This window comes from Haemophilus influenzae (genome assembly GCF_019703545.1).
Taxonomy (GTDB): domain Bacteria; phylum Pseudomonadota; class Gammaproteobacteria; order Enterobacterales; family Pasteurellaceae; genus Haemophilus; species Haemophilus influenzae_E.
On the sequence record NZ_AP018771.1, the window covers coordinates 1,153,428 to 1,268,770 of the forward strand.

Here is a 115,343-nt window from a genome sequence, read left to right on the forward strand (position 1 = left end):
ATTGTGGTGGATATGAAGATCTTCAAGAAGATTATTATTTGTGGATCAAACTTGTTGCACAAGGTTTATATGTGGCGAATTTGCCAGATATTTTAGTCTATGCGCGAGTGGGAAATGGTATGGTGAGTCGCCGCCGTGGTGTCAATCAAGCCAAAGCAGAATGGCGTTTGTTCAAATTAAAATATCGTTTGGGAATTCAGGGTTTGTTATCTGGATTATTTACTTTTGCATTGCGTTTTGGTTCTCGTTTATTGCCAACCTCGTTATTAAAAAACCTTTATCAAACTTTTTTACGTAAATAGGAAATCTGATGAAATTAAATATTTTATTTAAAATTTTGTTTGATTTGAGGTTATTTTAGTTCAGAAAACAATAAATATAAGTATTGAATTTACGTATTATATATCTGAATTACCCCAGCGTTGCTAAAATAATTTGCTCTTGATCAATGTGAATCCAAACCTGTTGCCCGATTTGCCATTGATTTGGCTGGTGGACTGTGGCACAAAATTCAATGTCGCTTTCAGCAAATTGAAGGATGGCTTCCTCTTCATTTAGTGATTTGATATTTACGGGGAACTGATTCGGTTGATTTGCTAATGGTTGTTCACTAATTTTCACCCAAGGTGCTTTGAACATCAGCATCACTTCTTTTTCTGTAATCAGTTTCAAACGAGCCGAGCTTTTTGTGGTAATAGAAACTTGCAACGGCGTTGGTAATCCTTGCACATTCACATCCACAACGCAACGAGAGTCAATGATTCGTTGTTGTGCCACTCGCCCAAAAAATTGATTGCGTGCGCTACTTTGTAAAGAAAAACGTGCGGTTGCCGTGAGTAAACTATCTAACGGCACGGATTCATCTTGTAGGATATGAAAAGCGTGTTCTTGCGTACGTTCTAATAAATCATAAAGCTGTAGCAAACGCTCGGCATAAGTGGTAAGCACCGTGCCTCCGCCATTTTTTCCACCTGTATTTCGTTCCAGCAATGGGCGAGGGCTGATTTTATTCATGGCTTCTAAATGATCCCACGCACTTTTATAGCTCACTTTGGCATTTTTCGCAGCTTGATTAATTGAACCGCATTGTTGAATTTCTTTGAGTAAACGCACTCGTTTTGGATCGATAAAAAGTGCTTGTTGAAGTTTAATCGTGAGTAAAATTTCGGTGTTTTTCATTTTGCTGTCCCTAAGTAATCCTAAGTGGTAAGCCTAAGCGTTATATATTTTACTAAATAATTTTTCTTTTGCTATATGATTGTTATTTATTTCAATATATAATCAAGTAAATAACGTTTAATCGTAGGAGATGATTTATGAAAAAATTAACGAAAATTTCAACCGCACTTTTAATCGCAGGATTAGGCTTTTCTTTTGCGGCATCTGCTAAAGTGACTGTATTTGCAGCTGCTTCAATGACAGATGCTTTACAACAAGTTGCAAAAGATTACGCAAAACAAAATCCGAAAAATGAAGTAGTGTTTTCTTTCGCTTCTTCTTCAACTTTAGCAAAACAAGTTGAAGAAGGCGCACCAGCGGATATTTTTGTCTCTGCAAGCAATAAATGGATGAAATATCTTTCTGAAAAAGATTTAACCGTAAAAGAAACCGAAAAAGTTTTAGTGGGCAATGATTTAGTCTTAATCGCACCAGCAAAAAGTGCGGTAAATTCTGTGGATATTGCTAAAGGTGAATGGATCAATGCATTAAAAGATAGCTATTTATCTGTTGGCGATCCTGCACACGTACCTGCTGGTCAATACGCAGCAGAAGCATTAACCAAATTAAATTTATGGGATAAAGTGCAAGATCGTTTAGCACGTGCTAAAGATGTGCGTGGCGCATTAGCTTTAGTTGAACGTGCAGAAGCACCTTACGGTATTGTGTACAGCACTGATGCAAAAGTTAGCCAACAAGTTAAAACGGTTGCAGTGTTCCCAGCTGATAGCCATAAACCAGTTGTTTATCCTGTTTCTATTGTAAAAGGTCATGATAATGCGGATTCTCGCGATTTCTTGAAATATTTAGAATCAGATGCTGCGAAGAAAGTGCTTGTGGGATATGGTTTCTCTGCAAAATAAGATGGCATTTTAACATTTATTAAGGGCAGATATTTCTGCCCTTTGTTATTAGCGTTATTATATCTCTCGCGAAAATGTGGGAATTTTCCCATCAATCTGGTATTTAAACAGAGGCTATTCATTTTGCTTACCCAATTTTTTTCATTTTTCAATCTGACGCCAATGGAAATCTCAGCGATTAATTTAAGTTTGAGTGTCGCTGTTAGTTCCATGCTTTGGAGTTTGCCGTTAGCCATTTTTGTGGCGTGGCTCTTAGCACGCAAAAACTTCTATGGAAAATCTCTGATTACTGGCGTAATTCATTTGCCTTTAGTGTTGCCACCAGTGGTTATCGGTTATCTATTACTTGTCGCAATGGGGCGCAATGGTTTCATTGGTAAATATTTATATCAGTGGTTTGGCTTATCTTTTGGTTTTAGTTGGAAGGGGGCTGTGTTTTCCTCTGCCGTGGTTGCCTTTCCATTGGTTGTTCGCGCGATTCGACTTTCTTTAGAAAATATTGATATTAAATTGGAGCAAGCGGCGCAAACATTGGGTGCTTCCGCTTGGCGTGTATTTTTTACAATAACCTTGCCGCTTTCTTTACCTGGGGTTTTAGCTGGACTCGTGCTTGGTTTTGCTCGATCATTAGGAGAATTTGGCGCGACCATTACGTTTGTATCGAACATTGCAGGCGAAACTCAAACGATTCCCCTTGCGATGTATTCTTTTATTCAAACACCCGCAGCAGAAGAACAAACTGCTCGCTTATGTTTATTTGCTATCATTCTTTCATTGATTTCTTTGTTACTGTCTGAATGGTTGAGCAAGCGAATGCAGAAAAAATTAGGACAAGGAAATGTTGCAGATTAATGTGAAAAAACAGCTCGGGCAACTTGCCTTGCAAGCGAATATACAATTGCCAGATCAAGGTGTGACAGCTATTTTCGGTTTGTCTGGCTCAGGTAAAACGTCGCTGATTAATCTTGTCAGTGGCTTGATACAACCAGACGAAGGATTCATCCGTTTAAATGACCGCACTTTAGTGGATATGGAAAGCCAAGAATCATTGCCGACCCACTTGCGTAAAATTGGCTATGTGTTCCAAGATGCACGCTTATTTCCTCACTACACAGTGAAAGGTAATTTGCGCTATGGCATGAAAAATGTCTCGCAAGATGATTTTAATTATATTGTCGATCTTCTCGGTATTACTCATTTATTAAAGCGTTATCCGCTTACGCTTTCTGGCGGAGAGAAACAACGTGTGGCAATAGGGCGTGCGCTGCTGACTGATCCTGATATTTTACTGATGGACGAACCACTTTCTGCCCTTGATGTTCCCCGCAAACGTGAGCTAATGCAATATTTGGAACGTCTTTCTAAAGAAATTAATATCCCGATTTTATATGTTACACATAGCTTGGACGAACTGTTGCGTTTAGCTGATCGGGTCGTATTGATGGAAAACGGTATTGTGAAAGCCTATGACAGCGTAGAAAAAATTTGGAATAGCCCTATTTTTGCCCCTTGGAAAGGGGAAAACGAACAGAGCAGTGTACTTGCCTTGCCTGTTCATTTGCATAATCCACCTTATAAAATGACCGCACTTTCGCTAGGCGAACAAGTGCTTTGGATTCATCAAGTGCCTGCAAATGTAGGCGAGCGAGTGCGAGTTTGTATTTATAGTTCAGATGTTTCTATCACGCTACAAAAGCCAGAACAAACAAGCATCCGTAATATTTTACGTGGCAAAATTACACAAATTGAGATACAAGATTCTCGAGTGGATCTTGCCGTATTAGTGGAAGGGCATAAGATTTGGGCAAGTATCAGTAAATGGGCGCAAAATGAACTACGTTTTGCTGTTGGGCAAGATGTCTATGTTCAAATTAAAGCGGTGTCGGTGATGTAGTCGCCTTACCGCATTTTTAATTTTTAGAACAGGTTGCTGATAAAGATAACTAAGATGATCAAGGGTACAACAAATTTCACGTAGTTAAACCAAATTTTGATGAAAGTTGAATATTTTGTTGAAGAAAGTTCTTTTTTGGCTTCATCTTTTAACACGAAACCAACGAAAATAGCACCGCCAAGTGCGGTCAGCATAAAGAGAATATTTCCACTGGCGTAATCGTAGAAATCAAAAATGCTTTTGCCGAAAATGGTTACGTTTTTCCATAGATTATCGCCTAAAATTGCAGGGATATTGCCTAATAGAAAAATGCCACCAAGGGTTAAGACAATGGCTTTGCCACGGCGCATTCTGAGCTTTTCTTGCAATGCCGTAATGATTACTTCATAAATTGTGATGGAAGTAGTTAGTGCAGCAATTAATAATAAGCCGAAGAAGATAATCGCAAAGAATTTGCCTGCCCATAAGTGAGAAAATACGATAGGTAAACTTTGGAATACTAATGTTGGTCCTGCGTTTGGTTCAATCCCAAAGGTGAAAAGTGATGGGAAGATCATAAAGCCAGCAAGTACGGCAATAATTGTATTGGTGAAACCTGTAATAACTGCAGTATGGATTAAGTTTTCTTCTTTATTTAAGTAACTGGAAAGGGTAATTAATACACCAAAACCAAGGCTTAATGCGAAGAAGACTTGCCCTAAAACGAAGATAAATAATTGTGGGGTAATTTTGCTGAAATCAGGTTTTAAATAGAATGTAATGCCCTCCATTGCACCCGGTAATGTTACGTTGCGAATAACCATTCCAATTAAGAAGATAAATAGCAGTGGCATTAAATATTTTACCGAACGTTCAATTCCACCAATGATCCCTTTTGCCAAGATAATGTAATTCACGATAACAAATAAGAGGGTGTAGAATATAATTTCATAAGGGCTATTGCCGATATGAAGATCGTAGAAATTTTTGGCAATGTCTTTTGTGATGGGGGCTGAGATATCTAAGGTACCACTGATTAGGCTAATGATATAAGAAATAACCCAACCACCAAGCACCATATAATACGCCATAATGCCAAATGCGCCGAGTAAGCCCATATAACCTAATATTTTCCAATATTTAGAAATGCCTTTTCCTTTGTCGAGAATTTTATCGCCGAATGCATCAATGGAATTTACACGTAAGCGGCGACCTATCACGTTTTCAACTAAAATCATTGGGATGCCGATTACAATCATTGCGATACAGAAAAGTAGAACGTAAGCACCGCCACCATTTTCTCCCACAAGATAAGGGAAACGCCAAGTTGCACCGAAACCGACAGTTGCGCCTGCGACCGTCATTACATAAGTGAGACGGCTCGACCAAGTTTGTCGCTGTTTATTGTTTGTTGTCATTTTTTATCCTATTTTTAATAAAAAGTGCGGTAAATAATTAGGCTGTTTTACCGCAAAATTAAAATTCAACTTTTTCTTTATATTCACAAAGATCTTCAATAATGCAAGATCCACAACGAGGTTTACGCGCGATACAAGTGTAGCGTCCGTGTAAAATTAGCCAATGATGAACATCCACTTTAAATTCATTAGGTACGACTTTAAGCAGCTTTTCTTCCACTTTTACCACATCTTTACCCGCTGCAAAATTAGTGCGATTGCATACACGGAAAATATGGGTATCCACCGCAATAGTTGGATGACCAAATGCTGTGTTTAAAACCACGTTAGCTGTTTTTCGTCCGACACCTGCTAATGCTTCTAAGGCTTCACGATTTTCGGGGATTTCGCCGTTGTGCTTTTCGATTAAATCTCGGCAAGTTTTGATAATATTTTCTGCTTTGCTATTAAAAAGCCCGATAGTTTTAATATAGCTTTTTAAACCATCTAATCCTAAATCTAAAATCGCTTGAGGCGTGTTTGCCACGGGGAATAGTTTTTCTGTTGCTTTATTCACGCCTTTATCGGTTGCTTGCGCCGATAGAATGACCGCAATTAATAATTCAAAGGGCGAATTATACTGTAATTCTGTGGTCGGGTGGGGATTTTGCTCTCGTAATCTTGTGAGTATTTCGATTCTTTTTGTTTTGTTCATATTTTTGTAGAAATTAGCCTATTTAATTTATTGGAATTATCTGTTTAGAAGACTGTAAGCCCCCTTTTGTCACTTTGTGATACCTTCCCTCGCAAGCAGGGGAAGGCAAGATTTGGTTGCTTTATTTTTTTATATTATCAATTCGATTTTTTATGGCGAGGAGCAAGCCTAAGCCTATAAATGCGCCTGGTGGCAGAATGAAAAGTAAAAAGCTACTGTCTGTATGGTAAATATGGTGCGTTAAAAATTTTGCTTGTTCGCCGAATAGATTTTCTATGCCCTCAAAAATCGTGCCTTGTCCAATAATTTCACGTAATGCGCCGAGAATGGTTAGACTAAGTGCCATTCCTAATCCCATTGAAAACCCATCCCAGATGGAATGGAGTAAGCTGTTTTTTGAGGCGAATGCTTCTGCGCGACCGATAATAATACAGTTGGTCACAATTAATGGAATAAAAATCCCCAGTGATTGATAAAGCGTATAAGTGTAAGCATTCATTAAAAGTTGAACCGCTGTTACTGTGGTTGCAATGATCATCACGTAGATTGGAATACGGATTTCCTTAGGAATATATTGACGGAAAAGGGAAATGACCGTATTTGTGCAAGTGAGTACAAGCATTGTTGCTAAACCCAAACCAAGCGCGTTGGTGGCTGTGCTAGACACCGCTAAAAGTGGACAAAGCCCGAGAAGTTGGACAACTGCAGGGTTATTTTTCCAAATTCCTTGAGCAAAAATTTCTTTCCAGATGGATTTTTGTTGATTTTCAACCGCACTTTCTATTTTTTCTTCTTCAAGTGCGGTATTTTTTTCAGTTAAATCTGTCATATTATTTCACTTGTGTTGAAAGCTGTTGTAACAAGGCTTGATTATTTAGCATGATTAATGCTGATCGTTTAGTTTGATTAACTACTGCACGAGGTGTAATGGTTGCCCCAGAAAATTGATCAAATTTTCCGCCATCTTTTTTTACCGCCCATTCGCTTAAATTATGTTCATTAATCGATTGATTTGTGAAACCTAAAATCCAGTTAGAAATTCGGCGTTCAATTTTATCGCCTAAGCCTGGTGTTTCGTGATGTTCGATTACTCGTACGCCTAACACTTCGCCTTTCGGATCTAATCCCACAAGCAAGCGAATATCGCCAGAGTAACCATCTGGTGCGGTGGTTTCATAGGCATAGGCAGAAATATTTCCATCTTTTTTCGCAAAATAAATTTTTTGGATACCCACAAAATTTTTATCTTGAGGAATAACCGCACTTTCTAGCAAATTATTGTTGAAATAATCTTGTGGGATAACTTGTAGAAGTAATTCTCGCTGTTGTGCTGCGATTACCGCATCAATTTTATCTTTTGTTAGGAAGAAAATTCCTGCAGAAATTGCTGTGCAAAGTAGGGCAATAAAGCCTAACAATATGCCATAACGCGATGTGATTTTTACTGTACCCATTATTTTCTTCCTTTTGTTGGATAACCAGATACGCGCGGACGTGTGTAATGATCGATAAGTGGGACGCAAATATTACTTAATAAAATGGCGAATGCCACGCCGTCTGGATAATTTCCGTGATAACGAATGAGATAAACAAATAACCCCACTAATGCGCCAAAAATAATTTTTCCGCGTGGTGTAATGGAGGCTGTGACAGGATCTGTTGCAATAAAAAATGCACCAAACATCATTGCGCCACTAACGAGTTGGCTAATCGCACTTAAATGCGTGAAACCAGTAAAAGCGGTCGCGGTGGCTAAACAGAAAAAGGTGACAAGCATCGCCACTGGAATTTGCCAGTGAATGACACGTTTTAAAATAAGGAAAATTCCGCCCGCTAAGAAAGCCACGTTGATTTGCCACCAGCCTTGAGAGAAATCAGTTCCATTACCCATAAATATAGGCAGTTTAATTAATTCATAAAAATCACTTAATTGATTGTGACTTTTATAGAAAATTTTTGCACTATCCAAAGGCGTTGCTTGGGTGATGCCATCAATGTTATGTGTAAGTTGTGAAAGCGTAAATCCATCAGTGGTTAAACCTGAAAATATTAATGAAAATGCATCTAAAAAAGTCGGTGTTTCCTGTAATAAATTAATTGGTGGCATCCAAGTTGTCATTGGTAATGGGAATGAAATTAGAAGAATTACATAGCCAATCATCGCAGGATTGAATGGATTTTGCCCTAAACCCCCATAAACTTGTTTACCTAATAAAACTGCACAGAGTGTTCCAATAATGATGACCCAATAAGGTGCATAAGGTGGAATAGCCATTGCCAAAATTAACGCAGTCAGGGCTACGCTGAAATCTGAAAGATAATTGAGCGGTTTTTTACCGCGTAATTTTATTGCAATAAATTCCACAATGATTGCCGTGCTAATGGCTAATGCGGATTGAAGCACCACGCCAAATCCAAAATAATAAATTTGCGTGAAAAAAGCGGGCATCATTGCCAATATTACCCAAAGCATAATACGTGCTGTGAGTTTTCCCGAATGGGTATGTGGGGAGCTAACCATTTTAAACATTATTTTATTCCTGATTATTTTCTAATGTTGCTTGTGTTTTTGCCAGTTTCTTCGCTTTTGCCCGAGCAATGGCGGCGGCTACGGCTGCTTTTTTCGCATCAAGTGCGGTTGAATTTTCTTCTATTTTTTCTACCGCACTTTTTGTTTTTTCTACTTCATTTTCTGCGGTTTGAGAGTTTGAAATAGCTTCGCTGGTGCTATTTGCTTGCGCAAGTTTTTTTGCTTTTGCCCGAGCAATGGCGGCGGCTACGGCTGCTTTTTTAGGGTCAAGTGCGGTTGAATTTTGTTGTGTTTTTTCTACCGCACTTTTTGTTTTTTCTACTTCATTTTCTGCGGTTTGAGAGTTTGAAATAGCTTCGCTGGTGCTATTTGCTTGTGCAAGTTTTTTTGCTTTTGCCCGAGCAATGGCGGCGGCTACGGCTGCTTTTTTCGCATCAAGTGCGGTTGAATTTTCTTGTGTTTTTTCTACCGCACTTTTTGTTTTTTCTACTTCATTTTCTGCGGTTTGAGAGTTTGAAATAGCTTCGCTGGTGCTATTTGCTTGTGCAAGTTTTTTTGCTTTTGCCCGAGCAATGGCGGCGGCTACGGCTGCTTTTTTAGGGTCAAGTGCGGTTGAATTTTCTTGTGTTTTTTCTACCGCACTTTTTGTTTTTTCTACTTCATTTTCTGCGGTTTGAGCGTTTGAAATAGCTTCGCTGGTGCTATTTGCTTGAGCAAGTTTTTTTGCTTTTGCACGAGCAAGTGCGGCTGCAACTGCTGCTTTTTTCGCATCGGTTGGTTGAGTTTGTTGTTCTTGGTTTTCGACTTGAGATGCTGCTTGCTGACGAGCTAAACGGCGTGCCTTACGTTGCGCCATTAAATCTGTGTTATCAGGTAAAACTTCTCCTTTTTCTGAGGTTAGTGTTTTAATCTGCGTTGATTCTGTTTCATTGGCTTTTTTCGCTTTCAAGCGTTCGAGTGCCGCCTTGACTGGATCTTCCCCTTTAGTTTGTGCTAATTCTTCACGGCGAGCCTGTGCTGCACGTTGTGAACGTGCTTTACGCTCTTGTTCTTCACGTTCCATCCGTGCTTGTTTTGCTTCAAAGCGAATTTTGGCTTCATCTGATTTTTTCTGTTTTTCTTTTATTTGCCAGATTTTAGCTTTTTCTTGGCGGAAATATTGAATTAGAGGAATATGGCTTGGGCATACGTAGGCGCAAATTCCACATTCAATACAATCTTTGAGAGCGTATTCTTCCGATTTTTTGTGATCTTCACTGCGTGCAAACCAATAAAGTTGTTGTGGCATTAAATTTACTGGGCAGGCATCAGAACAGCTAGAACAACGAATACAAGCCTGTTCTGCTTCAGGTTCGGCATATTCAAGATAATCTGGCGCAAGTAAACAATTGACAAGTTTTGTCACAGGCGCATTTAGGTTTGGAAGCTCTAGCCCCATCATTGGCCCACCTGCAAATATAGGAAAATGCTTGTCAAATTGATAGCCCGTATCGCTCAATATTTGGGAAATGGGTGTGCCAAGACGCACCCAATAATTGCCTTTTTCAGCGATTTTATTTCCAGTAAGGGTGACAACACGCTCAATTAAAGGCTCGTCATTTATAACTGCTCTTTTTATTGCGAACATTGTTCCCACATTTTGCATTAATACGCCAATGCTGGATGAACGCTCACCGCTTGGCACTTCTATCCCTGTGAGCAAATAAATCAGTTGTTTGGTAGCACCTGAAGGATATTTTGTTGGAATAACCCGAATGCTAATATCATTTGTTCCCTGTAGTGCATTGCGGATTGCCGATATGGCTTCTGGTTTGTTATCTTCAATGGCAATGACAACTTTTTCAGGGTGCAATATATAACGTAAAATACGAATGCCTTTTATGATTTCATCAGCGCGTTCACGCATAAGACGATCATCACAAGTGATATAAGGCTCACATTCTGCACCATTGATAATTAAGAGTTTGACTTTTTGCTCTGCTGACTGAATTTTGGCAGCAGTTGGGAATACTGCACCGCCTAAACCTGCTATACCTGCTTGATAGATTTTGTGAATAAGTTGTTCTGACGATAGCGTTGAAAAATCATCAATAGGATTACGTTCGATCCATTGATCTAAACCATCCGCCTGTAAATGAATTGTGGGTTCATCAAGACCTGAAGGATGCGTGGCAACATAAGGTTTAATCGATTTAATTGTGCCAGAAGTGGGCGCGTGAACTGGCAACATACGCAAGCCATCGCCTTTTGTTAAGGCTTGTCCTTTTAAGACGTAATCGCCCTCTTTTATTAAAAGATTGCCTGTTGTTCCTAGGTGCTGTTTGAGTGGAATGTAAAAATCCGTGCCGAGAGGCAGATAGCGTAATGGCTGTGAATTAGATTGAGATTTCATTTCTGGTGGATGAATGCCACCTTTGAAATCCCATAATTTACCGGAATTGAAACGAGATAATACGTCCGCCATTTATTCCCCCACAACCAATTTTTTTTCAGAGCCATCGACATTCATTACTGGAATAACGAGTTTTGCATCAAATTTCCAATCCCAATTATCAATATTTTTTTTCACGGGAATCATTAAAATACAATCTGTCGGGCAGGGCGCAACACAAAGCTCGCAACCTGTACAAAGATCGGGAATGATCGTGTGCATTGCTTTATTTGTACCAATAATGGCATCAACGGGACAGGCTTGGATACATTTTGTGCAGCCAATACACATATTTTCATCAATAAAAGCAACTTTTTCGATAGGTTCTTCTATGCCCTCCATTGTTGGTACATCAACCCCTAAAATTTCGGCAATTTTTACGATAGTTGTTTGACCACCTGGAATACATTTTGTGATTTCATCGCCATTGCAAATGGCTTCAGCATAAGGCTTACAACCAGGATAACCACATTGCCCACATTGGCTTTGCGGTAAAATAGCATCAATTTTCTCTACGACAGGATCAGCTTCCACTTTGAGCTTGATTGATGCAAAGCCCAAAATCGCACCGAAAATTAAAGCGAGTAGCGTAATTACGATGAATAAAAAGGTCATTATTTCTTTCTTTTTCCTGAAAAATACTGAGTGAACCCAATAAATAAAATTAACAGAGTTATTATCATTAAAAGGTAAATCATTTTATTATTTTACAAGTCCTGTAAATCCCATAAAAGCGAGGGACATTAAGCCTGCGGTAATTAAAGCAATGGCTGAACCGCGAAAAGTGGCAGGTATATCAGCGGCGACTAAACGTTCACGAAGCGCGGCAAAAAGTACCAATACTAAGGAAAAACCGAGAGATGCACCAAAACCATAAACGACAGACTCTGTTAAATTATGAGCGAGATTTACATTTAATAATGCGACACCAAGTACTGCGCAGTTTGTAGTTATCAAAGGCAAGAAAATGCCGAGTAAACGATATAATGTTGGACTTGTTTTGTTTATTGCCATTTCGGTAAATTGCACCACTACAGCAATAACTAAAATAAACACTAATGTACGCAAAAAAGTAGCATTTAAGGGAATTAGAATATAGTGATTGACCAAATATGCACAAAGGGAAGCAACAGTTAAAACAAACATTGTTGCTAATCCCATTCCCACAGCCGTTTCAATTTTTTTGGATACACCCATAAAAGGGCAAAGACCTAAGAATTTTACCAATACAAAATTGTTAATTAATGCGGTGCCGATAATCAATAAAATATAGTGCGTCATTATTTTTTGCCTTTTGAATAGGGGCGTTATTATCCCTATTTATGGAAGCAAGAACAATAGAAAATTTTGCTAAGGGGAAATGGTAAGTTGCGATTTTGTTATTAAAATAAAAAACGCAGCTAATCATTTAAACGATTAGCTGCGTAATATTTGGATTAACAATACTCAACTTGATTTATGAATTAAATATAATAAAACCCCTAAAGATCGGCGAGTATCTTAATGACAAAGATTTGTCTTGTAAACATAGAAATAAAAACTTCTGCTTTTTTGTGGATAAATGTTTAGTACATAAAGTCTCTAGACTGTTTTGTACTATAACGATGAATGATATTAATTGCACTTTCTTCAGCTTGTCGTCCGAATTTTTTTATTAGGGATTTTTTTAAACGGTATTTAACATTAAGCACCTGTTTTTCTTTCATTTTTTCCAAAATTAAATCATCACTCGTTGAGATTTCATCTACAAGTTGTAATGCAATGGCTTGTTGTCCAAACCAATGTTCGCCTGTTGCGATTTTATCAATATCTAGGCAAGGGCGATTTTGTGAGACAAATTGTTTGAATAATTTATGTGTTTCTTCCAATTCTTGTTGAAATTTTTGTTTGCCTTTTTCAGTGTTCTCACCCAATACGGTCACTGTACGTTTAAATTCGCCCGCAGTCATTACATCTACATCGACATCGTGTTTTTTCAATAGTCGATGAACATTTGGAATTTGAGCGACAACGCCAATAGAACCAATAACAGCAAAAGGTGCGGATACAATTTTATCGGCAACGCAAGCCATCATATAACCGCCACTTGCAGCCACTTTATCGACGGCAACAGTTAATTTTATGCCTTTTTGTTTTAAGCGGGATAATTGAGAGGCTGCAAATCCATAATTATGCACAATGCCACCAGGGCTTTCTAAACGTAGTAATACTTCATCTTCAGATTTGGCGACATTTAAAATTGCTGAAATTTCTTCACGAAGTGCGGTTGTTTCTGAGGCTGAAATATCGCCGCAAAAATCTAATACATATACGCAAGCTTTCTTTTCATCTTCTAAAGTCTCTCCTTTTTTCAATTTTTCTTTGCGTTTTTTAGCATTTTGTTTTTCCGCTTTTTTTTCAGCTTTAGTGCGTTGTTTTTGTTCTTCTTCAGAAAGATTAAAATCACGTAATAAACGAACTTGTTCATTAAATTCTTCTGATAAATCTTTAATTTCTAATTCTCCCACTTTAGACTTGTTATGTTGGCGATAAGAAATAATCAAACCAACAATAGCAAGAATGAGTAATAAAATTGTTAAAATTTCCAGAATAAAAATTCCATAGCCTGTTAAAATATCGTTCAACATTGTTACTCCCGTTGATATTTAATGGATTAAATTTTCACGACACTGGTTTAGTGTGTAGATCGCCAACATAATAAAACATTGTGATTGTTTGCGCTATTTATAACAAAAAATTTTAAATTAATTCTTACTTTTTATTTTCATTTTGGCTAATTTGGCATAGCATAAGCGAGTATTTCATTTATACCAAAGGAGCAATTATGAAATTACGCGCTGTTGTATTAGGTCTTGCCACATTATGCACAAGTACGGCAACCTTTGCTGGAATGGTTTCTACGTCATCTAACCTTGAGTTTTTAGCGATTGATGGTCAAAAAGCCTCTAAATCTCTCGGAAAAGCTAAGACATTTACTGTAGATGATACCCAAAGCCATCAGGTTGTTGTGCGTTTAAATGAAATTGTTGGTTCAGGATCGAATCAATCTCTTTTTGAATCTAATCCTGTGATTGTGACATTTCAAGGTAATGCTGAAGATTTAGTTATTTCCGCACCAGCTATTCGTAATCTTGATAGTGGCGATAAATTCAATCAAATGCCAAATATTACTGTGAAAACAAAATCAGGTAATGCTATTTCAGCGAAAGTGGATGTGTTAAAACAAGAAGGTTTATTCCCAAGTGGTAATGTGCTAAATGATCTTGCTGAATATAATGCGTCTGGTGCAGCGGCATCAGTTTCTAAATTTACTGCAACAACTTCTGCTAATTCAATGGTTGCTGCACCAGCAGGTAATGCAAAAGCGAATAAAGGAAAAGTGGTTGTTCAGGGCGAAAACGTTGCAGAGCAACAGCTTCAATATTGGTTCCAACAAGCGGATAAAGAAACTCAAACACGTTTCTTAAACTGGGCAAAATCCCATAAATAATGACCGCACTTTATACAATAAAAAGTGAGCCTTGTTGCTCACTTTTCTATTTTGATAAGGATTTGAAATGAATATTCGGTTAAATGCTAAAGTAATTTCTACAATTCCTGTTTTTATTGCTGTAAATATTGCAGCAGTGGGAATATGGTTTTTTGATATTTCTTCGCAATCAATGCCTTTGATTCTAGGGATCATTGCAGGTGGTTTGGTGGATTTGGATAACCGTTTAACTGGACGATTGAAAAACGTATTTTTTACCCTTATTGCCTTTTCTATTTCTTCCTTTATTGTGCAGTTACATATTGGCAAGCCTATCCAATATATTGTGTTAATGACGGTACTGACATTTATTTTCACTATGATTGGTGCCGTGGGGCAGCGTTATAGCACCATTGCTTTCGGTTCATTAGTGGTTGCGCTTTACACCACATTAACTTATATCCCAGAGGTAAATGTATGGTTTATTAACCCTGTAATGATTTTATGCGGTACCTTGCTGTATAGCGTGGTGACTCTGATTGTTTACCTGTTTTTCCCAAATCGCCCCGTGCAAGAAAGTGTCGCTAAAGCGTTTTGTGCGTTGGGCGAATATTTAGATACCAAATCCTGTTTTTTTGATCCTGACGAAGCGGCTGAGATTGAAAAAAAACACCTCAATTTTGCGATGAAAAATGCGAATGTTGTCACGGCATTTAATATTGTTCGCACCGCGCTTTTTTATCGCATTAGAGGACAACATCGCCATCCTCGTACTCAGAGAATGTTACGTTACTATTTTGCCGCACAAGACATTCACGAACGCGCCAATTCTACGCATTTTGATTATCAACAAATAACGGAAAAACTAAAAAATACAGATTTAATTTTCCGTATTCAACGTTTGTTAGAGCTACAAGCACAATCCTGTAAAGAAATCACGGCGAGTTTACGTGAAAATAAACCTTATCATTTTAATGAACGTGTGGAACGTGCGCTTTTAGGCACCTTGCATTCCTTTGATCTATATCGAGCACAACATCTTAATGATCAAGATGAACTGATTGATATTCAAACCTTGTTAGATAATTTACAAAGTATTAACTGGCAACTTCGCCAGTTAGCACAAGACACGACGGTTACAGAACAATTAGCTCAAATTCATACGGAACAAATCACTGGGTTAAAAAATATCAGTGCGGTGATTTTTAGCCATTTTACTTTTGAGTCACCGTTGTTCCGTCATGCGGTACGCTTATCTATTGTGGTATTTTTATGTTGTGCAATTGTTGAGTTTTTCCAATTTAATCTGGGTTATTGGATTTTATTGACCACTGTATTTGTGTGCCAACCAAACTATTCTGCAACTAAAGTACGTTTGCGTCAGCGCATTATCGGCACGATATTAGGCGTAGTGGTAGGGTCTTTATTACCTTATTTAAATCCAACCTTAGAATTAAAACTGGGTCTTGTGGTGCTTACAAGCACGTTGTTCTTTTTCTTTCGTAGTAATAATTACAGTTTCTCGACCTTTTTCATCACACTGCAAGTATTGCTCAGTTTTGATGTCATGGGATTTGATACGGCAGCCGCCTTAATGCCTCGTTTACTTGATACATTACTTGGTGCCGCGATTTCATGGTTTGCCGTATCTTACTTATGGCCAGATTGGAAATATTTGCAACTTGATAAAGTGAGCCATCAAGCATTGCGTAGTGATGCGGTGTATTTATTGCATATTATTAGCCAGTTGCAATTTGGTAAAAGTGACGATCTTAAATATCGCATAGCACGTCGCAATGCGCATCAATATGCAGCCGCACTGAGTACAACACTTTCCAATATGAATAATGAACCAGTGAAATATAAGGCATATTTACAGAAAGGTTTTGATTTACTCAAACTTAATTATTCTCTATTAAGCTATATTTCAGCACTGGGAGCTTATCGCGACAGAATGAAAAATTTGCAACAGACCGCACAGTTTTTATCTGGTTTTTATCCTGTGGCAAAGAAAATTATTTATACCTTAGAACACATTGAAGAAATACCCGAAGCTATTTTTAACCAACAGCAAGAAAGTATCGAAACACATTTAAAAGAATTAGAAAAACAAGAGATGACTGCCGAAGAACGTGCCGTCTTTAGTTTACCGTATCAGCAATTAAATTTGATTACGCAACTCTTACCGCAGTTCTATGAGTATTTTAAGAAAGAGATAAACTGTCAGAGCGTGGGGGCGTTATAAAGATAAAAGTGCGGTTGATTTTTGAGAGATTTTAAAACGCTTTGAAAATTGACCGCACTTTATTTTTTATTAAGCAATAACATTGACGAATGAGTTATTACTGTCCCATATTTTTCACTGATTTTAGGAAACCTTGGGCGGTATCAAACACAGAGGATTTTCCCTGAGCTTGTAAAATCATATCAGACATTTCACGGAATGCGCCTTTGCCGCCATGGGTGGAAAGTACATGATCAACAGCATTTTTCACATAAATAGGGGCATCAGCCACAGCAAAAGAAGTTCCACACGCTGCAAAGGCGGGGAGATCTACGCTATCATCGCCAATATAAGCGGTTTGCTCGGCGGTGACGCCAGCTTGTTTCATGAGATCAAAACAAGCCGTTTCTTTTTCAAGTTTGCCAAGAAAGAATAATTTAATACCAAGATCGGCAATGCGACGACGTAAAATAGGGGAGTCGCGACCAGAAAGCACTGCCACTTGAATATCCGCATCCATCAGCATTTTTATGCCTAAACCATCTCGTACATGAAAGCTTTTGATGGCTTCACCATTGGCATCATAATGAAGTTGTCCATCAGTGAGTACGCCGTCTACATCAGTAATGACAAATTTAATATTTTCTAATTTTTGTTGCATCGGGATTCCTTAGCTTGAAAATTCCACTAAACCCACTACGTGATTTTCATCATTAACAACGACTAGCGAGTGAATTTTTTTCGCTTTCATAAAGTCTTCGGCTTTTGATAAAAATTCGTCTTGATGAATAGTTTTTGGTGAACTTGTCATAAAGTCTTTGGCTGTTTTATTCAGCGTTCCTGCACCATTGGCTGTAAGCGCGCGGCGAATATCGCCATCCGTGATAATACCTTTAAGTTGCTCATTTTCCATCACTAAGGCAACGCCCATTCGCCCTTCATTCATGACTGTGAGGCAGTCAGTAAAATTGGTGGTCGGTAAAATTGTTGGTAGGCGAGTTTGCATTTGATCTTTCACTTTACATAATAAACGACGACCAAGACTGCCACCTGGATGGAATTTAGCAAAATCTTCAGGTTGGAAATTTCGTGCCGTAATGAGCGATACGGCGAGCGCATCACCAAGTGCCAGCGTTACAAGTGCGGATGTTGTTGGCGCGAGATTATTTGGACACACTTCACGCTCAACAGTAATATCTAGAACATAATCTGCATGGTGTGCGAGCGTGGAATTTTTGTTACTCGTCACGGCAATAATTTTATTACCAAAATTTTTTAAACTTGGAATCAGTTTATTGACATCATCGGTTTCACCGCTATAGGAAATTAACATCACGATATCAATTGGTTTCAACATTCCTAAATCACCGTGGAAGGCTTCAGTCGGATGTAAAAAGAAACTTGGCGTGCCCGTAGAGGCAAAGGTAGCCACCATTTTTTTGCCGATTAAACCCGATTTTCCTATCCCTCCGATTACCAAACGCCCTTCGCAGGCTAAAATAAGATCGATGACTTGATTAAAATCGTCGCCTAAGCGTTGGCTGAGTTGCAAAAGTGCGTTACTTTCCACTGAAAGGGAATCCTGTGCAATTTTTAGATAGTTCATTCTTCTTCCTAAAAGAGCGGTTGAAATTGGCGTTATTTTAGCGAAATCCTAAAAAAATACGAATGAAAAATTAGGCATTATTGTTTATAAGATTGATGAGCAATATTCAAAAATTGGGGATTTTATTGACCGCACTAGTGATTGCCCCTATACTACGTGCCGAGTTGGTTAGACAATCGCTGGTTTATTGAAGCCCTTAACCGTATTTATACGACCTAGTGGGACAAGTAAACGAGAGGAAAGTCCGAGCTACACAGGGCAGAGTGCCGGATAACGTCCGGGCGGCGTGAGCCGACGACCAGTGCAACAGAGAGCAGACCGCCGTGTAAACGGTAAGGGTGAAAGGGTGCGGTAAGAGCGCACCGTGCCGTTGGTAACAACGTGCAGCAGGGTAAACTCCACTCGTAGCAAGACCAAATAGGAACTCAATGGGTGGCCCGTCCAGAGTTCGGGTAGGTTGCTTGAGCGGCAGAGTAATTTGTCGCCTAGAGGAATGATTGTCCACGACAGAACTCGGCTTATCGACCAACTCAAAACGCTTGTAAAAATGACCGCACTTTAGTTTGTTTTTCGGAATAGATTAAAGTGCGGTTATTTTTGACGAATATTAAATTATTTTTCGTTTAATACACGTGGAAATAAAATATTATTTTCCAAATGAATATGATGCATTAAATCATCAATAAATTCATTAATACCGCTATATAAGGCTTTCCAACTGAAACAAGCATCTGCTGGTGGCGTGCAGTTATTAGTAAGCGATTTGATCACTTCCACATCTTGTCCCGCTTCATCGTGTTCCATTTCCATTACACGAATTGGCATTGAGGCCATAGCATAATTCCCCATTTTGATCATTGGGAACAAAATTTGTTCTTCTTTCATTAAATGCTGGCTAAGTTCAGCATAAATTTTTTCTAACTGTGCGACTACGCCTATAGGACAGTCATCACGATCACCATGTACATTTTCTACTTTCTCCGCCAATGTAATTAATTCAGGGAGTTGTTCACGGTGGCGATTATGAAAACGAGTAATAATGTGATCGATCATCTCCGCATAAGATGCCGAAGTCCAATCTTTATCATTATTTTCTGCTTTACTTTGTTGTAAATCAGTTAAACGTTTTTCAATTTCAGCAAGGTTAAGATTCTTTTGTTGTGCTGCGACTTCTAATAATACAGAACCTCCGCAGCAAAAATCTAAATCATATTCACGAAAAATTTTAGTTGCACCTGGAATTGAAACAGCGAGTTCGCTAAGTTTTTGTTGGGCAAAAGACATAAATCACTCCTATATTGATTAAGTAAAAATAAATCCGATAAAAATAGTAGGATATTTTTCTGATTATGAAAAGTAGAGAAATTTATTTATTGATTAAATTATGATTTAAATCAATAAAAATACCTCATAATAATCAGCTAAAAATTTATGGTTATTAATATAAATAGGATTAATTATCACTAATGAGCTAGTCTTATATTCATTATGTATTTTTTTATATAATTGATTTTTAAGAATTTAGGAAAATACTGATTTTCATCAATATTATTGATTGTGTTTATGAAGTGAAATCTTTTAGAATGACGACAAATCAAATTTAACGCATAACTCCGAGCTTGTTTAGCCTAAGTTTCACAAGAAATACGGTGGCAAGCCAATAACGCGCTACGTTATTCAGGGATACGCTGGAAACGGTTTATCCTCTCCGTATTTAGAAAGGTGTAAAATGCAATCTATTCCTATTAAAAACGTAGGAGAGTCTCGCTTAGTCGATCCTTTCCAACGCCAATATTACTATCTACGACTGTCGATTACTGATCAGTGTAACTTTCGTTGTACCTATTGTTTACCTGATGGTTATCAACCCGAAGCTAACAAACCAAGTTTCTTAACTTTAAAAGAAATCACCCATCTTGCTCAAGCGTTTGCTGAAATGGGCACAGAGAAAATCCGTTTAACGGGTGGGGAACCGACTTTACGCAAAGATTTTATTTCTATTGCTGAAAGCATTACTAACATTGATGGCATTCGTCAATTAGCCGTCACGACAAACGGCTATCGCATGGCAAAAGATGTGGCTGATTGGAAGAAAGCAGGGATTACGTCTATTAACGTCAGTGTTGATAGCCTTGATCCCAAAATGTTCCATCAAATTACAGGTATCAATAAATTTGATGACGTGATGCGTGGTATCGATCGTGCATTTGAAGTGGGCTACAACAAAGTTAAAGTCAATTCAGTTTTAATGAAAAATCTGAATGATAAAGAATTTGAACAATTTCTCGTTTGGGTTAAAGATCGCCCAATTCAAATGCGCTTTATTGAGTTGATGCAAACGGGCGAAATGGATAGTTTCTTTGATAGATACCATATTTCTGGACAAATCTTAGCGGATAAATTGCTGAAAAATGGTTGGACATTACAGCAGAAATCTCACACTGATGGCCCTGCTAAAGTCTTTACGCATTCTGATTATACTGGCGAAATTGGCTTAATTATGCCTTATGAAAAGAATTTTTGTACAAGTTGCAATCGTTTAAGAGTGTCAGCAAAAGGTAAACTTCATCTTTGTTTATTTGGCGAAGAAGGCATTGAATTACGTGATTTATTGCAGTCGCACGAACAGCAAGGTATTTTACAGGCTCGTATTTTTGCCGCACTTCAAGGCAAACGTGAACATCATTATTTGCATATCGGCGATACTGGTGTAAGAAATCATTTAGCTTCTATTGGTGGCTAAAAAGCAAAGTGAGATGAATGGTAATATTCATCTGCTTCCTTTTGTCGCTTATTTAAAACATTCAATATTTTAACCGCACTTTTATTATATTATGACTACATTTACACATATCAATTCTCAAGGCGAAGCCAATATGGTGGATGTTTCTGCTAAAGCGGAAACTGTTCGTGAAGCTCGTGCTGAAGCCATTGTCACCATGTCAAAAGAAACTCTTTCCATGATCGTGGAAGGAAAACATCACAAAGGCGATGTATTTGCTACTGCTCGTATTGCGGGTATTCAAGCCGCAAAACGCACTTGGGAGCTTATCCCACTTTGCCATCCATTGTTACTTTCTAAAGTAGAAGTGAATTTAGAACCGTTACTTGAAACCAACCAAGTTCGCATTCAATCTCTTTGCAAATTAACTGGAAAAACTGGCGTAGAAATGGAAGCACTAACTGCGGCAAGCGTAGCAGCCTTAACCATTTACGATATGTGTAAAGCTGTGCAGAAAGACATTGTGATTGAGAAAGTTCGCTTGTTAGAAAAGAGCGGTGGAAAATCAGGCCATTTTATTGCGGAGGAAAAATAAGATGTTAAATGTTTTATTTTTTGCTCAAACTCGTGAATTAATTGGCGTTGATGCCATTCAATTAGAAGATGATTTTGTCACTGCGGAAGCGGTGCGTGAACACCTTGCTCAAAAGGGCGATAAATGGGCATTGGCACTGGAAAAAGGTAAACTTTTAGTGGCAATTAATCAAACCTTAATGCCTTTAGAAAGTGCGGTAAAAAATGGCGATGAAATTGCCTTTTTCCCACCAGTAACAGGGGGCTAAATGACGGATATTCAAATTGCGGTACAAGAACAGCCTTTTGATCAAAATGCCGTTTACCAATGGCTTTCTGAGCAACATTCAATTGGCGCAACGGTTATTTTTGTGGGTAAAGTACGCGATCTTAATTTAGGCGATGAGGTATCCAGTTTATACTTAGAACATTATCCCGCAATGACAGAAAAAGCCTTACGTGAAATTGTAGAACAGGCGAAAGCACGTTGGGATATTCAACGTGTATCGGTAATTCATCGTGTTGGGCTTTTACAAACTGGCGATGAAATTGTTTTAGTGGGGGTAAGTTCCGCACATCGTGGAGATGCTTATCACGCCAATGAATTCATTATGGATTTTTTAAAATCTAAAGCACCATTTTGGAAAAAAGAACAAACCAATCAAGGCGAGCGTTGGATTGAAGCAAGAGAGAGTGATAAAGAAGCATTAGAAAAATGGTAATAGCTTATCTGCACCCTAATTCATTAAGGTGCAGATTAAATATTTTCATTTATGTTATTTTGATAACGCACCACTTCCCCAAGTTTGCACTTCTTCAGGGCGGTTTATTTGAAGCAAGAAACGTTTGTTGGGCTGCGCTTGCGGTTGAATTTCTTTTTCTGCTGGTGTGGAGAAAGAAATCCCACCTTTTAGCAACTGCTGAACGCTACCCGTATTAAATACCGCACCTTTCCAGCCTAAGCTAAAGTCGTAGCCTGATGCGATCCAAAATTCTGTGTTTTGTCGAACAAGATGGCTATATTTCGGCATAATGGCAATATGCACTAACACACGATCACCAAGACTATTAAGTTCAAATTTCTTCACTGTGCCAACTTCTACACCTCGATAAAGAATTGGCGAACCTTCACTTAAATTCATCGCATCACGCGTTTCTAAAATAAACGGCGTGCCATTGCTAAATTTATTACGTTGTGGTGCCGTTTGTGCTAAATTAAATTGTGTTTTTGTGTTTCCATTACCAATTTCAATATCAATATAAGGCTGTAATAAACTATCAAGGTTATTTATTCCACCAGCCGAAATTTGTGGCGAGATTATCGTAAAATTAGCCCCTTCTTTTGCAATTATATTCATATAATTTGGATTTATTAGGGCTTTTGCAGTAATGCGTTTTGCTTTTGCATCAAGCTGAATACTGTCAATTTGCCCCACATCTAAACCAAGATAGCGCAGATTCATTCCTTTGCTAAGATTAGTTGCATCATCTGTGATTAACGTAATTACAAACCCAATGGATTTTGCATAACTTTCATTTGCATAAAGTGTTCGATTATTGCCTGAACCGCCATTATCAAAGCTAATCGCCCCTTTTAAGGAACGTGCAAGTGGCGTTGCTTGAATACTAATGCCTTTTGGACTTACATCTATTTTTGCCGCACTTTCTACCCAAAAACGGCTTTTATCTGTCAATAAATGTTGATAAGCAGGATAAATATAAATGTCTACATCAAAGTTATTTGTTTTAGGTTTAATACTTAAAATTTTTCCTACTTCAAATTGACGATATAGTACAAGAGAGCCTTTATCAATGCTTGGTAAGGTTTGGGTGTGTAAGGTTATCGTTGGCGTAAGAATATTTCCTGTGATGCCATGTTCAGCATTGCTAATATTTTGATAAAGCGGATAACTGGTTTTAGCTTTTCCCAAAGCTTGTTTTGCCAGCACTCGAACGCCGCCTTGTAACCATTTTTCTGGTGTCGCGGATTCAAAACGCAATCCATCTAATCCAACGCTTATATCAAAATTGGTTGCTGCCACAAATTGTGTATCTTCGTGAATTAAATTGCGGTATTCAGAGGCAATTGCTGCTTTAAATTGTACGCCATTTACATCTATTGTTTGTGAAACAATTTGCCCAATTATCATATTGTTATAAAACACATTTTGCCCTTCGCTTACACCATAATTTTCTGGCGCAGTAAGGGTTAAAACTAACGTGTTAGGCGCATTGAGTAATAATTCATTTTCTTTAATCACGTTAAATTGATGTTTAGTTTCGCCGTCTCCCGCAATCACATCAAAATATTCGCCACGAAAGAATTTTTTTGGTTCTGCTAAATTGCCAAGATCTATTTTTTTATTGCGTAGGACAATTTTGCTATTCGCTTTAAACAAAGAGGCTTGGTTTGGATCTATCAATAAACTGCCCTCTAAAATTTCATCGTCGTTTTCTACCGCACTTAGCTTGGCGAGAATCCCTATAGCATTATCTTGAGAATAAACTTCCGTTTGCCCTGCAATAAGAGCGGAAGAGGCAGGAATTGTTACCTTAATTTCAATCCCACGTTTAGCCGCTTTTAAATTGGTATAGAGCGTGAAATGACTATTTTCATCTGCTTTTGGGCTGTCAGCTGGAGAGTCAAAAGAAACGGCACCTTGCACAACTGCATTTAAACTTTCTACATTTAGGTTTAAGCCTGCTGGGCTAATGTTCGCGTTAATGCCACTAATATTCCAAAAGCGTGAATCTTTTTTCACAAACTTGGCATAGGCTTTATCAATGACCACATCTATTTCTACTTTATTGTTTTTATTAATACGGTAATCATAGATTTTTCCTACAGGTAATTTTTTAAAATACACAGACGCACCAATAGAAATCGAACCTAAATCATCAGAAATTAAGTGAATCAATAAATCTCCTGCGGAAACTTGTGCAATAGGGCCTTGTTCTTCTGCTATAAATTCATCTTCACGATCGCCATCACCTGGTTGAAGAGTAATGTAATTACCTGACACGAGAGAATCTAATCCTGAAATGCCAGCAAGAGAAACATTTGGTTGCACAAGCCAAAATTTTGTATTTTCACGCAAAATACTTGATGCTTCAGGATTGATATTGGCTACAACTTCCACTTTTTGCAGGTTATCAGTGAAATGAACTTCTTTTACTATGCCAATTTGTAATCCTTGATAACGAATTTGAGTTTTATCCGCAACGATACCTGAACCATTGGTAAAGGTAATCGTAATGCTAGTACCGCGTTCTTTCACAATTTGGAAGAATAAAATTGCCCCGATACATAATGCGATAAAAGGCAATAGCCAAAAAGGCGAAATGCGTTTTGTTTTACGTAAGTTCGCTGTTCTTTCTTGATATTTTTCTTCTATTGAGGAGGAATTATTTTTCTCTGTCATAAATTTTCCAAATTAATTTGCTATCAAATTGTGAGGTGGAAAGCATAGTGCAAAATACGGCTGCACCAAAATAAAATGCGCCTGGCCCTACGGTAAAATTAATGATTTCTCCGCGTGTGACAAGCGACATCATTAAGGCTAATACAAATAAATCAAGCATAGACCAGCGTCCAACAAAATGTACTAGATGTAATAAACGCATTTGCCATTTAATAGAATGTTGCCATTTAAAATGCACGCAAGCAAGTAAGTAAAGCATAATAAAAATTTTGCTGATAGGCACGAAAATACTGGCAAAAAACACAACAAAAGCAACAAAATAACTACCTGATTTAACAAATGAAATAACCCCAGAAATTAACGTATCTTCAGATAATGCACCTGTTAAATAAATGCCAGATATAGGTAATAAATTTGCAGGAAAAAGCATAATAATCCCTGCAATTAAGGTTGCCCAAGTTGCTTGTAATTTTAGCTTATCCGATGTATTAAGAGGCGATTGGCAGCGGGGACAATAAATTTTTTGTTGATTATCGTATTGGATAGATTTTTGCGTAAAGGTGTAATGGCAAGCAGGACATAATTCAACAGCTTGTTTTGTATAAACTGGAGTACATTCAGGATAAAATTCCTGCCACAAGGCGGAAAGATTAAGTTTGATAAAAAGCAGCGTGGTTAAAAGTGCGGTAAAAATAAAAGGAATTAAATAAATATTAATTTCTAATGTTGCATATTCGCGTACTTTAAATATGGTTACCCCAAGTGCCACTAAATAAACATCAAACATTACCCAAGCTTTAATGTAACCAAGAAATAGTAAAACACTACGTGGTTTTATCTGAAAAATCTTAGCCAGCCAAAGCATAATAACTAAAAGTGCAAAAGTAATCGGCATTACTACTGCACAAATAAAGATCATAAACGCGGTATATTCATAACCACCTACTGCCATTTTCCAAATGCCATCCCAAATAGAGGCATCAATTTTAATACCTAATAAATGTAAACTTAATAAGGGGTAGTTCAAGGAAAAGGGCATTAATATCAAAATAGATAATGCAATCATTGCACAACGATGTAATGACCACCTCGTACCACTTGCTAACAGATGATGACAACGTGGGCATTCGGCTTGTTCATTCGATTGAAGAATAACAGGCACGTTAATGCAAGCATCACATTCTGTGCATTTTAAAATTTGAAATGAAGGCGAAGTTAGCTTTGTTTTAGGCACGTTTGTGGTCTTTCTTTATGAATTAAAGCACGCCATTCTATCGTTGTTTTAACGTATTTGTGAAGTCTTGGCGTTATTTTTGTGTGAAATTTATTCAGCATAACGGGATCCGTTGTTAATTTTGTAAAAAGTGCGATAAACTAGGCAAATCTTTATTTTATTAATAGCCTCAAGGATATAAATATGACTGACACACAATTATCATCTCAAGTTACAGATGTGCAAACGGAAGTGCAAAAATTAACCAATGCAAAAGCTATCATTGCTTATTTAGCAGAAAAATTTCCTCTTTGCTTTGTTTTAGAGGGCGAAGCAAAACCATTAAAAATAGGTTTATTTCAAGATTTAGCTGAAGCATTACAAGATGATGAACGCGTAAGTAAAACCCAATTGCGTCAGGCTCTTCGTCAATATACATCAAATTGGCGTTATTTATATGGCTGTCGCGAAGGTGCAGTACGTGTTGATTTACAGGGTAATCCTGCAGGTGTATTAGATGCAGAACACGTTGCTCACGCTGCACAGCAACTTGCTGAAGCGAAAGCACGCTTTGCGGAAAAACGTAAAGCAGAAGCTGCGGCTAAAAAAGCACAACAAAAACAGCGTCCGCGTAAACCTGCGAATAAAAACTTTAAAAAAGAGAGTAAAGTATCACTAAGTGCGGTTGATTTTTCACAAATTTCTGTTGGTTCTGTTGTGAAAGTTAAAGCTGGAGATAATGCTAAAAAAGCAACAGTGGTAGAAGTATTAAAAGATTCAGCACGTGTTGAACTTGAAAACGGTTTGATTATGAACGTTGCTGCAGATCGTTTATTTGCTTAATAAATGAAAATTGACTCGGAAATGGTTATGAAATTTAAAATGTCAAAAAATGTGATTCGTTATGCGTGGTTATCGGTATGTTTGAGCAGTGCAATTCCTGCATTTGCTGTACAACCTAAGTTAAAGCCAAGTGACATTAGTATTCCAGCGATAAGTGAAGAAAACCAGCTGGCAACTAAGCGTGCAACGACGAGATTAACTCAATCCCATTATCGTAAGATTAAATTAGATGATGATTTTTCCGAGAAAATTTTTGATCGTTATATTAAAAATTTAGATTTTAGCCACAATACTTTTTTGCAGTCTGATATAGACGAACTTCGTCAAAAATATGGTAATAAGTTAGATGATCAGTTAAATCAAGGCGATCTTTCTGCTGCGTTTGAGATTTATGATGTAATGATCAAACGTCGTTATGAACGTTATACTTATGCGTTATCTTTATTAGATAAAGAGCCTGATTTAAATGGTCAAGATCAAATTGAAATTGATCGTGAAAAAGCGGCTGCTCCACAAACTGAAGCTGATGCGAATAAACTTTGGGATGCTCGCGTAAAAAATGACATTATTAATCTTAAATTAAAAGATAAAAAATGGTCAGAAATCAAAGCAAAACTTACAAAACGCTATAATTTAGCCATTCGTCGTTTAACGCAAACAAAAGCAGACGATATTGTTCAAATTTATTTGAATGCTTTTGCGCGTGAAATTGATCCTCACACCAGTTATCTTTCCCCAAGAACAGCGAAAAGTTTTAATGAAAGTGTGAATCTTTCCTTGGAAGGCATTGGGGCTACTTTACAATCAGAAGATGATGAAACTAGCATCAAATCTCTTGTACCTGGTGCGCCAGCGGAACGTAGTAAAAAGCTGCATCCTGGGGATAAAATCATTGGCGTTGGGCAAGCAACAGGCGATATTGAAGATGTTGTTGGTTGGCGTTTAGAAGATTTGGTAGAAAAAATTAAAGGGAAAAAAGGCACTAAAGTTCGCTTAGAAATTGAGCCTGCTAAAGGGGGAAAATCACGTATTATTACTTTGGTGCGTGATAAAGTCCGTATTGAAGATCAAGCGGCTAAACTAACTTTTGAAAAAGTGTCAGGGAAAAAAATTGCGGTAATAAAAATTCCAAGTTTTTATATTGGATTAACCGAAGATGTTAAAAAACTACTGGTTGAATTAGAAAATCAAAAAGCTGAGGCTCTAATTGTTGATTTACGTGAAAATGGCGGTGGTGCATTAACGGAAGCCGTGGCGTTAAGTGGTTTATTTATTGCTGATGGCCCTGTTGTGCAGGTTCGCGATGCTTATCAGCGTATTCGTGTTCACGAAGATGATGACGCTACGCAACAATATAAGGGGTTATTATTTGTGATGATTAATCGTTACAGTGCTTCTGCATCGGAAATTTTTGCTGCAGCAATGCAAGATTATCGTCGAGGTATTATCATCGGGCAAAATACTTTTGGTAAAGGTACGGTACAACAGAGTCGCTCGTTAAATTTTATCTATGATTTAGATCAGAGTCCGTTGGGTGTTTTACAATATACCATTCAAAAATTTTATCGCATTAATGGTGGTTCAACCCAATTAAAAGGTGTTGCCGCAGATATTAATTTTCCCGAAATTATAGATGCGAAAGAATATGGGGAAGATAAAGAAGATAATGCGCTTGCTTGGGATAAAATCCCATCAGCGAGTTATATGGAAGTAGGAAATATCGATTATATTGATAATGCAGTAAATATTCTAAATGAAAAACATCTTGCTCGTATTGCTAAAGATCCTGAATTTGTTGCATTGAATGAAGAATTGAAAGTGCGAAATGAACGCCGAGATCGAAAATTTCTATCATTGAATTATAAAATGCGTAAAGCAGAGAATGATAAAGATGATGCAAGACGTTTAAAAGATTTGAACGAACGTTTTAAACGTGAGGGTAAGAAAGCATTGAAAGATATTGATGATTTGCCGAAAGATTACGAAGCACCAGATTTCTTCTTAAAAGAAGCTGAAAAAATGGCAGCTGATTTCGTTATTTTTAATTCAGATCAGAAAATTAATCAAGCAAACGGTCTATCCGAAGCAAAAACGGAAAGTAAAAAATAAATACTAAATGGTTTTGACCGCACTTTGTTTGAGAAAAGCAACAAGTGCGGTGATTTTAATAAAGGTTTAGGAAATGGTAGTGTTTAAAAGCACCTTAAAGTTATCATTATTCGCCTTATCATTATCTATGATGATGTCGGGTTGTGCTTTAGTAGATTTGAGCAAAAATGACCAATCTAAATCATTGTACGGCATTAATCTTTCCCATTTGTCACTCGCAGAAAGAAAAGAGCTTGAAGAAGCCATTTATGCGGATCAGCAACGTTTAACGGAAGAAAAACAAACATTGCTTAATATGACGCTAACACACGAAATAGGCGATCATAAGTTACAATTTAAGCCTTTACTCGCGCGTTTATATGCTTCTCGTAAATATGCCCCGTTATGGACTGACAATGCGGCAGCTCGTCAATTGTTACGTGATTATGCGGCAATGGTGGCAAGCGGTATTTCAAAATCGTCGGCAACTTCACTAGAAACATTGGCATTGGTAGAACAACAAGGCGGATTGGTTTATGATGTGTTATTAAGTGATATTTTGTTAGATTACTTATATTACACACAAAATGTTCGTTCTCAAGCATCTAATTGGTTGTATTCATCTGCTCAGTATCAAGCACAACAGCCTGAAAATGATCATATTCAACGCTGGTTAAGTGCGGTGGAAAATAATCAACTTCTTGATTTCATACAAAGTTTAGCGGGAGAAAATCATTTATATCGCCAAACAGTTCAATCATTGCCGATGTTTATTCCGACTTCTAAAGAATCAAATATTGCTCAAAAACTGGCAATGAATGCACAGCGTTTGCGAGTAATTCCTGATTTTCATAATGGAATTTTTGTGAATATTCCAAGCTATAAATTACAGTATTATCGTGATGGCGATTTAATTTTAGAATCCCGGGTAATTGTTGGCACAAATTCGCGCAGGACACCTGTAATGTATAGCAAATTAAGTAATGTGGTTGTAAATCCACCTTGGAATGCGCCAATTCGCTTAATTAATGAAGATTTATTGCCAAAAATGAAAGCCGATCCAAATTATATTACGGAGCATAATTATTCAATTTTAGATAATCAAGGCAATGTTGTTGATCCTGCTTCTATTGATTGGGAATCTATTGGTAATAAATTTCCTTATCGAGTTCGACAAGCGGCTGGCGATAGTGCGTTAGGTAATTATAAATTTAATATGCCAAGTTCTGATGCAATTTATTTACACGATACGCCAAATCGTGGATTGTTTAATCGTAAAAATCGAGCGTTAAGTTCTGGCTGTGTACGTATTGAAAAATCAGATCAATTGGCAAGTATTTTATTAAAAGAAGCAGGTTGGACAGAAACTCGAAAAAATACAGTATTAGCAAGTAAAAAAACCACTTCTGCGCCGATACGCTCGGATAATCCTGTTTTTTTATATTATGTTACTGCGTGGATTAAAAACGGAAATATTGTAAATTTACCTGATATTTATGGTTATGATCGTCAGATTAATCTTGCTGAGATTAATTGGGATCTCGTAAAAAAATATCTTCAATAAAATAAGGGAGCTATAATGAATTCTGTGGATCAGAATAAACGAAAATGGTTATCGCTGGGCGGTATTGCGTTAGGAATATCTATTTTACCAAATTCTGTATTAGCAATGGTTTCAACACCTAAACCTCGTATTTTAACTTTCCGCAACATTAATACGGGCGAAAGATTAAGTGGCGAGTTTTCTTTAGCAAAAGGTTTTTCGCCTGCGATGTTAAAAAAATTGGATTATTTAATGCGTGATAAAAGGACAAATCAAGTGCATAAAATGGATCCAAATTTATTCCAGAAATTTTATAATATCCAAACTAATTTAGGCTTACGCAATGCTGAAATTGAAGTAATTTGTGGTTATCGTTCAGCCGCTACTAATGCAATGCGTCATCGCCAAAGTCGTGGCGTAGCGAAAAATAGTTATCACATTAAAGGAAAAGCCATTGATTTTCGTATTGCGGGTGTGCCTTTGATTAAAGTGAAATCTTCTGCGGAAAGTCTGCGAAATGGTGGCGTGGGTTATTATCCAACCAGCAATTTTATTCACGTAGATACAGGCCCTGTAAGAACTTGGAAAGGCGTGTAAAACAAATGTAAAATTAACCGCACTTTTGTGCGGTTTTTCATTGGAAAAGATATGTTATTTGACAGCCATCTTCATTTAGACCAACTCTCTGACGAGAATATTCAGCAAACACTTGGTCATTCAAAGATTATAGGTATGCTTGCGGTAAGTATGAATCTTGCAAGTGCTAAAAAACTGCTGAATTTAAAACAGACTTACCCAGAGAAACTTTATATTGCAGCTGGTTTTCATCCTGAACAGCAATTACCTAGTTTAGAAGAACAAAAAGAATTATTTCAATGGATTGACGAACATCATTCATCGATTTCTGTCATTGGCGAGGTGGGCTTGCCACATTATTCTAAACGAGAAAATCCGAATTTAGATTACGCGCCTTACATTGAATTACTTGAACGATTTATTCTGATAGCGAAAAAAAGGGATTTACCGTTAAATTTGCATATTGTACATAACGATGTAGAAATTGCCCTTGAATTATTGCAGAAACATAATATTCAACGTGCCCATTTTCATTGGTTTAAGACAGATGAAAAATCTTTTCAGAAATTTTTCTCTACGCCCTATTTTGCAAGCCTAACCCCTGATATTTTATGGAACCCTAAAACCCAATATGTCGCACAACATTTACCCTTAAATCGCTTGATGATTGAAACGGATAGCCCTTGGCAACACGAGGGATTTGAACGTGCGGGCATTTCTGAACAATTATTGGCAGTCTTGCAAAAACTAGCTGAATTAAAATCTTTGCCATTACATTCTGTTCAAAAGCAAATCCTTTTGAATACTCAACAGTTTTATCGATTATAAGGAGTAAAAATGAATATCGAAATTATCCCTGTTACTGCATTCCAACAAAATTGTTCTTTGATTTGGGATGATGACAAAAATGCCGCAATTATTGACCCAGGTGGCGAAGCCGAACGCCTAATTCAACGCATTGAAGAACTGCATTTAAATCTCAAAGTGATTTTGATTACTCACGGTCATTTAGATCACGTTGGTGCTGCAATGCAATTAAAACAACATTTTGGCGTTGAAATTTGGGGTTCTCAAGAAGAAGATAAATTTTTATTTGAAAGTTTACCCGAGCAAGCCCAACGTTTTGGCTTACCAAATATTGAAGCTTTTTTGCCTGATCGTTGGTTTAATCAAGAGGGCGAAATTTTAAAATTAGATGGCTTTAATTTCGAGATTTTACATTTACCAGGACACACACCAGGGCATATCGGTTTTATTGAACACGAGAAAAAAGTGGCATTTACAGGCGATGTATTATTTCAAGGTGGCATTGGTCGCACTGATTTTCCTCGTGGGGATTATGATGCATTGATTTCTTCAATCCGAACAAAATTACTCTCATTAAATGACGATCTTATTATTATCGCTGGACATGGATCTTACACAACCATTGGGCAAGAAAAGCAGACCAATCCATTTTTAAATCCTAAGTTTTAATACAAGTAAAAATAACCGCACTTTGTTTAAGAGATGAAGTGCGGTTTTTTATATACAAAGAGTTTGAACTAGATCACAAATTTGTAACAATTTCTTATAAGAGGCTTATTTCCTTTTTAATCCTATGTATAATACGTAAAAAAAATGGAGCGAAAATATTGCTTCAAATATCATAATAAAGAGGTAATTATGCAGCAAAACAAGGCATTTGATGATTGGTTAGCCAGCACAGCTTTAGGCGGTGCAAATCAATCTTATATAGAAGAACTTTATGAAAGTTATTTGAGTGATCCGCAGTCGGTGGAGGAAAGTTGGCGAACAACTTTTGATTCTTTACCAAAAACCACCGCACTTGAACAGCCTCATACACCAGTGCGAGATTATTTTCGTCGTTTAGCGCGAGAAAATCATAATGAAGCAGTGACAGTAATAGATCCTGAAGCTGGCGCAAAATTAGTGAAAGTTCTACAATTTATCAATGCCTATCGTTTTCGTGGCCATTTAGAGGCTAATCTTGATCCCCTCAATTATTATCGTTGGAAAGTGTCTTCTGTTCCTGAATTAGATTATCGCCATCATGGTTTTACTGAACAAGATCTCAACGAAACTTTTAATATTAATCAGTACGTTTACAAACGAGATACCATTAAACTTGGCGAATTAGCTCAAATGTTGAAAGAAACATATTGCGGTTCAATTGGTTTGGAGTTTATGCACGTACAGGATATGGAGCAGAAAATGTGGCTTCAGAGTAAGATGGAAAGTGTGTTAGAGAAACCGATTTTTACATCTGAAGAACGTGTTAATTTTCTGCGTGAACTGACGGCTGCAGACGGTTTAGAACGTTATCTTGGTGCGAAATTCCCTGGTGCGAAACGTTTTTCTTTAGAAGGAAGTGATGCCTTTATTCCATTGATGAAAGAAATTATTCGTCATTCTAGTCGCCAAGGCGTAAATGATGTGGTAATGGGAATGGCACACCGTGGGCGTTTGAATATGCTCGTGAATGTATTAGGTAAAAAGCCTGAAAATTTATTTGATGAATTTGCAGGTAAACATTCCAGTGAACGTACGGGGGATGTGAAATATCATCAAGGTTTTTCTTCTGATTTCGCCGTAGATGATAAGCGAGTTCACTTAACTTTGGCATTTAATCCCTCCCATTTGGAAATCGTAAGCCCTGTTGTGATTGGTTCTGTTCGATCTCGACAAACTCGTATGAATGACACAGAACATAGCAAAGTGCTTGCTATTACTGTTCACGGAGATTCAGCTGTGGCAGGACAGGGGGTTGTTCAAGAAACATTGAATATGTCAAATGCCCGTGGGTATAGTGTGGGCGGTACTATTCGCATCGTGATTAATAACCAAATTGGTTTTACCACATCTAACCCGAATGACACACGTTCCACAGAGTATTGCACCGATATTGCGAAAATGATTCAAGCACCGATTATTCACGTTAATGGTGATGATCCTGAAGCGGTGGCATTTGCTGCGCATATGGCGGTGGAATATCGTAATTTATTCAAACGAGATATTTTTGTTGATTTAATTTCTTATCGTCGCCACGGTCATAATGAGGCAGATGAACCATTAGCCACTCAACCAATGATGTATAGCATCATTAAAAAACATCCTACACCTCGTAAAGTTTATGCTGATCGTTTAGTTTCAGAAGCTGTAATAACTGAAGAACAAGTTATTGAAATGGCAAATAATTATCGTGATGCGCTAGATAATGGCGATCGCGTGGTATCTGAATGGCGTGAAATGGACGCGGCAAAAATGGATTGGTTGCAATATCTTAATTATGATTGGACTGCACCTTATGAAAGCAAATTTTCGCAGGAACGTTTTTTAACCCTTGCCAAACGTGTGTGTGAATATCCCGAAAGTTTACGTGCGCATCCTCGCGTAGAAAAAATCTATAATGATCGTAAAGCAATGTATCAAGGCGAAAAATTGCTCGACTGGGGTATGGCTGAAACCATGGCTTATGCAACCTTACTTGATGAAGGTGTTAATGTTCGTTTATCAGGCGAAGATGCGGGACGAGGTACTTTTTTCCATCGTCATGCCGTTGTGCATAATCAAAATGATGGTACGGGATATGTGCCATTAACACATTTGCACGCCAATCAAGGTCGATTTGAAGTATGGGATTCTGTACTTTCAGAAGAATCTGTACTTGCTTTTGAATATGGTTATGCAACGACAGATCCAAAAACTTTAACCATTTGGGAGGCTCAATTTGGCGATTTTGCTAATGGTGCGCAAATTGTTATTGACCAATTTATTAGCTCTGGCGAACAAAAATGGGGCAGAATGTGCGGTTTAGTTATGTTATTGCCTCATGGCTATGAGGGACAAGGTCCAGAACATTCTTCCGCACGTCTTGAACGTTATTTGCAACTTTGCGCAGAACAAAATATGCAAGTTTGCGTGCCATCAACACCTGCACAGGTGTACCATATGTTGCGCCGCCAGTCTTTACGTAAAATGCGCCGTCCATTGATTGCCATTTCCCCAAAATCTTTACTACGTCATCCATTGGCAGTGTCCAGTTTAGACGAGTTGATTAATGGAACTTTCCAAACGGTAATCGGAGAAATTGATGAGCTTGATCCTAAAGATGTAAAACGTGTGGTAATGTGTTCAGGTAAAGTTTATTACGATTTACTTGAACAACGTCGTGCAAATAATCAGAAAGATGTAGCGATTATTCGTATTGAGCAGCTTTATCCCTTCCCGCATGAGGATGTGAAGAAAGCGCTTGAGCCTTATGCGCATGTCACGGATTATGTATGGTGCCAAGAAGAACCACTTAACCAAGGGGCTTGGTATTGCAGCAAACATAATTTTGAATCAGCAATTCCAGAATCCGTTAAACTCAAATATGCAGGGCGCCCAGCTTCAGCTTCGCCAGCTGTGGGTTATATGTCGCTTCACACTAAACAGCAAAAACAGTTAGTGGAAGATGCGTTGAGTTTTTAAAGTGCGGTTAATTTAATAAAGGTTTTTATATCTTTGCTTTCCTCTGTAAATAGGGAGCCAAGATAATTAAGATATATAGTAAAAAAGAAGAAAAGGAAAAATAAAATGACAATCGAAATTCTTGTTCCAGACCTACCTGAATCAGTTGCAGATGCAACTGTTGCCACTTGGCATAAAAAACTGGGCGATACTGTGAAACGTGATGAGGTTATTGTGGAAATTGAAACGGATAAAGTCGTGCTAGAAGTTCCCGCACTTTCTGATGGTGTACTGGCTGAAGTTGTTCAAGCTGAGGGCGAAACAGTGGTGAGTAAACAGTTGCTAGGAAAAATTTCTACGGCTCAAGAAGGAGATGTCAGTTCAGCGACGTTAAAAGCAACGAATGAACCCACACCTTCTGATCGTCAAAATGCAGCGATTGAAAATAGTCATAATCATAATGCGGATCAGAGCCCTGCAATTCGTCGTTTATTAGCAGAACATGATTTACAAGCAGATCAAATTCAAGGTTCGGGTGTGGGTGGTCGTTTAACACGTGAAGATATTGAACGTGAAATTGCAAAACGACAAGCACAGCAAGTGAAGCAAGAAGCTGCCACTGAGCAAAATACAATTAGTACGGTGGCTTATAGCGCACGTTCTGAAAAACGTGTGCCAATGACCCGTTTGCGTAAACGTATTGCTGAACGTTTACTTGAAGCCAAAAATAGTACGGCGATGCTTACCACTTTCAATGAAGTGGATATGCAGCCGATAATGACTCTGCGTAAAACCTACGGCGAAAAATTTGAAAAACAACATTCAGTACGTTTAGGATTTATGTCTTTTTATATTAAAGCGGTTGTGGAAGCATTAAAACGTTATCCTGAAGTGAATGCTTCTATTGATGGGGATGATGTTGTTTACCATAACTATTTTGATATTAGTATTGCAGTTTCAACACCGCGTGGATTAGTCACACCAGTGCTTCGTGATTGCGATAAGCTCAGTATGGCAGAGATCGAAGAACAAATTAAAGCATTAGCTGAAAAAGGTCGTGATGGCAAATTAACAGTAGAAGATCTTACTGGCGGCAATTTTACTATTACAAATGGTGGCGTGTTCGGTTCTCTTATGTCCACTCCAATTATCAATCCACCACAAAGTGCGATTTTAGGAATGCACGCTATTAAAGAACGCCCGATTGCGCTTAATGGTCAAGTTGTGATTCGTCCTATGATGTACCTTGCTTTATCTTACGATCATCGTTTAATTGACGGCCGTGAATCTGTTGGTTTCTTGGTAACGATTAAAGAATTATTGGAAGATCCAACAAGATTGTTATTAGAAATATAAGAAATAAAAGGTTTTCTGTGTTAGAAAGCCTTTTAAAATGAACAAAAAATTAACCGCACTTTAAATATTTAAAAAGAATATTCCAAAGTGCGGTTAGTTTTTTATGTGTTTTTAATTAGAGAGAAAAATCGTCAAAATCATTCGTATCAACTTTTGAGTCAATTTGACCGACAAGATAAGAGCTTACTTCTACTTCTTGTGGTGCAACCTGTACGTTATCTGACACTAACCAAGCGTTAATCCAAGGAATTGGATTTGAACGTGTTTGGAATGGTAGTGGCAATCCAACAGCTTGCATACGGATATTAGTAATATATTCTACGTATTGAACTAAAATATCTCTGTTGAGGCCGATCATAGAACCGTCTTTAAATAGATAATCAGCCCACGCTTTTTCTTGTTCTGCCGCTGCAACAAATAAATCATAGGCTTCTTGTTTACATTCTTCCGCAATTTCTGCCATTTCAGGATCGTCTTGGCCTGCAGCCATAATATTTAAAATATGCTGTGTACCTGTTAAATGCAAGGCTTCATCACGTGCGATAAATTTAATAATTTTTGCATTCCCTTCCATTAAACGACGTTCTGCAAAAGCAAATGAACAAGCGAAAGAAACGTAGAAACGAATTGCTTCAAGTGCATTCACGCTCATTAGGCAAAGGTAAAGTTGTTTTTTCAAACTACGTAAAGTCACGACGCATTCTTTGCCATCTACGGTATAAGTGCCTTCGCCGTATAAGCCATAAAGTTGGCTATCACGGATTAAATCATCGTAGTAAGATGAAATATCTTGTGCGCGTTTGATAATTTCTTCGTTAGTTACGATGTCATCAAATACGATAGAAGGATCGTTCACAATATTACGAATAATATGTGTGTAAGAGCGAGAGTGGATGGTTTCAGAGAATGTCCAAGTTTCAATCCAAGTTTCTAATTCAGGAATCGACACTAAAGGCAATAATGCCACGTTCGGGCTACGACCTTGAATAGAATCCAATAAGGTTTGATATTTTAAGTTGCTGATGAAGATGTGTTTTTCGTGTTCAGGCAATGCTGCGTAGTCGATACGGTCTTGCGATACATCTACTTCTTCTGGACGCCAGAAAAAAGAAAGTTGTTTTTCAATCAGCTTCTCAAAAGTCTCGTATTTTTGTTGATCGTAACGCGCAACATTAACGTTTTGACCAAAGAACATCGGTTCTTTTAATTGATCGTTTTTATTTTGGGAAAAAGTAGTGTATGCCATTTTATTTATCCTTTAAATAGAACTTATCATTTATTTAGCTTTCCCTGTTTATCAGGGGAAACTATCAAAGACTGAGGAAAGTATCCTAATTCGTTATGTCGTGCTATTTTCCCCATAAGTTGGGGAAGACAATAGGGGCGTTTAAATTTTGCAAGCCCCACCAGCACAGCCGTCATCAAGATCTTCTTGAACATCTTCGGCACCGTCGCGGGTATTTTGATAGTAAAGGGTTTTTAAACCGTATTTGTAAGCGGTTAATAAATCTTTTAACAACACTTTCATTGGTACTTTGCCGTCTTCAAAACGTTTTGGATCGTAGTTTGTGTTTGCAGAGATCGCTTGATCCACGAATTTTTGCATAATACCGACTAAGTGTAAGTAGCCGTCATTACTTGGAATATCCCAAAGTAATTCATAGTTATCCATTAAATTTTCATATTCAGGTACAACTTGTTTTAAGATACCATCTTTTGATGCTTTAATACTTACGTGTCCACGCGGTGGCTCAATACCATTAGTCGCATTGGAAATCTGCGATGATGTTTCTGATGGCATTAAGGCAGTTAATGTTGAGTTACGTAAACCAAATTCTTGAATATCTTTACGTAAACTTTCCCAATCATAATGTAGAGGCTCTTGTGTTAAGGCATCTAAATCTTTCTTAGAGGTATCAATCGGTAAAATGCCTTTTGCATAAGTGGTTTCATTGAAGTATTCACACGCACCTTGCTCTTTTGCTAAGTTCATAGAGGCTTTCAACAAATAATATTGAATGGCTTCAAAAGTGCGGTGTGTTAAATCGTTGGCTGAACCATCAGAATAGCGAACACCATTTTTCGCAAGGTAATACGCATAGTTAATGACCCCAATACCGAGTGAACGGCGTGCAAGTGAGCTACGTTTTGCTGCCACAACAGGGTAATCTTGATAGTCTAATAAGGCATCAAGTGAACGCACTGCAAGATCCGCAAGTTCTTCTAATTCATCTAAGTTTTCAATTTTACCTAAGTTAAAAGCGGAAAGTGTACAAAGTGCAATTTCCCCATTTTCATCGTTAATGTGCTGAAGCGGTTTAGTTGGTAATGCAATTTCTAAGCATAAGTTAGATTGACGAACTGGTGCAACTTGTGGATCAAACGGAGAGTGGGTATTACAGTGATCCACGTTTTGAATGTAAATTCGACCCGTTGATGCCCGTTCTTGCATTAATAAAGAAAAGATTTCAACTGCTTTAACAGTACGCTTACGGATAGTTGGATCTTGTTCGTATTTTACGTAAAGTTCTTCAAATTTATCTTGATCCGCAAAGAATGCTTCATAAAGTCCAGGTACATCTGATGGACTAAATAAAGTAATCTCGCCACCTTTAATTAAACGTTGATACATTAATTTGTTTAACTGGACGCCATAATCCATATGACGAACACGGTTGTCTTCTACACCACGGTTATTTTTTAATACGAGCAAGTTTTCTGCTTCTAAGTGCCAAATTGGGTAATAAAGTGTTGCTGCACCGCCACGAACGCCACCTTGTGAGCAAGATTTAACTGCAGTTTGGAAATATTTATAGAATGGAATACAACCTGTATGGAATGCTTCTCCACCACGAATTTCGCTACCTAATGCACGAATAGCCCCTGCATTAATACCAATCCCTGCACGTTGTGAAACATATTTTACAATAGCTGATGCTGTTGCATTGATTGAATCTAAACTGTCATCACATTCAATTAATACGCAAGAGCTGAACTGACGAGTTGGTGTACGCACGCCCGCCATAATTGGTGTAGGTAAGGAAATTTTGAAAGTCGATGTGGCATCGTAGAAACGTTTTACATAATCCAAACGTGTTTCTTTTGGATATTTAGAGAATAGACTTGCGGAAACCAGCAAATATAAGAATTGTGCAGACTCGTAGATTTCTCCCGTCACACGGTTTTGTACTAAATATTTACCCTCCAATTGCTTCACTGCAGCATAAGAAAACGTCATATCACGCCAATGATCGATGAAGCCGTCCATTGTGTCCCATTCTTCACGAGTATAATCATCTAATAACGCTTGATCATATTTTTCCATACGTACTAGTTTTTTGACGTGATCGTATAAACGAGGGGGATCGAAATGACCATAGGCTTTTTTACGTAAATGGAAAATCGCTAAACGAGCAGCTAAATATTGATAATCTGGCGAATCTTTGCTGATTAAATCTGCGGCTGCTTTAATAATGGTTTCGTGGATGTCTGAAGTGCGAATGCCTTCATAAAATTGAATATGTGAACGAAGTTCTACTTGAGAAACAGAAACATTGTCTAGTCCTTCAGCAGCCCACGTAATCACACGATGGATTTTATCAAGATTGATTTGTTCTTGCGTACCGTCACGCTTTGTAACCATTAAACTTTTATTCATTGTATTAGCCTTCTTGTTGTTATTTAAAACAGGATTTAAAACACAAGATATAGTGTTTTTATGAAAACGATGCACAAGATAATGTGTTTGAGAAAAGATCGCAAGTAATAAATTTTTTGATTTGATTCTTGACAATAGATAACTTATTTAAAAATAAACGGTTTTTGTGAGAATAAAAATTAAAATTTTTTATTTAGAAAAATAAGAAAAAGTGCGGTAAAAATTTGTTGAATTTTTCACCGCACTTTGAAGGATTAGTCTAGGTATTTGAATACTTTAATTACTTTTTTCACACCGCTGATTTTGCTGGCAATGTCGGCTGCCGCATTGGCTTGAGATTGTGTGACGTTACCCAGTAAAAATACTTCTCCATTTTCGCTAATCACTTTGACATCTGTGGCTTTAACTCGACCATCAACGAACATCTTAGATTTGACTTGCGTTGTGAGCCAACTATCTTTACTGATTTGTGCAAAAGAGATTTTTGGGCTAACAGTTAGTTCATTATAAACTTCATTTACACCTTTAACACCCTTTGCAAGAGCTGTGGCAGTGTCTTTTACATCACTATTAGGAACTTGACCTATTAAAAGTACTCGGCCATTGTAAGACACTGCATTTACACGGCCTTCAGCCTTAATTTGGGCATCTTTTTCTACAGCATTTTCTACTTTAAATTCGAGGGTTTCATCATCAATTTGTGTCCCTGTAGTTCGGGGATCGGTAGCTACTTTAGCTGCTACAGCGCCACCTCCAATCACAGCTGCAACACAGCCTTGTAGAAAAATAGTCGCCCCAAGCAGGATAGCGAGTTTTTTTAACGGGGATAATGTCATAATTAACTCCTTTTTAGATTAAATTACTATTAGTTTGAAAGTGATTTATTTTCCTGTCAAGCACTTGGGAATAAAGTCTGATCAACCAATTCACAAAGTGCATTAATCACAAAAAGATGGTTCTCTAAGATTCGACTTTCTTTGGTGGCTGGGATTGATATTTCTAGATCCTTATCTGCTAAAATTCCTTGAATGGCATCGTTGTTAGAGCCAGTTAGCACAATAACATTAACTTCTTTGCTGACAGCATGAGAAATAATATTTAGTACGATTTTTTCTGTCCCCAAAGGTGCAAAAGCAATAAGTAAGTCGCCCGATTTTGCAATGGCATTAAATTGATGACAATACAATTCTTCAGGCGATTGTTCAAAAACAAGTGAAGAACCCACCGCACTTTCTAAGCTCAATAACACAGACGGGAAGCTCGGTCTAACTAAATCATATCGATTAAGTAAGTTTGAGACGAGAAACTGTGCATTAGCATAAGAACGCGACACGCCACAGGCGATAACCTTATTACCGCCTAATAAACATTGCATTACCATTTGTGTGGCATTGGTAATATTTTGAGAAAGCATGCTAGATGCTGCAATTTGAATTTGAATACTTTCGCTATAAATATCTTTTACTTTTTGTAACATTATAAAAAGCCATTAATCGAGAAAATTAGGAATCCATTGAATATCTTGAGGTGTTTTGCCAAAAGCGATTAAATCAAAGCGGCAATTAGCATCTTCTAAGCTCATATTTTGTTTTGCAAGCCATAAATTTGCGGCATCTAACCATTTTTGTTGTTTTCGCCAATCTACGCTTTCTATAGCAGAACCATAGGCGGAATGACTTCGTTGGCGAACTTCAACAAAGACGATAGTTTCTTTGTCATTCATTATTAGATCAAGTTCACCACATTTGAAATTTTGATTAGCCGCAATAAATGTTAAGCCTTTTGATTCTAAAAAAAGGCGAGCTTGATGCTCAAAGCTCGCCCCTTGCTGACGTTTTAAAGAAAACATTAGTTTGCAACTGGTACAATTGCACCATCTTGATATTGATACCAAGTCATATCGCGTTCAACATTACAGTTGGTATCAGCACTTAAAATCCCTGTTAAGCCACTCAAGCGATAGCCTGGCACTTGGCGTAATTCATTAAATTGATTAATGAGTAACCACGCATCCGCACCCATTGCATATAAACGCATCAATTGATATTCGCCCCCCGTGGATTTTGCTAACTTCTGATATTGTGGAGAATTGGTATCTTTAAAAAATGGAATATCACTAAACTGTACACCGTTCATCTGTGCGATGAAGTCGGTATTAGTGTTTGTCGCACTTGCGCTTGCTCGAGAACTGGCATAAATCGCTAAATTAGGTACGATATTTGTTAAATAACCTTTCATTTCTGCCAGTTCAGTTGGACTTGCTACGGCATAAAGTGCGGTTGTATTTGAGTTATTTTCTTGAACGAAATAGGTCACATCCGCAGGCAAATTGTAGTAACGGATATTCGCATCAGTACCTGCTAATTGCTGCCAACGCACATTAAAGGCATTGCCTACGCGTTGTCCTAAATCATTTTGCGGCATTGCGACAAGTGGATTACGCACGCCATCGTTCCACATTTTATTGGCGGCAGATTCAGCTTCATCTTCTGGAGAAAGTCCGTAATAACAAAGTTGAGGAATCGCACGAGAATTTGGTGTGGCATTTAATGCAAGCACATCCATACCTTGAATTTGAGCAGGATCTGCTAAAATCACATCAAGATTTTGTTTTAGTAATGGGCCGACTAAGGTTTTAATCCCCGCTTGTTTTGCTTGCGCAATGATATCTTGGACAGAATTCATTGAGGTATCAAACACTTGCACTGGAATAGTTGAGTTACCTTTCGCGTCGTTAAAACCCGATTGAATGGTTGTACCAAGAATTTGTCCATCTCCACTTAATGGCAAGAGTAAACCAATTTGTGAAATAGTGGTTTGTTGGAAATTAAGCAATGTAAGCAATTCTTTTGGGAACAATATTGCGGCTGCATGATTTGGATAAGCATTTTTCCAACTTTGTAAGGCTTGGCTTAATTGTACAGGCTGACGAATATAATCGTTGTAGGCTTTGATTAATGTTAGCCAACCGCCTAAAGCTGCATTACCTTCATCAGAGGCATTATTAATAACGCCAGTATTCGCTGAACGCAATAAAGCCCAAGTTTTATCAATATTATCTTGACGACGTTGTACATCTGTTAAATTCTTATCCATTTCTATCCGCGCTTTTACCGCTTCAATCATGTCTTTACGGTTTTCGGCAACAATAGCTAAGGTTTCGTAATAACGAGATTTTTGTGACGGGCTTAGTTTATTTAAATCCAATGCACGTAATTGATTTTGTGCGACTTCATTGGCATTTTTTGCGGCAGAAATTCTCGCTTCAATTAATGCACGATCTAATTTTTGCGCATCATTTAATTCGCCTAATTCCCTCAATAACGCTGCCGATTGTTCAACCTTATTTTCACGGATTAACACTCGAGCCGCGAGCAATTTATAGGTTTGTTGATCTTCAAGTTCTTGCGTTTGCCCTAATTTGTTTATATAAAATTCAGAACTTGCATTTGCATCTTTTTGTAAGGTTTGCGTGAAATTGCTACCAAGTAGATTTGAACAGCCAGCTAAAGCCATTGACAATAAAATTGGCATTAAACGTTTTTTAAAACGTTCGCCTTGTAATAGAATAGACATCTTTGCTCCATCATAAACAGACAATAGTTGTAGCAAATCTTACTTATCTCATAACTTAAAAGCAAACAAAAATGACTGATTTAACCGGAATTTTATACATTGTTGCCACACCGATTGGCAATTTACAGGATATTACCCAGCGTGCTTTAGAGACTTTTGCTCAAGTGGATTTAATTTCAGCAGAAGATACTCGCCATAGTGGACTTTTATTGAGCCATTACGGCATTAAGAAGCCATTTTTTGCTTTGCATGATCATAACGAACAAGAAAAAGCCCATATTTTGGTGGAAAAGCTCAAGCAAGGTAGCAATATTGCTTTGATTTCTGATGCGGGGACGCCATTAATCAGTGACCCTGGTTTTCATTTAGTACGCCAATGCCGTGAAGCTGGCATTCGAGTTGTGCCTTTGCCAGGAGCTTGTGCGGCAATTACCGCTCTTTGTGCATCGGGGATTGCTTCTGATAGATTTTGTTTTGAAGGCTTTTTACCTGCGAAAAGTAAAGCGCGCAAAGATAAATTAGAAAATATTGCAGAAGAAGACCGCACTTTGATTTTTTATGAATCCACTCACCGTATTTTAGATACACTAGAAGATATGCAAGCGGTGCTAGGGGAAGAACGCTATATTGTGTTAGCCCGTGAAATGACTAAAACTTGGGAAACGATTACGGGGAATACGATTAAAAATTTACGCGAATGGCTTTTAGAAGATCCCAATCGTACAAAAGGCGAGATGGTTTTGATTGTGGAAAGCAAACCAAAGTCTGACAATAACGATGAAATTTCGCCACAAGCGGTAAAGGCACTTGAGTTAATTGCAGAAGAATTGCCACTTAAAAAAGCAGCAGCTATAGTTGCTGAGTTGTATGGTTATAAGAAGAATGCTTTGTATCAATTTGGATTAGCGCATTTGGAAAAATAACCTCAAAATCAACCGCACTTTATTAATCCGATTTTAATCTGTGCTGTTGTATTAAACGGATACAAGCACTCACAAGATATTTACTTTAGACTGGAAAAAATATGTTAAACCAAGTTTCAAATACATTACTCACACCAAGCAATCTTTCAACTCAAACATTACTCAATATTTTTGATGTTATGTCGCATCGCAATATTGATTATGCCGATCTGTATTTTCAACTTAGCCAAGATGAAAGTTGGGTATTAGAAGACGGCATTATAAAAGAAGGCGGTTTTCATATTGATCGTGGCGTTGGTGTGCGGGCAGTTTCTGGCGAGAAAACGGGGTTTGCTTATGCCGATCAAATTAATCTTGCTTCTTTGCAGCAATGTGCGGAGGCGGTAAAGGGGATCGCGCAAGTCAAACAGGGGAATTTGATTTCGCCATCCGCTTTTAATGTTGTAAATCCTATTGCTCGTTATGCGGCGATTAATCCTTTGGAAAGTTTGACTAAAGAGAAAAAAATTGAGCTATTACATTTGGTTGATCGTACAGCACGCGCAGAAGATCATCGTGTAACCAAGGTTTCAGCAAGCCTCAGTTCCGTTTATGAAGAAGTATTAATTATGGCGACAGATGGCACATTAGCCGCAGATATTCGTCCTTTAGTTCGCTTATCTATTTCTGTGTTAGTAGAGGAAAATAGAAAACGTGAACGAGGAAGTTGTGGTTCTGGTGGGCGTTTCAGTTTAGATTGGTTCTTTGAAGTGATTGATGGCGATATTAGAGCAGTACGATTTGCTAAAGAAGCGGTTCGTCAAGCCTTAGTAAACCTTAGTGCAGTTGCAGCACCTGCAGGATTAATGCCAGTTGTGTTAGGCGCAGGTTGGCCTGGTGTGCTGTTACACGAGGCTGTTGGGCATGGTTTAGAAGGCGATTTTAACCGTAAAGAAAGTTCACTTTTTACTGGTAAGATTGGCGAACAAGTAACTTCTCCATTATGTACAATTGTGGATGATGGCACGATTAAAAATCGTCGAGGTTCATTGACTATTGATGATGAAGGTGTACCAAGCCAGTGCAATGTACTCATCAAAGACGGGATTTTGCAAGGTTACATGCAAGATAAAATGAATGCCCGTTTGATGGGCGTTGCTCCAACAGGAAATGGACGACGTGAGTCTTACGCCCATTTACCAATGCCTAGAATGACTAACACCTATATGCTTGCTGGACAAAGTCAGTTTGATGATTTGATTGCTTCTGTAAAACAGGGGATTTATGCACCGCACTTTGGTGGAGGGCAAGTGGATATTACCTCTGGTAAATTTGTATTTTCCACTTCAGAAGCTTATTTAATTGAAAAAGGAAAAATCACGAAACCAGTTAAGGGTGCAACTTTAATTGGCAGTGGCATTGAAGTGATGCAAAAAATTTCTATGGTTGCAGATAAATCAGAGCTTGATTTAGGTATCGGGGTTTGTGGTAAAGAGGGACAAAGTGTACCTGTTGGCGTAGGACAGCCAGCACTAAAAATTGATGAAATTACTGTTGGTGGAACAAATTAAGTCATTGTGTAAAAGATCACAAAAATTCCATTAGAATTGGATTTTTACTGGCAATTTTATTCAAATTTTGATAGCCGCTGCGAAATTTTATTTCTTTTAATTATTTGAAATTATGTTGAAAAGAATTTTAGTTATTATTGGTTTAGCTGTATTAGCAACCGCTTGTTCTAATGTACCACGAACGGTAAGTCATCAGGTTATTTCAGAAAATGATGATATTCAATTAACTGGTTTAATTAATAATTTAGAAAAAGATAATCGAACAGGCATTTTTCACAAAGTGAGAACAAACCGTTCCTCTGCTTTGATGGGCGATAAGGCTCTAGCCAGTGTTTATAATGAATGGGTTGGCACTCGCTATCGTATGGGCGGTACGACTAAACGTGGTATTGATTGTTCAGCATTTATGCAAACTACTTTTTCTGAAGTTTTTGGTATTGAATTGCCTCGTTCTACGGCTGAACAGCGTCATTTAGGTAGAAAAATTAATAAATCAGAACTTAAAAAAGGCGATTTAGTTTTCTTCCGTAAAAATAATCACGTTGGTGTTTATATTGGTAATAACCAATTTATGCACGTAAGTACAGGGCAAGGCGTGACAATAAGTTCCCTTGATGAAAAATATTGGGCTAGAACCTACACTCAATCGCGTCGAATTATGTAATGAAAAAGAAAACCGAACATTAAGTTCGGTTTTTTGATCAGTTTATTGATAAATGATCTGCCCCCAAAAAGTTAGACTTATTTAGCTCAAGAACTGAGTTCTGTCATTCACAGGGCTCTGTCTTTAGCCTCTTCTGAATACGCTCATGGAGCTTTTTTTCCAGTTATTAAAACATCTAAAGAAGCTTTCCATTCTACTGTTATCTAAACAATTTCCCTTCCTTGACATACTTTGAATGCCATTCTCCCTGAGTATGTGTTGATAATCTATCATCTGATATTGCCAACCTTGGTCGGAATGTAAAATCGGTTTTGCTTCATCAAGCCTTGCTACGGCTTGTTTCATCATTTGGTTAATTTACTCAAAGTTCGGACTTAGCACTAAATTATAAGCCATAATTTCACTGTTAAATAAACCCCAAATTTATGTAAAAAGATTTGTGAAATTATAGAAATCGCCCAACATTTGCGAGAAAACTATTAGAATGGTATTTATGATTTTTTACCGTCAATGTTATGTAAAGCGAGCAGGAACATTAAGAAATTGGAATGGATGGCATATTACGTAAACTCATTTCAATTAAGGATTTACACAATTGCCTGCAGAAATTTTTTGTGGATGAAAGAGAATCTATTATAGAAATGAATGATAATAAGCTTTCAGAACAGTTTGATTTAGCATTGATTGAAACGCATGGTAAATCCAAAATTTTAAAAAATTTATCTTTATTCAAACAAACCATGCCTAATTATCTTACTCAATTATCAAAAGATAATATGAAAGAAACAGAAAATACTGTTCATAAAATTAAAAGAGTAGCAGCATAGGTAGGGTTAAATCATTTATGTAAATTAGTGGATACTTTAGAAAGTGCGGCTAAAAATTCTGATGTTTTTTTATTGTGCTTAAAATTCACTTCAAAAACTACCTCATCCCAATTTACCCTCAAAGAGAGAATTTTCTTTATATGCAGAGCAATTCCAAAAAAACACCGATTAAAGCCTAAAATATCCTTATCCAAATGGGAATTATTCTGTTATAGTGCTATTAATTCTTATTACAAGAGGATAATAAAATGTCTGTTCAACAACTCATTTCACGACTGACCGATATTGTTGGCTCTCGTTATATTATTACTGATCCAACTAAAACAGAAGCTTATCGAAGTGGTTATCGATTTGGAACAGGAAACGCCCTAGCTGTTGTTCGCCCTGCCACTCTACTTGAGTTTTGGAACATTGTAAAAGTTTGCGTTGAACATGATATTATTGTTATAAACCAAGCGGCGAATACAGGTTTAACTGGTGGCTCTACACCAGATGGCAATGATTATGATCGCGATATTGTCGTCATCAATACAATGCGAATTGACGGAATCCAACTCATCAATAACGCTTCCCAAGTTATTTGCTTACCAGGCTCTACACTCAATGAATTAGAAAATCAACTTAAACCGTTTGGTCGTGAACCCCACTCTGTTATTGGCTCATCTTGCATTGGTGCATCAGTTATTGGTGGGATCTGTAACAACTCAGGTGGAGCATTAGTTCAACGTGGACCAGCTTATACAGAAATGGCACTTTACGCTCAACTTAATGAAAAAGGTGAATTAGAACTAAAAAATCATTTAGGCATTGATTTAGGAGAAACTCCTGAAGAAATTTTAACTAATCTACAAGAAAAACGTTATCAGATTAAAGATATTCGACAAGATTGCGGACATGGTCACGACCATTACTACTGCAACTATGTTCGTCAAGTTGATGAAGGCTCCCCTGCTCGTTTTAATGCCGACCCAGCTCGCCACTATGAAGCCTCAGGCTGTGCAGGAAAACTTGCTGTCTTTGCGGTTCGTTTAGACACCTTTCCGCTTGAAAAAGAGACGGCTGTTTTCTATATCGGCACCAATCAAACTTCTGTGTTGAGCGATATTCGTCGCCACATGTTAGTAAACTTCGAAGTGCTACCCATTTCAGGTGAATATATCCATCGTGATGCATTTGACATCGCAGCAAAATATGGCAAAGATACCTTTTGGGTCATTAAAAAGTTTGGTACACATTGGCTACCAAAACTCTTTTCCTTAAAATCAAACGTGGATCGCATCGGCAAAAAATTCTTCTTTTTACCACAACATTTAAGCGATAAATTTATGCAAGCTGTGTCTAAATTCATCCCAGAACATCTTCCACAAAGCTTATGGGATTATCGCAACAAATACGAGCATCACTTAATTATCAAAATGGGTGGAAAAGGCATTCAAGAAGCCCGTGAATATTTGGAATCCTACATTGCAGATGGCTCAAAAGGTGGCTATTTTGAATGTAATGCAATCGAAACCCAAGCAGCAATGCTTCATCGTTTCGCTGTTGCAAGTGCTGCAATTCGTTATCGTGCAATTCACGAAAAAGAAGTAGAAGAAATAGTTGCTTTAGATGTTGCATTACGTCGCAATGATCAAGATTGGTTTGAAGTGTTACCGCCAGAAATTGATAACAGAATTATCTCTAAACTTTACTACGGACATTTTATGTGCCATGTCTTTCATCAAGATTACATTGTAAAAAAAGGTTATGATTATGAAGAACTAGAATACGAAATGTTGAAATTACTTGACAAGCGTGGTGCGCAATACCCAGCCGAACACAATGTAGGGCATTTATACGAGGCTAAACCAACCTTGAGAAAATTCTATAAAGAGTTGGATCCAACCAATAGCTTTAATCCAGGTATTGGTAAAACGACGAGGAAAAAATACTGGGCGGAATAAACCTCTAAAATGCAAACAAGATGTCAAATGTGACCGCTTGTTTATTATTTCCTCTTCTTAGATAGAGCCAACTCATCAAAATAAGGTCAGCAAATTATCTGATGTTTACCGCAAAATTATTTGACTTATTCCAGTCTACACTTGTACAGTAATTGTTGGTTACTAAATGTGACATTGTAAAGTGATTGATTTGTCGTGGATTGGCAATGAGCACGAAAAGGGCTGCTTGATATAATATTTTGGCAATCGTAAGATCCAAGCCGTCGGTGCTTTCATAGATGATTCAGTCCGCATTGAAACCTTGTAAATACTCAATGGTGTGTAATGTCTTTAGGATTGTTGATTTTGGTTCGTTTTGGGGAAAGCCCAATTACGAAGTGGCGTTTGCTCTCGTCAATACAACAAGAAATTTTGTTTTTGTTCATCCTTATCCTACCTTGCATTCGGTTTTAAGTCTAGTAACTGTTCGGTTTTTTGATGAAAATTATCTGCTCTCATTGCTACAATATGGTTTGTTTCCTAGGGAGGGCAGATATGCAGATAATGGTTTATGCTACTTTACATATATCGATAAAGTACTTATGCAAACTCAAGTTATTTGTTAATTCAGGATGAAATGATGTTACCAGCATATTCTTTTCTTGGGCTGCAACGATTTTATTATTTACCGTTGCAAGAATATTGACTTTTTTACCAACACTACTGATAATAGGTCCTCTGATAAAAGTCATAGGAATTTTACCAACCCCCTTGCAATCTGCTTCTGTATAGAAACTTCCCAATTGGCGTCCATAGGCATTCCTCTCAACCACAATGTCCATTGTTCCAAAATGACTCTCTTTCTGAGAAGTAATCTCTTTAGCCAACAGAATCAAACCAGCACAAGTTCCAAAGACAGGAAAGCCAGAAGAGATAGCTTGTTTTATCGGTTCCAGCATATACAGCTCTCTTAAAAGTTTTCCTATGGCGGTTGACTCACCGCCAGGTAGAATCAAACCTGATAAATCACTGTAATGTTGTTGAAAATTTTTTAAATTTCTCAGTTCGACACTTTCAATTCCTAATTTTTCTAGCATTTGTGCATGTTCCGCAAAGGCACCTTGTAGAGCTAATATTCCGATTTTCATTTATTTTCCTCGCTCAGCCATGAGAATTTGGATTTCATTTTCATTGATACCAACCATGGCTTCACCTAAATCTTCGGAGATTTGTGCTAGGATTTGTGGATTTCGATAGTTAGTTACAGCTTTGACAATAGCGCTCGCACGTTTTATAGGATCTCCTGATTTAAAAATACCTGAACCAACAAAGACACCCTCTGCGCCAAGTTGCATCATCAAGGCCGCATCTGCTGGAGTTGCAATTCCTCCAGCTGCGAAGTTGACAACTGGCAATTTCCCATGCTTATGGACGTATTGAACCAATTCTACAGGAACTTGTAAATCTTTGGCCGCAACATAGAGCTCGTCCTCACGTAAATTTTGAATGCGACGAATTTCTTGACTCATCATGCGCATATGGCGAACAGCTTGGACGATATCTCCTGTTCCTGGTTCTCCTTTTGTACGAATCATTGAAGCCCCTTCAGCGATACGACGCAAGGCCTCGCCCAAATCCTTGGCACCACATACAAAAGGTACTTGGAATTCTTTCTTGTCCACATGGAAACGGTTGTCAGCTGGAGAAAGCACTTCACTCTCATCGATATAGTCAATTTCAATAGCTTCCAAAATCTGAGCCTCAACGAAATGTCCAATTCTAACTTTTGCCATAACTGGAATGCTAACTGCTCCTTGGATTTCCTTGATCATCTTAGGATCGCTCATTCGAGAGACGCCTCCAACAGCACGAATATCTGCAGGAATTCGTTCCAAAGCCATCACTGCAGCTGCACCAGCAGCTTCTGCAATGCGAGCTTGTTCAGGGTTTTGAACATCCATGATAACACCACCTTTGAGCATCTGTGCTAAGTTTTTATTTAGTTCATAACGATTTTCAGCCATTTCTTTGTCCTCATTATTTGATTATTTGTATTGATAGCTACGTTTTTTATTGTAATGTAGAAAAGTCTTTAGAACAAGTTTGAAAAAATGCGTATATATTAAAAGGCATAATGTCTAGCGTGCTTAATTTCAGTTTTTTGTATAAACGAAGTGTAGAACGTCAGAAGGATTGTCCAATTTAATAATAGAAAAAAGAGCTACTTTAGCTGAAAGAATTTCGTCCTTAAGTGCCACAATAGTTATTAAAAAAACCTTGAAATGTTTTTAAAAACCTTTTTCTATGTGGTTAGATTTTCTGAAATTTAAGAAAAAGCTTGAAAGGGAGTTTACTCTTTCCTAGAGCTTGTGAAATTAACTTTATTAGATAAGCCATACAAAACATGGAAGCTAGTAATAATCTCTAGGATGGTAATGAGGGGCAATTGTCTCTATAATGCGCAAAATTTTGAGAATGAAAGGATAATTTGTATGGGAATGATTATTACTGTTGATGGTCCTAGTGGTGCTGGGAAAGGGACGCTTTGTTATGCGTTGGCTGAAAAGTTGGGCTATGCATTGTTGGATAGTGGGGCGATTTATCGCGTTACTGCATTGGCAGCGTTGCAACGTAAAACTGATCTAACAAATGAAACAGATTTAGCAGAATTAGCACGTCATTTAGATATTCAATTTATTCCTCAAAATGGCGAGGTAAACATTTTGCTTGCAGGAATGGATGTGAGCCGTTTAATTCGCACGCAAGAAGTGGCAGATGCTGCGTCAAAAGTAGCAGTCTTTCAAAAAGTGCGGTCAGCTTTATTACAACTTCAGCAAGATTTTGCGAAAAATGATGGATTAATTGCGGACGGTAGAGATATGGGAACGGTTGTATTCCCAAATGCACAAGTAAAATTATTTTTAGATGCAAGTGCTGAAGAACGTGCAAAAAGACGCTATAAACAGTTGCAAAATAAAGGAATAAATGGTAACTTTGCACAGATTTTAGCCGAGATAAAAGAGCGTGATTTTCGTGATAGAAATCGTGAAGTTGCACCGCTAAAACCAGCAGATGATGCTTTATTATTGGATAGCACAACCTTGAGTATTGATGAAGTTATTGATCAGGCGTTAGCTTATATTCAAGAAAAGGTATCAGTTTTGATTTAACTGTTTGTTCAAGGAAGAATAAGCATTTATCCTCAACCCCGCATTTTATGGATTTTAATGTGGATGTTATTAACTTAAATTAAGAAGATTATTTATATGTCAGAATCTTTTGCTCAACTTTTTGAAGAATCATTAAAAGTCCTTGAAACTCGTCAAGGTTCAATCGTTAGCGGTACTGTAGTAGCTATCCAAAAAGGCTTTGTGCTTGTTGATGCAGGTTTAAAATCTGAGTCTGCAATTCCAGTTGCTGAATTCTTAAATGCACAAGGCGAACTTGAAATCCAAGTTGGCGATACTGTAAATGTTGCATTAGATGCAGTTGAAGATGGTTTCGGCGAAACTAAACTTTCTCGTGAGAAAGCGGTTCGTCACGAATCTTGGATTGAATTAGAAAAAGCTTACGAAGAAAAAGCGACCGTTATCGGTTTAATCAACGGCAAAGTGAAAGGTGGCTTCACAGTTGAGTTAAACGGTGTTCGTGCATTCTTACCAGGCTCTTTAGTTGATACTCGTCCAGCGCGTGAAGCAGATCACTTACTTGGCAAGGAATTAGAATTCAAAGTAATCAAATTAGATCAAAAACGTAACAACGTTGTTGTTTCTCGTCGTGCAGTAATTGAATCTGAAAACAGCCAAGAACGTGAACAAGTATTAGAAAATCTTGTGGAAGGTTCAGAAGTTAAAGGTGTCGTTAAAAACTTAACTGAGTACGGTGCATTCGTTGATCTTGGTGGTGTTGATGGTTTATTACACATCACAGATATGGCTTGGAAACGTGTTAAACACCCAAGTGAAATCGTAAATGTTGGCGATGAAGTTACTGTTAAAGTATTAAAATTCGATAAAGATCGTACTCGTGTATCTTTAGGCTTAAAACAATTAGGTCAAGATCCATGGGCAGCAATTGCTGAAAATCATCCAGTAAACAGCAAATTAACAGGTAAAGTAACTAACTTAACTGACTATGGTTGTTTCGTTGAGATCTTAGATGGCGTTGAAGGTTTAGTTCACGTATCTGAAATGGATTGGACTAACAAAAATATCCACCCATCTAAAGTGGTTAGCTTAGGCGATACTGTAGAAGTAATGGTATTAGAAATTGATGAAGAACGTCGTCGTATTTCTTTAGGCTTAAAACAATGTAAAGCTAACCCATGGACTCAATTTGCTGAAACTCACAATAAAGGCGATAAAGTAACGGGTAAAATCAAGTCTATCACTGATTTCGGTATCTTCATCGGTCTTGAAGGTGGTATCGATGGTTTAGTTCACTTATCTGATATTTCTTGGAGTATTTCAGGCGAAGAAGCTGTTCGTCAATACAAAAAAGGTGACGAAGTGTCAGCTGTTGTATTAGCTGTTGATGCAGTAAAAGAACGTATCTCTTTAGGTATTAAACAACTTGAAGAAGATCCATTCAATAACTTTGTTGCAATCAACAAAAAAGGTGCGGTAGTATCTGCAACTGTTGTTGAAGCAGATGCTAAAGGTGCTAAAGTTGAATTAGCAGGTGGTGTTGAAGGTTATATCCGTTCTGCTGATTTAACAAGTGAAGTAGCTGTTGGCGATGTGGTTGAAGCGAAATACACTGGAGTAGATCGTAAATCTCGCATTGTTCACTTATCAGTGAAAGCAAAAGATCAAGCTGAAGAAGCTGCGGCAGTTGCAAGTGTAAATAACAAACAAGAAGATATTGTTATTCCAAATGCAATGGCTGAAGCATTTAAAGCAGCTAAAGGTGAATAATTAATTCACGTAATAAGGCTGGGCTGATGTCCAGCCTTATTTGTTAGGAGTTATTGCTAATATATTTGTGTAATTTATTATCAATAGATCTTAATTTAAATAATATTAAGGAAGTATAGAGGATGACTAAGTCAGAACTTATGGAAAAATTGTCAGCAAAACAGCCAACTTTATCTGCAAAAGAAATTGAAAATATGGTAAAAGATATTTTAGAGTTTATTTCTCAATCTCTTGAAAATGGTGATCGTGTTGAAGTTCGAGGTTTTGGTAGCTTTTCTTTACATCATCGGCAACCACGTTTGGGAAGAAATCCGAAAACAGGCGATTCAGTAAACTTATCAGCTAAGTCTGTTCCATATTTTAAAGCGGGTAAAGAATTAAAAGCTCGAGTGGATGTTCAGGCTTAATTGATTAAAATTTAATTAAAATATTTTTGATTAAAAAGTTTATTTTGGGTTACAAATATTTTAAAGGAAATGAAATGATTAAATATATTTTAGGTATTGTGATCTTTATTGCTATTGTGTTAGTTGCAATTACCATTGGTGCGAATAATGATCAGATTATTACATTTAATTATATTGTGGCAGAAAGTCAGTTTCAGCTTTCAAGCCTCGTTGCTATTTTATTTGGGTTAGGTTTAATTCTTGGTTGGCTAATTACTGCTTTTTTCTATATTAAGTTAAAATTAAAAAATATGGCACTAGCTCGTCAAGTGAAACGTCAGACTTTACAAATCAATGAATTGACGACTACGCGCGATAAGGTCGTTTAATGATAGAATTACTCTTTCTATTATTGCCTATTGCTGCTGCCTATGGTTGGTATATGGGGCGGCGTAGTGCGAAGAAAGATCAAGATGACATAAGTAATAAACTCTCCCGAGATTATGTTACGGGAGTGAATTTTTTACTTTCCAATCAAACTGATAAAGCTGTAGATTTGTTTTTAGATATGTTGCAAAAGCAAGAAATCGAAAATGAAATCGAAAGTCACTCCCAATTTGAAGCAGAACTTACACTTGGCAATCTGTTTCGTTCTCGAGGCGAAGTTGATCGCGCATTGCGCATTCATCAAGCTTTAGATCTTAGTCCTAATTATACTTTTGAACAAAAATTACTTGCAAAACAACAGCTTGCTCGAGATTTTATGGTGGTTGGTTTTTTTGACCGAGCTGAGAATCTTTATATTTTACTAGTAGATGAACCTGAGTTTGCAGAAAATGCTTTACAGCAACTTTTAGTGATTTATCAAAAGACAAAAGAATGGAAAAAAGCAGTCAATATTGCTGAAAAACTCGCTAAAATAAAGCCACAAGAGAATAATATTGAACTTGCGCAATGTTATTGTGAATATTCACAAAGTTTAGAGCCTGAAAGTGCGGTTGAAAAACGCAGTGTTTTACAAAAGGCTTTGTCGGTTTCTCCGACTTGTGTTCGCGCTTCTTTATTGCTTGCAAATTTAGCAATGCTTGACGGTCAATATCAACAAGCAGTAAAAATATTAGAAAATGTTTTGGAGCAAAATCCAGATTATACGGGTGAAATTTTGTTACCTTTAAAACATTGTTACGAAGAATTAAATCAGTTAGATAATTTTGAGTTATTTCTAATTCGTGCAGGTCAAATTATTAATAATGATGAAGTAGAGCTAGCTTTGGTTAAATTAATTGAAGAAAAAGATGGCAAATCTGCTGCTCAAGCTAAGCTTTATCAGCAACTCACGAAAAAGCCAAGTACTTTAATTTTCCATCGTTTTATGCAATATCAAATTGATGATGCAGAAGAGGGACGGGGAAAAGAAAGCTTAATTTTATTACATAAAATGGTTGGCGAAAGGATTAAGCAAACATCGCCTTATCGTTGTACAAATTGTGGTTATCAAATTCATAAGCTATTATGGAATTGCCCATCTTGCCGTCAATGGGAAAGTATTAAACCAGTTTCAAATCAAGAACATAATTAATTGACACTCAGTGAGGTAACATTATGACAAGTAAAATTATTGTGGCATTGGATTTCGAGAAAGAAGCAGAGGCTCTTGCTTTAGTTGATCAAATTGATCCAAGTTTGTGTCGATTAAAAGTGGGTAAAGAAATGTTTACTACACTTGGTATTAATTTTGTAAAACAATTACATCAACGTAATTTTGATGTTTTTTTGGATCTGAAATATCACGATATTCCAAATACGGTAGCAAGAGCAGTTCGTTCTGCTGCTGATTTAGGCGTATGGATGGTGGATTTACACGCAAGTGGTGGCTTGCGTATGATGGAAGAAGCGAAGAAAATTCTTGAACCTTATGGGAAAGATGCGCCATTGCTTATTGCTGTGACGGTATTAACCAGTATGGAAGACTTGGATTTATTACAAATTGGGATTAATGCATCGCCAATGGAACAAGTTTTACGCTTAGCTCATTTAACCCAACGGGCGGGTTTAGATGGTGTAGTCTGTTCCCCTCAAGAAGTTGAAATTTTACGTAACGCTTGTGGAGAAGACTTTAAATTAGTGACCCCAGGGATTCGTCCAATAGGAACTGATTTTGGCGATCAAAGACGTGTGATGACGCCTACTGCAGCAATTCGTGCAGGTTCAGATTATTTAGTTATTGGACGCCCAATAACTCAAGCGGATAATCCTGCGGAGGTTCTCCGTTCTATTAATGTATCTATTGGGTAATCATAAATGTCAGATTCTGTTTTAGTGTATTCAACAGATGTGGGTCGAATTAAAGAGGAAAAGGCTTCTGTAGTTCGCCCAAAAGGAGACGGTGTTGTACGTATCCAAAAACAAACGAGTGGTAGAAAAGGTGCTGGCGTATCAGTTATAACTGGTTTAGATTTATCTGATGAGGAATTGAAAAAATTAGCGGCTGAATTAAAAAAACGTTGTGGATGTGGTGGAGCAGTTAAAAATGGTATTATTGAAATTCAAGGGGAAAAACGAGATTTGCTCAAGCAATTATTAGAGCAAAAAGGGTTTAAAGTTAAATTATCAGGTGGATGATTAAAAAGGCGCATTAGTGCCTTTTTTGTTAGAGATTCAAAATTTTTTTGACGAAAGGAATCGTAAGATTTCGTTGAGCTTGTAATGATGCTTTATCTAGTAGATCAAGTGCTTTAAATAGAGTATGCATATCTCGTGCTAGTCGTGTAATTAAAAAATTTGCAGTTTCGTCAGATAATTGGAATCCTCGTTGGTAAGCTGAGAGTTGTAGTACTTTGATTTTTTGTTCGTCTGTTAATGAATTTAATTGATAAATTTCCCCCCAAGTTAAGCGAGAGTTTAAATCAGGCAATTTGACAGAAAGTGCGGAAGGCGATTTATCTGCACTAATTAGTAAAAGCGTTTTCCCACTTGCTTTAATTTGATTAAACAGATCAAAAATAGCTAATTCCCATTCATCATTTCCGATTACACTTTGTAAATCATCTAAGCATACTAATTCTTGTTGCTCTAAATTTTCAAGAACTGCGGTAGAAAAATATTGAGATTTGCTAAGGGGTACATAAATAGCAGTACGTTGATTGATTAAATATTCGTTACTGAATGCTCTAAGTAAATGGGTTTTACCAGAGCCTTTATCTCCCCAAATGTAGAAAAACGGTTGTTTTAAATCAGATGAATTTTTGCGTAAAGAATCGAGCAATAAAAGATTATTATCGCCGTAAAAGTTCTCTAATGTAGCATCATCAATTTGATGAATAGGTAAGGGAAGTTGCTTATTCAAATGTTTATGTAGTACAGATTAAGTAAGAAAGGGCTAAATGATAATTTAACCCTTTGAAATGGGGCTTATTCTACTTCATTTTTTGCTTTCGGTAAAACAAGGTTTAAGATGATAGCAACAATCGCGCACAAGCTGATACCTTTTAGTGATACGTTACCCACATCTACAAACATATTGCCGATACCAAATGTCATTACGACAGAAATAATACAAAGATTACGAGCTTCGGTAACATCAACTTTTCCGCGAATTAAGGTATTCATGCCCACAACTGCGATTGAACCGAAAACAAGCATCATAATTCCACCCATTACAATCGTTGGAATGGTTGATAGGAATGCGCCTACTTTTCCACAGAATGAAATTGCAATAGCCCAAACTGCAGCCCAAGTCATAATATTTGGGTTAAAGTTGCGTGTTAGCATCACAGCACCAGTAACTTCCGCATAAGTCGTATTAGGCGGACCACCAACTAAAGAGGCAGCAGCGGTAGCGACGCCATCGCCTAATAAAGTGCGGTGTAATCCTGGTTTTTTTAGAAAATCTTTACCTGTTACCGAGCTAATCGCCATAATACCGCCAACGTGTTCTACGGCGGGGGCAATAGCAATTGGTAACATATAAAGAATGGCTTCTAGGTTAAATTCAGGTGTCGTTAATTTGGGCAAACTGAACCAAGGCGCATCAATCACTGGTTGGAAATTAATTAAACCCAGAAATAAACACAAAATATAGCCTGCGGTAATACCGAACATTATTGGAATAAGTTTCATCAATCCTTTGGCAAATACTGCCACAGATAAAGTGGTAAGAAGTGTTACCATTGAAACTAATATAGCGTCGTTATAAGCATAAGCACTGTTTTTGCCTAAGGACATATCCACAGCAATAGGTGCAAGCCCCATGCCAATGATAATAATTACTGGCCCAACAACCACTGGTGGGAAAAAACGTTGTAATGCTTCTGCTCCCCGTAATTTTACTAAAGTGCTCAAGGCGAAATAAACAAGACCAGTGAACGCTAAACCGCCCATCGTAGTCGCAATTCCCCAAGTTTGTACGCCATATTGAATGGGCGCGATAAAGGCAAAAGATGATGCCAAGAAAATAGGCACTTGTTTGCCTGTGCAAAATTGGAAGAGTAGGGTGCCAACGCCTGCCGTTAATAATGCCGTATTGGAATCAAGTCCTGTAATTAATGGCACGAGTACTAGCGCACCAAATGCAACAAAAAGCATTTGTAGGCCAACGAAAGATTGTTTTAATTTGCTTTGATTTTCCGCTAGGGAAGGAGGGATTTGGTTTGTCATTTAGTTTCAACTCTCTGTTTGAATTAACTTAAAAGTGCGGTCAGTTTTTCTTGTGTTTCACGCACGGAAAAAAGACGGCTTAAATGCCGTCTTGTTTTGGGGATTATTTTGTCCCAAAAATTTTATCGCCCGCGTCACCAAGACCGGGAATAATGTAACCTTGTTCATTTAAATGGCTATCAATAGAAGCACAGTAAAGTTCAATGTCAGGGTGTGCAGCCTCAAGAGCTTTAATTCCTTCTGGTGCAGCGACTAATACTAATACTTTGATATGTTTACAACCTTTTGCTTTTAAAAGATCAAGGGTGGCAATCATAGAACCGCCCGTTGCAAGCATAGGATCGACAACAATTGAAAGTCGCTCTTCTAAATCGCTAGCTAATTTTTGGAAGTAAGGAACTGGTTCAAGGGTTTCTTCATTACGGTAGATCCCCACTACACTGATGCGTGCGCTTGGTACGTGTTCAAGTACACCATCCATCATTCCTAAACCTGCACGTAAAATTGGTACAACCGTTACTTTTTTACCTTTAATTCGATCGATTTCTACTGGCCCATTCCAACCGTTGATCGTTACTTTTTCAGTTTCTAAATCAGAGGTTGCTTCATAGGTTAATAGGCTACCGATTTCTGTTGCAAGTTCACGGAATTTTTTTGTATCAATCTCAGCTTCACGCATCACACCTAGTTTGTGTTTTACAAGTGGGTGTTTGACTTCAACCAGTTTCATTTTTACTCTCCTTTTGGCTCTTAAAAAACAAATTGACAAATTCTAGATTAAAAAAATACAAAATGGTAGAGGTTTATAAAAATATTCTGACTTGAAACGGGAGTTTTCAATACAATATTGTCTTTAAACTGGTCGAATACTTTCTACATCTAATTTTGCATCAAACTCATTAAGTAGAATTTGTAATTTACTATCTTTTTGCAACTCATTTTGAGCTTTTTCCCGCAATGCTTGATAAATATTGCGGCGATATTCAATTGGCGTCGTGACATTGCTATCATCAAGATTAATTGTTAATCGAATATCTTTACCTTGTAATTTGCTTAATGCTTCAGCTAAATTTTTTATACTTCTGTCTTGGCGTAAATGGGATTTTTCTGAACGTAGTCCAAGATTGATTTCATCATCGGTTTTGCTTTGTAAGAAACAATTTAATGCTAATTCTTTGCTAAATCCTGTTAAGCCAGAACGCTCAACTATATCTGCCCACTCATCTTGTTGAGTTTTGGTAATGATTTTTAAACGTAATTCAGGCGTAATATCTTTTAAAATCGCCTGTTTTATATCAGAAGGACGAACGCCTGTATCGGCTTTAGCAAGTTCTGGATTGCTCCATTCCCAACGATAGGTGTCAGCACTCAAGATTTCTTGCTCATCTTGAGCAATTTCTACATTATCATCACTTGAATTTTCTTCTGTGCTATTTTTTTGTGGAGCCTGTGCGGCATTTGGTGGTGATGTTGGCTTTTCTATGTGCTTGGGCTTTGGCTTTGGCTCAGTCATTTCTCGCACGGGAAGTGCGGTCATTTTTTTATGAGATTTTTCTTCGTCTAGTTCTTGGATGTGATGTAAGGTTTCACTTACTACAGCTAATGATTCAGCTTTGTGTTCTTGACGTTCTTGGTTTTCCAGTTGTGTTAAATGTTCAAGCGCATCTAAAGCCGAAAGGCTTGCCAAATTTGGAATGCTCGTTTTATTTGGTTTTACTTGAGAATAAGCAGATTTGATACTTTGAGACAGTACTGGCACATCGACATAATTACCCGTATTTTCAACCGCACTTGGCGTTGATGGCGGTGGAGTAATAGTGGTGTTAGCCTTTGGTACTGCCGTAAGGAACTTTGGGTGGAATGCCAATGCCCTCAATAATGTCATCTCTGCACCAATACGACGATTTGGCGCATTTGATAAATCTTTTCTACCAGAAACAATGACTTGATAAAAAAACTGAACATTTTCTGGAGAGATATGTTTGGCTAAAAATGAAAAATGTTCATGGTTATCTGAAGATTTTTGTGGAAGAAGTTGCATAAGTGCAATTTGATGTAATTTTTCTGCACATTCGCCAAGTAATTTATCCCAATCGCCTGCCGCATCTGCAACTCTTTGCAGTGTTCGCATTAAGAGTTCGCCATTGCCTTGATGTAAGGCGTATAAAATATCAACAGAATAGTTATCATCAAGCAACCCTAACATATTGCTTACCACACTATTTGTAACTTGTCGGTCGCCCATTGCAATGGCTTGATCCGTTAAACTTAAGCTATCACGAATACTTCCTTGTGCCGCTTTTGCAAGTTTAACTAATGCAGGTTCTTCAAAAGGAATATTTTCTTGCGTCAAAATATGGGCAAGATGCTGGGAGATTTGAGTTTCATCTAATGCTTTAAGATGAAATTGTAAACAGCGAGAAAGAATAGTTACAGGTAGTTTTTGTGGATCTGTTGTTGCGAGTAAAAATTTTACATATTCGGGCGGTTCTTCTAAAGTCTTGAGCAACGCATTAAATGAATGACGAGATAGCATATGGACTTCATCGATTAAGTAAACCTTAAATCTGCCCACAACTGGTTTATATTGCACGTTATCCAATAATTCACGCGTGTCTTCAACTTTTGTGCGAGACGCCGCATCAATTTCAATTAAATCAATGAAATTGCCTTGCTCAATGGCTTTACAATTTTCACATTCGCCACAAGGCGTTGCCGTTACACCGTGAACACAATTTAATCCTTTTGCGAATAATCTAGCAATAGAGGTTTTTCCTACACCACGCGTGCCTGAAAAGAGGTAAGCGTGATGTAGTCGATTATCTTTTAATCCATTTGCTAATGCCGTGATAATGTGTTCTTGCCCAACAACATCAGCAAATGTTTTTGGTCGCCACTTTCTGGCTAAGACTTGATAGCTCATCGAATCCTTAATTAATGACCTTCAAAATTGACGAGTGTATAGCAATCAACGCCCAAATTATTTAAGCGTTTTTCGCCACCTAATTCAGGTAAATTAATCACAAATGCAGCGTGTTTTACCGTGCCACCTAAACGTTGCACTAATTTTACTGTCGCTTCAACGGTGCCGCCTGTTGCTAATAAATCATCAATAATTAAAACATTATCTCCTTCTGAAATTGCATCAACGTGCATTTCCAAAGTATCTTGACCATATTCTAATTGATAAGATTGCGAAATAGTCTCACGTGGTAATTTTTTAGGTTTACGCACTAATTCAAAAGGCAATCCTAAGGCTAAAGCTACCGGTGCACCAAAAATAAAACCACGAGATTCAGTTCCAAGAACTTTGGTAATTCCTTTATCGCGATATTGTTCCACAATAAGATCTATTGTTGCTTTAAAAGCTGCTGGAACTTCTAAAAGGGTCGTAATGTCGCGAAAGATAATGCCTTCTTTTGGATAATTAGGAATTGATTTGATAGAAGATTTGATTAAATCAAGTTGTGTAGTCATAAATAATGCTCAAAAGTGCGGTAAAAAAAAGAAACGTTTTTAGATTGGCATTCTATCATAAAAAAATAGAAAGAGAGGAAAATAAAAATCCCCAATTGGGGATTTTTATTTAAGTTTGAGTTTACAATTTAAGATGAATTAAAACTTCTTAAATAGAAATTATTTTTTCTTCGCTTTTGCATTTGGCAGGTCAGTAATTGAGCCTTCAAATACTTCCGCAGCTAAGCCAACAGACTCGTGTAACGTTGGGTGTGCGTGGATAGTTAATGCGATATCTTCTGCATCACAACCCATTTCAATTGCAAGACCGATTTCGCCTAATAATTCCCCACCATTAGAACCTACGATTGCACCGCCCAGTACACGATGTGTATCTTTATCAAAGATTAACTTCGTCATACCTTCTGAACATTCAGAAGCAATCGCGCGGCCTGATGCAGCCCAAGGGAATTTAGCCACTTCGTAGTTTAAGCCTTCTTGTTTACATTCTTTCTCAGTTTTACCTACCCACGCCACTTCTGGTTCGGTATAAGCGATTGATGGAATTACTTTAGGATCGAAGTAGTGTTTTTGTCCCGCAATGACTTCTGCGGCAACGTGACCTTCGTGAACACCTTTATGTGCTAACATTGGCTGACCTACAATATCCCCAATTGCGTAGATATGTGGTACGTTGGTACGCATTTGTTTATCAACGTGAATAAAACCACGATCATCCACTTCAACACCTGCTTTACCTGCATCAATCAATTTACCATTTGGCACACGACCGATAGCAACAAGCACCGCATCATAACGTTTGGTGTCATTACAGGCTTTGCCTTCCATTGAAACATAGATACCATCATCTTTTGCTTCAACTGCAGTCACTTTGGTTTCAAGCATTAACTTGAATTTTTTCTCAACTTGTTTAGTGTAAATACCAACAACATCTTTATCTGCTGCAGGAATCACTTGGTCGAACATTTCCACAACTTCAACTTCAGAACCTAAAGCATTGTATACAGTACCCATTTCTAAACCGATGATACCACCGCCCATAATAAGTAGTTTTTTCGGTACTTCTTTTAATTTAAGTGCATCTGTTGAATCCCAAATACGAGGATCTTCGTGTGGGATAAAGGGTAATTGAACTGGACGAGAACCTGCCGCAATAATGGCATTGTCGAATTTAACAGTCGTTGGGTTTCCATCGCGATCACGCGCAACTAATGTGTGAGAATCGGTAAAAGTCGCTAAACCTTCAACAACAGTCACTTTACGTGCTTTTGCCATTCCCGCTAAACCGCCAGTTAATTTAGCAACAACAGCTTCTTTTCCTGCACGTACTTCATCTAGCTCAATGCGTGGTTCACTAAAATAAATACCATTTTTATTAGCGTGCTTTGCTTCTTCAATTACTTTTGCAACGTGTAATAACGCTTTAGATGGAATACAACCTACGTTTAAACACACCCCACCTAAGGTTGAATAACGCTCAACAATAACAGTTTCTAATCCTAAATCCGCACAACGGAATGCGGCTGAATAACCTGCAGGACCTGCACCAAGTACAACGACTTGGGTTTTAATTTCTTTACTCATTTTTACCTCGTAAAAACGTTCAAAATATTGACCGCACTTTTACGGTCTTTGTAGGATGGGTTTCTGCCCACCAAAGATTTCATTAATCGGTGGGCTTAAAGCCCACCTACAGATTACATTACTAAGCGACGTAAATCTGCTAAAACAGAGCCAAGATAGCTAATGAAACGAGCTCCATCTGCACCATCAATGACACGGTGGTCGAATGATAATGACATTGGAAGAATTAAGCGTGGCGCAAATTCTTTACCGTTCCATACTGGCTCCATTGATGATTTAGACACACCAAGGATAGCTACTTCTGGCGCATTTACGATTGGCGCAAAGTGCGTTGTACCAATACCACCGAGACTTGAAATGGTGAAACAGCCACCTTGCATATCAGATGCAGTCAATTTGCCTTCACGGGCTTTTTTCGATACTTCCATTAATTCACGTGAAAGTTCGATAATGCCTTTCTTGTTCACATTTTTGAATACAGGCACGACTAAGCCATTCGGCGTATCTACTGCGACACCGATGTTAATATATTTTTTCAGGATTAAGCGTTGAGCATCTTCGGTAATTGAGCTGTTGAAACGTGGATACGCTTCTAATGCTTTTGCCACCGCTTTCATAATGAACACAACTGGCGTGATTTTTACACCGAGTTTTTGTTTTTCTGCTAATGCATTTTGTTCTTTACGGAATGCTTCTAAATCCGTGATATCTGCTTTATCAAAGTGAGTAACGTGTGGAATTATTACCCAGTTACGATGTAAGTTAGCACCTGAAATTTTGTTGATACGACTTAATTCAACTTCTTCAATTTCGCCAAATTTACTGAAATCAACTTTTGGCCATGGCAATAAGCCTAATCCAGCACCATTTGCTACACCATTGCCAGTAGTTTGTGCTGTTGCACCGCTTTCATAAGCTTTAACTGCGGTCTTCACATAAGCTTCAATATCTTCTTTAACGATACGACCTTTACGACCAGTACCTTTTACTTTATCTAGATTTACACCAAATTCACGAGCTAAACGACGAATTACTGGTGTTGCGTGTGCATATCCTGTACTTGCTTCTACTTGTTCTTGGCTTAATCCAGATACGTTGTTATTTGATTGAGGTGCTTGTGCAGTAGTAGCAGGAGCTGCTGCCTGTGGTGCTGAAGCTGATGCTGCTGGAGCTGCTGCCTGTGGTGCTGATGTTGAAGCTGATGTTGCTGGAGCTGTACCTGGTACTTCAAAACGCATAATTAATGAACCAGTTGAAACTTTATCGCCTGATTTCACTAAAATTTCTTTTACCACACCGCCGAATGGTGCAGGAACTTCCATTGAGGCTTTATCGCCTTCAACGGTAATTAAAGATTGTTCTTCAGTGATTGTATCGCCAACTGCAACCATAATTTCGGTTACATTGACTTCATCGCCACCAATATCTGGCACATTTACTTCTACAATAGCTGAAGCCGTTGGTGCGCTAGCAACCGCTGGAGCAGTAGGCGCATCAGCTACTGGAGCAGTACCTGCCGCTTCTAATACAAGCATTGGAGTACCAGTTGAAACTTTATCGCCCACTTTCACTAAAATTTCTTTTACAACACCCGCTTCTGGTGCAGGCACTTCCATTGAAGCTTTATCGCCTTCAACGTTAATGATAGATTGATCAACAGAAATGGTATCGCCTACGTTTACCATCACTTCTGTTACGGTAACTTCATCACTACCAATATCAGGAATTTGAATTTGTTTTGACATTTTTTGTTCCTTTTAAAGTGCGGTCATAAAACACAATGTTTTTTGACCGCAGTTTTCATCAATTACGCATAAAGCGGATTGATACGATCTACATTCAAACCGAATTTCGCAATCGCATCTGCAACCACTTGGTTAGATACTGTACCTTCTTTCGCTAATTGAGAAAGTGCAGCAACCACAACATAACGTGCATCAACTTCGAAGTGTTCACGTAAGTTTGCACGGCTATCTGAACGACCGAAACCGTCTGTACCTAATACATGATAGTGCTTACTTGGTACAAATGCACGGATTTGATCAGCATAACTTTTCACATAGTCAGTTGAAGCAACGGTTGGTAAATCAGCTAATACTTGAGTAACATAAGGCACACGTTGTGTCTCTGTTGGGTGTAATAAGTTCCAACGTGCTGCATCATGACCTTCGCGTGCTAATTCATTGAATGAAGGCGCAGAAAATACATCTGAAGTCACACCGTAGTCATTTGCAAGAATTTGTGCCGCTTCACGAACGTGGCGCATAATCGCACCAGAACCTAATAATTGAACGTGACCTTTGCCTTTTTTACCTTCCACTGTTTCAAATTTATATAAACCTTTGCGGATACCTTCTTCCGCACCAGCTGGCATCGCAGGTTGATCCATCACTTCATTTAATGTAGTCATATAATAGAACACATCTTCTTGTTTTTCGCCGTACATACGGTTAATACCGTCTTGCATAATTACAGCGACTTCAAAAGCGAATGATGGATCGTAAGTGATACAGTTAGGAATGATACCCGCTTGAATATGGCTATGACCGTCTTCGTGTTGTAAACCTTCTCCATTTAAGGTTGTACGACCAGAAGTACCCCCTACCATAAAGCCACGAGCTAATTGGTCGCCTGCAGCCCACATCATATCGCCCACACGTTGGAAACCAAACATTGAGTAATAGATGAAGAATGGAATCATCGGTTGGTTATTGACAGAGTACGAGTTCGCTGCTGCTAACCAAGATGCGGTTGCACCTAATTCATTGATACCTTCTTGTAGCACTTGACCATCTTTTGCTTCACGATAGTAAGCCACTAAATCACGGTCTGAAGGTACATAGTTTTGACCATGTGGGTTATAAATACCAACTTGACGGAATAAACCTTCCATACCGAAAGTACGCGCTTCATCCGCAATCATTGGAACGATAGTTTTACCGATGTTTTTATCTTTTAATAAGATGTTTAATGCACGAGTAAACGCCATAGTGGTTGAAATACCACGAGGTTGTTCTTCTAATAATGCTTTAAACTCTTCTAATGCAGGAACTTTATATTCAACATCAAATTTAGTACGACGAGCGGGAACATAACCGTTTAATGCTTTACGGTGACCATGTAAGTATTCATACTCAGGTGTGCCTTCAGCAAATTTAATGTATTCTAATTTTTCTACTTGTTCATCGGTTAATGGTAATTCAAAGAAGTCACGGAAACCTTTAAGGCTTTCGTAAGACATTTTTTTAGATTGGTGAGCGGTATTTTTACTTTCCGCTTCAGGAATTTTATAACCTTTAACTTGATGCGCTAAAATCACAACTGGTTTCGTTGCATTTTGTGCTTTTGCATAGGCTGCATATAATTTTTCGCTATCGTGTGCACCACGGCGTAATGCCCAGATTTCATCATCGGTCATATCAGCAACTAATGCGGCAGTTTCTGGATAACGACCGAAGAAGTGTTCACGAATATATGCACCATCTTTAGATTTAAAGGTTAAATAGTCTCCATCAACCACTTCCATCATTAACTGAGTTAATTTACCTGAAGTATCTTTAGCGAATAATTTATCCCAATCGCTGCCCCATAAAACTTTAATGACTTCCCAGCCAGCACCAGTAAATAATCCTTCTAATTCTTGAACGATTTTACCATTACCATTCACAGGGCCATCTAAACGTTGTAAGTTACAGCTAATAGTGAAAATTAAGTTATCTAATTTTTCACGTGCTGCGAAAGTTAATGCTCCTTTAGACTCAATTTCATCCATCTCGCCATCGCCTAAGAACGCATAAACTTTTTGATCTTTGGTATCTTTTAAGCCACGGTTATCTAAGTATTTTAAGAAACGCGCTTGATAGATGGCGTTTACAGGGCCTAAACCCATAGAAACCGTAGAGAATTGCCAAAATTCAGGCATTAATTTAGGGTGTGGATATGAAGATAAACCGTCCGTAAAGGCTTCTTGACGGAAGTTATCCATTTGTTCTTCAGTTAAACGACCTTCTAAGAATGCACGCGCATACATACCTGGTGCTGCATGGCCTTGGAAGAAAATTAAGTCGCCACCGTTTTTCTCTGTTGCAGCTTTGAAGAAGTGGTTATAACACACTTCATACATTGTTGCTGCAGATTGGAAAGTGGAAATATGCCCACCTAAATCAAGATCTTTCTTCTGACTGCGTAAAACCATTGCGATCGCATTCCAACGTACTGCTGAACGAATACGACGTTCGATGGCGTGATCACCTGGATAAGCAGGTTGTTCAGCCACAGGAATAGTATTCACGTAATCAGTGGTTACCCCTGTTGGCAATGAAACACCACTTGTGCGTGCTTGACCAATAACTTGCTCAACGATATATTGAGCACGTTCAACGCCCTCTTCACGAATTAATGAATCTAATGATTGCAACCAATCTTGTGTTTCGATTGGATCAACGTCATTTTTTAAAATCTCAGACATAGGTTTTCCTTAATCTGTTTTGAGTGAATATTAGTTTAGACAAGGCTAAACACGAATACGGCAATATTTGCTTTTCACAAACATTTAACAAATCTTGTAAATTTTAGAAGATTTTTTGAGATAAAGATAGTGAATTTTCATCAAATCATCATATCAAATCAGCTTTGCCATAAATAATTATTTGAAAGTGCGGTAATTTTTTTGTGTTTTTTTGTTCGCTAAAATAACCAGTAAAATATTGCATTCCATCGGGCTTTGTTTTAAAGTTTTTTCAGATTTTTTTCAAAAAGGACTCAGCAATGCAGACAACAACTCGAACCCTCACTCAACACAAACGTATTGCACTTGTGGCTCACGACAGTTGTAAAAAAAATTTACTGAATTGGACGCAAAAACACAAAGAGGCACTCAAGTCTCATATACTTTATGCAACAGGTACAACAGGGCATATTTTAGAACGAGAAACAGGTTTAAGCATTCAATCTTTATTAAGTGGCCCAATGGGCGGCGATCAGCAACTTGGTGGATTAATCGCAGAAAAGAAAATCGACATGATGATCTTCTTTTGGGATCCAATGAATGCCGCCCCACATGATCCTGATGTGAAAGCCCTTATGCGTATTGCAACAGTGTGGAATATCCCTGTTGCGATTAATCAAAGCTCTGCAGATTTTCTTTTAACTTCAGTTTTATTTGAACAAGATGTGGAAATTGACGTACCAGATTATGAAGGGTATTTAAAAGAGCGGTTAGCTTAAACTGCAACGAAAATTTACCGCACTTTATAGTTGTAGAGTGGGCTTTAGCCCACCAATTAACCATAAAAAATGAATAAAAACGGTGGGCTGAAGCCCACCCTACGATACTGAAAAACGCGAACAAAATTTATCGCACTGTTTTAGTTATCTCCCAAATCCCCCCATTACAAGTATAAAGAGTACCACTTTCAACTGTTCTTCTGGGATTGGCTTGCCGTTTAGTTTCAAGTCGTTATTTTCTAGAGCAAGCGTTAATGTTACGGTTTTGTCCGTGTTTACGATAATGTCATTCACTTCACCTTCGGTAACTAATTCATTCAATCGGTGAACGAAATCTTGCTTTTGGTTTTCTGGTACAAATTTAGATAACAATGAAATCGCAGTTTCTTTGTTCACATCAAAATTGATCGAAAAATCTTTGAATTGTTTGTATAAGCCACTGCGCATTAAATCAAATTTAGGATTTGGCACTAAAGCAATATTTAGATCCAATGCTACTTTGCCTTTTTCATCAGAAATAGAAAGAGGGGTAAATTTAATTTGAGGTTGATTATTCGCAATGGCTATGCCTGCTTGTTGTAATTTTTGCACCAATGTTTTAGATAAAGGCATATCTGAGTCGGCTTTGCCTATTGCAACTAAAATATTTAAAAGTTCTTGTAATGCGTTGCCATCAATATGGTTGAATTCTACATTGTTGGTCACTTTACCTAAGTTGTTACCGTTAATATGTAATTCATCCAGATTTGTTTTATTGATGATATTTACTGTATCACCCTCAACTTGTGTAGTTAAATTTGCTTGGCTGTTTTTCTGAATAAGAGAGAATTCTTCGCCACTCTCTGCAGATTCGGTATTTTGCTCAAAATAGCCTATTTTACTATTGATATTCCCACTATAAATAAATGGCCATTTTGTGCTTTGCAACGAGCCTTGTACGACAAGATCTTTTATTTTAATTGATGAAGCGGTTGAAACTGCATGATTAGGGGCATTTGAATTAAATGTATCGACAGATAGCACATAGTTATTTGGTGTATTTTGGTTTAAATCAATATTTAATACGACATTTGACCAATCAAAATCTGTCTTAGATTGCTCATTGTGATATTGCCCCGATGCAAGTTTTAATTCCGCATTACCGCTTAATGAATAATTCATTGCGAAATTCAGTTGTAACGGTTTCTCTGATTCTGTGATATCAAAGAATGCCTGAGTTGTTGCATTTTTTCCTAATAATGTTTGGCTTGAAAAAATGGCTGGAACAAAATTCAGTTTTGCCACACGATCAAGCGGCAAAGGCCCGTGATAAAGTGTTGATGATAAAGGAATAATGATCGTTTCATTTGCCTTGTGAATTTCTATTTGATCTTGAATGTGAGAGGCAAATAATCCTCTTTCAAATTTTATATTTTTATAAAAAATTTTACTTTCTTCTAATGCCTCAGTTTTGGTAAATAGTTGATTTAACTGTTTTAGTTGATATAAATATTCTTCTTCAGCTTTTTTCCCTGTAAACCATGCACTTGTGCACCAAACGGCAGCAAGGGCAACCACTACGCCTGCAGCAATTTTTGATTTTTTCATTTATTTCTTTCCTATTTTAAAGTAAAAATTTTCGCCAAATTTATCACAAATCCCTTTTTCTTGCCTGAAAATTTTTGTTTTCCCTTTGAACTTCATCATTTGAGACTTATTTTGAAAAACAAGAACGGAAATTACCGCACTTTAAGAAATAAAAAATTTTTAAAATTTTCTCTTGAAATGCGAAAGAATATCCACATCTTAAAACTCGTAATAAATTACCCTGAATTTTAAAATTTTTACTAGGAGTACAAAATGGGAAAAATTATTGGTATTGACTTAGGTACAACAAACTCTTGTGTAGCTGTAATGGACGGCGACAAAGCTCGCGTTATTGAAAATGCAGAAGGGGCACGTACTACTCCGTCAATCATTGCATATACAGATAATGAAACCTTAGTTGGTCAGCCAGCAAAACGCCAAGCAATCACTAACCCGAAAAATACATTGTTTGCGATTAAACGTTTAATTGGTCGTCGTTTTGAAAGTGAAGAAGTTCAACGCGATATTAAAATTATGCCTTTCGAAATTACTCGTGCTGACAATGGTGATGCTTGGGTAAATGTAAAAGGCGATAAATTAGCACCGCCACAAATCTCTGCTGAAGTGTTGAAAAAAATGAAAAAAACGGCAGAAGATTTCTTGGGCGAGTCTGTAACAGAAGCGGTAATTACCGTTCCTGCATACTTTAACGATGCACAACGTCAAGCAACGATTGATGCAGGTAAGATCGCTGGTTTAGACGTTAAACGTATCATTAATGAACCAACAGCGGCTGCGTTAGCGTTCGGTTTAGGTTCAAGTAAAGAGAACCAAGTGATCGCAGTTTACGACTTAGGTGGTGGTACATTCGATATTTCAATCATCGAAATTGATAACTTTGATGGCGAACAAACTTTCGAAGTATTGGCAACGGGGGGTAACACTCACTTAGGCGGGGAAGACTTTGATAACCGTGTAATTGATTACATCATTGATGAATTCAAAAAAGAACAAAATATTGATTTACGTAATGATGCAATGGCATTACAACGTGTGAAAGAAGCGGCAGAGAAAGCAAAAATTGAACTTTCATCAGCGCAATCTACCGAAGTCAATTTACCTTACATCACTGCAGATGCGACTGGCCCTAAACACTTAGCATTAAATATCACTCGTGCAAAATTAGAAGCATTGGTAGAAGATTTAGTGGCAAGCTCAATTGAGTCACTCAAAACTGTATTAAAAGATGCTGGTAAAGGTGTAAGTGAAATCCACGATATTATTCTTGTGGGTGGCCAAACTCGTATGCCACTTGTACAACAAAAAGTTGCTGAGTTCTTCGGCAAAGAAGCACGTAAAGATGTAAACCCTGATGAAGCGGTGGCAATCGGTGCGGCAGTACAAGGTGGTGTATTAAAAGGCGATGTGAAAGACATTCTTTTATTAGATGTTACTCCATTATCACTTGGTATCGAAACCATGGGTGGCGTGATGACCACTTTAATTGAGAAAAACACCACGATTCCAACCAAAAAATCGCAAGTATTCTCAACAGCAGAAGATAACCAAAGTGCGGTAACTATTCACGTTCTTCAAGGCGAACGTAAACGTGCGGCAGACAATAAATCTTTAGGTCAATTCAACCTAGAAGGTATTAATCCTGCACCACGTGGTATGCCACAAATCGAAGTAACATTTGATATCGATGCAAACGGCGTAATCAACGTATCGGCAAAAGATAAAAATACGGGTAAAGAGCAACAAATTCGTATTCAAGCATCTTCTGGTTTATCTGATGAAGAAATTCAACAAATGGTGCGTGATGCAGAAGCAAATGCTGATGCAGACCGTAAATTTGAAGAAGTGGTTCAAGCGCGTAACCAAGCAGATGGTATTGCTCACGCAACACGTAAACAAATAGCAGAAGCTGGCGATGCATTGAGTGCCGCAGACAAAGAGAAAATTGAAGCAGCAGTCTCTGAGCTTGAAACAGCGGCAAAAGGCGAAGATAAAGCAGAAATTGAAGCGAAAATTGAAGCGGTAATTAAAGCCTCTGAACCATTAATGCAAGCTGCTCAAGCAAAAGCTCAACAAGCTGGTGGCGAGCAACCACAGCAATCATCAGCAAAAGATGATGGCGTGGTGGATGCTGAATTTGAAGAAGTGAAAGATAATAAATAATTCACCGCTCTTCTTAACATAAACAAAGGGCGTGGAAACACGCCCTTTTGGTGTATTTATTTTCAGCAACAAATTACAAAATTACTATGGCAAAAAAAGATTATTACGAAGTCCTTGGCTTACAAAAAGGGGCGAGTGAAAATGACATTAAACGTGCTTATAAACGTTTAGCGTCTAAACATCACCCTGATAAAAACCAAGGCAGTAAAGAAGCAGAAGAAAAATTCAAAGAAATTAATGAAGCTTATGAAGTATTAGGCGACGATCAAAAACGCGCAGCCTACGATCAATATGGCCACGCAGCCTTTGAACAAGGTGGTGGCGCAGGTGGTTTCGGTGGCGGCTTTGGTGGTGCTGATTTCGGCGATATGTTCGGCGATATTTTTGGCGATATTTTCGGTGGCGGTGGACGTGGTCGTCAGCGCGTTGTTCGTGGCGAAGACTTACGTTATGACTTAGAAATTACTTTGGAAGAAGCTGTAAAAGGTACAACCAAAGATATTCAAATCAATACTCTTGCACATTGTGATAGCTGTGGTGGTTCTGGGGCTGAAAAAGGTTCTAAAGTGGAAACTTGTCCGCATTGCCACGGTTCTGGTCGAATTCGTCGTCAGCAAGGTTTCTTCGTATCTGAAAGTATTTGTCCAACTTGTCATGGTAGCGGTAAGAAAATTGAAAAACCTTGTCGCAGCTGTCATGGAGAAGGGCGAGTTCATAAGAAAGAAAATCTTTCAGTAAAAATTCCTGCAGGCGTAGATACGGGCAATCAACTTCGTTTAGCTGGAAAAGGCGCAGCGGGCGAAAATGGTGCGCCAGCTGGCGATTTGTATGTGGTCATTCACGTAAGAGAACATCATATTTTTGAACGTGATGGTTCTAATCTTTACTGCGAAGTACCAATTAGCTTTGCAATTGCGGCATTAGGTGGGGAAATTGAAGTGCCAACTTTAGATGGTAGAGTGAAGCTTAAAATTCCTGCAGAAACCCAAACTGGAAAATTATTCCGTATGCGAGGCAAAGGTGTCGCCTCTACACGTAGTGGCTATGCGGGCGATTTGATTTGCCGTATTGTGGTAGAAACGCCAGTTAATTTAACCAGCGAACAAAAAGAATTACTCCACAAACTTGAAGAAAGTTTACAAGGTAAAGATTTAAGTAAACATGCACCAAAATCTTCAGGATTTTTGGACGGTGTGAAAAAATTCTTTGATAATTTGGGTAAGTCTGACAAATAAAGATAATAAAAAAGTCCGCTTTTGCGGACTTTTTTATATGCGAATAATCTCTTTCAAAAATTACCGCACTTTTTGTGCTTTTTGTTCAATGGCACTATTTGCGAACCGTATATTCTCCTTCACACACCCATTTATAACTCGTTAATGCTTCTAATCCCATTGGGCCACGAGCGTGAAGTTTTTGGGTACTCACGGCAACTTCTGCGCCTAATCCAAATTGTCCGCCATCAGTAAAGCGGGTACTTGCATTCACATAAACGGCAGCTGCATCGACTTGATTAATAAATTGACGGGCTAGGTTTTGTGAAGCGGTTAAAATACTTTCAGAATGTTGCGTACCATATTGGCGGATATGATCAATAGCAGCATGAATATCTTCCACAACAACCACATTCAAATCCAATGATCCCCATTCTTCGCGTAATTCTTTTTCTGTCACTTCGCAGACATTCGCACCCGCTTGTTTTAATATATTAAGTGCGGTGGATTTTGCGTGATATTTTACGTTTTTGGCAGCGAGATGAGAGACGAGTTTTGGTAAAAATTCTTCAGCAATAGAATGTTGAACTAACAATGTTTCCAATGTGTTACAGGTGCTTGGACGCTGTGTTTTAGCGTTATCAATAACAAAAATTGCTTTATTTTGATCCGCACTTTCTTCAACGAAAGTATGGCAAACACCCACGCCACCTACAATAACAGGAATAGTTGAATGTTGTTTACACAATTCATGTAAACCCGCACCACCACGAGGAATAATCATATCCACATAGCGATCTAGTTTTAATAATTGCATAACGAGTTCACGGTTTGGATCGGTAATGGCTTGTACAGCAAATTTTGGTAAGCCTGCTTGCTCTAAAGCATTTTGCACAACTTCGATTAAGATCTTGTTAGAAAATTGTGTTTCCTTACCGCCGCGTAAAATCACTGCATTACCCGTTTTAAGGCAAAGACTTGCCACATCAATGGTTACATTTGGGCGAGCTTCATAAATTGTGCCAATGACACCGAGCGGCGTGCGTATGCGTTCGATTTTAAGTCCGCTATCCAATGTACCGCCGTCTATGATTTTCCCCACAGGATCTGCAAGTGAAATAACGTGGCGTACATCATTAGCAATGCCTTGTAAACGCTCTTGCGTGAGCAGTAAGCGATCAATCAAGGCATCCGATAATTCATTTTGTTTGGCAAGTTCAATATCTTTTGCGTTTTCGGCTAAGATAAGTGGTGCTTGTTGTTCGAGTTGTTCTGCAATAATGGATAATGCACGATTTTTTTCAGCAGTGGTGAGTTGAGCCAAGATAAATGCTGCATCTTTGGCTTGTTTACCCATTTGTTCTAACATAGTTATTCCCTTTATTGTATTTATTTCTTTTTATTTGGCAGCTTATCTTGTTCTTCCGATGTGAGTTCTTGGTAATTAAACACTGGCAAACCCCATTCGAAATGAATAGCTAAAAGACGTAAAGTAAAGCTGCTAATAAGTGTGAGTAACACGGCAAGTGTATGTTCTACTTGAAGTGTGCTTAATGCGTAATAAGTCAGCGTGGCAAATAGCGCAATGCTGGCATAGAGTTCTTTTTGAAATACGAGAGGAATTCGATTGCATAGCATATCGCGTAGAACTCCGCCAAAGGCACCCGTAATACAACCTGCAATACAAACAATAGTGAGGCTATGTCCCATATCCATTGCAATTTGTGCACCAATAATGGAATACACCACTAAACCCATCGCATCGAGCACCAAGAAAATAGTGCGAAAGTAGCGCATAAAATGATTGATGAATGGTGCAACATATACGGTAATTACCGCCGCACTTGCCACCATTAAAAAATATTCTGGGTGCTTAACCCAGCCGAGAGGATAATGCCCAAGCAGTACATCACGCACAGAACCGCCACCAATGGCAGTGACGGATGCGATAATGATCACGCCAAAAATATCCATTTTTTCACGACCAGCGGCGAGTGCGCCTGTCATTCCTTCAGCGGTGATACCGATGATATATAAAATACTAAGTAACATTCATGTACCTAAGTGCGGTTAAAATTGGTTTCATTCTACTTTAAAATTTAATGAATTTTTAGCATAATGGCGCATTATTTTTTCAGACGTCAAAATTATGTCAGAACAATCTTCTAAATATATCGCGGCATTGCTTGCGGTATTATCGATCTCAATGGTGCTTGGCATCGATCTATTTATTTTTTCTTTGCAATCTGAAAAGCAAACAATGCCTCATTTAGGTGTAGGCGTGTTGGTTGCACAGTTAATTTCGTTATTGGTGTTTTATCGTGGCGAAATTTGCCCAGGGCAGCGTGGTCGTTTAATCAAAGTGAATCTGACTTTTGCTATTTATTGGGCAGTGTGGTTGCTGATAAGCCTATTACAAAATAATCACACGCTTACTAACGTGATGAGCGTATGTGGTCTTTCTGTCGTGTATTTTATTTGGAAACAACCCAAAACTGAAAAAATTCGTAACAGTTTTTTATTGATGGCTGCATTAATTGCGGGTTTAGGTTGTTTGAGTTATTTAATGATTTTTACCGTGCTTCCTGCGAGTGATTTTGCTGAATATAACCCTTTTGCACCAATTTTATCTGGCGTGATTTTAGCAAATCTTGCACTTGTTATTGCACGAAATCGTTTACAAGGTTTTATAGCATTGTTGCCCTTAGCAATGATTATATTGCTTGCTCTAAATGCTTTGGCAATGTTCTTATTTTTACTTTTAAATGGCATGGAAAGTGCGGTTAATTCTGAGAGTGTTTTTGCCTACATCATTTATTTTGTTTGCCATTTTGTGATTGCGGCTATTCTGATTCTGCATAGTTTCCAAAAGTGGAAATTATCTACCAATAGTTTATTTATCCTATTATTTATTGCTGTTTGCTTGCCGTTATGGATGGTTTTTGTTTAATAAAGAAAACAATCATTGCGCCGTGGGGAATTTACCCACGGCTTTTAAGATTTCGGCTGGTTAGAAAGTAATACGCCAACACGGAAATCACGACACATGCCCCCATAGTAAAGAGCATTGGTGCGGCAGTATCCATTTTCATTGACGCGACTAAACTTCCCATAATTGCACCCACTGCAAAACGTACGCTACCAATCAAAGAATTTGTTGTTCCCGCCATTTGAGGACATTTTTCTAAAGCTGATGCCATTGCATTTGATGAAATCACTGGGTTTGGACCGACGAAAAAGGCGACGCCAATTGCCATTGGCCAAAAACCAAGATCTAAAAGTGCGGTCAAAATTAGCCACATTCCAGAAAGGAATTGAATTGCGAGGGCTATCCGTAACATTGTTTCTGCGCCCACTTTAGTGACAAATCGGCTATTCAAAAAGGAGGCAAAGATCATCGTAACGATATTCATCATAAAGAAATAACCGAACTGATCGACGGGAACGCCATAAATGCCGATATAGACAACTGATCCTGCAGTCACAAAAGCAAACAACCCGCCAAAGCTAAAAGAGGCGGCAAACATATAGCCAAGCACTTCTTTTTGCTTCCAAAGCAGAAGGAAATTGCGAGCGATAATATTTAAGCGCAGCGGAATGCGATTTTCTTTTTTATGGGTTTCTGGAATGATGAAAAAGACCAATGTAGCGGCTAATAATCCCACGAGCGAAATAACGTAAAAAATTGCGTGCCAGTGAAAAAACTTGACGATGTAACCCCCAATAATTGGCGCAACTAAAGGCGCAAGCATAAACACTAACGTAATGGTGGACATCACTTTGGATAGCTGATCTTTACTAAATAAATCACGCAATAATGCGCCAGAAAGTACAACAGGTGCGGCACCAAAGAAACCTTGCACAAAACGAAGTGCGGTAAAATTTCCAACTGAATTTATTTCGGTAAGCACTAAAGCTGTTAATGCGCCCACAATAACACCGAGTAAAATGATCGGTTTTCGTCCGAAACTATCACCAAAAGGCCCCCAAAAAAGCTGACCAAACGCCATGCCATAAGCAAAAGAGGTGAGCGTGTGTTGTACTTGTTCTGGACTCACGCCGAGATCTTTCGCAATTTCTAAAAAAGACGGCAAATACATATCCACGCCAAAGGGCGGTAGCATAGAGAGAATACCGAGGGTAAGAATAAAGATGAAAGTCGATTTTTGTTGATTCATATTATTTTACTAACTTTTCAATTTCACTTTGAGTTAATGGGCGGTATTCGCCTTCTTCTAAGGATTCATCCAACACTACATCACCAATTTTCCAGCGATGTAATCCAACGACTTTATTCCCAAGTGCGGCAAACATACGTTTTACTTGATGATAACGACCTTCAGAAATGGTCAGATTCACATTGTAATCATCTAAAATTTCTAATTTTGCTGGTTTAGTGGGCTCTTTTTCTCCGCGTAATAAAATACCTTCCGAACAAGCCGCTGCATAATTTTCTTCTACAGGATCAGCTAATGTCACCAAATATGTTTTTTCACAATGATGCTTTGGGGAAGTAATACGATGTGACCATTGTCCATCATCAGTAAGCAATACGAGACCTGTCGTATCCACATCTAAGCGACCTGCGCTATGTAATTTTCCAGCTAAAGGGTAATCGAAAAATTGATAAATAGTTGGATAGTCGCCGTCATCATTAGAACAAACACAGCCTTGTGGTTTATGCAACATAAAATACTGGCCTTCTTCGATCCAAGTTAATAATTCATCTTCAAAATAAATTTCGTCTTCTTGTGAAATTTGAACCGAACCACTTTTGACAATTTCACCATTAATTTTTACCGCACTTTGACGGATCGCTTTTGTTGCTTGAGAACGCGTTAAGCCCGTATTTTCAGCAATAAATTTATCTAATCTCATTATGTTTTCTCTTGTTAAAATTCGCTAGGCATTGTACAGGTTTTTGCTTTTAGAACGAAACAAAAAAGGCTGCAATGCAGCCTTTATCTATTAAGCTTGGTTAAACCACTTCAGGTAATCGAATTGATCGTAATATTTTTTCCCATTCCAGCCAGAAAATTCAAAAATATCGCCCACCTGATTTTGCTTCTCGAAGCCTTTTATATAATAAGCCGATTTAAAAGCTGGATAGGGCTTGTGAGTAAAAATCACTTTATTTTTGAAAGGGAGTTGATCAAAAAGTTGAATGTCTTTTTCGGTCACGCCGTCTCGATCTGCCATCATAATAAAAAGATTGTCTAACTTCATTCGTGACGTGCGAAGTTGCCATTTTTCATTGGCTTCTTGCTCACTGTGATAATGCATAAAATGAATTTCAAGATCGGCAAGTTTTCCCACTGGATAACTTTTTTCTGTTTGTACGAATGTGAGAGGTTGAGTACGGTAGAAATCCATATTTTGTAAATAACGCAAAAAATCCTGTGGCGAGAGATAGAGATTCACAAAAGGGGAATTAAACGGCTGGTGCAAATCATGTAAGATAAAAGCACCCATACAATTGGCAGAAATGACAGTCATGCCTTGATTTGTTAGTTTACGTTGCAGAGTGCGATTAATGAAAAATCTTTGGCATTTATTCACCGCACTTTTAATTTTTTGAAATGGATTCATTTTCTCATCCTTTATGCTTTTGTTGCGAAAATCCTACCTTTTTTGCTGAAAAATGAAAAGTCTAGCTAATGCCTCGCATCAAAAAAATTTTGTTATAAAGTTGTAAGAATTTGCAGTTCGTCACAATTTTTTGAATAAAAAACAGATATAATCGACGCAATATTTCAATCCTGTTTCAAGAAAATGGAGCACTTATTATGACCGAACAATTACGTCAAGCAGCCTTGGATTTCCACGAATTTCCAATTCCTGGAAAAATCGAAGTTACCCCAACAAAATCACTCGCAACACAACGCGATCTGGCTTTAGCTTATTCACCGGGTGTGGCAGAGCCTTGTTTAGAAATTGAAAAAGATCCTGCCGCCTCTTACAAATATACCGCGCGTGGCAATTTAGTAGCGGTGATTTCCAATGGTACAGCGGTACTTGGGCTTGGCAATATTGGCGCGCTTGCCGGCAAACCCGTAATGGAAGGGAAGGGCGTATTGTTCAAAAAATTTGCAGGCATTAACGTGTTTGATATTGAAGTGAATGAGCATGATCCCGATAAACTTGTGGATATTATTGCCTCGTTAGAGCCAACTTTCGGTGGAGTGAACTTAGAAGATATTAAAGCACCAGAATGTTTCTATATTGAACAAAAATTGCGTGAGAGAATGAATATTCCTGTATTCCATGATGACCAGCATGGCACGGCGATCATTAGTGCGGCCGCGATCATCAATTCTCTTCGTATTGTAGGTAAAAAAATTGAAGATGTTCGACTTGTTGCTTCTGGTGCGGGTGCAGCATCAATTGCGTGTTTGAACTTATTACTTTCTTTAGGTATGAAACGTGAAAATATCACAGTTTGCGACTCGAAAGGCGTGGTATATAAAGGCCGTGATGACAAAATGGATCAAACCAAAAAAGATTATGCAATTGAAGATAATGGCTGGCGTAAACTTGGCGATGCGATGCCAAATGCAGATATTTTCTTAGGTTGTTCTGCGGCTGGTGCGCTTACGCAAGATATGGTTAAAAGTATGGCTGCGCATCCAATTATTCTTGCTTTAGCTAATCCAAATCCTGAAATTACCCCACCAGAAGCAAAAGCAGTTCGTCCTGATGCGATTGTATGTACAGGCCGTTCTGATTATCCAAACCAAGTAAATAACGTGCTTTGTTTCCCATTCATTTTCCGTGGTTCATTAGATGTGGGCGCAACCACTATTAATGAAGAAATGAAACGTGCGGCAGTTTATGCCATTGCTGACCTTGCATTAGAAGAGCAAAACGAAGTGGTAACCTCTGCTTACGGTGGAGAAGGGGCAACATTTGGTGCGGATTATGTGATTCCTCGTCCATTTGATCCTCGCTTGATTGTGCGTATTGCACCAGCGGTAGCAAAAGCTGCGATGGAGTCTGGCGTGGCAACTCGTCCGATTCAAAATTGGGATATTTATATTGACCAACTCACTCAGTTTGTTTACAAAACCAACTTGTTTATGCGTCCTATTTTCAGCCAAGCAAAAGCGGCAAAACAACGCATTATTTTAGCGGAAGGGGAAGAAAATAAAGCATTACACGCTACCCAAGAAGTGATTTCAATGGGCTTGGCAAATCCAATTTTAATTGGTCGCCGCAGTGTGATTGAAGAAAAAATTAAAAAACTTGGTTTACGTTTAACTGCAGGTGTGGATTTCGAAATTGTGGATAACGAAGATAATCCTCGCTATGAAGAATGTTGGAAACACTATTACGAACTTACTAAACGTAAAGGCATTACACCTGCGATTGCAAAACGTGTCGTGCGTTCTAACACTACCGTATTAGCTTCTACATTGCTTAGCTTAGGTTATGCAGACGCTTTAGTATGTGGTTTATTTGGTTCATACGGAAAACACCTTGCATCTATTCGCGATATTATTGGCTTAAAAGACGGCGTGAAAACTGCCGCTGCTTTAAATAGTCTTGTATTACCGACGGGTAACGTATTCTTAACAGATACTCACGTAAACAGTAATCCTACAGCAGAAGAATTAGCTGAAATTACCTTAATGGCAGCAGAAGAAATTCATCGTTTTGGTATTGAACCTGCAGTTGCATTGCTTTCTCATTCTAATTTTGGTTCATCTGATTCATTAGGCGCACCAAAAATGCGCGAAGTATTACAGATCGTCAAAGAGCACAATCCACATTTAATGATCGATGGGGAAATGCGTGGCGATTTAGCGATGAATGAAGCTCACCGAAAAGAAGTCATGCCTGATAGCCCATTGAAAGGAAGCGCAAATTTATTAGTGTTCCCTGATTTGAGTGCATCACGTATTAGTTATAGCTTATTACGCAGCACCACTACGGCAATTACCGTTGGCCCGATCTTAATGGGTATGAATAAATCTGCGCATATTCTTAATCCAGGTGCATCTGTTCGTCGTATTATCAATATGATTGCCTATGCAGCAGTGAAAGCACAACAAGAGTAATCGAAAAAAAGTGCGGTGAATTTTTATTAAATTTCCGTCGTTTACTTAACAAAGCCTCGATTTTTCTCGAGGCTTTATTTTCTAGTGAATGTGTTTACATTTGAGATTGAGTAAAACTATGCGAAAATTGACCGCACTTTAAGACTTTTGTTGTGTCGAAAAGGAACCGACCGATAGACAGTTGCCTATCTTTCTTTAATTTAATACGGCTTGGATGTCGTTGTGTTAGTGGTTTTTACAATGAAAAAAGCACATTTTCCTTTATTCCCCATCTTCACATTCGTGTTGATTAATCTTATTCTACTTTCTTTATCGCGTTTTGGACTTGCGGTATGGCAATCAGAGCGTGTATCCGCCGTAGATGGCTGGTTGCAATTATTTTTGCAAGGTGTACGAATGGATGTTGTGGCACTTTGTTATTTATTTGGCGTACCAGCATTGCTCACAACGTTATTTCATAGCAGTAAAGTTTGGGTAAAAATTTTACGCCTATGGCTAACCCTTGGCAGTGTGTTTATTATCTTTATGGAAATTGCCACACCTGCCTTTATTGAAACCTACGATTACCGCCCAAATCGTTTATTTATCGAATATCTGATTTATCCGAAAGAAGTTTTTTCAATGCTTGCGGAAGGGCATTTAAGTGCGGTGATTTTTAGCCTTGTTTTCACGATTTTAGCTGCCGTGATTTATTGGAAAATTTCTGGTTGGGCAGTCAAAAATTTACGTTCAATGAGTTGGAAACTTCGCCCTGTGATTGCTTTGCTTGTGATTGTCGTGAGCTTCCTTGGCGCGCGTTCAAGTTTTCAACACCGTGGTATTAACCCCGCCATGGTGGCATTTTCTTCTGATGCGTTAGTTAATTCCTTGGTGCTTAATTCGGGCTATTCCGTCATTTATGCGGCACAGCAATTTAAAGATGAAGAAAAATCTTCAGAAATGTACGGAAAAATGGATGCAGATGAAATGTTTCGTATTGTTAAAGCTAGCCGTGGCCGTCCAGAAAGTGATTACATTTCAGATAAATACCCAACTTTAACGAAAAATGTCGCGACTTATCAGGGGAAACCTAAAAATATCGTGATTTTGCTACAAGAAAGTCTCGGTGCTCAGTTTATTGGAACACTCGGTGGCAAACCTCTTTCTCCAAATGTGGATCAGCTCGCAAAAGAAGGGTGGTTATTTGAAAATCTTTATGCAACAGGCACACGTTCAGTGCGAGGTATTGAAGCAACAACGGCTGGTTTTACGCCAACGCCAGCTCGTGCAGTGGTGAAACTTAATAATGCCCAAAGTGGTTTCTTTACTATTGCGGATTTATTACATAAACAAGGCTATAACACTTCCTTTATTTATGGTGGCGAAAAGCACTTCGACAATATGGCGAGCTTTTTCTATGGCAATGGTTTTAAAGATATTTGGGATCAACAAGATTACCAAAATCCAAAATTTACTGGCACTTGGGGCGTGAGTGATGAGGATTTATTTGATAAAGCCAATGAAACTTTCACGAAATTACAAAATGAAGGTAAACCGTTTTTTAGTTTAGTATTTAGCTCCAGCAATCACGATCCATTTGAATATCCAGATGGCAAGATTGAGCTTTATGAGCAACCAAAAGCCACTCGTAATAACGCAGCAAAATATGCGGATTATGCGTTAGGTCATTTCTTTAAAATGGCAAAACAGTCTAATTATTGGAAAGATACGATTTTCTTAATTGTTGCGGATCACGATTCTCGTGTAGGCGGAGCAAGTCTTGTGCCGATTAAGCATTTCCATATTCCAGCCTTGATTCTTGGTAATGGCATTTCGCCACGCCGTGACAGCCGTCTTGTGAGTCAAATTGATATGCCAACCACATTGCTTTCTTTAGCAGGCGTCAGTGGCAATTATCCCATGATTGGTTTTGATTTAACGCAAGATGTAAACCCAGATCGTGCTTTTATGCAATACGATCAAACTCAAGCAATGCTGAAAGGCAATAATGATGTAGTGATTCAAATGCCAAATAAAGCAGCACAAGGTTATCATTATGATAAATCAACAGAAACTTTAACGCCAAAAGAGGTGCCTGATGCAATGAAAAAAGAGGCATTAGCTCACGCTTTATTAGGCAGTTATTTATATAAAAATCGCTTGTATTCTTCAGGTGAAAAAAAATAAACGGAATGCCAGCTTAAGCTGGCGTTTCTTTTAGTTATCAAAAACAAACTGTTCACGCAATTGATGTAATTGATCGCGAATTGCCGCGGCTTTTTCAAATTCCAAATCTTGCGCAAATTTATACATTTGTTGTTCCAATTTTTTGATTTGTTGTTGATATTCTTTGGCATTTTTCGGTGCATTATAAAGTGCGGTTGGTTCTGCCGCCATTTTTCCACGTTGTTTATTGGCTTTCGCTTTTTGGTTTGCACCTTGCCCAATATCTAATAATTCACCGACTTTCTTATTCAATGCTTGTGGCACAATGCCATGTTCTTCATTGTATTTTATTTGTTTTTCACGACGACGATTAGTTTCGGTGATGGCTTTTTCCATGGATTTTGTGATGCTATCTGCATATAAAATCGCTTTACCATTTAAGTTTCGTGCAGCACGACCGATGGTTTGAATTAAAGAACGTTCGGAACGCAAAAATCCTTCCTTGTCTGCATCTAAAATCGCCACAAGAGACACTTCTGGAATATCTAAACCTTCACGTAATAAGTTAATTCCAACCAATACATCAAATTCGCCTAAACGCAAATCACGGATAATTTCGACGCGTTCCACGGTATCAATATCAGAATGTAGATAACGCACACGAATTCCATGTTCATCTAAATAATCCGTTAAATCTTCCGCCATTTTTTTAGTGAGTGTTGTGACTAAAACTCGCTCATTTTTATCTGCTCTTTGGCGAACTTCGGAAAGTAAATCATCCACTTGAATAGACACTGGACGAATTTCAATAAGCGGATCAAGCAAACCAGTGGGGCGAACCACTTGATCGATGATTTCACTGCCTGATTTTTCTAATTCATAAGGTCCTGGTGTTGCGGAAACATAAATGGTTTGCGGAGCTAAGCGTTCAAATTCCTCAAAGCGTAACGGACGATTATCCAAGGCGGATGGCAAACGGAAACCATATTCGACTAAGGTTTCTTTACGTGAACGGTCGCCACGATACATTCCACCAATTTGAGGCACAGTTACATGAGATTCATCAATAATTAAAATAGCATCAGAGGGCATGTAATCAAATAATGTTGGTGGTGGTTCGCCCTCATTTCTGCCCGATAAATAGCGAGAGTAGTTTTCAATGCCCGAGCAATAGCCCAATTCATTCATCATTTCAATATCAAATTGGGTACGTTGGCTGATACGTTGTTCTTCTAAAAGTTTGTGTTGTTTAATGAAGTATTCACGGCGTGATACCAGTTCTTTTTTGATGTTTTCTATCGCATCTAAAATACGTTCTCTTGGCGTAACATAGTGAGTTTTAGGATAGATCGTAAAACGTGGGACAGCACCAAAACTACTGCCAGTGAGCGGATCAAATAAACTTAAACGCTCGATTTCATCATCAAATAATTCAATACGCACCGCACGATCATCAGATTCCGCAGGGAAAATATCAATAATTTCTCCACGAACACGGAAAGTTCCACGCTGAAATGCTTGATCATTGCGGGTATATTGTAATTCCGCTAACTTCGCTAAAATTTGGCGTTGATCGATAATGGCACCTTGTTGTAAATGCAACATCATTTGTAAATAGCTATCAGGATCGCCCAAACCATAAATTGCAGAAACAGACGCTACCACGATGGTATCTCGACGTTCTAGAAAAGATTTCGTCGCAGAAAGTCGCATTTGTTCAATTTGATCATTAATAGATGCATCTTTTTCAATAAATGTATCACTGCTCGGCACATAGGCTTCTGGCTGATAATAATCATAGTAAGACACAAAATATTCCACCGCATTTTCTGGAAAAAAAGCTTTCATTTCTGCATAAAGCTGAGCAGCAAGGGTTTTATTCGGTGCAAGTAACATCGCTGGGCGATTTAATTGAGCGATTACATTGGCGATAGTAAACGTCTTCCCCGAGCCTGTTACCCCGAGCAAAGTTTGATGCGCCAAACCATCCGTTAAATTTTCAGCCAATTTTTCGATAGCTTGTGGCTGATCGCCAGAGGGACGAAAGTCGGAATGCAGAATGAATGGTTTTGTGTTGATTTTTTCAGACATAAAGTGCGGTTGGTTTTTTGATAGTTTTGAATAATGCCTATTTTAGCATATTTAATATGTAAAATTGATCAGGCAAAAATCTAAGTTTTACACAGACTTAGCGATGTCAAGAGGAAGATGTCACAAATTCATTAAAAAAACTTTAAATTTTTACTAGACAAAACTTAACTTATTGATTTTAAATTAAAATTTAATTTTAGGCTAATCTATAATCAAGATCGAATAATCCTTGTAAGAACAAGGGATCCGCAAAATTTTAAAAAGTTAATCCACAAAGTTATCCACAGGCTCTGTGGATAGAAAAATAAATATTAGGTGGGTATATAAAAGATGAGGAAATTTTTTATTTTTTATGAAATTTTTTTAAATTTTGCATTGACAAGCTAACTATCGATCATTAAAATTCGCGCCCTGTTCCTTGTGATACAAAGTTTATTCCTCCTTAGTTCAGTCGGTAGAACGGTGGACTGTTAATCCATATGTCGCTGGTTCAAGTCCAGCAGGAGGAGCCAATTTTTCTTTTGGTTTAGAGTTTGTTTGTCTCCTTTTACAAATTCTAAATTAGCAACCAAAAGATTTTTAGCCCATCATGTTGATGGGCTTTATTTTTAACTTCAAAATAGGATTTTGCTTCCGCCAGTTGAGATGGTTGTGCCGTATAACAAGCTCAAGGCAAAAAATAGCATTATTCCACCAGCGATTAGTTTCACGATGCTTTCGCTTTTTCCTTTCGTATTTTTTGAACTATACCAATGCCCTAAGTGGATTGCGGTATTTCGTGCATAACGTACAATTCCTGCGAAGGCTGACAGCATAAGCCCCGTGCCGAAAGACATGGCTAATACAGCTAAAATTCCCCAGCTATAAAGATCAAGCATATAAGCTAAAAATAAAACGAAAATTGCACCACTACATGGGCGCATGCCAATTGTTAAAATCACGAGAAATTGTGATTTTAGATTGGTTGCTTGTGCAGTTTGTGTGGGGCTTGGCAAATGTTGGTGTCCGCAACTACAAGTGTTTGGTTGAAAAGTGCGGTTATTTTTCACCGCACTTTTTTCGTGTAGAGGGAGGGGATTGAGGGATTTAATGGTTAATTTAGCTTTTTTACGATAGGCACGTAGACCTTGCCAAATCCAATAACAGCCGAGAAATACCAATAATAGCAAGGCAGTTCGTTCTAACCAAAGCTGACTTAATTTGAAATAACGTGATGAAAGATTTAGCACTACAACAAGCAATGTTGTTGCTGTAATCGCGACAATGCCTTGCATTAAGGATGAAAGTAAGCTCAAGATAGTGCTTTGTTTTAATTGGCTTTCATGCGTGGAAAGATAGCTGGCAATAATAAATTTGCCGTGTCCTGGCCCGAGGGCATGGAGTACGCCGTAAACAAAGCTGACGAAAATAAGTGTGATGCCTGCCTTGATGCTATTATTTTGAATTTGATGTAAATTTTCCGAAATAAGTTGATTAAAATCTTTTTGCCATGCAGCAATATGTAAGAAAAACCAAGGGGAAAAATAGACAAGTAAGGCGAGTGCAATCACTAATAACACGAGCCCAGTTTTATATTTTTTCATTTCTACTCACATTGAATTATTATTTTTTGCGCGAACATTATGCCTAAGGAATCATCTTCGTTCTTTTGGGATTTATCAAGTGAAGATGCGTAGGCTTGGATTTTTTCATCCACATTAGGTTCAATTAATTTTCCTTGGCAATTTTTCGAAAGTGCGGAAAAATCTACCGCACTTTTTGAAGCGTAAGTCATCGCCACATAATAAGTGGGATCGTAAGTTTGTAAGCTAAATGTATTTTTTTCTAACTTTTGCGGATGGGCGAGTGGCACATCAAAATAATATTGCAGTTGTAAGCCTTGAACATTAATGCCGTAATTTTTTGGGCGAGGGGAATATTTGATTTTATTATTCTGAGCATCATATAGATAGCTGAAATAATGTTCACTGACGATATTTCCCATCACATCATCAAGAAGTTTTTGTTTTTCCGATTTAGTTCTAGCTTGTTTCATATCATAAATAACTGCAGACGAACTTGGTTCATCCAACGTCCATTTCATTGAAAAACCTGTGAGTTGATTATTTTCTATAATGGGCGTGGTTTGTATATCAATAAATGCGTGAGGATGGGCTAAAACACCAAAACTAACGAATAAACCGAGTAATAATGAATACGTTTTCACAAAAAATCCTATTATTTTGAACGCTAGAATTTGAAGTTGTTTATTCTACACGCAAAAACGAATTTTTCTGTCAAAAATGTTGATGTAAATCAAAAAAACTCTCAATAGCATTTCCCTTGCCTTTCAATATTCAGTAACATAGCTCCCGTCAAGTGATTGCTTGATATTCATAAAGTTCCTAAATAAAATAATGATAAATATAGCTAAACTACTTTCCTGCCACCCGTTTCGGGTGGTTTTTTTTATCTAAGTCGAAAGATGCACTCTTGCATTGTGCATTTATTCTTATTATGATCAGCTCGAGTATAACTAAGAGAATAATAGATGTTTAATTTAAATCGTGAGCATTTTAGAGATGATTATCTTTATAGGTTTTATCAATATGGAGATACTCATAGTAAGATTCCTTCTAATTTGTATAAAGTATTGGCAAGAAAATTAGATATGATAAGTGCCTCAGAAAATATCAACGATTTACGTTCTCCACCAGCTAACCATTTGGAGTTGCTTGAGCCAAAAGAAAATAAAATTTATTCCATTCGAGTGAATAAACAATATCGTTTAATTTTTAAATATGAAAATAACGAAGTAAATAATTTATATTTAGATCCACATTCTTATAATTTGTAAGGAGGATAATATGATGACGAGAAAACCCACCTCTGTTGGTGAAATTCTACAAGAAGAGTTTTTAGAACCTTTAAGTCTTAAAATTAGTGATTTAGCTCAAATTTTAGATGTACATCGTAATACGGCAAGCAATATTGTTAATAATAGTTCACGAATTACACTAGAAATGGCAGTTAAACTTGCTAAAGTATTTGATACTACGCCTGAGTTTTGGCTTAATCTGCAAACACGTATTGATTTATGGGACCTTGAACACAATAAACGTTTTCAACAAAGTCTTGCAAATGTTAAACCCGCTCTACATCGGCATGATACTTCTACATTTGCAATGTAATTTGAGCCCTAAAGTGTCTATTTAATTTAGGGAATACTTCACTCTAAATATTTACAAGTGGTTAGGTTTCGCCAAACTTTTGCAAAATCTGTCCACTTGTTTCCTATATTTTCGCCCTATTTTCCAGTAGAATAGGGCGAATTTTTTTGTGAGGAATTATTAATGTCATCTCAATTTGTGTATACGATGCATCGTGTCGGCAAAGTAGTGCCGCCGAAGCGTCATATTTTGAAAGATATTTCTTTAAGCTTTTTCCCTGGTGCTAAGATCGGGGTTTTAGGTTTAAATGGTGCGGGTAAATCGACTCTTTTACGCATTATGGCAGGCGTAGATAAAGAGTTTGAAGGGGAAGCTCGTCCACAACCGGGTATTAAAATTGGGTATCTTCCGCAAGAGCCAAAACTCGAGCCACAACAAACCGTGCGTGAAGCAGTGGAAGAAGCGGTTTCTGAAGTGAAAAATGCACTGACTCGTTTAGATGAAGTGTATGCGCTTTATGCGGATCCCGATGCAGATTTTGATAAATTAGCGGCAGAACAAGCCAATCTTGAAGCCATTATTCAAGCGCATGATGGGCATAATTTAGATAACCAATTAGAGCGCGCCGCAGATGCGTTACGTTTACCAGATTGGGATGCTAAAATCGAACATTTATCTGGTGGTGAGCGTCGTCGTGTGGCACTTTGCCGCTTATTACTCGAAAAACCAGACATGCTCTTATTAGATGAGCCAACTAACCACTTGGATGCGGAATCTGTGGCATGGTTAGAGCGTTTCTTACACGACTACGAGGGTACAGTGGTAGCAATCACTCACGACCGTTATTTCTTAGATAATGTGGCTGGTTGGATCTTAGAGCTTGACCGTGGCGAGGGCATTCCTTGGGAAGGCAACTATTCTTCTTGGTTAGAGCAAAAAGAGAAACGTTTAGAACAAGAACAAGCAACTGAAAACGCACGTCAAAAATCCATTGCGAAAGAGTTAGAATGGGTTCGTCAAAATCCAAAAGGTCGTCAAGCGAAAAGCAAAGCACGTATGGCTCGTTTTGATGAATTGAACTCTGGCGAATATCAAAAACGAAACGAGACTAACGAACTCTTTATTCCACCTGGCCCACGCTTGGGCGATAAAGTGATTGAAGTGCAAAACTTAACCAAGTCTTATGGCGACCGCACTTTAATTGATGATTTGTCCTTTAGTATTCCAAAAGGTGCAATTGTTGGGATTATCGGAGCGAATGGTGCAGGTAAATCTACTCTATTCCGCATGTTGTCAGGTCAAGAGCAGCCAGATTCAGGTTCTGTGACAATGGGCGAAACCGTTGTACTTGCGTCTGTGGATCAATTCCGTGACGCTATGGATGATAAGAAAACCGTGTGGGAAGAAGTGTCTAATGGACAGGACATTCTCACTATCGGCAACTTTGAAATTCCAAGCCGTGCTTATGTGGGGCGTTTCAACTTCAAAGGTGTAGATCAACAAAAACGTGTGGGCGAATTATCAGGTGGAGAACGTGGTCGTTTACACTTAGCGAAACTTCTACAACGTGGTGGTAACGTGCTATTACTGGACGAACCAACCAATGACTTAGATGTTGAAACCTTGCGTGCCTTAGAAAATGCGATCTTAGAATTCCCAGGCTGTGCAATGGTTATTTCGCACGACCGTTGGTTCTTAGACCGTATCGCAACGCATATTTTAGACTACGGCGATGAAGGTAAAGTCACGTTTTATGAAGGTAACTTCTCAGACTACGAAGAGTGGAAAAAGAAAACCTTAGGCGATGCAGCAACCCAGCCACATCGTATTAAATATAAACGTATTGCGAAGTAATTTAGATTGAGAAAGTGCGGTGGATTTTGACCGCACTTTTCTTACTTTTTTGGGAGTGATTATGTTAGTTGATTTACATATTTTTTTCGCCTTTTTAAGTTTGGCATTGTTAGTAATTCGTGGTGCAATGCAGCTTAATGGTAAAAATTGGCGTTCGATAAAATTATTAAAAATTTTACCGCACTTATCAGATACCTTGCTGATTGTGTCTGGTGTCGTCATTTTATATCTCTTTGCTTTTGGTATTGAATGGTGGTTGGTAGCTAAATTCGCATTACTGATTTTGTATATCCTGTTTGCTGCAAAATTTTTCAGTAAAAAAGTTTCTCAACCCAAAAGCTTTTTCTTTTGGCTTGCTTGCGTAAGTTTTATTGGTGCGATGTTAATTGCCTATTTGAAATAAAACTATGTCATCTCGCCAACTTCAAATTTTAATCTGCAAAACTTTGCTGCTTGTGCCTGATAACGTATTAATTATCGGCGAAAGTGGCATTGCTTTTTCTAAAGCAACGAATTTGCTCGGGCAAGAATTTGAACATATTTTATTTGATGGACGAAATGGCATTCATCTTGAAGCACTGGCTGTTGCAGCTGGAACACTGAAAATGGGCGGCACGCTTTGTTTAGTGTTATCTGATTGGGAAAATTTATCTCAGCAGCCTGATCAAGATAGTTTACGTTGGAATGGAAATCAGTCAGCAATCGCCACGCCTAATTTTATTGATCATTTCAAACAGTGCATTGAGCACTATCATTTCCCCATTTTAAGAGAGGAAAGTGCGGTTGAATTTCCTCCCATTTTTTATTCTAACGAGAATCACAAAAATGCTACGTTAGCACAACAACAAATTATCGAGACTATTTTACAGACCGAGCAGGATATTTATTTTCTAACCGCCAAGCGGGGAAGAGGAAAATCCGCATTATTGGGTATGCTTGCTAACCAAATTCAAGCACCAGTTTATCTCACCGCACCGAATAAAAGTGCGGTGCATTCCGTTATTGAATTTTCAGAAGGGGACATTGAATTTATTGCGCCAGATGAATTGGCTTTGACGTTACAAAGTGAATCCGAATTTAGTCAATCTGCTTGGTTGCTGGTAGATGAAGCGGCGATGATCCCATTGCCCTTATTGCAAGAATATTCTCGATATTTTCAACATATTGTCTTCAGTACTACAATTCATAGCTACGAAGGTACGGGGCGTGGTTTCGAATTAAAATTTAAACGGAAAATTCACCGCACTTTTCAGCATTTTGAGCTTAAACAGCCCCTACGTTGGCAAGAAAATGACCCGTTAGAACATTTTATTGATGATCTTTTGTTGCTAAATGCCGAAGATGATTTTCAGCAATTTCCTTTTCAGCCTCATCTCCCTTATCAAATTCGAGAAGTGCAAAAACCACATCATATTGTAGATTTTTATGGCTTAATGACATTGGCACATTATCGAACATCGCCACTCGATCTTCGCCGTTTACTTGATGGGAAAAATCAACGTTTTTATTTTGCCGAATATCAACAGAATTTGCTCGGTGCAATTTGGGCATTAGAAGAAGGAAATATGGCAGATGATGAGTTGATTATTCAAATTCAACAAGGCAAACGCCGCCCGAAAGGGAATCTTGTGCCACAAGCCTTGTGTTTCCACGAAAATCTTTCCCAAGCCTGTAAATTACGATCTTTACGCATTTCTCGTATAGCGGTTCAGCCAAATTGGCAGCAAAAGGGCATTGGGCAAAATTTGATGCAAGCCATGGAAAATGCCGATGTGGATTTTCTTTCGGTAAGTTTTGGCTACACTGATGAACTCGCAAAATTTTGGCAAAAGTGCGGTTTTGTTTTGGTGCATTTAGGCGAGCATCAAGAAGCGAGTAGTGGTTGTTATTCAGCCATTGCCCTTAAAGGTATTTCCAAAGAAGGCTTGGCTTTAGTTGATACTGCGTACAAACAATTTCAGCGTAATCTCCCTTTATCTTTTCATCCGTTTGCCATAAATTTTGAGCAAAATCAGCTTGATTGGCAGCTTGATGATTTTGATTGGATGGGCTTAAAAAACTTCGCTAATTTTCACCGCACTTTATTTTCGAGCATTCCTGCAATAAGGCGTTTATTAAAATTAGCAGGCAAAGAAAATTTCCCATTAATTTCCGCTTATTTAACAAAAAAACAACTTCCTATTAACAAGAAAAAAGGCGTAGAATGTTTGCGTTTAGAAATTAAACAATATTTAGAGCGAGGAACTTTATGACAGAACAAGCCGCAAAACCAAAAGGCTGGTTTAAACGCGCACTTGAAAAATATGACAACTTCATTAAAGAATGGGGTTTAGATCAACCGAATTGTAGCTGCGTGCCTATGTCAGCAACAGAAGATGAAAATGGTAATTTGAAGAAAAAAGAATCTTCTTTAAAGAAATAAATATCAACTGTTTTTTTAAACAGTAAACTTATTGAAAGATAGAGCAAATTCCAGTACACTATGCGTCAATTTTTATACAAGATTGACGCATTATTTATATTTATGAAAACGGCTTTTTTCCAACCTGATATTCCAACCCAACCCAATGATCACAAAATTTTAGGCAATGTATTACCAGGCGCTGATGCATTGGCGATTAGTGAAATTGCAGAGCAAAACCAAAATTTAACCGTAGTGGTGACTCCAGATACACGAAGTGCGGTGCGTTTATCACGTGTTTTATCGGAATTAAGCAGTCAAAATGTATGCCTTTTTCCTGATTGGGAAACCTTACCTTACGATACCTTTTCTCCCCATCAAGAAATTATTTCCTCTCGTTTAAGTGCGCTTTTCCATTTACAAAATGCGAAAAAAGGCATTTTCTTATTGCCGATTTCGACATTAATGCAACGCCTTTGCCCGCCACAATATTTACAACACAATGTGCTTCTGATTAAAAAAGGCGATCGTTTGGTCATCGATAAAATGCGCTTACAATTAGAAGCAGCGGGCTATCGAGCTGTGGAGCAAGTATTAGAACACGGCGAGTACGCAGTTCGAGGTGCTTTGTTGGATCTTTTCCCAATGGGAAGTGCGGTGCCTTTTCGCCTTGATTTTTTTGATGATGAAATTGATTCCATTCGCACTTTTGATGTGGATACGCAACGCACTCTTGATGAAATTAGCTCAATTAATCTTTTGCCGGCTCACGAATTTCCAACGGATGATAAAGGGATTGAATTTTTTCGTGCGCAATTTCGTGAAACTTTTGGGGAGATTCGCCGAGATCCCGAACATATTTATCAGCAAATCAGTAAAGGTACCTTGATTTCTGGCATTGAATATTGGCAGCCACTTTTCTTTGCTGAAATGGCGACTTTGTTTGATTATTTGCCGGAGCAAACGCTGTTTGTAGATATGGAAAATAATCAAACGCAAGGCGAGCGTTTTTATCAAGATGCCAAACAGCGTTATGAACAACGTAAAGTGGATCCGATGCGTCCGCTTTTATCGCCTGAAAAATTATGGCTTAATGTAGATGAAGTCAATCGCCGATTGAAATCTTATCCACGTATTACATTTAAAGCGGAAAAAGTGCGGTCATCGGTACGCCAGAAAAATTTACCTGTTGCCGCTCTACCAGAAGTGACTATTCAATCCCAGCAAAAAGAACCATTGGGACAATTACGTCAATTTATTGAGCATTTTAAAGGAAATTTATTGTTTTCTGTGGAGACGGAAGGTCGCCGAGAGACTTTGCTTGATTTGCTTTCACCGTTAAAACTCAAGCCAAAACAAATTCAATCTTTGGAACAGATTGAAAATGAAAAATTTAGCTTGTTAGTCAGCTCTCTTGAACAAGGTTTTATAATTGAAAAATCGCTTCCTGTTGCGATTATTGGCGAAGCTAATTTGCTTGGCGAGCGCATTCAACAACGTTCTAGAGACAAACGTAAAACAATTAATCCTGATACGCTTGTACGAAATCTTGCCGAACTGAAAATAGGGCAGCCAGTTGTGCATCTTGATCACGGTGTGGGACGTTATGGCGGTTTGGTCACCTTAGATACAGGTGGCATTAAAGCCGAATATTTGCTACTAAATTATGCAAATGAATCGAAACTTTATGTGCCAGTGACTTCATTACATTTGATTAGCCGTTATGTTGGTGGTTCTGATGAAAGTGCGCCATTACATAAATTAGGGAACGAGGCTTGGGCGAAATCGCGCCAAAAAGCAGCGGAGAAAATTCGTGATGTGGCGGCAGAGTTATTAGATGTTTACGCACAACGTGAAGCGAAGAAAGGCTTTGCCTTTAAATATGATCGTGAAGAATTTCAACAATTTGCTGCAACCTTTCCTTTTGAAGAAACCTACGATCAGGAAATGGCAATTAATGCGGTAATTTCGGATATGTGTCAGCCTAAGGCAATGGATCGCCTTGTTTGTGGTGATGTGGGTTTTGGTAAAACTGAAGTGGCAATGCGCGCTGCGTTTTTGGCTGTGATGAATCATAAGCAAGTAGCAGTGCTAGTGCCAACCACACTGTTAGCCCAACAGCATTATGAGAATTTTAAAGATCGTTTTGCGAATTTACCTGTGAATGTCGAAGTGTTATCGCGTTTCAAAACTGCAAAAGAACAAAAACAAATTCTGGAAAACCTTGCAGAAGGCAAAGTCGATATACTGATTGGTACCCATAAATTAATTCAATCAGATGTAAAATTTAACGATCTTGGATTGTTGATTATTGATGAAGAACATCGTTTTGGTGTAGGGCAAAAAGAGAAAATCAAACAGCTTCGTGCGAATATCGATATTCTTACGCTAACGGCAACGCCAATTCCTCGAACACTTAATATGGCGATGAATGGCATTCGTGATCTTTCCATTATTTCTACGCCTCCTGCGCGCCGATTAAGTATTAAAACCTTCGTCCGTCAGAATGACGATCTTGTTGTACGAGAAGCGATTTTGCGTGAAATCTTACGTGGTGGGCAGGTTTATTATCTCCACAATGATGTCGCAAGCATTGAAAATACAGCAGAAAAACTGACCGCACTTGTGCCAGAAGCGCGAGTGATTGTGGGGCATGGACAAATGCGAGAACGTGAGTTAGAACGTGTGATGAGTGATTTTTATCATCAGCGTTATAACGTCTTAGTTTGTTCAACCATTATCGAAACGGGTATTGATGTACCAACGGCAAATACCATTATTATTGAACGAGCGGATCATTTTGGTTTGGCTCAGTTGCATCAATTACGTGGACGAGTTGGGCGTTCACATCATCAGGCTTATGCTTATTTGCTTACGCCACCGCCAAAGATGATGACAAAAGATGCTGAACGCCGTCTAGATGCGTTGGAAAATCTTGATAATCTTGGGGCTGGTTTTATCTTGGCAACCCACGATTTAGAGATTCGTGGTGCTGGCGAATTACTTGGAAACGAACAAAGTGGACAAATTGAAAGCATCGGTTTTTCGCTTTATATGGAATTATTGGATGCAGCGGTTAAAGCGTTAAAAGAAGGGCGTGAACCATCATTAGAAGAATTGACGCAACAACAAGCGGATATTGAATTGCGTGTGCCTGCTTTACTGCCTGATGATTATCTAGGAGACGTGAATATGCGTTTATCCTTTTATAAACGCATTGCTGCAGCGGAGAGTAAAGCAGAATTAGATGAATTAAAAGTTGAGTTGATTGACAGATTTGGATTATTGCCTGATGCAACGAAAAATTTATTACAAATTACAGAGTTGCGTTTATTGGTTGAGCCGTTGAACGTTGTGCGAATTGATGCTGGAACGCAAGGTGGTTTTATTGAGTTTTCAGCAAAAGCACAAGTGAATCCAGATAAATTTATTCAATTAATTCAAAAAGAACCTATTGTGTATCGATTTGATGGCCCATTAAAATTTAAGTTCATGAAAGATTTATCTGATAACAAAGTGCGGTTAGAATTTGTGGTGGATTTGTTAAGAACGATTGCTGCATAAAAAGAAGCCCGATCATTGTGATCGGACTTTTTTCTTAAATATATCAAGTAGATTATTGCACTAATAAATAGAAATTACTGTCACCTCGTAAAATATTAAGTGCAACTGCTGACGGTTCAGTTTCAAGCACTTTATTTAATTCACGAATGTTTTCGATCATTTGACGATTAATACCAATAATAATATCGCCCGATTTTAAACCACGTTGTGCAGCCAGCGAATTAGGTTGAATTTTTGTGATTTCAATTCCTTTAACGCCTTTAGCATCGTAGTCTTTCAATGTTGCACCATCTAATGCAGGCAACTCAGTTTTTGAGGAAAGTTGGCTACCATCATCCGCTTGTAATTTCATTTTAACGTCGTGGGATTTGCCATCACGTAAGTAAGTCAAGCTAATCTCTTTGCCTGCACCAGTGGTTGCGATTTTTGCACGAATTTCAGCGAAACTTGAGATTTTTTGACCGTTCATCGCCGTGATAATATCGCCCGCTTTAAGTCCTGCTTTTTCAGCAGCAGATTTCGGTAAAACTTCACTTACAAATGCGCCTTGTTGCGCGCTTACATTAAAGGCTTTGGCTAAATCAGCATTGAGTTCGCCCCCTTTAATACCAAGCAATCCGCGACGCACTTGACCAAATTCTAAAATTTGTTGCACTAAATTGCTTGCTTGATTACTTGGAATCGCAAAGGCAATTCCTGCATTGCCACCGCTTGGCGAAATAATTGCGGTATTAATTCCAATAAGTTCGCCATTTAGATTGACTAATGCACCACCCGAATTACCGCGGTTTACTGCTGCATCGGTTTGAATATAGTTTTCATAAGTGCCACTGTCAGAACCTGTTGAACGACCCAATGCAGAAACAATACCTGATGTCACAGTTTGACCTAAACCAAATGGATTACCGATTGCAACAGTGAAATCGCCTACGCGTAATTTGTCGGAATCAGCAAATTTGATTTCTGTTAAATTACTTGGTTTTTCAAGCTGTACTAATGCAATATCTGATTGTTCATCTTTACCCACTAATTTTGCTTTAAATTCACGCCCATCTTGTAATTGCACGGTAATTTTATCAGCTCCATCAATAACATGATTATTGGTTAAAACATAGCCTTTGCTTGCATTAATAATGACACCAGAACCTAAACCACGGAAGTTACGCTTTGACTCTCCACGTCCACCAAATTGTTCGGCAAAACGATCGCCAAAGAAGAATTTAAATTCTTCAGGAATATCGTCTAGGAAAGGAGAACGAGAATCTACTTTAGCTTTTCCTTCAACGGAAAGAGTGACAACGGCAGGTTGTACTTTTTCTAACATTGGTGCAAGACTGTTTTGTTCCGAAACAAAACTTGGCAAAGTGGCTTGAGCAATAAATGATGTGCTTAATACACTTAATCCAAGTGCAATACTATTTAATACAAAACGTGTTTTTTTCATAAATACTCCAAAATAGATTTCAGATAACGTGGTCTGTAAGACAAAAAAATAAAAAAAATGTTCAATAAGAGGAGAGCAAATTATCTTGTTTAAAAGGAAATCGGAGCAGTACAAAAACGGTCTTACAAGTAGCAAATTCTATAAATTTATGTTCTAATACGCGCAATTTTCTAGTCAATAAAAAGGTCAAAAAATGAGCTGGATTAACCGAATTTTTAGTAAAAGTCCTTCTTCTTCCACTCGAAAAGCCAATGTGCCAGAAGGCGTATGGACAAAATGTACTGCTTGTGAACAAGTACTTTATAGTGAAGAACTCAAACGTAATCTGTATGTTTGCCCGAAATGTGGTCATCATATGCGTATTGATGCTCGTGAGCGTTTATTAAATTTATTGGACGAAGATTCAAGCCAAGAAATTGCGGCAGATTTAGAACCAAAAGATATTTTAAAATTTAAAGATTTAAAGAAATATAAAGATCGTATCAATGCGGCACAAAAAGAAACGGGCGAGAAAGATGCACTAATTACTATGACAGGCACGCTTTATAATATGCCAATCGTTGTGGCTGCATCGAACTTTGCTTTTATGGGCGGTTCAATGGGTTCTGTAGTTGGTGCAAAATTTGTTAAAGCGGCTGAAAAAGCAATAGAAATGAATTGTCCATTTGTGTGTTTCTCTGCAAGTGGCGGGGCGCGTATGCAAGAAGCCTTGTTTTCTTTAATGCAAATGGCAAAAACTAGCGCGGTGCTTGCCCAAATGCGTGAAAAAGGTGTGCCGTTTATTTCGGTATTAACGGATCCGACTTTAGGCGGCGTATCAGCCAGTTTTGCGATGTTAGGGGATTTAAATATTGCCGAGCCAAAAGCCTTAATTGGTTTTGCAGGGCCACGCGTTATTGAACAAACTGTGCGTGAAAAATTGCCAGAAGGTTTCCAACGTAGTGAATTTTTACTTGAGAAAGGGGCAATTGATATGATCGTGAAACGTTCAGAAATGCGTCAAACTTTAGCAAGTGTACTGAGTAAATTAACGAATCAACCTTCTCCTTTTATGGAGCCTGAACTCATTTCAGGAGATGAATAATATGCAACTTAAAGCCACTTCGCCACTCGCTGAGTGGCTTTCTTATTTAGAAAAAAGCCATTTTAAACCTATTGATCTTGGTTTAGATCGTATTCAATCCGTGGCAGAAAAATTGGATTTACTTCATCCCGCCCCTTATGTGATAACTGTGGGGGGGACGAATGGTAAAGGCACGACTTGTCGCTTGTTAGAAACGATTCTGCTTAATCACGGATTACGTGTAGGCGTGTATTCTTCGCCCCATTTATTGCGTTATAACGAGCGAGTACGCATTCAAAATCAAGATTTACCCGATGAAGCACACACTGCCTCTTTTACTTTTATTGATGAAAACAAAACAGAATCGCTGACTTATTTTGAATTTAGCACCCTTTCTGCCTTGCATTTATTTAAGCAAGCAAAATTAGATGTGGTGATTTTAGAAGTGGGTTTGGGCGGTCGTTTAGATGCGACCAATATTGTGGATAGCCATCTTGCTGTGATTACTAGCATCGATATTGATCACACCGATTTTCTTGGGGATACCAGAGAGGCCATTGCTTTTGAAAAAGCAGGAATTTTCCGCGAAAATTGCCCTGTCGTGATTGGTGAACCTAATGTGCCACAAACAATGTTAGATCAGGCTGAAAAATTACATTGCCAAGTTGCTCGTCGTGATGTGGATTGGTTATTTGAGCAAAATACTGAAAATTGGCAATGGCAAAATAAAAAAGTGCGGTTAGAAAATTTGCCGTTTTGTCAGATTCCATTGGCGAATGCCGCAACGGCTCTTGCTGCTGTTCAATATTTACCTTTTGATATTTCAGAACAGACTTTGCGAAAATCTTTGCAAGAGGTAGAACTGGTTGGTCGTTTTCAAGCTATAAAAACAGATAAACGTGAGAAATTAGCGGATTATCTTGGCGTACCAGTTGAAACCTTGCCAACAATCATCGTTGATGTGGGGCATAATCCTCATGCCGCAAAATATTTATCTGAAAAATTGACCGCACTTAAACATAGTATAGAGGGCAAAATGATTGCCGTATGTGGGATGCTCAAAGACAAAGATGCAAATGGGGTATTTGCGCATTTAACGCCTATTATTGATGAATGGCATTGTGTAACCTTAGGCGGCTATCGCGGGCAGTCAGGCGATGAATTAGCAGAGAAATTGAAAAGCAATTTCCCAAATATTCAAGCTACATCAGATAATTCTGTTATGGATGGTGTGTGTACAGCACTCAAAAGTGCGGTAAAGAATGATGTTGTTTTAGTCTTTGGATCTTTCCACACCGTAGCCGAATTTTGGGCTGTGGTGGAATAAAATTTATCATTAAAACAAAGGGCTGATATTTAAAATCAGCCCTTATTTTTTGGAATATTATTTCCAAGAATATTTCACACCCACGGTGCCTTGGTAACCTTTATGACTATTTTTTTCTCTGTTTTATCTTTTACATCAATTGTGAGTTCAACGACAATTAAAGTAAACCCTTTAGCATAAAACAGTATTTTCCTTATCGGTTGGATTTTAACCAGTTTGTGTTTATTTAACAAGTTTAGATTAGTGTGATTTTAGAAAAATAGAAGAAATATGATTTATTATAATGTGGTGCTGTTTGGCAATGGCTGAGGTTCCCCTAAAAAATAAGGCTCAACACCTAATATCAAGTCAAAAACCGCTTTTATGCGGGCAAAAACTTCTCTTATTTGTGTGGAAAAATGTAATTCTGGCTGTTTTGCCACAAAGCAAATGGCATCAATATTATGTGCTTGGGCAATTAATAGAGCGCGTTCGCAATGAAATTTTTGACTGACAATCGTAAATGCTTGCACTTGGAAAATTTTATCGGCGCGGATAACGGAATCAAGGGTGCGAAAACCTGCAAAATCACGGAACATAGAGGCTTCAGATACGCCCATTTTGCGTAAATCGCGAAACATTGCTCTTGGTTCGTTATATTGCAAAGTTCGGTTGTCGCCACTTAATAAAAGATAATTCACTTTTTGTTGTTCGATTAGGCTTTTAGCTGCCATTAAGCGACTATCGTAATAAACGTTCGGTTTTCCGCTGGCGGTGTATTTTGATGTGCCAAGCACAAGGGCGTAAGGGCGAAAGGAGAGTTCATCAATATTTGTGAATATTTTATCGCGAACATAAAAACTTACGCCTCGATCCACTAGCAAGCAAACTATAATCAATGCGAAGATTGCGTAGAGTAGGACGCGAAAAAGTGCGGTGAATTTTGGGGAGAATTTTTTTACTAGCATAGCGGTAAACATAATGAAAAATCGACCGCACTTCAAGGAGAATTTGATGGATTTTGTGAATTGCATTGATGTGCGATAATTTAGCCGTTTAGATGGCTAAAATTTCTTGACAAGCTAATCGACTTACTGATAGTTTAAACGCCATTCTGATTATTACGATAGGTTTTCAATGTCTGTGCAAAATGTAGTGCTTTTTGACACACAGCCTTTAACTCTGATGCTTGGCGGCAAACTTTCCTATATTAATGTCGCGTATCAAACTTATGGCACGCTCAATGATGAGAAAAATAATGCGGTATTAATTTGCCACGCTTTGACTGGCGATGCTGAGCCTTATTTCGATGATGGTCGCGATGGTTGGTGGCAGAATTTTATGGGAGCAGGTTTGGCATTGGATACGGATCGTTATTTTTTTATTAGCTCGAACGTATTAGGTGGTTGCAAGGGAACAACTGGGCCTTCATCAATTAATCCGCAAACGGGTAAACCTTATGGTAGCCAATTTCCTAATATTGTTGTGCAAGATATTGTTAAAGTACAAAAAGCCTTGCTTGATCATCTTGGCATTAGCCATTTAAAAGCCATTATTGGTGGATCTTTTGGCGGTATGCAAGCGAATCAATGGGCGATTGATTATCCTGATTTTATGGATAATATCGTAAATCTTTGTTCATCCATTTATTTTAGTGCTGAAGCCATAGGTTTTAATCACGTAATGCGTCAAGCGGTCATTAATGATCCCAATTTTAACGGCGGCGATTATTATGAGGGTACACCGCCAGATCAAGGGTTATCTATTGCGCGTATGCTAGGTATGCTGACTTACCGCACCGATTTACAACTAGCCAAAGCCTTTGGGCGTGCCACAAAATCAGATGGCAGCTTTTGGGGCGATTACTTTCAAGTGGAATCCTATCTTTCTTACCAAGGCAAAAAATTCTTAGAACGTTTTGATGCCAATAGTTATTTGCATTTGTTACGTGCGTTGGATATGTATGATCCAAGTTTGGGGTATGACAATGTTAAAGAGGCATTGTCACGCATTAAGGCACGCTATACGTTGGTTTCTGTGACAACGGATCAACTTTTTAAACCCATTGACCTTTATAAAAGTAAACAGCTTTTAGAACAAAGTGGAGTCGATCTACATTTTTATGAATTCCCATCAGATTACGGACACGATGCGTTTTTAGTGGATTATGATCAGTTTGAAAAACGAATTCGAGATGGTTTGGCGGGTAATTAATTAGTCATAAAAAAGTGCGGTGAAATTTCACCGCACTTCTTCTCTTATAATAGGTTATTCTTCAGAACCGCTTTCTTCCAAAGAATCTTCTTCATCTGCATCACAAACACGCTCTAAACTTACTACGTGTTCATCATCGGCAGTACGAATTAAACGGACACCTTGCGTGTTACGCCCTACAATGCTCACTTCGCTTACGCGTGTGCGAACAAGCGTTCCTGCATCAGTAATCAACATAATTTGGTCTGTTTCTTCTACTTGAGTTGCGGCAACGACTTTACCATTGCGTTCACTCACTTTAATCGAAATCACACCTTTTGTATTACGTGATTTAGTTGGGTATTCACTTAATTGTGTGCGTTTTCCGTATCCGTTTTGTGTTGCGGTTAAAATTTCCCCTTCACCTTTTGGCACAACAAGAGAAACCACTTTATCGATATTTAAGTCTAATGATGCTTCAGTGTTGTCATCAGAAATATCTTCAATTTCTACCGCACTTTCATCGTCAGAAATATCGTTTGTTAAAGCAAGTTTGATACCGCGAACACCTGTTGCTAAACGCCCCATTGCACGCACGGCATTTTCAGCAAAACGCACCACGCGACCTTGCGATGAGAACAACATAATTTCGTTGCTACCATTAGTAATATCCACGCCGATTAATTCATCTTCGTCACGTAAATTCAATGCGATGATACCGTTTGAACGTGGACGGCTAAATTCGGTTAAGGCGATTTTCTTCACAATACCGCCAGCAGTTGCCATGACTACGAATTTATCTTCTTCGTAAGCAGAAACTGGCAAGATTGCAGTAATACGTTCGTTTTCTTGTAACGGAAGAATATTCACAATTGGACGCCCGCGTGCGCCACGGCTCGCTTGCGGAAGTTGATATACTTTCAACCAATATAAACGACCACGGCTAGAGAAGCAGAGGATGGTATCGTGAGTATTTGCTACCAGTAATTTTTCGATGAAATCTTCTTCTTTCATCTTCGTTGCAGATTTGCCTTTACCGCCACGGCGTTGTGCTTCATAGTCAGTCAGTGGTTGGTATTTCACATAACCTTCGTGAGAAAGCGTCACAACCACGTCTTCTTGTGCGATTAAATCTTCTAAATCAATATCGCCAGAAGCAGCGGTAATTTCAGTTAAACGATCATCACCAAATTGTGCTTTTACTTCTTCTAATTCTTCACGAATTACTTCCATTAAACGTTCTGCGCTACTTAAAATATGAAGAAGATCCGCAATTTTAACTAATAATTCTTCATATTCTTTTATAACTTCTTCAAACGCAATGCCCGTTAAACGATGTAAACGAAGTTCTAGAATTGCGTTTACTTGCGCTGGCGATAAGTAATATTGTTCGCCTTGAATACCAAGATTTTCTTCTAACTCATCAGGACGAGCGGAAACATCAAGAAGATTAATAATATCGCTATGTAACGTCCAAGAGCGTGAACTGATTGCTGTTGCCGCTTCTTCACGGTTTTTAGAGTTGCGAATAATTGCAATCATTTCATCGATATTAGAACGAGCAACCGCTAAACCTTCCAAAATATGCGTACGTTCACGTGCTTTGCGAAGCTCAAAGATAGAACGACGTGTCACCACTTCACGGCGGTGTAAAACAAAGGCTTCAATAATTTCTTTAAGATTAAATAAACGTGGCTGACCGTGATCCAATGCCACCATATTGATACCAAAGGTCACTTGCATTTGAGTGAGTGAGTAAAGATGGTTTAATACCACTTCCCCTACTGCATCACGTTTAATATCAATTTCAATACGGATCCCTTCTTTGTTTGAAAGGTCAGTAATATTGCTGATGCCTTCGATTTTTTTCTCGCGAATTAATTCGGCAATTTTCTCGACTAATTTTGCTTTATTTACTTGGTATGGCAATTCAGACACGATAATTTGCTCGCGTCCTTTTTCGTTGGTTTCTACCGTTGCACGAGCACGAACATACACTTTACCACGACCAGTGCGATAGGCTTCTTCAATCCCTTTACGACCATTAATTAACGCAGCAGTCGGGAAGTCAGGCCCTGGAATATGCTGCATTAATTCATCAATAGTAATTTCATTGTTGTCGATATACGCCAAACAACCATTTAATACTTCATTTAAGTTGTGAGGGGGAATGTTAGTTGCCATCCCCACAGCAATACCAGAAGAACCATTTGCTAAAAGCGCTGGAATACGAGTCGGCAATACATCTGGAATCATTAATTCGCCATCATAGTTTGGCGAGAAATTGACGGTTTCTTTATCCAAATCCGTGAGCAATGCTTGCGTAATTTTTTGCATACGTACTTCGGTATAACGCATTGCAGCGGGTGCATCGCCATCAATTGAACCAAAGTTACCTTGCCCATCAACCAACATATAGCGAAGTGAGAAGGGTTGTGCCATACGAACGATCGTATCGTACACGGCTGAGTCACCATGCGGGTGATATTTACCGATTACATCACCCACAACACGCGCTGATTTTACGTATTTTTTATTGGCGGTATTGCCTTCGCGATCCATTGAGAATAGTACGCGGCGGTGAACAGGTTTTAAACCATCACGAACGTCAGGTAATGCACGCCCAACGATAACCGACATCGCGTAGTCAAGGTAGGAAGATTTGAGTTCTTCTTCGATATTGACAGGGGTGATAGATGATTGGATTGAATCCGTCATTGGTATTCCTTTTTTGATCAAAAATTGTGGCGGATTATAGCATAAAATTGTGGATATGTGGTTTTTGATATCAGGATTTCGCCTGATGGCGACCTACTTTTTCTTTGCTTTGCCAAAGAAAAAGTAGGCAAAAAGAAAGGCAACCCTGCTTTTCCTTATTCCCTTTGTTCCATTGAATTTGTTTCACGGAAATTTTCTAAACTCGCTGCGCTCAAACAGACGAAAATTTCCTACAAATTCAATTCCACAAAGGTGGAAAAGAAGGGAACCCAATTTGTTCTTTATCCGATTTAAAGTGCGGTCAAAACTCAAAATATTTTTTGTTCTTAAAATGAATTTAAAATTAACCGCACTTTTTAAATAATGCTCTGATAAATTCGGGGCCCCATATAAATCGCCTTTGCGACTTTCAATTTTCAGGCAATTTGCGTCTGTTTGAGCGTAGCGAGTTCAGCAAATTGCCGTTAAGAAAATTGAAACAAAGCAAAGAACAGCGATTTAACTGGGGCGTGTTTTCTTTGCCTACTTTCTTTTACACGAGTAAAAGAAAGTAGGTCGCCGTCAGGCGAAATCCTGACCTAATTATTTCCAATTTTCTTTTTTGGCTTTCTGCAACTTCCCATAAGCCCCCAACAACGCCTGATGTTCCTTAAAGTTTTTCAAATTTTCATCACTTGCAGGAAGATTGTAGAACGGATTGCCACCTTCAGAGACAGCTGCCCAAGCTTGTTTAACTGCATCTTTACCATACATTTTCTCAAACACTGAACGATATTGCGCTGGTTCGCGATTTTGATCTAAATGTAATTCAATGATGGAAATTAATGCTCGATAATAATTCACAGGTTCTGTGGTGAATACGGAGCTGTTCATATTCAGCGTCCAATTTGCCCAATCTAATGCTTGTTCTAATTCGCCTAATGCAAGGTGGAGCATTGATTTTAATTCACCCACGCGTAAGGTTGTCCAGCCGCTATTTTTAGGTGCAACGATGCCGATAAATTCACGCACGCGAGTCGCATCATCAATATTTTGGCCGTCTAATTCTTCTAATAATTCTTGATAGGTTTCTGCATCGTGATGCCAGTTTGGTAAATCCAGTAAAATTTCGCGCCAATCCATTCCCATATTATTATTGGCATAAATTAAATCGTCTGCAGGATAAATATCAGACATACCTGGCACAATAATACGGCACGCATAGACATCCAAATGGTTGTAATCCATTACGTAAACCTCTTTTTCATCGGCACGGAAAATCGCCATTAAATTATTGTATTCTTCCTGTGTGGTACCGCTGAAATCCCAATCAGCAAATTCATAATCAGGCGTTTCTTTGAATAAATCCCAAGAAATTAAACCGCTCGAATCAATAAAGTGGGTTTCTAAATTAGCGTGTTCAGCTACATCATCGTTATTGAAAGAGGGCGGTGAGAAAACATCTAAATCTTTCAAGCTACGACCCTGTAAAAGCTCCGTCACAGTACGTTCTAATGCCACTTGGAAATTTGGATGCGCACCAAAAGAGGCAAAGCAAGTACCGTTATTCGGATTGAGTAGCACAACGCAAATAACAGGGTATTTTCCGCCAAGTGAAGCATCAAATGCATAAATTGGGAAACCTTCTTCCTCTAATTTTGCAATAGAAGCTTGAATAGATGGATAGCGATCCATCACAGATTTTGGAATTTCTGGCAGACTAATTGCTTCAGCGATAATTTTGTTTTTCACATAACGCTCAAAAACTTCTGACAAGCCTTGCACGCGTGCTTCAAATTTTGTATTGCCCGCAGACATCCCATTTGAGACATAAAGGTTGGCAATAATACTTTGTGGAATGTAAACGGTTTGTTCGTCCGATTGACGAACATAAGGCATCGCCACGATCCCACGATCATAATTGCCAGATTGTAAATCGACTAATAATTCAGGCGTAAGCTCGGCATTGGGATCAAAATAATCCAATAAATAATCATCTAAAATGCCATTAGGCAGTAAAGCATCGTCTTCAATTGGGAACCATTTTTCATTGGGATAATGCACAAAATCGCCGTTTGCAATCTCTTGCCCTAAATAGAAATCAGCAAAAAAATAGTTGGTGGAAAGACGCTCAAAGTATTCGCCAAGGGCAGAGGCTAACGCCGCTTTTTTACTTGCCCCTTTACCATTAGAAAAACACTGCGGACAGTCTTTATCGCGAATATGCACAGACCACACATTTGGCACAGGATTCAACCAAGATGCCTCTTCAATATTAAAACCAAGTGCGGTCAATTTTTGCTGAAATTTTGCAATACTATCTTCTAATGCGGCATCTTTGCCGAGAATAAAGGTTTGTTCTGTCATTTTTGTTCCTAAATGAGAAAAAAGTGCGGTGAATAATAGGGGAGTTTTAATGGCGGGGCAAGATTTTTTCGGCAAAAATAAACCCCGAAAAATTTCGGGGTTTTCTACCGCACTTTTAACGTATATTAGAGTTAGAGTAATGTTGGACTGAACCGTACTTTTAAGGCAATTGTAATTGCGGCGAAAATTTTTTCATCGTTGAGAGGAAAGTTTTCGCGTAAAGTGCGGTGGGAATCAGTTATGTTTATTTGAGCTTGTGATAATTCATTTAATAAAATCGGGAGAGAAAGATTAAGTTGCTCGGCGATTTGTTGAATAGAAAAATGTTCGAAAGTCATCATCAAGCGATCTAAATTGCAGTAAGAAGGCATGCGATTATGTGTGATGAGATCGGCAAATTGAGTGTTGATTTTTACCCATTTCTTCTTACGGCTATAAAAATGCAGTAACAAACCAAATACGGTAAATCCAGCAAAGATTAGGTAAATTGCTTGGTAACGAAAAACAAGCTGAAGCACAAGCTAAATATGCGGAAGAAACCCTTAAACAAGCTCGCGATTTTGCTAAACAACATCATAAAACAGCCTATTTGCTTGGTGCGTCTTTTTTATTACTTACTGATACGCTGGCTCGCACGATTGCACCGATTGAATTACCACTTGGTATTTTGACTTCTGCTTGTGGTGCGCCATTTTTCCTTTATTTATTAGTGCGAGGGCAAAAATAATGTTACTCGAAACACAAAATCTTGCCATTGGCTATGAAGGAAAAACACTGGTTCAACATATCCAATTTACCCTAGAGGAAAATCAAATTTGTTGTTTGCTTGGTGTAAATGGTGCAGGCAAAAGTACGTTTTTGAAAACTTTACTTGGTTTACAACCGCCTATTGGTGGGTGATATTGTTTGGCAAGGAAAATCACTTTCTGATTATTCACCAACAGAATTGGCTCGGCATATTGCTTATGTGCCACAAGCGCATTCTCATTTATTTCCTTTTTTAGTGCAGGATATGGTGATGATGGGGCGATCTGCTTTTTTGAAGTGGTATCAAACTCCGAAAAAATCTGATTTGGATTTAGCATTAATGGCATTGCAAGAGTTAGAAATTGCTCATCTTGCGCAACGTTATTATCATCAATTAAGTGGCGGCGAAAAACAGCTTGTGTTGATTGCCCGTGCGATTGCTCAACAAGCCAAACTTTTAATTATGGACGAACCGACTTCTAGCCTTGATTTTGGTAATCAAATTCGAGTGTTAGAAAAAATAAAACAACTGCAAAAGCAAAAAATTGCGCTTATTATTAGCACACATAATCCACAACAAGCGGCATTTTTAGGGGATAATATTGTTTTGCTTGATCAACAAGTTGGCTTTCAACAAGGCGATAAAAAACATTTATTAACCTTAGAAAACTTGGCGAAAATTTACCGCACTTCGTCCGAACTTTTACATCAACATTTGAATAATTACATTGAAAAATCACTATGACTATTTACGACATCAATTTTGCTGAACTGTATCAACAACACTTAATCGCTTGTAATCATTACAACTTACCTCCGATAAAATGGGATAAAAAAGCTGTGAAAATGGCAGAGAATTTAGTCGGCAAACCTTCAGCATATAATCAGCAATTATTGCAAGCTATGAATGTGCAAACCGATGAAACTGTGTTGGATATTGGCTGTGGGCCTGGTACTTTTGCTGTGCCGCTCGCACAACAAGGTTCAACGGTATATGCCTTAGATTATAGCAATGGAATGTTAGACTGTTTGGCACAATTCAAGCAGAAATTTGGTTTACATAATCTGACGACATTTCATAAATCTTGGGCGGATAATTGGGATGATGTGCCACAAGCTGATGTAGTGTTGGCATCTCGTTCAACGTTGGTGGACGATTTGGACGATATGATCGAAAAACTCTGTGCCAAGGCGAAAAAACGTGTGTTTTTGACTTCTGTCACACAACGCCATTTCTTAGATGAGGGCGTATTTGAGGCGATTGGCCGTGAAGATATTGGTTTCCCCACTTATATTTATTTACTCAATCGGTTGTATCAAAAAGGCATTCAGGCAAATTTGAATTTTATTGAAACGGAATCGGGTTGTTTTCAAGGTGAAAGCTACGAGGATTTATTAGCCTCGGTGGAGTTTTCTTTAGGCGAGCTTTCCGAAAAAGAAAAACAAGGTTTGAAAGCCTTTTACGATCGTAAACAAGCCAATAACGAACCCATTTCTCACGGACAGAAAAAATGGGCGTTGATTTGGTGGAATGTGGATCGCATCTAATGTTTCAAGTGGAATCAATTTATTTTTCTATCACTAATTAAAGGGACGATTATGTTATTTGCTTTACCTGCGCTGAATGATAACTACATTTGGCTTTATCAACGAGAAAATCTGCCACTTATTATTGTCGATTTGCCTGAAACGGACAAGCTGTTTGCATGGCTAGATAAGCAAAACGCAACGATTGAAGCGGTGTTGCTTACTCACGAACATGATGATCATACACAAGGTGTGTCGGCATTTAAAAAACGTTATCCAACAGTGCCGATTTATGGGCCGCAAGAATGTGAGAAAAAAGGTGCGACTCAAATTGTGAACGAAGGGAAGATCCTTACCGCAAATTATCAAATTGATGTCATTCCGACGGGGGGACACACTAAACAGCACGTTAGTTTTTTAGTAGATAATCATTTATTTTGTGGTGATGCGTTATTTTCTGCAGGTTGCGGACGTGTTTTTACAGGCAATTATGCGCAGATGTTTGATGGTTTGCAGCGTTTGAATACATTGCCTGACGAGACGATTGTTTGCCCAGCTCATGAATATACCTTGGGGAATTTAGCATTTGCGGAAACTGTGTTGGTAGAAAAAAGTGCGGTAGAAAAACAACGTATTTTTGTTGAAACACAACGGGCTGAAAATAAACCGAGTTTGCCGACAACCTTAAAACTTGAGCGAGAAATTAATCCGTTTTTACAAGCAAAAACACTTGAAGAATTTACCGCACTTCGCAAAGCAAAAGATATTTTCTAATATTGGGTGAGGACAAAGTGCGGTGATTTTTTAAATTAGCAGATTATTTCTTTCTCGCTAACATTGTGGCAAATTTCATTTTAATGCGATTGCCGTTTTCATCAGTTTTGTGTAATTCGCCCATATTTTCGTTATATTCTAAGAATTCCCAATCTTTGTAATATTCTTTCAATTCGTTTTCAGCAAAAGTGAATGAGAACGGAAGTGGGCAAGGCACATCATCTGTGGACATGGCGGCAACGATTAAGTTATACCCGCCAATATTAGTGTGTTCTTGCATATTTTTAATGATTGACGGCACACGTTCACGATTTAAGAACATAAACACCACCGTTGAAACAATAAAATCATAGTTTTCTTGAATGCTGGCGGCGTTAATGTCGTAAAGTGCGGTAGAAATATTAAGGTTTTCTTTCTCTTTGGTTTCATTTAAAAAGGCAATGCTGTTTTCATTGTGATCCCAAGAGGTTACATCATAGCCTAATAAACTTAAATAAAGTGAATTACGCCCTTGTCCGCAACCTAAATCTAATACTTTACAAGGCGAGATAATTTTTGCTGCATCCACCACATCGCCGTGAATGGCAGTCATGTTGTATTTTTTACTGAAATAATCTTCTTTTTTGCAATAGAAACCTAGGGTACATTCTAGGTCATCAGAAAGAGCTTCAACACGATGCCATGCTTGAGGTTCAACAAAAGGAATGTGGCTTTCTGGGGTAAAAATATGCTCGGCAATAACATCGCCATTTTCTGTTAGCTCATAAAATTTAAGCTTACCTTTTAATACGGTTAATTTTCCCCAAGTGCCGACTTTTGTGTTGTGCTTTTCTTGGAACATTTGTGGCAATTTGTCTTTTGTCCACACTGGCATTTGTTTATAGCAGATTAATTCGTTTTTCATAATATTCTCCAAACAGATAAATAGTTGAGTGTTATGGTAGGTTATAAGTCATCTATTTTCAACAAGAAAATAAAAGGGCAACGTAATGTTGCCCTAATTAATTGAATTGATTATTTTACTTGCATACCTGCGGTGACACCATTATCGGCAGATAACAAGAATAAATCACTACCGCCTGTTCCTGCGGATAGAATCATTCCCTCAGACACGCCGAATTTCATTTTACGTGGTGCAAGGTTTGCCACCATAATCACAAAACGACCTTCTAGTTCTTCAGGTTTATTGTAAGCCGCTTTAATGCCAGAGAAGACTTGACGAGTATGATCGCCAAGATCCAATTCAAAACGTAAAAGTTTATTAGATTCTGGCACTGCTTCGCATTTCAGTACTTTTGCTACACGCATATCAAGTTTAGCGAAATCATCAATCGTGATGGTTTCAGCAATAGGTTCAACGGCAGAAAGTGCGGTTGGTTTTGCTTCTGTTTTTTCTGCGGCTTTATTGGCTGCTGCAAATAAGGCTTTAGTTTCTTCCACTACGGCATCAATTTGTTTTTTCTCTAAACGAGAGAATAAGGCTTTAAACGGTGCAAGGGTATGACCAAGTAATGGTTGATGAATATTATCCCAACGTAATTCAGCTTGTAAGAAGGCTTCTGCACGTTCTGCCAGTTTTGGAAGAACAGGTTTTAAGTAAGACATCAACACGCGGAAAAGCTCAATACCCATTGAACATACGGCTTGCAATTCTGCCTCTTTGCCTTCTTCTTTTGCAATCACCCAAGGGGCTTTTTCATCAATATATTTATTGGCTTTATCCGTTAATGCCATAATCTCACGAATGGCTTTATTGTATTCACGGCTTTCGTAATAAGCAGTGATTTGCTCGGCTTGAGCGGTAAATTCTGCAAATAATGATTCGTCTTCCAGTTTATCCGCAAGTTTGCCTTCAAAGCGTTTCGCAATAAAGCCCGCATTGCGTGAAGCTAAATTCACTAATTTATTTACAATATCTGTATTTACACGTTGTACGAAATCTTCAAGGTTAAAGTCTAAATCTTCAATGCGATCATTTAATTTTGCTGCATAGTAATAACGCAAACATTCAGGATCGATATGATTCAAATAAGTGCTGGCTTGAATGAATGTGCCGCGAGATTTTGACATCTTCGCCCCATCCACCGTGACATAGCCATGAGCGAACACATTAGTCGGTTTACGATAGCCACTGCCTTCAAGCATTGCAGGCCAAAATAGACTGTGAAAATAAACGATATCTTTACCGATGAAATGATAAAGCTCCGCATCACTGCCTTCAGCCCAAAATTCATTGAAATCAATGCCTTCACGATTGCATAGATTTTTGAATGAAGCCATATAGCCGATTGGCGCATCTAACCAAACATAAAAGAATTTATCTTTTGCGCCCGGAATTTCAAAACCGAAATAAGGCGCATCGCGTGAAATATCCCATTGTTGTAAACCGCTTTCAAACCATTCTTGCATTTTGTTGGCAATTTCAGATTGAAGTGAGCCAGAACGTGTCCATTCTTTTAACATCCCTTCAAATGCAGGTAAGTCAAAGAAAAAGTGTTCAGATTCTTTTACAACAGGCGTTGTG

At 38.2% G+C, this 115,343-nt stretch carries 95 protein-coding genes, 1 tRNA gene, 1 other RNA gene, 3 pseudogenes and 1 riboswitch (2 of these 101 cut by a window edge); of the genes and pseudogenes, 52 read left to right on the top strand and 48 right to left on the bottom strand.

The window, feature by feature from the left end; translation table 11 throughout:
* A protein-coding gene (gene lsgF / locus K6J66_RS05690; RefSeq protein WP_040033952.1) for a lipooligosaccharide biosynthesis galactosyltransferase LsgF crosses the window boundary here: on the top strand, window positions 1–302 show its final stretch. It extends 502 nt beyond the left edge of the window; the window shows 302 of its 804 coding nt (coding positions 503–804); the start codon falls outside the window, past its left edge; its stop codon occupies window positions 300–302.
* 109 nt (window positions 303–411) lie between these two features.
* On the opposite strand, the gene K6J66_RS05695 is transcribed toward lsgF, so the two are convergent.
* Window positions 412–1,179 (bottom strand): TOBE domain-containing protein, encoded by a 768-nt coding sequence (locus K6J66_RS05695; protein WP_005664858.1) that lies wholly within the window; start codon window positions 1,177–1,179, stop codon window positions 412–414.
* Window positions 1,180–1,316: 137 nt separating this feature from the next.
* Between K6J66_RS05695 and modA the strand changes: the two genes are divergently transcribed.
* From modA to modC, 3 genes are all read left to right on the top strand, one after another.
* The gene (gene modA, locus K6J66_RS05700) at window positions 1,317–2,081 is read left to right on the top strand and encodes a molybdate ABC transporter substrate-binding protein (RefSeq protein ID WP_005654371.1); all 765 of its coding nucleotides are present in this window, start codon (window positions 1,317–1,319) and stop codon (window positions 2,079–2,081) included.
* 123 nt (window positions 2,082–2,204) lie between these two features.
* Window positions 2,205–2,933: a molybdate ABC transporter permease subunit gene (gene modB, locus K6J66_RS05705; RefSeq protein WP_192876827.1), complete on the top strand. Its 729-nt coding sequence runs from the start codon at window positions 2,205–2,207 to the stop codon at window positions 2,931–2,933.
* Window positions 2,920–3,975 carry a molybdenum ABC transporter ATP-binding protein ModC gene (gene modC / locus K6J66_RS05710; protein ID WP_038439676.1) on the top strand — a complete coding sequence of 352 codons (1,056 nt, stop codon included), beginning with the start codon at window positions 2,920–2,922 and terminating at the stop codon, window positions 3,973–3,975. Before modB ends, modC begins: the two co-directional genes overlap by 14 nt.
* Window positions 3,976–3,998: 23 nt before the next feature.
* Here modC and K6J66_RS05715 read toward each other — a convergent pair whose 3' ends face one another.
* The 9 genes from K6J66_RS05715 to sohB form a co-directional block, all read right to left on the bottom strand.
* Window positions 3,999–5,372 carry a sodium-dependent transporter gene (locus K6J66_RS05715; RefSeq protein WP_065245392.1) on the bottom strand — a complete coding sequence of 458 codons (1,374 nt, stop codon included), beginning with the start codon at window positions 5,370–5,372 and terminating at the stop codon, window positions 3,999–4,001.
* Window positions 5,373–5,430: 58 nt separating this feature from the next.
* Window positions 5,431–6,066 carry an endonuclease III gene (nth, locus tag K6J66_RS05720; RefSeq protein WP_005631918.1) on the bottom strand — a complete coding sequence of 212 codons (636 nt, stop codon included), beginning with the start codon at window positions 6,064–6,066 and terminating at the stop codon, window positions 5,431–5,433.
* Window positions 6,067–6,187: 121 nt separating this feature from the next.
* The gene (locus tag K6J66_RS05725; protein WP_005658208.1) at window positions 6,188–6,895 is read right to left on the bottom strand and encodes an electron transport complex subunit E; all 708 of its coding nucleotides are present in this window, start codon (window positions 6,893–6,895) and stop codon (window positions 6,188–6,190) included.
* Between the two features lies 1 nt (window position 6,896).
* The gene (gene rsxG / locus K6J66_RS05730; RefSeq protein ID WP_110442630.1) at window positions 6,897–7,520 is read right to left on the bottom strand and encodes an electron transport complex subunit RsxG; all 624 of its coding nucleotides are present in this window, start codon (window positions 7,518–7,520) and stop codon (window positions 6,897–6,899) included.
* Window positions 7,520–8,596, bottom strand: coding sequence for an electron transport complex subunit RsxD (rsxD, locus tag K6J66_RS05735; RefSeq protein WP_110442631.1), 1,077 nt, complete (start codon window positions 8,594–8,596; stop codon window positions 7,520–7,522). Before rsxD ends, rsxG begins: the two co-directional genes overlap by 1 nt.
* A 4-nt stretch (window positions 8,597–8,600) precedes the next feature.
* Window positions 8,601–11,060, bottom strand: coding sequence for an electron transport complex subunit RsxC (gene rsxC, locus K6J66_RS05740; RefSeq protein WP_110442632.1), 2,460 nt, complete (start codon window positions 11,058–11,060; stop codon window positions 8,601–8,603).
* The gene (gene rsxB / locus K6J66_RS05745) at window positions 11,061–11,642 is read right to left on the bottom strand and encodes an electron transport complex subunit RsxB (protein WP_005650033.1); all 582 of its coding nucleotides are present in this window, start codon (window positions 11,640–11,642) and stop codon (window positions 11,061–11,063) included.
* Window positions 11,643–11,729: 87 nt separating this feature from the next.
* Window positions 11,730–12,308, bottom strand: a complete 579-nt coding sequence (gene rsxA / locus K6J66_RS05750; RefSeq protein WP_110442633.1) for an electron transport complex subunit RsxA — start codon at window positions 12,306–12,308, stop codon at window positions 11,730–11,732.
* Window positions 12,309–12,592: 284 nt separating this feature from the next.
* Window positions 12,593–13,654, bottom strand: coding sequence for a protease SohB (gene sohB / locus K6J66_RS05755; RefSeq protein ID WP_015702474.1), 1,062 nt, complete (start codon window positions 13,652–13,654; stop codon window positions 12,593–12,595).
* A gap of 197 nt (window positions 13,655–13,851) precedes the next feature.
* On the opposite strand from sohB, the gene K6J66_RS05760 reads away from it, so the two are divergent.
* Together K6J66_RS05760 and yccS are read left to right on the top strand one after the other, a co-directional pair.
* Complete coding sequence (locus K6J66_RS05760; RefSeq protein WP_014550667.1) at window positions 13,852–14,517, top strand: curli polymerization inhibitor CsgI-related protein; 666 nt, start codon at window positions 13,852–13,854, stop codon at window positions 14,515–14,517.
* A gap of 67 nt (window positions 14,518–14,584) precedes the next feature.
* The gene (gene yccS, locus K6J66_RS05765; protein ID WP_110442634.1) at window positions 14,585–16,741 is read left to right on the top strand and encodes a YccS family putative transporter; all 2,157 of its coding nucleotides are present in this window, start codon (window positions 14,585–14,587) and stop codon (window positions 16,739–16,741) included.
* Between the two features lie 97 nt (window positions 16,742–16,838).
* Here yccS and K6J66_RS05770 read toward each other — a convergent pair whose 3' ends face one another.
* Entirely contained in the window at window positions 16,839–17,381 is a 543-nt protein-coding gene (locus K6J66_RS05770; protein ID WP_012054717.1) for a KdsC family phosphatase, read from the bottom strand.
* Window positions 17,382–17,390: 9 nt separating this feature from the next.
* Window positions 17,391–18,326, bottom strand: coding sequence for a KpsF/GutQ family sugar isomerase (locus tag K6J66_RS05775; RefSeq protein ID WP_005665006.1), 936 nt, complete (start codon window positions 18,324–18,326; stop codon window positions 17,391–17,393).
* Window positions 18,327–18,486: 160 nt separating this feature from the next.
* Here K6J66_RS05775 and rnpB point away from each other — a divergent pair.
* Window positions 18,487–18,863: RNase P RNA component class A (gene rnpB / locus K6J66_RS05780), an RNA gene on the top strand.
* Between the two features lie 75 nt (window positions 18,864–18,938).
* Here rnpB and ytfE read toward each other — a convergent pair.
* Window positions 18,939–19,610, bottom strand: coding sequence for an iron-sulfur cluster repair protein YtfE (gene ytfE / locus K6J66_RS05785; RefSeq protein WP_021035372.1), 672 nt, complete (start codon window positions 19,608–19,610; stop codon window positions 18,939–18,941).
* A 315-nt stretch (window positions 19,611–19,925) separates the two neighbouring features.
* A riboswitch (molybdenum cofactor riboswitch) is annotated at window positions 19,926–20,067 on the top strand.
* Between ytfE and moaA the strand changes: the two genes are divergently transcribed.
* The 4 genes from moaA to moaE all read left to right on the top strand — a co-directional run bounded on the left by moaA (window position 20,056) and on the right by moaE (window position 22,343).
* Window positions 20,056–21,069 carry a GTP 3',8-cyclase MoaA gene (gene moaA, locus K6J66_RS05790; protein ID WP_110442684.1) on the top strand — a complete coding sequence of 338 codons (1,014 nt, stop codon included), beginning with the start codon at window positions 20,056–20,058 and terminating at the stop codon, window positions 21,067–21,069. (Overlaps the previous riboswitch by 12 nt.)
* 91 nt (window positions 21,070–21,160) lie before the next feature.
* A complete protein-coding gene (gene moaC / locus K6J66_RS05795) occupies window positions 21,161–21,643 on the top strand; it encodes a cyclic pyranopterin monophosphate synthase MoaC (protein WP_005650053.1) in 483 nt (160 codons plus the stop codon).
* Window position 21,644: 1 nt separating this feature from the next.
* Entirely contained in the window at window positions 21,645–21,890 is a 246-nt protein-coding gene (gene moaD, locus K6J66_RS05800) for a molybdopterin synthase sulfur carrier subunit (protein ID WP_110442635.1), read from the top strand.
* The gene (gene moaE, locus K6J66_RS05805) at window positions 21,891–22,343 is read left to right on the top strand and encodes a molybdopterin synthase catalytic subunit MoaE (RefSeq protein WP_110442636.1); all 453 of its coding nucleotides are present in this window, start codon (window positions 21,891–21,893) and stop codon (window positions 22,341–22,343) included.
* 54 nt (window positions 22,344–22,397) lie between these two features.
* Here moaE and K6J66_RS05810 read toward each other — a convergent pair whose 3' ends face one another.
* Window positions 22,398–25,043 carry a PqiB family protein gene (locus K6J66_RS05810; protein WP_038439687.1) on the bottom strand — a complete coding sequence of 882 codons (2,646 nt, stop codon included), beginning with the start codon at window positions 25,041–25,043 and terminating at the stop codon, window positions 22,398–22,400.
* On the bottom strand, window positions 25,027–26,277 hold the full coding sequence (locus tag K6J66_RS05815; protein ID WP_038439688.1) for a paraquat-inducible protein A: 1,251 nt from the start codon (window positions 26,275–26,277) through the stop codon (window positions 25,027–25,029). The genes K6J66_RS05810 and K6J66_RS05815 overlap by 17 nt, the downstream gene beginning before the upstream one ends.
* 183 nt (window positions 26,278–26,460) lie before the next feature.
* Here K6J66_RS05815 and proQ point away from each other — a divergent pair, with 183 nt between their 5' ends.
* The 8 genes from proQ to odhB all read left to right on the top strand — a co-directional run bounded on the left by proQ (window position 26,461) and on the right by odhB (window position 37,114).
* The gene (gene proQ / locus K6J66_RS05820; RefSeq protein WP_038439689.1) at window positions 26,461–27,099 is read left to right on the top strand and encodes an RNA chaperone ProQ; all 639 of its coding nucleotides are present in this window, start codon (window positions 26,461–26,463) and stop codon (window positions 27,097–27,099) included.
* 27 nt (window positions 27,100–27,126) lie between these two features.
* Complete coding sequence (prc, locus tag K6J66_RS05825) at window positions 27,127–29,208, top strand: carboxy terminal-processing peptidase (protein WP_038439690.1); 2,082 nt, start codon at window positions 27,127–27,129, stop codon at window positions 29,206–29,208.
* A 73-nt stretch (window positions 29,209–29,281) separates the two neighbouring features.
* Window positions 29,282–30,751, top strand: a complete 1,470-nt coding sequence (locus K6J66_RS05830) for a L,D-transpeptidase family protein (RefSeq protein WP_038439691.1) — start codon at window positions 29,282–29,284, stop codon at window positions 30,749–30,751.
* 15 nt (window positions 30,752–30,766) lie between these two features.
* A complete protein-coding gene (gene mepK / locus K6J66_RS05835; RefSeq protein ID WP_038439692.1) occupies window positions 30,767–31,327 on the top strand; it encodes a peptidoglycan L,D-endopeptidase MepK in 561 nt (186 codons plus the stop codon).
* 51 nt (window positions 31,328–31,378) lie between these two features.
* Complete coding sequence (locus tag K6J66_RS05840; protein ID WP_110442637.1) at window positions 31,379–32,134, top strand: TatD family hydrolase; 756 nt, start codon at window positions 31,379–31,381, stop codon at window positions 32,132–32,134.
* 9 nt (window positions 32,135–32,143) lie between these two features.
* Entirely contained in the window at window positions 32,144–32,782 is a 639-nt protein-coding gene (locus tag K6J66_RS05845) for an MBL fold metallo-hydrolase (protein WP_110442638.1), read from the top strand.
* Window positions 32,783–32,971: 189 nt separating this feature from the next.
* The gene (gene sucA, locus K6J66_RS05850) at window positions 32,972–35,779 is read left to right on the top strand and encodes a 2-oxoglutarate dehydrogenase E1 component (protein ID WP_110442639.1); all 2,808 of its coding nucleotides are present in this window, start codon (window positions 32,972–32,974) and stop codon (window positions 35,777–35,779) included.
* Between the two features lie 105 nt (window positions 35,780–35,884).
* Entirely contained in the window at window positions 35,885–37,114 is a 1,230-nt protein-coding gene (gene odhB / locus K6J66_RS05855; RefSeq protein WP_038439697.1) for a 2-oxoglutarate dehydrogenase complex dihydrolipoyllysine-residue succinyltransferase, read from the top strand.
* Window positions 37,115–37,229: 115 nt separating this feature from the next.
* Here odhB and nrdB read toward each other — a convergent pair whose 3' ends face one another.
* The 6 genes from nrdB to K6J66_RS05885 all read right to left on the bottom strand — a co-directional run bounded on the left by nrdB (window position 37,230) and on the right by K6J66_RS05885 (window position 44,348).
* Window positions 37,230–38,360, bottom strand: coding sequence for a class Ia ribonucleoside-diphosphate reductase subunit beta (gene nrdB / locus K6J66_RS05860; RefSeq protein ID WP_005650087.1), 1,131 nt, complete (start codon window positions 38,358–38,360; stop codon window positions 37,230–37,232).
* A 141-nt stretch (window positions 38,361–38,501) separates the two neighbouring features.
* The gene (gene nrdA, locus K6J66_RS05865) at window positions 38,502–40,772 is read right to left on the bottom strand and encodes a class 1a ribonucleoside-diphosphate reductase subunit alpha (protein ID WP_038439698.1); all 2,271 of its coding nucleotides are present in this window, start codon (window positions 40,770–40,772) and stop codon (window positions 38,502–38,504) included.
* Window positions 40,773–41,026: 254 nt separating this feature from the next.
* Window positions 41,027–41,608 (bottom strand): division/outer membrane stress-associated lipid-binding lipoprotein, encoded by a 582-nt coding sequence (gene dolP / locus K6J66_RS05870; RefSeq protein WP_038439699.1) that lies wholly within the window; start codon window positions 41,606–41,608, stop codon window positions 41,027–41,029.
* A gap of 56 nt (window positions 41,609–41,664) precedes the next feature.
* Entirely contained in the window at window positions 41,665–42,249 is a 585-nt protein-coding gene (locus K6J66_RS05875; protein ID WP_038439700.1) for a D-sedoheptulose-7-phosphate isomerase, read from the bottom strand.
* Window positions 42,250–42,261: 12 nt separating this feature from the next.
* Window positions 42,262–42,621, bottom strand: coding sequence for a YraN family protein (locus K6J66_RS05880; RefSeq protein ID WP_005654204.1), 360 nt, complete (start codon window positions 42,619–42,621; stop codon window positions 42,262–42,264).
* The gene (locus K6J66_RS05885; protein WP_038439701.1) at window positions 42,621–44,348 is read right to left on the bottom strand and encodes a penicillin-binding protein activator; all 1,728 of its coding nucleotides are present in this window, start codon (window positions 44,346–44,348) and stop codon (window positions 42,621–42,623) included. Before K6J66_RS05885 ends, K6J66_RS05880 begins: the two co-directional genes overlap by 1 nt.
* Before the next feature lie 71 nt (window positions 44,349–44,419).
* Here K6J66_RS05885 and rsmI point away from each other — a divergent pair, with 71 nt between their 5' ends.
* From rsmI to K6J66_RS05900, 3 genes are all read left to right on the top strand, one after another.
* Window positions 44,420–45,271, top strand: coding sequence for a 16S rRNA (cytidine(1402)-2'-O)-methyltransferase (rsmI, locus tag K6J66_RS05890; protein WP_038439702.1), 852 nt, complete (start codon window positions 44,420–44,422; stop codon window positions 45,269–45,271).
* A gap of 101 nt (window positions 45,272–45,372) precedes the next feature.
* The gene (gene tldD / locus K6J66_RS05895) at window positions 45,373–46,821 is read left to right on the top strand and encodes a metalloprotease TldD (protein ID WP_038439703.1); all 1,449 of its coding nucleotides are present in this window, start codon (window positions 45,373–45,375) and stop codon (window positions 46,819–46,821) included.
* A 112-nt stretch (window positions 46,822–46,933) separates the two neighbouring features.
* On the top strand, window positions 46,934–47,485 hold the full coding sequence (locus tag K6J66_RS05900) for an NlpC/P60 family protein (RefSeq protein ID WP_038439704.1): 552 nt from the start codon (window positions 46,934–46,936) through the stop codon (window positions 47,483–47,485).
* A gap of 81 nt (window positions 47,486–47,566) precedes the next feature.
* On the opposite strand, the pseudogene K6J66_RS05905 reads toward K6J66_RS05900, so the two are convergent.
* Window positions 47,567–47,899, bottom strand: a pseudogene (locus K6J66_RS05905) (transposase); the annotation flags it as partial.
* Between the two features lie 134 nt (window positions 47,900–48,033).
* Between K6J66_RS05905 and K6J66_RS05910 the strand changes: the two are divergent.
* Window positions 48,034–48,312, top strand: coding sequence for an Hpt domain-containing protein (locus K6J66_RS05910; RefSeq protein WP_005670420.1), 279 nt, complete (start codon window positions 48,034–48,036; stop codon window positions 48,310–48,312).
* Between the two features lie 248 nt (window positions 48,313–48,560).
* Window positions 48,561–50,255 carry a D-lactate dehydrogenase gene (gene dld / locus K6J66_RS05915; protein ID WP_038439705.1) on the top strand — a complete coding sequence of 565 codons (1,695 nt, stop codon included), beginning with the start codon at window positions 48,561–48,563 and terminating at the stop codon, window positions 50,253–50,255.
* Window positions 50,256–50,803: 548 nt separating this feature from the next.
* On the opposite strand, the gene pdxT is transcribed toward dld, so the two are convergent.
* Together pdxT and pdxS are read right to left on the bottom strand one after the other, a co-directional pair.
* The gene (gene pdxT, locus K6J66_RS05920) at window positions 50,804–51,382 is read right to left on the bottom strand and encodes a pyridoxal 5'-phosphate synthase glutaminase subunit PdxT (RefSeq protein ID WP_005650119.1); all 579 of its coding nucleotides are present in this window, start codon (window positions 51,380–51,382) and stop codon (window positions 50,804–50,806) included.
* On the bottom strand, window positions 51,383–52,258 hold the full coding sequence (gene pdxS, locus K6J66_RS05925; RefSeq protein WP_005654219.1) for a pyridoxal 5'-phosphate synthase lyase subunit PdxS: 876 nt from the start codon (window positions 52,256–52,258) through the stop codon (window positions 51,383–51,385).
* Window positions 52,259–52,726: 468 nt separating this feature from the next.
* Between pdxS and cmk the strand changes: the two genes are divergently transcribed.
* The 7 genes from cmk to yciH all read left to right on the top strand — a co-directional run bounded on the left by cmk (window position 52,727) and on the right by yciH (window position 58,158).
* Window positions 52,727–53,404 (top strand): (d)CMP kinase, encoded by a 678-nt coding sequence (gene cmk, locus K6J66_RS05930; protein WP_005689558.1) that lies wholly within the window; start codon window positions 52,727–52,729, stop codon window positions 53,402–53,404.
* Window positions 53,405–53,500: 96 nt separating this feature from the next.
* Complete coding sequence (rpsA, locus tag K6J66_RS05935; protein WP_038439707.1) at window positions 53,501–55,150, top strand: 30S ribosomal protein S1; 1,650 nt, start codon at window positions 53,501–53,503, stop codon at window positions 55,148–55,150.
* Between the two features lie 122 nt (window positions 55,151–55,272).
* Entirely contained in the window at window positions 55,273–55,557 is a 285-nt protein-coding gene (locus K6J66_RS05940) for an integration host factor subunit beta (protein WP_011272718.1), read from the top strand.
* Window positions 55,558–55,631: 74 nt separating this feature from the next.
* Window positions 55,632–55,925, top strand: a complete 294-nt coding sequence (locus K6J66_RS05945) for a LapA family protein (protein ID WP_005650128.1) — start codon at window positions 55,632–55,634, stop codon at window positions 55,923–55,925.
* On the top strand, window positions 55,925–57,115 hold the full coding sequence (gene lapB / locus K6J66_RS05950; RefSeq protein WP_011961891.1) for a lipopolysaccharide assembly protein LapB: 1,191 nt from the start codon (window positions 55,925–55,927) through the stop codon (window positions 57,113–57,115). Before K6J66_RS05945 ends, lapB begins: the two co-directional genes overlap by 1 nt.
* A 23-nt stretch (window positions 57,116–57,138) precedes the next feature.
* Complete coding sequence (gene pyrF / locus K6J66_RS05955) at window positions 57,139–57,831, top strand: orotidine-5'-phosphate decarboxylase (protein WP_005691900.1); 693 nt, start codon at window positions 57,139–57,141, stop codon at window positions 57,829–57,831.
* Between the two features lie 6 nt (window positions 57,832–57,837).
* On the top strand, window positions 57,838–58,158 hold the full coding sequence (gene yciH / locus K6J66_RS05960; RefSeq protein ID WP_005663537.1) for a stress response translation initiation inhibitor YciH: 321 nt from the start codon (window positions 57,838–57,840) through the stop codon (window positions 58,156–58,158).
* A gap of 28 nt (window positions 58,159–58,186) precedes the next feature.
* Here the strand turns inward: yciH and hda are convergent, their stop codons facing one another.
* The 8 genes from hda to aceE form a co-directional block, all read right to left on the bottom strand.
* Window positions 58,187–58,882 carry a DnaA regulatory inactivator Hda gene (hda, locus tag K6J66_RS05965; RefSeq protein ID WP_038439708.1) on the bottom strand — a complete coding sequence of 232 codons (696 nt, stop codon included), beginning with the start codon at window positions 58,880–58,882 and terminating at the stop codon, window positions 58,187–58,189.
* Window positions 58,883–58,947: 65 nt separating this feature from the next.
* A complete protein-coding gene (locus tag K6J66_RS05970; RefSeq protein WP_005663533.1) occupies window positions 58,948–60,192 on the bottom strand; it encodes a nucleobase:cation symporter-2 family protein in 1,245 nt (414 codons plus the stop codon).
* Window positions 60,193–60,295: 103 nt separating this feature from the next.
* The gene (gene upp, locus K6J66_RS05975; protein WP_005652947.1) at window positions 60,296–60,922 is read right to left on the bottom strand and encodes a uracil phosphoribosyltransferase; all 627 of its coding nucleotides are present in this window, start codon (window positions 60,920–60,922) and stop codon (window positions 60,296–60,298) included.
* Between the two features lie 123 nt (window positions 60,923–61,045).
* On the bottom strand, window positions 61,046–63,115 hold the full coding sequence (dnaX, locus tag K6J66_RS05980) for a DNA polymerase III subunit gamma/tau (protein ID WP_038439709.1): 2,070 nt from the start codon (window positions 63,113–63,115) through the stop codon (window positions 61,046–61,048).
* Between the two features lie 11 nt (window positions 63,116–63,126).
* The gene (gene apt / locus K6J66_RS05985) at window positions 63,127–63,669 is read right to left on the bottom strand and encodes an adenine phosphoribosyltransferase (protein ID WP_005663528.1); all 543 of its coding nucleotides are present in this window, start codon (window positions 63,667–63,669) and stop codon (window positions 63,127–63,129) included.
* A gap of 159 nt (window positions 63,670–63,828) precedes the next feature.
* Window positions 63,829–65,253, bottom strand: a complete 1,425-nt coding sequence (lpdA, locus tag K6J66_RS05990) for a dihydrolipoyl dehydrogenase (protein WP_005663527.1) — start codon at window positions 65,251–65,253, stop codon at window positions 63,829–63,831.
* Between the two features lie 113 nt (window positions 65,254–65,366).
* On the bottom strand, window positions 65,367–66,998 hold the full coding sequence (aceF, locus tag K6J66_RS05995) for a pyruvate dehydrogenase complex dihydrolipoyllysine-residue acetyltransferase (protein ID WP_038439710.1): 1,632 nt from the start codon (window positions 66,996–66,998) through the stop codon (window positions 65,367–65,369).
* Window positions 66,999–67,060: 62 nt separating this feature from the next.
* Window positions 67,061–69,721, bottom strand: a complete 2,661-nt coding sequence (gene aceE / locus K6J66_RS06000) for a pyruvate dehydrogenase (acetyl-transferring), homodimeric type (protein WP_110442640.1) — start codon at window positions 69,719–69,721, stop codon at window positions 67,061–67,063.
* A 299-nt stretch (window positions 69,722–70,020) separates the two neighbouring features.
* On the opposite strand from aceE, the gene mgsA reads away from it, so the two are divergent.
* Window positions 70,021–70,479: a methylglyoxal synthase gene (mgsA, locus tag K6J66_RS06005; RefSeq protein WP_050837574.1), complete on the top strand. Its 459-nt coding sequence runs from the start codon at window positions 70,021–70,023 to the stop codon at window positions 70,477–70,479.
* Between the two features lie 144 nt (window positions 70,480–70,623).
* On the opposite strand, the gene K6J66_RS06010 is transcribed toward mgsA, so the two are convergent.
* Complete coding sequence (locus K6J66_RS06010) at window positions 70,624–72,066, bottom strand: YdgA family protein (protein ID WP_038439712.1); 1,443 nt, start codon at window positions 72,064–72,066, stop codon at window positions 70,624–70,626.
* A gap of 252 nt (window positions 72,067–72,318) precedes the next feature.
* Between K6J66_RS06010 and dnaK the strand changes: the two genes are divergently transcribed.
* Window positions 72,319–74,226, top strand: a complete 1,908-nt coding sequence (gene dnaK / locus K6J66_RS06015; RefSeq protein ID WP_038439713.1) for a molecular chaperone DnaK — start codon at window positions 72,319–72,321, stop codon at window positions 74,224–74,226.
* 86 nt (window positions 74,227–74,312) lie between these two features.
* Entirely contained in the window at window positions 74,313–75,461 is a 1,149-nt protein-coding gene (dnaJ, locus tag K6J66_RS06020; RefSeq protein ID WP_038440238.1) for a molecular chaperone DnaJ, read from the top strand.
* A gap of 94 nt (window positions 75,462–75,555) precedes the next feature.
* On the opposite strand, the gene proA is transcribed toward dnaJ, so the two are convergent.
* Both proA and K6J66_RS06030 read right to left on the bottom strand, forming a co-directional pair.
* Window positions 75,556–76,809 carry a glutamate-5-semialdehyde dehydrogenase gene (gene proA, locus K6J66_RS06025; protein ID WP_038439714.1) on the bottom strand — a complete coding sequence of 418 codons (1,254 nt, stop codon included), beginning with the start codon at window positions 76,807–76,809 and terminating at the stop codon, window positions 75,556–75,558.
* A gap of 20 nt (window positions 76,810–76,829) precedes the next feature.
* Window positions 76,830–77,492 carry a trimeric intracellular cation channel family protein gene (locus K6J66_RS06030; RefSeq protein WP_005652973.1) on the bottom strand — a complete coding sequence of 221 codons (663 nt, stop codon included), beginning with the start codon at window positions 77,490–77,492 and terminating at the stop codon, window positions 76,830–76,832.
* Window positions 77,493–77,589: 97 nt separating this feature from the next.
* Between K6J66_RS06030 and K6J66_RS06035 the strand changes: the two genes are divergently transcribed.
* Complete coding sequence (locus K6J66_RS06035; RefSeq protein WP_038439715.1) at window positions 77,590–78,390, top strand: hypothetical protein; 801 nt, start codon at window positions 77,590–77,592, stop codon at window positions 78,388–78,390.
* A 31-nt stretch (window positions 78,391–78,421) separates the two neighbouring features.
* On the opposite strand, the gene K6J66_RS06040 is transcribed toward K6J66_RS06035, so the two are convergent.
* The 3 genes from K6J66_RS06040 to K6J66_RS06050 form a co-directional block, all read right to left on the bottom strand.
* Window positions 78,422–79,618, bottom strand: coding sequence for a Bcr/CflA family multidrug efflux MFS transporter (locus K6J66_RS06040; RefSeq protein ID WP_038439716.1), 1,197 nt, complete (start codon window positions 79,616–79,618; stop codon window positions 78,422–78,424).
* Window position 79,619: 1 nt separating this feature from the next.
* The gene (rsuA, locus tag K6J66_RS06045) at window positions 79,620–80,318 is read right to left on the bottom strand and encodes a 16S rRNA pseudouridine(516) synthase RsuA (RefSeq protein ID WP_005667258.1); all 699 of its coding nucleotides are present in this window, start codon (window positions 80,316–80,318) and stop codon (window positions 79,620–79,622) included.
* Between the two features lie 90 nt (window positions 80,319–80,408).
* Window positions 80,409–81,029: a DUF1919 domain-containing protein gene (locus K6J66_RS06050; RefSeq protein WP_038439717.1), complete on the bottom strand. Its 621-nt coding sequence runs from the start codon at window positions 81,027–81,029 to the stop codon at window positions 80,409–80,411.
* 197 nt (window positions 81,030–81,226) lie between these two features.
* Between K6J66_RS06050 and K6J66_RS06055 the strand changes: the two genes are divergently transcribed.
* On the top strand, window positions 81,227–83,497 hold the full coding sequence (locus K6J66_RS06055; RefSeq protein ID WP_038439718.1) for an NADP-dependent malic enzyme: 2,271 nt from the start codon (window positions 81,227–81,229) through the stop codon (window positions 83,495–83,497).
* A gap of 240 nt (window positions 83,498–83,737) precedes the next feature.
* Window positions 83,738–85,663, top strand: coding sequence for an LTA synthase family protein (locus tag K6J66_RS06060; RefSeq protein ID WP_038440239.1), 1,926 nt, complete (start codon window positions 83,738–83,740; stop codon window positions 85,661–85,663).
* A 30-nt stretch (window positions 85,664–85,693) separates the two neighbouring features.
* Here K6J66_RS06060 and uvrB read toward each other — a convergent pair whose 3' ends face one another.
* Complete coding sequence (gene uvrB, locus K6J66_RS06065; protein WP_038439719.1) at window positions 85,694–87,733, bottom strand: excinuclease ABC subunit UvrB; 2,040 nt, start codon at window positions 87,731–87,733, stop codon at window positions 85,694–85,696.
* A gap of 436 nt (window positions 87,734–88,169) precedes the next feature.
* Between uvrB and K6J66_RS06070 the strand changes: the two genes are divergently transcribed.
* A tRNA-Asn gene (locus K6J66_RS06070) sits at window positions 88,170–88,245 on the top strand.
* A gap of 102 nt (window positions 88,246–88,347) precedes the next feature.
* Here K6J66_RS06070 and zevB read toward each other — a convergent pair.
* Both zevB and zevA read right to left on the bottom strand, forming a co-directional pair.
* Window positions 88,348–89,316: a zinc transporter permease subunit ZevB gene (gene zevB, locus K6J66_RS06075; protein ID WP_014550701.1), complete on the bottom strand. Its 969-nt coding sequence runs from the start codon at window positions 89,314–89,316 to the stop codon at window positions 88,348–88,350.
* 2 nt (window positions 89,317–89,318) lie between these two features.
* Entirely contained in the window at window positions 89,319–89,939 is a 621-nt protein-coding gene (gene zevA, locus K6J66_RS06080; protein WP_038439720.1) for a zinc transporter binding subunit ZevA, read from the bottom strand.
* A gap of 324 nt (window positions 89,940–90,263) precedes the next feature.
* On the opposite strand from zevA, the gene K6J66_RS06085 reads away from it, so the two are divergent.
* From K6J66_RS06085 to mfd, 7 genes are all read left to right on the top strand, one after another.
* Window positions 90,264–90,569: a type II toxin-antitoxin system RelE/ParE family toxin gene (locus tag K6J66_RS06085; RefSeq protein ID WP_110442641.1), complete on the top strand. Its 306-nt coding sequence runs from the start codon at window positions 90,264–90,266 to the stop codon at window positions 90,567–90,569.
* 10 nt (window positions 90,570–90,579) lie between these two features.
* A complete protein-coding gene (locus K6J66_RS06090; RefSeq protein ID WP_005650217.1) occupies window positions 90,580–90,903 on the top strand; it encodes a HigA family addiction module antitoxin in 324 nt (107 codons plus the stop codon).
* A 162-nt stretch (window positions 90,904–91,065) separates the two neighbouring features.
* A complete protein-coding gene (ettA, locus tag K6J66_RS06095; RefSeq protein WP_005663485.1) occupies window positions 91,066–92,736 on the top strand; it encodes an energy-dependent translational throttle protein EttA in 1,671 nt (556 codons plus the stop codon).
* A 61-nt stretch (window positions 92,737–92,797) separates the two neighbouring features.
* Window positions 92,798–93,139, top strand: a complete 342-nt coding sequence (locus K6J66_RS06100) for a SirB2 family protein (RefSeq protein ID WP_038439721.1) — start codon at window positions 92,798–92,800, stop codon at window positions 93,137–93,139.
* A 4-nt stretch (window positions 93,140–93,143) separates the two neighbouring features.
* Window positions 93,144–94,988, top strand: coding sequence for a tRNA(Met) cytidine acetyltransferase TmcA (locus tag K6J66_RS06105; RefSeq protein ID WP_038439722.1), 1,845 nt, complete (start codon window positions 93,144–93,146; stop codon window positions 94,986–94,988).
* A complete protein-coding gene (locus K6J66_RS06110; protein ID WP_005652999.1) occupies window positions 94,985–95,158 on the top strand; it encodes a DUF5363 family protein in 174 nt (57 codons plus the stop codon). Before K6J66_RS06105 ends, K6J66_RS06110 begins: the two co-directional genes overlap by 4 nt.
* Window positions 95,159–95,260: 102 nt before the next feature.
* Entirely contained in the window at window positions 95,261–98,701 is a 3,441-nt protein-coding gene (mfd, locus tag K6J66_RS06115) for a transcription-repair coupling factor (RefSeq protein WP_038440240.1), read from the top strand.
* Window positions 98,702–98,753: 52 nt separating this feature from the next.
* On the opposite strand, the gene K6J66_RS06120 is transcribed toward mfd, so the two are convergent.
* Window positions 98,754–100,145 carry a DegQ family serine endoprotease gene (locus K6J66_RS06120; protein ID WP_038439723.1) on the bottom strand — a complete coding sequence of 464 codons (1,392 nt, stop codon included), beginning with the start codon at window positions 100,143–100,145 and terminating at the stop codon, window positions 98,754–98,756.
* Window positions 100,146–100,338: 193 nt separating this feature from the next.
* Here K6J66_RS06120 and accD point away from each other — a divergent pair, with 193 nt between their 5' ends.
* Together accD and folC are read left to right on the top strand one after the other, a co-directional pair.
* Window positions 100,339–101,229 (top strand): acetyl-CoA carboxylase, carboxyltransferase subunit beta, encoded by an 891-nt coding sequence (gene accD, locus K6J66_RS06125; RefSeq protein WP_038439724.1) that lies wholly within the window; start codon window positions 100,339–100,341, stop codon window positions 101,227–101,229.
* Window position 101,230: 1 nt separating this feature from the next.
* Window positions 101,231–102,535, top strand: coding sequence for a bifunctional tetrahydrofolate synthase/dihydrofolate synthase (folC, locus tag K6J66_RS06130; protein WP_038440241.1), 1,305 nt, complete (start codon window positions 101,231–101,233; stop codon window positions 102,533–102,535).
* Between the two features lie 278 nt (window positions 102,536–102,813).
* Here the strand turns inward: folC and K6J66_RS06135 are convergent, their stop codons facing one another.
* Window positions 102,814–103,494: a SanA/YdcF family protein gene (locus tag K6J66_RS06135; RefSeq protein ID WP_110442642.1), complete on the bottom strand. Its 681-nt coding sequence runs from the start codon at window positions 103,492–103,494 to the stop codon at window positions 102,814–102,816.
* Between the two features lie 157 nt (window positions 103,495–103,651).
* Between K6J66_RS06135 and metX the strand changes: the two genes are divergently transcribed.
* On the top strand, window positions 103,652–104,728 hold the full coding sequence (metX, locus tag K6J66_RS06140; RefSeq protein WP_110442643.1) for a homoserine O-acetyltransferase MetX: 1,077 nt from the start codon (window positions 103,652–103,654) through the stop codon (window positions 104,726–104,728).
* 54 nt (window positions 104,729–104,782) lie between these two features.
* Here metX and gyrA read toward each other — a convergent pair whose 3' ends face one another.
* The 3 genes from gyrA to K6J66_RS06155 form a co-directional block, all read right to left on the bottom strand.
* Entirely contained in the window at window positions 104,783–107,425 is a 2,643-nt protein-coding gene (gene gyrA, locus K6J66_RS06145) for a DNA topoisomerase (ATP-hydrolyzing) subunit A (RefSeq protein WP_110442644.1), read from the bottom strand.
* A gap of 582 nt (window positions 107,426–108,007) precedes the next feature.
* Window positions 108,008–109,771, bottom strand: a complete 1,764-nt coding sequence (gene ycaO / locus K6J66_RS06150) for a 30S ribosomal protein S12 methylthiotransferase accessory factor YcaO (protein ID WP_110442645.1) — start codon at window positions 109,769–109,771, stop codon at window positions 108,008–108,010.
* 131 nt (window positions 109,772–109,902) lie between these two features.
* Complete coding sequence (locus tag K6J66_RS06155) at window positions 109,903–110,289, bottom strand: hypothetical protein (protein WP_014550709.1); 387 nt, start codon at window positions 110,287–110,289, stop codon at window positions 109,903–109,905.
* A gap of 62 nt (window positions 110,290–110,351) precedes the next feature.
* Between K6J66_RS06155 and K6J66_RS06165 the strand changes: the two are divergent.
* The 4 genes and pseudogenes from K6J66_RS06165 to gloB all read left to right on the top strand — a co-directional run.
* Window positions 110,352–110,498 (top strand): annotated as a pseudogene (locus K6J66_RS06165) (iron chelate uptake ABC transporter family permease subunit); the annotation flags it as partial.
* A pseudogene (locus K6J66_RS06170) lies at window positions 110,498–111,263 on the top strand (ABC transporter ATP-binding protein). The pseudogenes K6J66_RS06165 and K6J66_RS06170, both read left to right, overlap by 1 nt.
* Window positions 111,260–112,066 (top strand): class I SAM-dependent methyltransferase, encoded by an 807-nt coding sequence (locus K6J66_RS06175; protein ID WP_038439729.1) that lies wholly within the window; start codon window positions 111,260–111,262, stop codon window positions 112,064–112,066. Before K6J66_RS06170 ends, K6J66_RS06175 begins: the two are co-directional and overlap by 4 nt.
* Window positions 112,067–112,117: 51 nt before the next feature.
* Window positions 112,118–112,819 carry a hydroxyacylglutathione hydrolase gene (gene gloB / locus K6J66_RS06180; protein ID WP_005692278.1) on the top strand — a complete coding sequence of 234 codons (702 nt, stop codon included), beginning with the start codon at window positions 112,118–112,120 and terminating at the stop codon, window positions 112,817–112,819.
* Between the two features lie 43 nt (window positions 112,820–112,862).
* Here the strand turns inward: gloB and tehB are convergent, their stop codons facing one another.
* Complete coding sequence (tehB, locus tag K6J66_RS06185; protein WP_038439730.1) at window positions 112,863–113,723, bottom strand: SAM-dependent methyltransferase TehB; 861 nt, start codon at window positions 113,721–113,723, stop codon at window positions 112,863–112,865.
* Window positions 113,724–113,833: 110 nt separating this feature from the next.
* Window positions 113,834–115,343, bottom strand: the 3' portion of a protein-coding gene (gene metG, locus K6J66_RS06190) for a methionine--tRNA ligase (protein WP_038439731.1). The gene runs 539 nt beyond the window's last position; 1,510 of the gene's 2,049 nt are visible here — the last part of the coding sequence; the start codon falls outside the window, past its right edge — the gene reads right to left on this strand; it ends in the stop codon at window positions 113,834–113,836.

Excerpts from the sequence above, each read along its gene's own strand:
- K6J66_RS05695 (WP_005664858.1), bottom strand. The coding sequence starts at position 1,179 with ATGAAAAACACCGAAATTTTACTCACGATTAAACTTCAACAAGCACTT.
- modA (WP_005654371.1), top strand. The coding sequence starts at position 1,317 with ATGAAAAAATTAACGAAAATTTCAACCGCACTTTTAATCGCAGGATTA.
- modC (WP_038439676.1), top strand. The coding sequence starts at position 2,920 with ATGTTGCAGATTAATGTGAAAAAACAGCTCGGGCAACTTGCCTTGCAA.
- K6J66_RS05715 (WP_065245392.1), bottom strand. The coding sequence starts at position 5,372 with ATGACAACAAACAATAAACAGCGACAAACTTGGTCGAGCCGTCTCACT.
- nth (WP_005631918.1), bottom strand. The coding sequence starts at position 6,066 with ATGAACAAAACAAAAAGAATCGAAATACTCACAAGATTACGAGAGCAA.
- K6J66_RS05725 (WP_005658208.1), bottom strand. The coding sequence starts at position 6,895 with ATGACAGATTTAACTGAAAAAAATACCGCACTTGAAGAAGAAAAAATA.
- rsxG (WP_110442630.1), bottom strand. The coding sequence starts at position 7,520 with ATGGGTACAGTAAAAATCACATCGCGTTATGGCATATTGTTAGGCTTT.
- rsxD (WP_110442631.1), bottom strand. The coding sequence starts at position 8,596 with ATGTTTAAAATGGTTAGCTCCCCACATACCCATTCGGGAAAACTCACA.
- rsxC (WP_110442632.1), bottom strand. The coding sequence starts at position 11,060 with ATGGCGGACGTATTATCTCGTTTCAATTCCGGTAAATTATGGGATTTC.
- rsxB (WP_005650033.1), bottom strand. The coding sequence starts at position 11,642 with ATGACCTTTTTATTCATCGTAATTACGCTACTCGCTTTAATTTTCGGT.
- rsxA (WP_110442633.1), bottom strand. The coding sequence starts at position 12,308 with ATGACGCACTATATTTTATTGATTATCGGCACCGCATTAATTAACAAT.
- sohB (WP_015702474.1), bottom strand. The coding sequence starts at position 13,654 with ATGTTGAACGATATTTTAACAGGCTATGGAATTTTTATTCTGGAAATT.
- K6J66_RS05760 (WP_014550667.1), top strand. The coding sequence starts at position 13,852 with ATGAAATTACGCGCTGTTGTATTAGGTCTTGCCACATTATGCACAAGT.
- yccS (WP_110442634.1), top strand. The coding sequence starts at position 14,585 with ATGAATATTCGGTTAAATGCTAAAGTAATTTCTACAATTCCTGTTTTT.
- K6J66_RS05770 (WP_012054717.1), bottom strand. The coding sequence starts at position 17,381 with ATGCAACAAAAATTAGAAAATATTAAATTTGTCATTACTGATGTAGAC.
- K6J66_RS05775 (WP_005665006.1), bottom strand. The coding sequence starts at position 18,326 with ATGAACTATCTAAAAATTGCACAGGATTCCCTTTCAGTGGAAAGTAAC.
- ytfE (WP_021035372.1), bottom strand. The coding sequence starts at position 19,610 with ATGTCTTTTGCCCAACAAAAACTTAGCGAACTCGCTGTTTCAATTCCA.
- moaA (WP_110442684.1), top strand. The coding sequence starts at position 20,056 with ATGCAATCTATTCCTATTAAAAACGTAGGAGAGTCTCGCTTAGTCGAT.
- moaC (WP_005650053.1), top strand. The coding sequence starts at position 21,161 with ATGACTACATTTACACATATCAATTCTCAAGGCGAAGCCAATATGGTG.
- moaD (WP_110442635.1), top strand. The coding sequence starts at position 21,645 with ATGTTAAATGTTTTATTTTTTGCTCAAACTCGTGAATTAATTGGCGTT.
- moaE (WP_110442636.1), top strand. The coding sequence starts at position 21,891 with ATGACGGATATTCAAATTGCGGTACAAGAACAGCCTTTTGATCAAAAT.
- K6J66_RS05810 (WP_038439687.1), bottom strand. The coding sequence starts at position 25,043 with ATGACAGAGAAAAATAATTCCTCCTCAATAGAAGAAAAATATCAAGAA.
- proQ (WP_038439689.1), top strand. The coding sequence starts at position 26,461 with ATGACTGACACACAATTATCATCTCAAGTTACAGATGTGCAAACGGAA.
- prc (WP_038439690.1), top strand. The coding sequence starts at position 27,127 with ATGAAATTTAAAATGTCAAAAAATGTGATTCGTTATGCGTGGTTATCG.
- K6J66_RS05830 (WP_038439691.1), top strand. The coding sequence starts at position 29,282 with ATGGTAGTGTTTAAAAGCACCTTAAAGTTATCATTATTCGCCTTATCA.
- mepK (WP_038439692.1), top strand. The coding sequence starts at position 30,767 with ATGAATTCTGTGGATCAGAATAAACGAAAATGGTTATCGCTGGGCGGT.
- K6J66_RS05840 (WP_110442637.1), top strand. The coding sequence starts at position 31,379 with ATGTTATTTGACAGCCATCTTCATTTAGACCAACTCTCTGACGAGAAT.
- K6J66_RS05845 (WP_110442638.1), top strand. The coding sequence starts at position 32,144 with ATGAATATCGAAATTATCCCTGTTACTGCATTCCAACAAAATTGTTCT.
- sucA (WP_110442639.1), top strand. The coding sequence starts at position 32,972 with ATGCAGCAAAACAAGGCATTTGATGATTGGTTAGCCAGCACAGCTTTA.
- odhB (WP_038439697.1), top strand. The coding sequence starts at position 35,885 with ATGACAATCGAAATTCTTGTTCCAGACCTACCTGAATCAGTTGCAGAT.
- nrdB (WP_005650087.1), bottom strand. The coding sequence starts at position 38,360 with ATGGCATACACTACTTTTTCCCAAAATAAAAACGATCAATTAAAAGAA.
- nrdA (WP_038439698.1), bottom strand. The coding sequence starts at position 40,772 with ATGAATAAAAGTTTAATGGTTACAAAGCGTGACGGTACGCAAGAACAA.
- dolP (WP_038439699.1), bottom strand. The coding sequence starts at position 41,608 with ATGACATTATCCCCGTTAAAAAAACTCGCTATCCTGCTTGGGGCGACT.
- K6J66_RS05875 (WP_038439700.1), bottom strand. The coding sequence starts at position 42,249 with ATGTTACAAAAAGTAAAAGATATTTATAGCGAAAGTATTCAAATTCAA.
- K6J66_RS05880 (WP_005654204.1), bottom strand. The coding sequence starts at position 42,621 with ATGTTTTCTTTAAAACGTCAGCAAGGGGCGAGCTTTGAGCATCAAGCT.
- K6J66_RS05885 (WP_038439701.1), bottom strand. The coding sequence starts at position 44,348 with ATGTCTATTCTATTACAAGGCGAACGTTTTAAAAAACGTTTAATGCCA.
- rsmI (WP_038439702.1), top strand. The coding sequence starts at position 44,420 with ATGACTGATTTAACCGGAATTTTATACATTGTTGCCACACCGATTGGC.
- tldD (WP_038439703.1), top strand. The coding sequence starts at position 45,373 with ATGTTAAACCAAGTTTCAAATACATTACTCACACCAAGCAATCTTTCA.
- K6J66_RS05900 (WP_038439704.1), top strand. The coding sequence starts at position 46,934 with ATGTTGAAAAGAATTTTAGTTATTATTGGTTTAGCTGTATTAGCAACC.
- K6J66_RS05910 (WP_005670420.1), top strand. The coding sequence starts at position 48,034 with ATGGATGGCATATTACGTAAACTCATTTCAATTAAGGATTTACACAAT.
- dld (WP_038439705.1), top strand. The coding sequence starts at position 48,561 with ATGTCTGTTCAACAACTCATTTCACGACTGACCGATATTGTTGGCTCT.
- pdxT (WP_005650119.1), bottom strand. The coding sequence starts at position 51,382 with ATGAAAATCGGAATATTAGCTCTACAAGGTGCCTTTGCGGAACATGCA.
- pdxS (WP_005654219.1), bottom strand. The coding sequence starts at position 52,258 with ATGGCTGAAAATCGTTATGAACTAAATAAAAACTTAGCACAGATGCTC.
- cmk (WP_005689558.1), top strand. The coding sequence starts at position 52,727 with ATGGGAATGATTATTACTGTTGATGGTCCTAGTGGTGCTGGGAAAGGG.
- rpsA (WP_038439707.1), top strand. The coding sequence starts at position 53,501 with ATGTCAGAATCTTTTGCTCAACTTTTTGAAGAATCATTAAAAGTCCTT.
- K6J66_RS05940 (WP_011272718.1), top strand. The coding sequence starts at position 55,273 with ATGACTAAGTCAGAACTTATGGAAAAATTGTCAGCAAAACAGCCAACT.
- K6J66_RS05945 (WP_005650128.1), top strand. The coding sequence starts at position 55,632 with ATGATTAAATATATTTTAGGTATTGTGATCTTTATTGCTATTGTGTTA.
- lapB (WP_011961891.1), top strand. The coding sequence starts at position 55,925 with ATGATAGAATTACTCTTTCTATTATTGCCTATTGCTGCTGCCTATGGT.
- pyrF (WP_005691900.1), top strand. The coding sequence starts at position 57,139 with ATGACAAGTAAAATTATTGTGGCATTGGATTTCGAGAAAGAAGCAGAG.
- yciH (WP_005663537.1), top strand. The coding sequence starts at position 57,838 with ATGTCAGATTCTGTTTTAGTGTATTCAACAGATGTGGGTCGAATTAAA.
- K6J66_RS05970 (WP_005663533.1), bottom strand. The coding sequence starts at position 60,192 with ATGACAAACCAAATCCCTCCTTCCCTAGCGGAAAATCAAAGCAAATTA.
- upp (WP_005652947.1), bottom strand. The coding sequence starts at position 60,922 with ATGAAACTGGTTGAAGTCAAACACCCACTTGTAAAACACAAACTAGGT.
- dnaX (WP_038439709.1), bottom strand. The coding sequence starts at position 63,115 with ATGAGCTATCAAGTCTTAGCCAGAAAGTGGCGACCAAAAACATTTGCT.
- apt (WP_005663528.1), bottom strand. The coding sequence starts at position 63,669 with ATGACTACACAACTTGATTTAATCAAATCTTCTATCAAATCAATTCCT.
- lpdA (WP_005663527.1), bottom strand. The coding sequence starts at position 65,253 with ATGAGTAAAGAAATTAAAACCCAAGTCGTTGTACTTGGTGCAGGTCCT.
- aceF (WP_038439710.1), bottom strand. The coding sequence starts at position 66,998 with ATGTCAAAACAAATTCAAATTCCTGATATTGGTAGTGATGAAGTTACC.
- aceE (WP_110442640.1), bottom strand. The coding sequence starts at position 69,721 with ATGTCTGAGATTTTAAAAAATGACGTTGATCCAATCGAAACACAAGAT.
- mgsA (WP_050837574.1), top strand. The coding sequence starts at position 70,021 with ATGCAGACAACAACTCGAACCCTCACTCAACACAAACGTATTGCACTT.
- K6J66_RS06010 (WP_038439712.1), bottom strand. The coding sequence starts at position 72,066 with ATGAAAAAATCAAAAATTGCTGCAGGCGTAGTGGTTGCCCTTGCTGCC.
- dnaK (WP_038439713.1), top strand. The coding sequence starts at position 72,319 with ATGGGAAAAATTATTGGTATTGACTTAGGTACAACAAACTCTTGTGTA.
- dnaJ (WP_038440238.1), top strand. The coding sequence starts at position 74,313 with ATGGCAAAAAAAGATTATTACGAAGTCCTTGGCTTACAAAAAGGGGCG.
- proA (WP_038439714.1), bottom strand. The coding sequence starts at position 76,809 with ATGTTAGAACAAATGGGTAAACAAGCCAAAGATGCAGCATTTATCTTG.
- K6J66_RS06030 (WP_005652973.1), bottom strand. The coding sequence starts at position 77,492 with ATGTTACTTAGTATTTTATATATCATCGGTATCACCGCTGAAGGAATG.
- K6J66_RS06035 (WP_038439715.1), top strand. The coding sequence starts at position 77,590 with ATGTCAGAACAATCTTCTAAATATATCGCGGCATTGCTTGCGGTATTA.
- K6J66_RS06040 (WP_038439716.1), bottom strand. The coding sequence starts at position 79,618 with ATGAATCAACAAAAATCGACTTTCATCTTTATTCTTACCCTCGGTATT.
- rsuA (WP_005667258.1), bottom strand. The coding sequence starts at position 80,318 with ATGAGATTAGATAAATTTATTGCTGAAAATACGGGCTTAACGCGTTCT.
- K6J66_RS06050 (WP_038439717.1), bottom strand. The coding sequence starts at position 81,029 with ATGAATCCATTTCAAAAAATTAAAAGTGCGGTGAATAAATGCCAAAGA.
- K6J66_RS06055 (WP_038439718.1), top strand. The coding sequence starts at position 81,227 with ATGACCGAACAATTACGTCAAGCAGCCTTGGATTTCCACGAATTTCCA.
- K6J66_RS06060 (WP_038440239.1), top strand. The coding sequence starts at position 83,738 with ATGAAAAAAGCACATTTTCCTTTATTCCCCATCTTCACATTCGTGTTG.
- uvrB (WP_038439719.1), bottom strand. The coding sequence starts at position 87,733 with ATGTCTGAAAAAATCAACACAAAACCATTCATTCTGCATTCCGACTTT.
- zevB (WP_014550701.1), bottom strand. The coding sequence starts at position 89,316 with ATGAAAAAATATAAAACTGGGCTCGTGTTATTAGTGATTGCACTCGCC.
- K6J66_RS06085 (WP_110442641.1), top strand. The coding sequence starts at position 90,264 with ATGTTTAATTTAAATCGTGAGCATTTTAGAGATGATTATCTTTATAGG.
- K6J66_RS06090 (WP_005650217.1), top strand. The coding sequence starts at position 90,580 with ATGATGACGAGAAAACCCACCTCTGTTGGTGAAATTCTACAAGAAGAG.
- ettA (WP_005663485.1), top strand. The coding sequence starts at position 91,066 with ATGTCATCTCAATTTGTGTATACGATGCATCGTGTCGGCAAAGTAGTG.
- K6J66_RS06100 (WP_038439721.1), top strand. The coding sequence starts at position 92,798 with ATGTTAGTTGATTTACATATTTTTTTCGCCTTTTTAAGTTTGGCATTG.
- K6J66_RS06105 (WP_038439722.1), top strand. The coding sequence starts at position 93,144 with ATGTCATCTCGCCAACTTCAAATTTTAATCTGCAAAACTTTGCTGCTT.
- K6J66_RS06110 (WP_005652999.1), top strand. The coding sequence starts at position 94,985 with ATGACAGAACAAGCCGCAAAACCAAAAGGCTGGTTTAAACGCGCACTT.
- mfd (WP_038440240.1), top strand. The coding sequence starts at position 95,261 with ATGAAAACGGCTTTTTTCCAACCTGATATTCCAACCCAACCCAATGAT.
- K6J66_RS06120 (WP_038439723.1), bottom strand. The coding sequence starts at position 100,145 with ATGAAAAAAACACGTTTTGTATTAAATAGTATTGCACTTGGATTAAGT.
- accD (WP_038439724.1), top strand. The coding sequence starts at position 100,339 with ATGAGCTGGATTAACCGAATTTTTAGTAAAAGTCCTTCTTCTTCCACT.
- folC (WP_038440241.1), top strand. The coding sequence starts at position 101,231 with ATGCAACTTAAAGCCACTTCGCCACTCGCTGAGTGGCTTTCTTATTTA.
- K6J66_RS06135 (WP_110442642.1), bottom strand. The coding sequence starts at position 103,494 with ATGTTTACCGCTATGCTAGTAAAAAAATTCTCCCCAAAATTCACCGCA.
- metX (WP_110442643.1), top strand. The coding sequence starts at position 103,652 with ATGTCTGTGCAAAATGTAGTGCTTTTTGACACACAGCCTTTAACTCTG.
- gyrA (WP_110442644.1), bottom strand. The coding sequence starts at position 107,425 with ATGACGGATTCAATCCAATCATCTATCACCCCTGTCAATATCGAAGAA.
- ycaO (WP_110442645.1), bottom strand. The coding sequence starts at position 109,771 with ATGACAGAACAAACCTTTATTCTCGGCAAAGATGCCGCATTAGAAGAT.
- K6J66_RS06175 (WP_038439729.1), top strand. The coding sequence starts at position 111,260 with ATGACTATTTACGACATCAATTTTGCTGAACTGTATCAACAACACTTA.
- gloB (WP_005692278.1), top strand. The coding sequence starts at position 112,118 with ATGTTATTTGCTTTACCTGCGCTGAATGATAACTACATTTGGCTTTAT.
- tehB (WP_038439730.1), bottom strand. The coding sequence starts at position 113,723 with ATGAAAAACGAATTAATCTGCTATAAACAAATGCCAGTGTGGACAAAA.